This is a genomic window from Vibrio sp. EA2 (genome assembly GCF_033042495.1).
Taxonomy (GTDB): domain Bacteria; phylum Pseudomonadota; class Gammaproteobacteria; order Enterobacterales; family Vibrionaceae; genus Vibrio.
Genome location: NZ_JAWLID010000012.1, coordinates 1 through 115343 on the forward strand (window position 1 = coordinate 1; position 115343 = coordinate 115343).

Consider the following 115343-nt stretch of genomic DNA (forward strand, 5'->3'; position numbering starts at 1 on the left):
AGCGAAAACTCCGCATATAGTGCCACCGGAAAGAACGTGAAAGGCACATTTGACCAGGTGTAAAGCTAGGAAAAGAAACCGATAAACTCCGAAAATTTTACTGTTGATGCCCATCCAGTACTAACGCCGCGTTAAGTAGTGAGCAACGCTGACCACCTAACCTAAACCATTGCACCGTAGACACAAAACTCGACTTGAACTGAAAATGCCGAGCGTTGCGAATCTGCCTTAAACGCTTTGTTATGCGTAGCTTCTTTAACCGAGCACAGGTCTAAAAAAGCTGCGCTCATAGCTGATAATGCAGTCCACTTTATCGGCAAACTCGAAAGCTTTAATACATTCAGGGTCATTTTGAGACTTAGTACGATAGTCTTCATAAGCTGACAAACTTTCAAACGTAAAAAGAGCCAAAGCTACATTGTTTGCGCCTTCAGATGGCAGAAAGTAGCCATTGTGTTGACCGCCAAACTTCTCAACAAGTGGAATCCACATTCTGGCGTATTCTTCGAATTCATTGACCTTCTTTGGATCAATTACATACCTGACGTAACAAGTAATCATAAACATTAACTCCTTCTAATTGCTTGATTTTGTGGGCTACGCATAACGCCGCGTTAAGTGGTGAGCAACGCAGACCACCAAACCTAAACCATTGTGCTGTAAACACTTAAGCCGAAAAAAAACCAAAACTGCCAAGCGTTGTGAATCCGTCTTAAACGCTTTGTTATGGCGCTTTACTTGTAGTGTTGATGACACCATTTTTCCCAGTTTGTTTCACCCAAAAGCTTTCGAGCCTTAATAGTGCGAAATACGTTGATAAGTCCCATACAAATGCCAAATAGAGATGATGATACAAGATAAGTTACCCAATTTTCTGGCTCTGAATGCCAAAAAAACACCCACATCAACGCCCCCCATAGTAGCCCCATAAATAAACCATGTGTTATGAGTATTTTTGCAGGCGATTGAAAAACTAAAGGTTTCTGAGAAGGGTCTTTGTATTTAGACCAAATAAATGCAGTTGGCTTAGTTAAATCTGCTGGAACACCCTTCTCAATTAAGTGCTTTTGAATGAATTCTGCCTTATCCATCTTCACCTCACTATGCGTACGCCAATTTGAATTCTAAGGCTTTAGCACAATTTATCGAGAATGGTGATTGAAGTGCTGCGACTGACTTCAAAGCCTGACTGCGCCATAACGCCGCGTTAAGTAGTGAGCAACACTACCACCTTACTTAAACCATTGTGCCGTAAACACTAAAGCTGATTCAAACCAAAAATGCCGAGCGTTGCGAATCTGCCTTAAACGCTTTGTTAGGTGTTTTTATACCGTTGATTCTCTTACATAAACATCTGAGCGCTCATTAACTTTACCTAAACGGACTAACCTAGAAGCAATAGAGCCTTTTGTCCTTTTATGAGCATTTGATAACTCATCAATACTTAAACCTGAGTCAAACCCTTTAGACAGCATTTCATCTTCGTCTGACTTCCACGGTTTACCAGCATTCTCGGGTAAATCGGATTTGCGCTTCTCTGCAGCAATTGATGCTTCGAGTTTTTGCTTTGCCACACACAAAGCTCGAATTATTTGTGGTTGGTTGAAACAACTTTCATCCGATAAATCTTCACCAGTTTCAGGGTTAACTCCGTCTGATAACGCTGAAATAATTTCTAATGCTTTAATCATTTCCATAATTTTTCCTCTAGCACTAACGCCCTGTAACACCTAACGCCTTGTTAAGGGGTGAGCAACGCAATACCGATGCCGCTGCATGCCACCTTAATCACTAAAACCAACGCATAGTAAAAATGCCACGCGTTGCGAATCCCTCTTGAACAATTTGTTAGCTTAAATTATGTAGCACCAAGCCAGACCAGCCCAAAACAGAATATTCAATGTCCAGACCATCACACTCTGAACTGGAAGCATATGAAAAACTAACTGGGGACATGCTTTTAGCTCACTTGGAGAAAACAGCATTTGAGGTTGAAAATCCCAACTAGTAGCTAAACGACAGCCTCGTTTGAATCGAGGATGATTAACCAAATATTCCGCGTAGGATGAATAAATTGTCCACAAGCCCAAAAAGCCAAATAACTCAATTAGAGAGATCACTTCTAAGCTAAATGGCAATAATGAAGGTCCACCAATGAGTATAATTGCCGCAAATATCAATTTTCTGTTTCTCATTACACATCCTTGTTAATGATTTAAGCTAACGCCCAATTAAGGGGTGAGCAACGCAACCACCCAAACCTAAAGCCTTGTTCCATAAACACTTAATTTGAAGTAGAACCAAAAATGCCAAGCGTTGGGAATCCCTCTTAAATTGTTTGTTAGTGCTCTTTACCCAGGACCATAATCTGATAATCAGACAAAGAAAATCCTGACTTTTCGTAAGCTCGCTTGGCAACAACATTGTCTTTATGTACGTATAGCCTCAGTTCTAAACCGCCTTCACGATACATTTCTGACTCTACACATCTGATCAACTCGCTCATTAAACCTTTGCCTCTATGTTCGGGCCTTAGGTACATGCTTTGAATCCACCAATAATAGCCAGCATTCCAATCGCTCCATTCTCTTATCGAGGAAACACTACCTATCGGAATATCATTTTCATCAGTCATAACCCAATAACTTGCAACATCGCGGTCACGAAGTGCGGCTTCTATACCACGCTTTAGAGTTTCGGGTATCTTGACAGCATTCTCAGCTTCACGAGCTTCTTCTGAAGTGAACTCGACTAAAAATGACAAATCTCGTAACTCTGCTTTTCGTATATTCAAACTATTTCCTCTCATAGAGCACTAACGCCGCATTAAGTGGTGAGCAACGCAGACAATTACACTTAACGCATTGTGCCGTAAACACTTAAGTCGAAGCAAACCGAAAATGCCGAGCGTTGGGAATCCGTCTTAAATGCTTTGTTATGTTCGGTGTTTTTTCACCTCTGATCTTAATAGGACAATGTGAGCAGCCGATATTGCCGCGATAATAAGTGGGACAAATACAGAAAAGAGTGACGTAAAAATGTATATTTGAGACATCATTAGTTTTTCACCGATACTGCCACTATGTGTCCAACCAGCCAGATGACCATCTGCAAAAAGCCCAAATGAACCATAATAATAAATTGGGTACATTAATGCTGACTCTTTCCAATAGCCTTTCTGCAAGTACTTAATTGAAATGCCAGAAATCAGGTATGCTAGTAAAACGCCAAACACAATGAACATAAAGTCTGATGGATATTTGAAAGCTGTCCCTAAAAAACCACCTTTTGACACTAAACCCGCGATAACCATTCCTAAAATGAACATAATCACAGCGTTTGTTAATTTTAACTCTTTCATATGCTCCTCCACTCGAACAGTATGAAAGAGTCTTAGACGGCAATTGTATGTAAAAGCCCCAAACTCGACCCATATCTACTTTTTAGTGATGAGAACATAACGCCGCGTTAAGTAGTGAGCAACGCGAAACCACCTAACCTAAACCTTAACACCGTAAACACTGAACCCAACTTAAAATGTAAAAGCACCAAGCGTTGGGAATCTGCCTTAAACGCTTTGTTATGTGCAACTATGTGTAGCCATAAATTTTTCCATTTCTGTCAGTATCAAAAAACACCAATTCACTCTCCTCTTCTCCTATATTCTGAGAGAGAGTTCTGAAATGTTCTAAAACTCCCGCCGAATGGTGAATATCAACAAATTGGAAAATAGAAATGGCTGAGTGCACAACTGAATATTGACTAGCATTTGATACAGGTAAAAACTGTAAAGCGCTAATAACTTCTTTATTAATTCCTTGTTGAGCTTTTAAGCAGCCCAGCTTTTCCCATTTATAGCCTAAAGATACTTTTGATAAGGCTGACATGCATAGCAGATTGATTTGAAATGCTCGCTCAGTGAAGTCAGATATTTGCGTTTCACTTAGGAATTTAACTTCATCATCATAAATAGCGAACAAATCTTCTTTCAAGCCCTTATATATGCCAAGTGAACGAACTAAATCACTATAAACACTTAGTATAAACTCCATGTCCACCTCTAGGCTTCCACTGGACAAAGAAGCAGAAGGGAATAGATTTTGATACAGCACATCCACAGATATCTGTTTGTCGATATTCTGAACATAGTCTTTAAAATGACTGTAATGTTCGAGATAGTTTTTCTTTTTGTTTTCACCGTATGCTAATTGCAACTGCTTTTGGGCGTTCTTTAATTGAAGATTTGTCTTTTCAATTTGTAATGATGTTTGCTTCGTACCATGAATTCTCCCCACAAGAACACCCAAAGGGATTGAAAGCGTGCTAACAGCTAAAGGAAGCTGACTTAGTTCCATAAAACGACTGTAAGCGGGAGCTGAAAACTCCAATGTATACTCACTCCACAAAGGAATTCCCAACCCGACAGCTAACAGTACGGGAAACAACACAGCTATCCAAAATATAGGCTGACGATCCAAGCCTAAATTTGGATTCAGTTTTAACTTATTAATCATAGTACCTCTTGATCAATTGTTGGCACTTGCACATAACGCCCAATTAAGGGGTGAGCAACGCTACCACCCAACCTAAAGCATTGTTCCATAAACACTAAATTGGAAGTAGAACCAAAAATACCAAGCGTTGGGAATCCCTCTTAAATTGTTTGTTATATGCACAGAATTTCGACTTGCTTAATGGCGTCAAAGAATACTTTATGACACTTAAAATCGGGCTTACTTCCTACTTTATGCCAGAAGAAATTAAACTCATGCCCACCATCATCTTGAGTAAAGAAACTCCAGCTATTCGGTAGTTCTTGGTCTATTTCACAAAGCACAAAATGCCACAGTTGATTTTGAAAACCGCTTTCCCAGCAGTCGAGATAGTGAGCACTTGATACACTAGATAACCCAGATTCTTCTTCTAGCTCTCTCAAAGCTGCACTTTCAATAGAAATATCCGACGGCTCTAGTGTTCCTTTAACAAGTTGAACCTCAGCTAATGGATGTTCAAACAACAGTAACTCACGATAGTTTCCTGATTTTCTGAGCACTACAGGGCAGACTTTTACTTCCCTTTTTCGGATTCTTTTTTCCACTGAACTCTCCCGTGCATATAACGCCCTGTTAAGGGGTGAGCAACGCAATACCTAAGCCGCTGCATACCACATTAAACACTAAAACCAACGCATAGTAAAAATGCCACGCGTTGCGAATCCCTCTTGAACAGTTTGTTAGTTTGCAAACCCAAAGGGCTGATTTTACGTTGTTTTAAACTTTGCAAACAATAAACTTTATGTGTTTTGATGCACTTAAGTCAGGCGTAGTCTCAAAGCGGCTAGTCAATGAAACCACGTGGAACAAACAACGCCGCAGAAAACGAACTCACAACACCAAAAAGCGCTTTTGAAAAACCAATCTCACAATGCGGACTTTCAACAAAGCCACTGAAACCACGTGAACTTACCACACCAGAGAAAACGCCATTTCAGCGAGTAAATCGGCTTTTGTACCAACAAACTCAAAGAGCAGAGTTTCAGCAAAAAAGTTCAACTCAGTTAACCCAAAAGTCGCCGCACCAAAGAACAAATCAACCGTTGAAACGATGCCAATTTTGGATTTTTACCACGTTAATTAACACTGAAATTGAACGCCGATACGACAATTTCAACTTTGAGCCTTTACACTAGATCTTGCGATATAGCTGCGTTTTTCCTCTTGCAAACTAACGCCCTGTTAAGGGGTGAGCAACGCAATACCGAAGCCGCCGCAACCACCTTAAACACTAAAACCAACGCATAGTGAAAATGCCACGCGTTGCGAATCCCTCTTGAGAATTCCTAGACACGACTCACTAGGTCTCACCAACTCTTACATAACAACCTAACCAGTTGATTTAAAATAGAATCATACTCTTTCATAATCATTATTTCTCACTACATCTCACAGCTCTAGTACCCCCTTGCGTACCCCTAAACCGATTGATAAGTTCAGGGGACATACACAAATAAAGGAGGGTAACAGCATGGCTGCTATCTTTAAATTATCAGACACAAAAATTAAAAATGCAGAGCCAACTGATAAAGAATACACGCTATCGGATGGTGGAAACCTTTACTTAAGAATACGTAATAATGGCTCTAAAAACTGGTTATTTATCTACACAGACTCTAGCACAAAAAAACGTAAGAAAATCGGACTTGGTTCATACCCTAGCCTAGCACTCGCCGAAGTCCGAAAAATAGCAGAAAAGCTTCGTGAACAGATGGCAAATAACATTGACCCGAAAATCTATCGTGATAAGCAAAAACTTGACGGTGCCATTGTCAGTGAGCTTACCTTTGAGTCGGTAGCCGAGCTTATGCTTGAACGAGACGAAGGAAAAGAGACGACTACTCGCAAAAAGTTACTTGAAGAAGCTCAAAAGGAAGCAGAAATTAATGGTACAGATTTTGGTGAAGAAGAAATCAAGCGCATTATGAATAAGGTGAGAACAAGTCATCGAAAGCGCTTGTTCTTGAAGCGTCATTTATACCCAAAGCTAGGCCACATACCGCTGAGCTTTATTACCACAACCGCCGTAATTGAAGTCATCAAACCACTTCAAGCAAAAGGACAACTAGAAAACGTAAAACGCGCTTGTACTTTTGTTAATCAAGTCATGTATTTTGCTCTTAATAGAAACTATATCAAGAGTAACTGCTTAGCATATATCAAACATGAGTTTGTTAAACCAAAAGTAACGCATATGCCCGCTGTCCCTCCAAATGAGTTAGCAGAGGTAATGGCTACCATGTCAAACCACAATATGAAATTAGTCACTCGCTGCGCGTTTGAAATGCAACTGCACACGATGACACGTGCGTTTGAACTCGCCGCGATGCGATGGTGTGACATTGACTTTAAGTTGAAGCTTTGGACGGTGCCTAAGTTTTACACTAAAGGTGGGCGTGAGCATCTCGTTCCCCTGAACGAATACACGCTTGGCTTATTGGCGTTTATGAGGCCTATTTCAGGGGACCAGGCGCATGTATTTCCGTCTGATAAACAGAACACTAAATTTCCACACATTAGTCCATATGCAGTGAATTCATCATTAAATCTCACCACGTTAAAAGGACGCTTAGTCAGCCATGGGTTCCGAGGCATCGCAAGCACCTACCTCAACGAGAGCACTAACTTCAAAGTAGATGCCATCGAAATGTGTCTTGCTCATTTGGATGCAAATTCTACTCGTGCCTCATACAACAGTGCGTTGTATCTCAATGAGCGATATGAGATTCATCAGTACTGGAGTGAATATATCGTCGAATCGACAGGTAAATACTATTCCATTGCAGGACAGTACCGTACCGAGTGTAGACGGAGCGCGTGATAACCCACCTCTACCTGAGGTATTACTGCTGAGCCTAAACGGCTTAGCTCCAACTAATTAACTCACCGTCACTTATGACACCCTCAACCAGTTTAGGGTGCAGCTTTCTGCACCCTAAATTCAGCTAAGAAGGATAGTCTTCATGTCGCATTCACACTTACATCAAACTCACTTAAGCCAATTAGAAGTGAAACCCATCAGCGAACATCCACGCTTTGGTGAAATGCAAACACTGCACCGTTTACGTCGAAAGGGACGCCAAACCGTGACTCATCAAAATGAAAACATCGGAATAAAACAACACCACCAGCTTCGCGCCCATCATATCTCCACCAATCAGCATGGCATTTATCAAGTCAAAATCACTCCGCCATTATCCTTAAGAATCTCAGGCCACACTAGGTCTCATTATTTTGTGGCACTGAAAACAGATGAACCGCAACATGCAATAAGCAGAGCGAAAGCAGTGTTCTTACAAGCTAAATGCTTTTTCCAAAACATCCCCCATGACCTTCCCGACTTTCTGTCATTGAGTCAGCAATTATTAGTGCAAATCCATTTAATGGCTAAACATTTTCCTGTGATTCGTGCTTACAAACACAAACCGTCAACAGACGATTTCCCAACTTTGCCCCCTCTCGACTTGAGCATTGCAGAAGAGGACATTCGTTTTCCATACTTCAGCTGGTTAAATGAATTGATGGAAGAGCGCGAGCATTCAGGGATGTCTCGATTCAGGCTCAATCAGATTGCAGACTACCTTCATCAGTTTTTACGCTTCGTTGATGGCAACCACTCCAACAGCAATGGAAGGTTATACATACAGACGCGAGACATTCGCCAATATCGTAAGGCACTCTGCCAATCGAACATATGCCACAAAGAGCAAAAACAGCGTATCGACGCCATTCGTTTTTACTTCCGCTGGCTGACCTATCGAGGCTATGACACTACCCCAATACTGACACGTCCCCTTTTCTCTTAATTAGGAGTTTAACCATGATGATGACTAACCCAATACGCCTCAGCGTCATTTCTGCACTCGATGACGGTCTGGCTTACTCCCACTCAGACTACTTTGCACCGCTTCTGATGCAAGGCATCAGTGCCGTGGACATCGGTCTAATTGAACTGGTCACCACGATATTACGCACTGAACCGTATCTCAATGAAACTGACCTGCTCGAACGTGGGGTGAGCCAAAAACAAATCCAACGGACGTTGGGTGGTTTTGACAACTTCAAGCAACTGTTGAAGATTGATGATTATTGTTTTAGCGATTTACTGCGAGATAACAAATGGGATATTAACCACGGCATTACGCTCTCGTACTTCCAATACCAGAAATTTTATCAAGATATACGCAGAGACTACATTCAAGGCCATATTGCTGACATGCACCCAAATTTATCGGTGTTACTCAATGAGGATTTCTCAATTCACTCCGTTCCTATCACCCGAAGCCATTACGCCACCGTTCCCGCTACAGACGTCGAAGCAGCGGCGGTGAGTTTTGCTTTACTGTTCCGCGACTACGAGTTTATTGATTATGACGAATCGAAATCGCTCCTGACTTTACAAGCGCATCGTCGCGATAAAGCCGCCGTCATAGAGGTGCGCTGCCTCGCTTCGAAATTTTGTCAAAACACCGCCGCTGGGATTTGTGTAGTGGATGACGCTCAAGCCATGACTAAGCTCAGAAATCAGAGAAAAATTCTTGATTTTAAAACCCTGATTGAGAGAAATACACGTAACACCACAATACCAAATTAGGTTCCTTGAACGCCTCAAACATCGCATTAGAACTAGAGATACAGCTTTCTTGCAGGAAAGCTGTTTAAACTATCTTTTTCGAAATAATGGCACGCTGATTGCCTCTGAGCATAGAGCCCCATTTCAGAAAGCAGTATCAGCAAGAAAACAACAATACTGAACGCCCTCCAATAATTGTGCGACTAATTACTATTAGACTCGATTTGAAGCCATCCTCGTTTCGGAGCCTGACGTTTGTTACACTAAAGTCTCTTGTACTGTGACATAAAAGCCAGCTTCTGCGATATCTTCTGTTTTGATTTGCTCATTACGGATAAAGCGATAAGCCCCTTCCATATCAGCAGAGTAGATTATGAGTTTCGAGACTGGTACGCCAGGTTGCTCGGCAAGTGAGGCTGCTAGAGCAACGAGTCTTTGCGTGCGTCTTAAGTTATTGAGGTGGGCTTGACCGAATTGCTTCTGTGCCCGAAGGGTCGGTTCTATATAGATCATGAAACATAGAATTAGTTCAAGAATGTCCCCAAGCCATGGCTTGGGGACTTGTGTATAAGAGACAGCTAAAAGTAGAGCCTCATCTCGTTCACAAGTAAGATGAATAGATTAAATAGTAGTTAATACCGCTAGAATATCGATTGTGTTTTGTTCTTATTGGTTAGCTTTACGCCGACGTCCTTCTGCGTTGGCAGACTTAATTGCCGCAACAACAGAATCCACATTGATTGGGTTAGGTTCGTTGTGAATCGTTTCACCTTGTGCACACGCTGCTTGTGCAATGCGAAGTAAATCCTCATCTTCAACACTCTCCAAGCCAATATCCGCTAAAGTAGTCGGCAAACCAACTATCTCGCAGAACTGATAGACCTTCGCGATAGTCTGCGGATCTTTACCGGTTAGAAACAGTGAAGTGAGAACTCCAAACGCAACCTTTTCACCATGCAAATATTGATGGGTAGGCTCTAAGACAGTTAGACCATTATGAATAGCGTGTGATGCAGCAAGACCACCGCTTTCAAAGCCCAAACCGCTAAGTAGTGTGTTAGCTTCAACCACACGTTCAAGTGCCAACGTTACGACCCCTTCATCATTGGATACTTTGGCCAATTGACCGTACTCAAGCAAAGTGTTGTAACAGAGTTCAGCCAGTGCATACGCTGACATCGAGCCTAGTCGACCCGTCATATTGGTGGAAAAGCTTTGCTGACATGACTGGGCTTCAAACCACGTTGCTAGTGCATCGCCCATTCCAGCGACGAGCAAGCGGGTTGGTGCTTTAGCAATAACTTCACTATCGACTAAAACAAGGTTAGGGTTTTGTGGCAGAATCAAATAACGATCGAATTCACCCTGCGGTGTATAAATAACCGAAAGCGCGCTACATGGCGCATCGCTGGCAGCGAGAGAAGGTACAACAGCGACCGCTACTTCAGCAAAGTGCGCGACTGCTTTAGCTGTATCAATGGTTTTCCCGCCACCAAGACCCGCTACAAACTGTCCACCTCTGCTCTTTAAGCGATCGACTAATCGAGAAATCTCTTGATCACAACACTCTCCAGAAAAAGAGACTATATCCACCTCCACTTGGCTTAAATGGAATTCAAACTCGGGCAAGATATTGTCATACACAAACGGGTCGCAAATGATCAAACCTTTGTCTCCAAACCGTTGAAGCTCTTCACCAAGAAGTTTTCTTGCACCTTTACCTTGAACATAGCGTCCAGGAAATACTGTCGTTGTGATCATAATTCACCTCTACTTATGATAATGATTTAAATACTGTTTCTACTTCCATTTGAACAACAAATTCATCCTGCGGGAATAGTACAAATCTTCACTCGATAGTATTTTTGAACACTAATTTGTGTTCTGTGACACAGCTGTTATTAGGAATAATGCTATCCAATTGACCGCTTTAGAATAGCGAAGTCACTGCTATTTTCCTTTTTACGAATAGTAGCTTCCATCAACTTAATGGTCTGTTGGTCTGCTCTTGGATATTGCACTTGCACCTCAGTTTGTAGGCCTAACTCGTTTTGTTTTTGAGTTATCAAGACCGCAACATCGACGTGCAGCAACATATCGCGATACAAATCTTCCGCACTCGTATCTGAGGATTCACTGCAGCTGACGAGAAGACGATACCCAAGTTCTCGGGAGAGTTTTTCTATTCTCGCCAAACATGTCATTGCCTTTGGCTCGTAAAGGTTAGGTAATACAACGCCAACCAGTTGACTTCGGCCGCCACGTAACGCTCTAGCAGTAATATGAGGTCGATAGTTATGCTGCTCAGCTAATGCCCATACTTTGTTCTGCGTGGGTAAACTGATTCGATATTGGTCACCTTTGCCGCTTAATATATAACTCGCCGTCGTTTTAGACACTCCAGCTAACTTAGCAAGATCACTTAATGTCATACTTGGCCCCATATGTCATTTACAACACGTATTGCCGTACAAGAACTTGCTTGAGCATTTCATCAAGTAAATTAATCGAGGCAACGCCAACCCCCACTTGAGATACCGCCAAGGCTCCTATCGCTGTCGCACTCGCAATCTGCCTGTGTGGATTGTCAAACTGACTCGCCCAACAGAATGCCGCGACCACAGAGTCACCAGCCCCAACGGTGCTGACAGGTTCAACCGTCGGAGGCGTCGAAAGTAATACTTCTGTTTCAGTCGCCCAAATTACCCCTTTCTCACCCATAGAAATTAGAACATTATCAATACCAAACTCTACTAACTCTTGGGCGGCAGTGACGCCATCCTCGATTGAGTCAACTGCACGGCCAAGAAGTTCAGAGGCTTCTACTTCGTTAGGCTTAATCAACCAGGGCTGGGCAGAAACACCCGCTTTGAGCATGGCTTTACTGCTATCAAGAACGACCTTTTTGCCGAGATGTTTTAGTTCTTGCATCCAACTAGTAACTACGCTTTCATCAATATTTTCAGGCAGGCTACCGGCGAAAATAAACCCGTCATGGTCGCTAGCCAGCTCTAAAAGCTTGCGATGAAGCCGTTCGATATCATTAGGCAATACGAAAAAGCCACCAAAATTAATGTCGGTTGTTTCTCCGTTACTAGCGTGGACTTTGATATTGGTTCGGTTGGTCCCATCCACGCTAACAAACTGCGCATCTAGCCCACTAGCGTCAAACATCTCATCAAACAACTCTTGATTGTTGTGGCCAAGGAACCCTGTCAAAGTGACTGATGCACCAAGATCTGACATCACCTTAGCGACATTTATCCCTTTGCCGGCGGCGCAGCGGTGCTGCTCTTTGACGATATTAACTTGATTAACCGAAAAATCTTCCGCTTCAGCAGACAGGTCTATCGCAGGATTTAGAGTCACGCTAACCCATTTTATCGGATTCAAATTGCCCTCCTTATATGGAATATACTTGGTTAAGGAATCTCAACCTCAAGGGGCAAGCGCCCCAAAGCATGAATTGTTATGGATTTGTAAATAGTTTAAGTTATCAACGCGCTGCGATATGTAGGTTAGATGTTCGATAAACTAGAGAAATGTGCGATCTTGCTAATATTGAGATGTCACGCAATCAATTGTTGTTGGTTCGCGACGCTCTTCCTAAGTAGCCGCCGTGGTGCCTAAGGCCGTACTCTTTTTTGGTAAACCCTTTTGCTTGTGAAACAGACACTGAAATCGCATCGCAAATCGCCAGCATCACGGCGATTGTGGTTGTAGGTGCTAGGTTTAGGTGACACGCCTCTTTGTGCTGCCCCATGTTTAGCACATATTCACAATGCGCTCTAAGCTCTGAGTCTGGATGCGAGGTAATACCAACAATGTGTCGGACGCCAAGGTGGCGAGCCAACTCTAAGATCTCAATCACCTCACGCGATTTACCACTGGTTGAACAGGCGATAAGGATATCGTTGCTATTGACGATGCCAAGATCACCATGAGCGGCTTCCGCTGCGTGGAGGAACACAGCCGGACTACCCGTTGAACTTAACGTCGCAGCCATCTTTTTTGCAATCAATCCCGCCTTACCTATCCCAGTGGTAATGACTTTACTGTCACACTCTAAGATTAGCCTTACCACCTTCTCGTAGTTATCATCAACTTCGATACTAGCAATAGCAGCCGCTTCTTGGGCGATTACATCACGTGCCCTTTGTAATATGTCCATAGTTACACCCTTTCACCTGCCAGATACTCAGTAATGGTATCTACCACTAACTTGTGATCTTCATACTGAGGAAGGCCAGATACTGAGATAGAACCAACCACACCTACGCCTCGAATAATCAAAGGAAAACTACCACCGTAGGGAGCAAACTCTTTGGCATCCACTAAGGATGCTTGATCAATGGTTTTGCCTTTTGCCTTGTAGTATTGACCCATATACCAAGAGCTATGCTCGTAACGGTCGACCACATTGCGCTTGCGCTCAATCCAACATTGATTGTCACGAGCCGTGTCAGGCATGGCAAAACTAAACAAACGATGGCCGTTACGGACGATCTCGATCGCTACGTTGACCTGTTTCGCCTCAGCACGGCTTTTAATCAAGCTGCCCAGCTCCCAGGCATTTTGGTTGTTAAACGCTTCGAACTGTAGTTCCGCTTCTTGCGCCAACAGTTGGTTTAGATCGGTAATCATAGTAGCTCCTGTAATTTCACTCGACGCTTCTCTTTAGCACTTAAATAAGCCGCTTCTATCACAGCAATAACACTTAAAGCTTCTTGTGCTGGAACGGACTCAGGATGACCGTGACGAATAGTATCGGCCAATTGATGATAGAAGTTTTGATAACAACCGAGTTCGGTCGCAATAAGACTCTTAACACCGTTTACATCTGTATACTGACCATAAAGATCTTCGCTTTCGCTACCCCAACCTGGAGTGCTCGGCCCTTTCTTCTCGCGCAGGAAGTCCTCTTGGCTGTCCATGCCATATTTAATCAAGCTGCCATTGTTGGCAAAAATCTGGAATCTTGGCCCTTCTGTCGTGCTCAAGCAGTTGCCATGGACAATCACTTCGCGCTCAGGATAGTGGAGCACTAAGTGAAAGTGGTCGACAGCCTCTGCTCCCAGTCTCTGATTACGCAATATGCCTGTCACCTCATCTGGGGTGCCAAACAGCGCGATGGATTGATCGATTAAATGTGCGCCTAAATCATAAAGAATGCCGGCGCCAGGAACGTCTTGTTCTCGCCAACGAACTTTGACCTCTGGGCGATATCGGTTGTAGCTGGAATAAAAGGTATGAATACCTTCGAGCTTGCCTTCACTAATCAGCTTTTTGATAGTGATAAAGTCGCCATCAAACCGACGACTTTGATAAACCGTCAGTACCTTGCCCGAGGTAGCCTGAATATCTAGCAGCGCTTTACCCTCTTGGTATGACACGGAAAACGGCTTTTCTACCACCACATGCATACCCGCTTGTAGTGATGCCATAGCCTGTGGCACATGTAAGTGATTAGGTGTCGAGACCACGACAAGTTCAATGTCGGCGCGTTCAAGCATGGTTTCGAGGTTCGGATAAACCTCTGCATTAGGAAGTTGAGCTTTTACTTTCTCTTCGTTGCTAGAGACAACCGCCTTAAGCTCGTACTGTGGACAATCGCTGATAATTGGCGCTTGAAAACACTGCCCCGAAATACCGAAGCCAACTAAACCGACTTTAATTGTTTCCATCAAATGATCCTTATAAAAAAGGCTGTGACTCCGGAGAGCGCCACAGCCAAAAAATATAAGCGGGGGTAACTTATGCGAGCTCAAGCTCTTGTTTCAACAGTGCTTCTACTTGAGTATCACTGCTTGCAGTCATTAACTGCTCCCTAAAGTCTGCATGCATAATTTTGCGCGCAAGTTTAGAGAAAATCTTCATATGCTGGTCACCAGCAGCGTGTTTATTCAGAGTCAACATGATGATGAACTGTGCTTCTTCATCACCCCAAGCAATTGGTTTCGCTAAACGACACACGCTAATTGCCGACTGCTCAATATGCTCACTCTTGGTATGAGGAATAGCAAAACCAAACCCTAATCCAGTAGAGAACACATCCTCACGCGCCCACAAGTCGTCAGCCAATTTATTCGGGTAACGACAACGGCCAGTAATAAACAAGTTGTCGGCAAGTGTCTTAATCACTTCTTCTTTGCTACGCAGATCTCGATCAAGGCTGATGCAGTCTTTCGACACCATAGGCGCCTCGGTTTGAGTCATGCGGAACTGAGCAAGAACATGCTCGACTTCCTGAACAGTACGACACTCCATCGCGCGGTTAAGCAGTTGGCGACATTCACGACTATCAAGCTTAGAAATTCGCTCCTTAGTTGCTGCGATACTTGGCGCACTCATACTGATTTCATCCAAGCCTAAGCCGACCAATAGCGGCAGAACTGAACCTTTCGCACCTAGCTCACCACACAAGCCAATCCACTTACCATGGCGATGTACTTCACGTACTACGTGGTCAAGGGTGCGCAAGAATGCAGGGTTCAAGCTGTTATAGTTTTTGGCAACCTTAGCGTTGTCACGGTCAACCGCCATCAGGTACTGAGTCAGGTCGTTTGAACCAATTGAGAAGAAATCAATCTCTTCACAGCACTGATCGATGATGAAAGCAACTGAAGGAACTTCAAGCATTATGCCTAGTGGCACACGCTCGGCAAAAGGTACTTCTTCCTTGCGCAGCTCTTGGCGCACTTCTGCTAGTACATCTTTCACCCAAAGGATCTCTTCCATTGATGAGATCATTGGAATCATAATCTTCAAGTTACCGTGAGCCGAAGCGCGTAAGATGGCACGCAGTTGAGTTTTGAACATCTCAATAAACTCAGGGTAGATACGAACCGCACGGTAGCCTAAGAATGGGTTGTTTTCAGCTGGGATATTGAGGTAATCCACTGGCTTATCGCCACCAATATCAATGGTACGGATAATGATAGATTTGCCATTCGCCGCTTCACAAGCCTGACAGAATATGTTGTACAGTTCGTTCTCATCTGGCGCAGATGTTCTGTCCATATAGAGCATTTCAGTACGGAACAGACCTACCGCTTCCGCCCCGTGAGCAAAGGCTTGTGGCGCTTCCACTGAGTGAGCAATGTTCGCTGCTACTTCTAACACTTTGCCATCGGCAGTTGTCGCTGCTAGGTCGCGGTATTTTGCTTGGCGTGTAGCCACAATCTCTTTTACTTTTTGCTCTTGAGCATAGTAACGCTCTACAGGTTCAGTAATATCTGTCACTACCGCACCTAAGTGACCATCCACAATCACCTGCTTACCCATAAACTCACTTAACTTAGCCGCATCTAAACCAACAATCGTCGGGATAGCGAAAGAGCGCGCCAAGATGACAGTGTGCGAAGTGCTACCGCCATGAGATAGAATCAACCCTTTAAGAAGAGATTTGTCTAGCTCAAGGAACTGACTTGGCGTTAGATCATCAGCCAGACATACCGTTGGCTCATTCAGTTGAGTTTGACTAGCAAATCGTTCATCGCCATAGATGCTTTGCAGTAGTTGATAACAAACATCGCGGATGTCTAACTCACGCTCACGCATGTAGCTGCTAGACGAGTTCTTCATCATCTCGCCAAAGTGTTTTGCTGTTGCGATGATAGCATCTGCACAACTTTGACCTTCACTCAAGTTACCTGTGATGGTTTGCTGAAACTCTTTGTCTTTAGCGATTGAAAGGTGAGCTTTTAGCACTTCCCCTTCGGTATGTTCAGCGGCTTTGAGTTGAATTGAAATCGACTTAATCACTGACTCCAACCCATTTTGCATTTGCAGTTGCTCTTCACTGAGCGCTAACGCAGGTGGAAGATTGTCTAGACTGTCGAAGTTTACCGCACCCATAATAGTAAGGGTGCCGCGACCAATACCTTCGCTCACTGCACGGCCACGCTCGTGTGCCACTTCTAGATTTGAAAAGTTACGCGGTAGCGGTGCTAGTTCAGCATCGTCAGCACTCTCATTGTTATGCAACGGTGCGTCACAGTGTGGGAACTCATTAACGATGAACTGTTTAAGTTGGTTAATGGCAGACTCTTCATCTTGACCATCAATGGTAATTAAACACTCATCACCAAGAAGCGTATCAGTACCAATAAGAGAGAGAACGCTCTTTGCGTTACCACTCATACCTGTGCGTTTATTTTGCCAAGTAATGTCAGAAGAAAATTGATTACAAAGCACTTCGACATGACTCGCTGGGCGAGCGTGAACACCATTTGGTAGCTCACAAGAGAAAGAGAAAGTTTTCATTACATATTGTCCTTGTACTGCTAGGCGATAGGCCCGAGTTGATGTAACAACAATAACAAATCGTCGCACTCCAGCCATTGGACAAAAACACTAATTACTGGATTTTTGTATTGTCTAAAACTAAGTGTGAACGAAATCAAATTTACTATCTGTTTTGTGAACCAGAACACTTAAAGTGATAAAAAAACCAGAAACTAAAAACATAAACTGTTGTTTTTAAAAACCAAAAACTATAACAAGAGTATCTAGCGCTAATCTGGACAAAAATGTAGATGGAGATCAAACTTTGCCTCCACCCTAACAATTATCCAGTAAATAGCATAAAAATCCTCTAACTAGACAGCACAAATGCTCACTATATTAGATTCAAAGCCTGGGCAGCTATACCAACGTGAAACAGATTCTACAAAAACAATTTGACCCAAGGAGAGGTCTATGAACGATTTAATCACAATTTTGAAGGACACCAGAAGACATCTGATGACTGGCGTATCTCATATGATACCATTTGTGGTCGCTGGCGGTATCTTACTTGCTGCGTCAGTTATGATGTATGGTGAAGGTGCCGTTCCAGAGGAAGGGACATGGTTACACGACCTGTTCTTTATCGGCGTGGCCGGTTTCCAACTTATGGTACCAATCCTCGCCGCTTACATCGGTTACTCCATCGCAGACCGTTCAGCGCTAGCACCTTCTGCCATCGCCGCTTTTATTGGCGCTAACATGTACAACACTGGCTTCTTCGGTGCGATCTTCGCTGGTCTACTGGGTGGTATCGTCGTCTTCTACTTGAAGAAGATAAAAGTACCCGCGTTTGCTCGCTCTATAATGCCTATTTTTGTTATTCCAATCATAGGTACCTTCATCACTGCAGGGGCAATTGTATGGGGTATTGGTGAGCCTATTGGTGCAGCAACAGCCTCGCTAACTGACTTCCTGAAAAGTATGCAAAACGAAAGCATCGTGGTACTCGCTATCATCATGGGCTGTATGATTGCCTTCGACATGGGCGGTCCCGTGAACAAGGTAGCTTACGCTTTCGTTATCCTATGTGTCGGTGAAGGCATCTACAATGTAGCGGGCATCTCTTCTGTTGCAGTGGCGGTTCCATCTCTCGGTATGGGGCTAGCAACCTTTTTCAACAAAAAACTGTACGATTCAAGTGAACAAGAGGCCGGCCGCGCATCAATCTTAATGGGTACTATGGGTATCACTGAAGGTGCAATCCCATTCGCGGCAGGTGACCCACTACGCGTTATCCCATCTGTTATGGTCGGCACAGCGGCTGGCGCTGTAATTGCAGCAGTAATTGGTGTTGAAAGCTACGCAGCTTGGGCAGGGTTGATTGTTCTGCCAGTTGTTGATGGCCGCATCGGGTTCATCGTAGCACTAGCAGTTGGCTCAATCGTCACAGCTCTAATGGTTAACTTCCTAAAGGCACGTCGCCCAGTGCGTGAAGAGACAAACGAAGAATCTGACGACTTAGACCTAGATATTAAAATCGGTTAATCACTAAAACCTATCAAGATTTGCAAGGCGCACTCTCTAATACTTAACGCCTTGCTCTCGAGACTCAAAGTTAAGGAACTAAATTATGACTAGTATCGTAGCAGTAACAGCGTGCCCATCAGGTGTAGCGCATACGTACATGGCAGCTGAAGCGATCGACGCCGCAGCAAAAGCAAAAGGCTGGACATGTGAAGTGGAAACTCAGGGCTCAATCGGCACCGAAAATGAGCTGACGGCTGCAGCAATTGAAGCCGCTGACATCGTTATCCTAACCAAAGACATCGATATCAAAAATAGCGAACGTTTTGAAGGTAAAACTGTGGTTCGCATCGGTGTCAGCGATGCGGTTAAGCGAGCAGCAGCATTAATGAATAAGATTGAAGCGCATCTAGCAAACGTAACTGCTTAAGATAGCATTAAAAGCAACTTCCTCTATAGACTCGCTCCCCTCCAGCTTGGAGGGGACGTCTAAAACCCCATGAGTAGTGATACCAAAGTGACCGTCGCTGAGAAATCCGCATCCGGTGACTTAGTCATAGATATTCAAAAACTCAAAACGCTCAACAACTGTATTACTGGTAATGCAAGGAGCCACGTAAATGAGCACCCCAAGAATTGAACGCCTCAAGTCAGCACTGTTTGAATCACAACGTGAAATCTCACTTGAACGCGCATTACTTTACACAGAAAGCCATAAAACGACAGTAGGTGAACACACGCTTATTCGTCGTGCAAAAGCCACCGCTTATGTTCTCGACAATGTCGACATTTCTATTCGCGAAGATGAGCTAATAGCCGGTAACCGCACAGTGAAAGCTCGTTCGGGTATTGCCTCTCCAGAGATGGACCCATACTGGATTGAGAAAGAGCTAGATATCTTCGCTACCCGGCCTCAAGATAAGTTTTTTATCTCAGAGCAAGATAAAGTCGTTTACCGTGACAAGCTACTGGCTTACTGGTCAGAACGCTCGATGAAAGACTTTATCAACGCGCAAATCCCATCCGAAGTCAAAGATGCCGTGGCGCAGAAGATCTTTAGCGTCAATCAGACAGATAAAGGCCAAGGCCATATCATCATCGACTTTGATCGTTTGCTAGAGAACGGCTTAGGTTCATTATTAGATGAAATGCAGGGCCTAGCGCTAAGCAACCCAGACAATGAGTTCTATCAATCTGTCGTGCTATTGCTAGAAGCTTCAATCCGTCATATCTACCGCTACGCTGATCTCGCACAGAAGATGGCAGATGAGTGTGATGACGCGAAGCGCAAGGCAGAACTGGCCAAGATCGCTAACATTTCGCAGAAAATCGCCATCAGTAAACCGCAAGGTTTCTACGAGGCGTGCCAGCTATTTTGGTACATGAACATTGTTCTGCAATACGAATCTAATGCTAGTTCGCTGTCTCTAGGTCGCTTTGATCAATACATGATGCCGTTCTATCAAGCGTCTATTGATGCTGGCGAATCTCCTGCATTTTTGAGAGAGCTTTTAGAAAGTCTATGGATTAAAACCAATGATATAGTACTGCTGCGCTCTTCTGGCAGTGCTAAGTTCTTCGCGGGTTTCCCTACCGGTTACACCATTTTGCTTGGTGGGCTGACTGACACAGGTAAAAGTGCGGTTAACATCCTCTCTAGCCTATGTTTAGACGCGTATCAAAGTGTGCAGCTTCCACAGCCAAACCTTGGTGTACGCGTTAACGAATTCATTGATCGCGGCTTCTTAATGAAAACCGCTGAGACTATTCGCCTTGGTACGGGTATCCCACAGATCTTCAACGATGAGGTCGTAGTTCCAGCCTTCCTAAACCGTGGTGTTTCACTAGAAGACTCGCGTGATTACTCAGTGGTTGGTTGTGTTGAACTATCTATCCCAGGCAAGACTTACGGCCTGCATGACATTGCGATGTTCAACCTGCTCAAGGTGATGGAACTGACCATGCAACGCAATCAATTCAACCCAGACATCAGTTTTGATAGCTTGGTTGAGCAAATTCGCAATGACATCAAGCGCTATGTAAAACTGATGGTAGAAGGCTCGAACATCTGTGATATTGGCCACCGTGACTGGGCTCCAGTACCACTGTTGTCATCGTTTATTAGCGATTGTACCGAGAACGGAAAAGACATCACTTACGGCGGCGCTCGCTATAATTTCTCTGGTGTACAAGGTATCGGTATTGCCAACCTATCAGACTCACTACAGGCGTTAAAACGCTTTGTATTTGAAGAGCAGCGTCTGAGCTTTGCTGAGTTTATCGACGTGCTAAACGCCAACTTCGATGTTCCTGAAGGCGACAAAATTCGCACTCGCCTAATGAACAAATACGCAAAGTATGGTAACGATATTGACGAGGTCGACAACCTAGGTTCCGAGCTATTGCGCCTGTTCTGTAAAGAGGTAGAGAAATATGACAACCCTCGTGGCGGTCAGTTTACTCCAGGCTCTTACACCGTTTCAGCACACGTACCGCTAGGGGCTGTTGTTGGCGCTACTGCTGATGGCCGTTTAGCCGGTGAGCAACTTGCTGATGGTGGTCTTTCACCAATGCTAGGTAAAGATCAGCTTGGCCCTACAGCAGTACTGAAATCAGTAAGTAAGCTCGACAACTACCTACTTTCTAACGGCAGTCTGCTCAACGTTAAGTTCACTCCTGCAACCCTAGAAGGTCAATCAGGACTAAGCAAACTATCTGACTTCTTGCGCGCGTTTATGAAACTGAAACTGCAGCACGTTCAGTTCAACGTACTGAATGCAGAAACGCTTAAGAAAGCGCAGCAAAAACCAGAAGATTACGCAGGGCTGGTCGTTCGTGTTGCAGGCTACAGTGCGTTCTTTGTTGAATTATCCAAAGAGATTCAAGATGACATCATTCGCCGAACCGCACATGAGCTGTAATTCAATGCCAAAAGATCATGCGAGCAGTGGCCGGATATTCAATATCCAGCGCTACTCGCTGCACGACGGTACTGGTATCCGTACCGTCGTGTTCTTTAAAGGCTGCCCATTAAGCTGTCCTTGGTGCGCGAATCCTGAGTCGCGATCGCACCGCACGACTTACCTCCGCCGAGAATCCAAGTGCATTGATTGTGATACCTGTGATATGGATGTCGATGAGTGTCCTAGTGGCGCTTGGGAGCAAGTGGGAACAGAGATGACCTTAGATGAAGTTCTCGCAGAAGTAACCAAGGATGACGTGTTCTTCAACACCTCGAATGGCGGCATTACTTTATCAGGTGGTGAGGTGTTAACTCAGCCTAAGTTTGCTATTGAGTTACTCAGCAAATTGAAGTCGATGGGGTTCAGAACCGCGATTGAAACGTCGGGGCATGGCAACACCAAACAACTACTCAAAATAGGGAATTTGTGTGATGAAATACTGTTTGACTTTAAAATCATGGACCCGCAACGCGCCAAAACCGTAATTGGGATTAATCTGGAACTGGTTTTAGACAACTTCCGACAATTGGTAGAACAAGGGACTAACGTCATCCCTCGCCTACCTCTTATCCCAGGTTACACCTTGGACCTAATTAACACTGACCAGGTGCTCAACTTCTTGCACCCGTACAACCTCAGCGAAATTCATTTGCTGCCATTTCATCAATATGGCGCAAACAAATACCAAACCTTGGGGATGGAGTATCTACTCGAAGACGTTCCAGTTCCTAGTAAATCAGAGGTGGAAAGCATACGCCAGCATGTTACGGCACAAGGCTACCACGTCATCATAGGAGGATAATCATGACTAAGAAAATACTAATTACTGGCGCTAAAGGCTTCTTCGGCACTCGTTTTATCAACCGCTACGAAGGTGAGTTTGAAATCCTTGGGCTAGACGTTGAACAGCTAGATATTACAGACAACCAAGCGGTAGTTGCTACTTTTGCTGACTTCCAACCAGATTACGTCATTCACGCTGCGGCGATTGCGGTGACAGACTTCTGTAACAAGCATCCTGATGTTGCGCACAAGGTCAATGTTCAAGGCGCTATCAACGTAGCAAAGGCGTGTAAGGAACATGGCGCTAAGCTGGTGTTTATCTCCACGGAGCAGGTATTTAACGGCAACCCAGAGAAAGGCCCATACAGCGAGCTAGACCAACCAGTTCCAGATACCGTGTACGGCCAGAACAAACTTGAAGCTGAAAAAGAGCTAGCAAGTATTCTCGACGAGATGTGGGTACTGCGCTTTACTTGGCTATTTGGCCTTCCTGAACGCAACACGACCATCAACCCGAACGTGGTTTGGAACACGCTACAAGCATTGGTTAACGGACAAGTTATGCAAGAGCGTCGCAATGAATTCCGTGGCCTCACGTACGTGCATGAGCTTATCGAACAGTTCCCAAAAATCTTCACGATTCCTTACGGTACCTACCATACAGGCGCTCATAACCCGGCAAGCCGCTACGAGATTGCAGAGCATATTCTCACTGAGCTAGGTCAACAGGAACGCCTAAATGAACTGCTAGAAGCAGCGGATGCACCAAAAACACGCGACGTTCGCCTAGACACAAGTAAACTCGCCGACCAAGGGGTGGTGTTTACCGAGAGTAAAGATGCCCTTACCAAGTGCCTGAAAGAATTTAACTTTATTTAATTTTTTGGCTACACCTAAGCGTAGCCTACCCCAAATTAGGAGCAATACCATGATTTACATGCTAGATACTGCAGACCTTAACGCAATCCGCAAATCGGTAGATCTTTACCCACTGGCTGGCGTAACGACTAACCCATCAATAGTCGCTAAGGAGAACCGCCCTCTCAAAGAGATCCTATTGGATATCCGTGAGTGTATTGGTGAAGAGCGTATGCTACATGTCCAAGTGATGGGCAAAGACGCAGAGACAATGCTTGAAGAAGCAAAAGCTCTGAAAGCGTTTGATGACAACATCATCGTAAAAGTACCTGTGACTCCGCAAGGCATTAAAGCGATGAAGCTTATTAACTCAGAAGGCATCCGTATTACCGCGACGGCAATCCTTACTCCTCAGCAAGCGCTAATGGCAGCAGTGGCTGGCGCCGAGTTTCTAGCCCCTTATGTAAACCGTCTAGACAACATCTGTAGCAATGGCGTGAATGTCGCTGCTGAGATGGTGGCACTGATCGACACCTATAACTTGGATGCTAAGGTTCTCGGTGCATCATTTAAGAACGTTCAGCAAGTTCATCAATTATCTCTAGTAGGCGCACACTCAGTAACAATTGCACCAGACGTATTTGATCAACTGTTGGTTCATCCACTAACCGACTCTGGTATCGCTGGCTTTGTCTCCGATTGGGAAGGTGTTTATGGGAAAGATGCCACGGTGCTAGATGTACTATAGTGTGATCTAGTCCTTAGTTTTTGATCACTAGATAATAAAACACAAAAATTAAAACCAATCGCATGCCCAATGATATTACAATCGTTGGGCATTTCCATATAACTAGAAAAAGACCACATAATGAAGATCGTTGGAGTTACTGCGTGCATCAGTGGCGTAGCACACACCTACATGGCTGCCGAAGCACTAGAAAAAGCCTGTAAAAAAGCGGGATATAAAATCTCAGTTGAAACCCAAGGAGCACTGGGGAGCGAGAATCAACTTGATGAATCAGATATCGCAGGAGCCGATGTTGCGGTCATTATTGCGGATATCAACATTGAAGGCGCCGAGCGATTCAATCAGACGCGAATTGTGCGCTGCTCGATTGCGCACTTTTTGAAAAATAGCGTCGAAGTACTTCAAGCTATTGAAAAAATACGCAACGCGCCACCAAATGCAGAGCTTATTCTTTAATCAGATGACATTACACTTGAACTTAGATACTGCGCGCGATACTCCGATGGTGAGCGTGCAGTCTGGTTTCTAAAAACGCGACAAAAATAGTTACTATCCTTAAATCCGCAGCGATGCGCGACCTCCTTCACTTTCATATCGTATTCAATCAACAAGTATTTTGCTCGCTCTAAACGCACATGATTTAAGAACTCGTTGAACTTAAGTTGCCCCTCTTTCTGAAACAACTGAGACAAGTAATTCGGTGACACATAAAAATGCTGAGCAACGGATTCTCGCGTTAACGGCTCATGATAGTGCTGCTCAAGGTGCTCCCTCACCGCTTCAAATAGCGCATGACTTTTAGATGGCGTCTCAACAGGGCGTTCAATCAAATCGAGAATATGACTAAACAGCGAACCCACCAATAAGCGCTTAGTGCCTTGGCTTTCAGGCTGTTTGATCAACTCTTCGATGGCATTAAGAATAAACGTACCAATTCGCGGGCCGCGGCGAAGGACACTCTCCTTAATTGCAGAGTCAAACTGCTCGCCATCCCAACTGAGTAAACTCATACCAAAGCTTTGCTTACCCGCCATCACAGTAAGGGTAACGACAGGCTTGTTCCACACTGGCTTATTCCAACTTTCTGCAGGTAAATACAAGACACTACCCTGCTTTAGCGTGTATTGCGTATCCACGCCCATGCTATTGCCCACTTCCATATCCAACTCACCCACCAGTACCATTTCTACACGAGGAAAGTGAACCTGATAAGCCAAAGGCGGAGGTATGGGTAGATTTCCAGCAAAGTAGACATCACTGATCGCTTCAGTCTGGTTTGCATAATATTCAAGTGCTTCTAATAAATATGTTTTGTCTAGCATTGTTGATTATCTGTATGAGTTTTCACTACATCCAAATTTAGGATGGTTATTTCTTAGAGTAATGAAGTCATTTGCTTACAACAAGATATGCGAGCAATAACTATAAGGATATGTGCTAAATCACACTTTATTCAACAGTCAACAAATATCCAGCATTTCGAACGATTCCCCTACTTATAAATCGCACAATGTCCATTATTTTGGTTGGTGAAGTCAGCACTAAAATAATATTAAAAGGTACCCTCCATGACACAAATCGCTCAAACGCATTTAAATGCGCTCGGTGCAGATCTTGAATTATCTCCACAGATGATTCATGAGCTAGACACCCTAGGTTTCACCATTATCCACAATGTGGTCGATAAGGACTGGCTTGAAGAGATGCGGCGGACAATCGACATGCTTGTTGAACGTGAAGGCGACAATCTAGCCATCGAGCATCACCAAGAAGAAGGCGTCACTAGAGTCGCAAACCTTATCAATAAGGGAACAGTATGGGAAAAAGTATGGGCGCACCCTCTTGCACTGGCCGCTTGTAAACACATCTTTGGTGGTGCATTCAAAATATCGAGTCTCAACGCCCGAGAGGCACACCCAGACTGTGGCCACCAGCCCCTTCATGCAGACTGGAAAAAACCACGTCCAGACTTCCCTAAAGTTCACCTAGTGAACTCCATCTGGGCAATTGATGACCTAACCCGTGATAACGGTGCTCCGCGAATCATCCCAAGTACTCATCTGCGTCCAGAACTACCAGAAGAGGTTTTACATGACGTAGAAAGCGTACACCCTGACGAAGTCTATTTGGAATGCCCAGCTGGCAGCGTGATGATTTTCAACGCTCACACTTGGCATGGTGGTACCATCAACTATTCGGGAACGCGTCGTCGTGTACTTCATGGTTTGTACATTGACCGCGATGATACCGCACAACAAAACCAGCAAAAGTGGTTAACTGAACACACTGCAAGCCGCTTAACTCCAGCTCAAAAATGGTTGTTAGATGTAGAGTAAAAAAGCCAAACGTTAGCCGTTCAACTTGAATGGCTAACGTTTAAATAGAGAGACTTAGCATATCAATATATAAATTGAGCAACGTCATTCATAGCAATAAATGGGGGAACGCTACTTCTTTGCAAGAATTGTTCGATATTGACAACCCAGACATTCACCCCAGGCAGAATCGTGGATGGGCGCACACCCAAACGTATTTTTGCGTAAAGCCGAAACTCATGAACTGCTATCCGATGTAATAAATGAAGATAAAGTTCTATCATTGAGAAACGCAACTCTCAAACTAGGTAAAACGTTAATCTAAAGAGGATTGCACTATGAATAATTTATTTTTTAAGCTTGAGAATACTATTCAAAACTATTCTTGGGGCAGTCGTGATGCGATTAAAGAACTTTTTGGTATAGAAAATCCTGACAACTTACCCCAAGCTGAAATTTGGATGGGCGCACACCCAAACGGATGTTCGCGTAAAGCCGAAACCCATGAATTGCTATCCGATGTAATAAACCAAAACAAAGTTCAATCGTTGGGAAACTATACAAAGGAAAGATTTGGCGAACTGCCTTTCTTGTTTAAAGTGTTGGCCGCAGAAATGCCACTCTCGGTCCAAGTTCACCCAAGCAAACGCAAAGCTGAAATGGGTTTTGCACGTGAAAATGAACAAGGTATTCCACTTAACGCGGCAAACCGTAATTACAAAGATCCAAACCATAAACCAGAGCTAGTTTATGCGCTGACCTTTTACAAAGCGATGAATGGTTTCAGACCAATAGAACAAATTTTAACTTTGTTTGAGAACGCTAATATTACAACGCTTAGAGCAGAAATCAGTACATTAAGAGCGTCTCCAAACAGTGACGGTCTCAAAGGCTTTTTTTCTGCAATTATGTCTCTGGAAGGTGAACGCAAGCAACAAGCGCTGGAAGAGCTTTACACGAGCATTGAGCACCCAGCAAAAACAGCCATGGCTCGTGAGGCTTATGGTTGTATTAAAGATTTTCGTCAGTACTATGCCGATGATATCGGTTTGTTTTCACCATTGATGCTAAACACCATTGAGCTTGAACCTGGTGAAGCTATGTTTTTGCATGCGGAAACACCACACGCCTATGTTCAAGGCACTGGCTTAGAGATTATGGCGAACTCAGATAACGTGCTACGCGCAGGCTTAACCACAAAGTACATAGATGTGCCAGAGCTGATTGAAAATACAACTTTTATACCCATTGAACCAGCACATATAAAACTTGAACCCATCCATAAAAACGGAAAACTAAGTTACCCAATTCCTGTTGATGATTTTGGATTTGAAGTTGTGCCTATCGCAAATCAAAACATCATACAATTCGTTCGCAGTCCAGAGATTCTATTTTGTATTGAAGGAAACGTGACCATTTTCAACCAGCAGGATCAAATAAATCTAAAAGCAGGAGAATCCGTCTTTGTCAGCAGTCATTCCGTTAAGTATTTGTGCGAAGGAAACGGCACATTAGCTCGTGCATTTAACTAATACAAAGTACAATTGAACTGCAAAAACTAGGATGATCCGCACCATCAGTTTTGGACACCGAGTTAAGTGAGTACAATCACTAACGAGGTGAACCATGACCAATAAGAAGAAACGTATTATCCATTCTCCTGAATTTAAAGCCAAAGCCCTGAAGCTAGCAGAGAAAGTGGGAGTAGCTGCCGCAGCAAGACAGCTTTCTTTACATGAATCCCAAATCTACGGGTGGCGGAAGAACTCGAAGAAAGACACCAATACTAGTCAGCGAGAGCAAGAGCTAGCCGCAGAGGTTGCCAAGCTCAAAATGCAGTTGGCCAAGCAAGCAGAAGAGCTAGAAATTGTAAAAAAATGTATGGTCTGCTCCGTTTTTGCAAGTAAAAGCTCGCAGTCAGAATACGTTTGCGTCAATGTATTCGGCCTGTTTGTGAACCATTTAGTGTTCTGGCCTTGATGGGATCCGCACGTTGTTGTCCTAATAAAGCGCTCAGTCATAAAAGACTGCTTTTTTAGCCAGGCTTCAACATCGTGGGTTTAACGCTTCTGTCATCAGCTTGTTTCTCGCAAAATCTATAGAAAATATAATTCGTTATATGCTATTTTGCAGCCGAAGTAGGATAATGTTGATACTCCTGACCCGAGGTTAATATCTTCCAACAAATCCTCATTATCTTGTTAGCCAAGGCAATTAAAATAACATGGTGATGATGTGTCGCCTCTAACTTGGCTATCCACTGCCCGAGTGCAGATTTGTCTCGCTTCATATGTATCTTTAATGCTTTAGCCCCTTGTATCAACTGACGACGTAGATAAACGTTACCTCTTTACTTATACCTTTGTTTCAGAAACATCAAACTGGATACCATTCATTGAACGAGCTAGGACAAAAAACACTTCAAAAGTTATCATTGCAGCGAATGCTGCGTTGGAGATTACGCAAGTCATGATATGAGTGCGACTCATGCAGAACATCAACATCCACAAAGATATACTCGTAAAAAATAGTATGCCGCTGTACTGAGCAAGCAGAAATTGGACAATCATAGCTAAACAACTCCCCACCAGCGTGCCAATAGTACGTCCCCAGCCGATTGCACTTTACCCCATTCCAGCACAAAGGGAACAGAAAGACTAAATAATTTAGACTTTTAACATTTACTTGTACCGTCCTAAATAAGGTTTAAAATTTATTCTTTCTAAAAAGAATTGAGAAGTGATGCATCTTTATACAAGTCAACGTTATCCAACCATTTTTTGGATATTTCACCAAATTGCAAAAAGTGTGGCAAAGACTCATGTTCATTCAATGCTTCAATAGATTCCCATTCCTCAATTATAAAAAATGTCACCTCATCTGCTTTAAACGCTTCGTATCTTATTGCTCCTAGTTCTTTATTACTCTCAGTAACCAGTTTTTTTAGGGCATCAGAAAACTCACTCACGCTTTCCTGTTTTACAACCAATTTAACTAATACATGAATCATTACATCACCAATTGAAAAAAAAGCCGGATAATCATATCCGGCAAAAAGACACAACATTAAAACAAATGGACAGTGGTTCTCATTTTTATGACTTGAGATGTCATTTACTGTTTGAGTGGTCGCCTAATAGATGAATTGAATTTGACGCCACCGGCACTCCGGATTCAATAGCCTCCACTCGGACAAAACGACTAGAACGAAATGTTTTGGGAATGAACACTTCACCATTTTGATCAGTAACAAAAGTTTTGATATGGATATTGGTATTAGCTACTTGAATTTCGAGTCCCGAAACTGGCTTTCTATTTTCTTTAGCTTGAACAAAAATGCCATTTATTGATTCAGTAAGATCTAGATCAATTTGTGCAAAAGCATTTACCGAGGTAAACAGCAACGCTGATAACGCAATATGTTTCAACATATATATACCTTAAGAATCGTCACATAAATGAAACTAAACCGTTTAGCTTTATTTATACTATAATTGAGTTCTATCTTTGCCAATAACCTAAAAACCAACAATTTTACAATTAAACGAAACTGTTTTGTTTAGTCAATCTTACTCAGTCTTGATAAGACGGTCAAGACTTCGAAACACTTTAGTTTCGATTATCATATTCTATATTCTTATAAGGAATGATTACTCTGCGCATGAAGTACCAAAGAGGTGAAAAATAACAAACCAGACTCATACGCTTTAAAGTAAGCTTTACATGACTCAATGCTTTCTCAAAGCGAGAAAATTATCGAGAACATACAAAGACTAAAGCAATAAAGAAACTAGCTTTTTCTGATTTTTTACCATTTATCTACTAAAGAGTTTGTAGTGAACAACCTATCTATCGACAACATTTCACGACAAAAAAGAGTTACAAGAAAGCCTCTTTCTTCGATTGCAATAACGGCCCTACAACTCCTCTAGCACAATTTTACTAAAATGGGGACTAGCTATCTTTCGATACGACGTAGTTTCGTTTATGATAGGTTCGATCGATATGATTGGAGGTGTCAAATGAAGAGAAAAGAAATTAACAGGCAAAAGGCTATTGATTCTACGTTGGCTTTATGTCTTAAACATAGCTTTCATGGAACAAGTATTGATGCAATTACCGCCGCTACAGGCATGTCAAAAGCGACGATTTACCGCCATTTTCAATCTAAAGAGCAGCTAATTGAAGAAGCATTGGATTTTTATAGAAAAGAATCATTACAAGCTCTATCCGCGATGTACAACAGTTCCGATTTAACTCTCGATGAGAAACTGTCCTCCCCTTTTGCTATGTTAAAGAATGCATATAATAAAGAGACATTCATGGGATGCTGCATACAAAAAGCATCAAACGAATATAGTAACGACGATGAACCATCTATCTCAAAGGTTTGTACTTCTTTCAAAAAGGAACGTATACATTTAGTCGAAACACTTCTAGAGCAAAATAATATCGCTCATGCGAAAGAGAAAGCGTTGAAAGGTGACATAATTCTGAGCGGATTGCTTTCTAACCTACAAATTAATTTTGACGCAGAACTGATTGACATGGCACATTCTATGTACATTAATATCATGAAAATTTGATGGCATTTCCTACACCAACACTGAATCAGATTAATTTAAAAACCAGTGTTGATTTTATTCTTGATGATATACTTCAAAACTTATCTCGATAATATGACCTCGACATTATTGTCACTCGCTGACCATGAGTCTTCGCACTTTTGTCTAACAACTTAAATCTGTATATAGATGTTCATTGGAATAGTTGGTTAAGTGTAGTCTAGTCCTTATAAAGGATTAGGCTGAATCTTCTCACAATTCAATATCTTCTGTAGCCTAAGGCTTTGTTTCCAAATTCAACTTAGGAGTAAAGCCCAATCCAAGCAACTATATTTAAAACAGAACACTGAGTTTCAGACAAACATCTGCTGTTCTTAAGGCTATTCACGCATATTTGAATCAATCTGCTTGTTCATCTCTTCCATAACCTTTTCAACTAACTCATTCACTCGCTTGAGAGTTTCATCAAACTCTTTCTCACTTTCTTCCTCCAACTCTGAACGTTTTTTAGGCTCTGAGGGACGACTAGAGAAGTCTTTTTTCATTAGAATACCCCATTATATAACTAAGACACATATGCATACAAATGCATTTTCATGCATATGTGTATGGAATAACATCATTCAAAAGCTTAAATGTAATGGACATACCTTTCTTCTACTATCGTTATGCCAAACCATTGGTGCCGGCAGTGAGTACAGGAGTAACAAATACTGCTCTGCGCCAGTCAGACATGACTCCTCATTAGGCGACATTTTGATTTTAGATTACTGACTTTAAAGCCTAAGAGCGCTGTTCAAGCAACGGTGTGTGTAGGCTACTACGACACTAATGCTCTGCAAGGATAACAAGTCCAATCCGTACAGGCGATTGCCATTAAAAATGGTTCATTGTGGTTCCCTACCATTAAAATTGATTTGAAATCGCTAGCATGGTTCATTAAGGTACGTTTCACTCATAGTAATCAGTATCGTTGCTCAATCCGGTCACGGCTTTTAAATTGGTTAAAAATATTAATTGAATTCAAATGCCTAGTCATTGAGCAGATGCAATTTTGCGCACGCGTCAATAGGGTCATTACGACTCTTAGCAGGCAGGCGTCAGATATCTTGTCATACATGTTTGTATCTGGGGTTCGTTAAGGTACTCTTAAAACTTCACCAGCACCAAACGTCTCTAGTCATCCGTTACTTGCCCATGAGTCACCGATGCCAACGTCAACTAGGTAAATAAACTATGACATACAACGCTCATTCTTTTACTAGTGGTGATTGACTCATGCCAACGCCTCATTGGTTAACCATACGTCTGGCTCTAAAGGTCGATACAAGAAGTATCCTTGAAAATATGGTACCATGAGAGCAGTTGTGATAGCTAGGTCACTAAACAATCGTGGTCTACCACGCCTATCCTGCTTAGGTTGTTTCCACTCAGCTATCGCCTCTTCGTCAATCCAAAACGTGAGTGAACCTCGGTTGATTAGTGAGTTATTGTTCTTGCGCCAGTTAGTGGTTTTGTAGCGAGGCTTCGACATGAAACTAAAGTAAGTGAATGAATGTCCCTGATCTGATCGTAAGATTCTGATTTAGTTCATTCGATTTCTGCAACAAAGCCTAGTTAGGACACAAGGTTTGGGTGGTAAGTGGGTGTATAACAAAGTATCAACCTTCCAACGAGAAGAAATCACACTCTGTAACCTCAGCGTCCAAGACTATTATTGCCGATTACTTAAAAGACAAAATGCCTGACCAATACTTAATTCATATGAATGAAGTATGCGCCTAAGTTGTGCAGCCTAAATCAAATATCAGCAAAGCGATAGCTGAGATTAGGAACAGCTATTCGTTCATCGATCAAACGTTGATCATGTTTGTAGTCGGAGGTTCTCTCTATTATCCAAGGCCTGTTGTAATACTTTTTCATAGTACAAACTAACTGATAAAAACTCCATTGGTCATGTACGTTGCTGTCTAAATGATATAAACCTGGGATATTTCTCTCAATCAATTGTAAACATGCAATAGCCGTATCCTCCATGTGCGATGTTGCAGGGAGCCAATGCGTACTTGCTTGGATTTTGCCTTCCGAAGCAAAAAGTCTATCTAGGTGTGAAAGCATATTGTTGTTAGCTTTGTCATCATGAAACTGCCACCCCAAACGAGCAATCATGGCATCAGGGTTTTTGTCCCATATAGCATCTTCACAACGAACTTTGTACAACCCATATTGATCTTTTGTGTCTCTTTCATTGGTTATCTTGTATGGGCCGTTGTTTGATGAGTCGAAAACCATTGCGGTACTAGTAAACAAGTAAGGTATGTTTCTTTTCGCACACTTATCAGCCAACCATGCAGCCCATTCTTCGCGACCCAGCGCCATATGGCAAATCGCATCTACTTCAAGAGGATTCAGAAATTGCTCACATAGTTCTTTATTGTTGGGGGGATTATCGTAATGATTCCATTCGATAACCTCCCATCCGCGAGCAGTAAACTGTCGAGCAACAATAGGGCCTAAGGAGCCAGTCAATCCTGTCATTAAAATTCTTTTCATGGTTCTAATATCTCTCTGTAATTGAGTTAATACTATATTAATTTGAACTTAACGATGATTCCAAAAGTAAAGACAGGTAAGGAGACTCGTATAACATATTGTAGGGGTAAAGACCTCTTAACATTTCAATAAGTTAGGTATCTATGCAATTAGCGATAAGGTTTCGTATTGCTTTGCAAGGTGAGGAAAAATCATTTTCCTTCTCATTTGTTGTGTGGTTATTAGTTAGAGTTTAAGCCTCGTGAGCCAACCAATTACATGCTTCGAGTGTCATATCTGAAAATCTAGATGTGAATGATGATTTTGAAGGGCTGCATGCATAAACACCAAAACGTACCGAGTTTTGAGTTGGTAATGGCGGGTTACACTTTCCCACAATGTCAAAAAGCTCAAGCAAGAGAGGCTCATCCATTTTGCCAGTGCTTTCTAATACCAATCGTAGTAAATAACTGGTCATTTTAGCTTGTTAAAATACTCAATAACATCGTTATCATTTTTGATTGTAGAATAACTACTTATCGAAAAATTCTGCCTTGTTCTCAAGCATTTTTCCTACGCTATTTCTGCTCACTTACTTACTGTGATTGGTATAAGCAAATTGTTAGAGGGTACTAGCCTAGAGTTCGATAATGTCGAATTTTGCCCTATTACCTTTACAATTTTGAGCCAATATCGCTTCCCTGTTATAGACTTCCTACACCAAAAGAAACCTATTGAGGATATAAATGTCTACTGTATTGATTACGGGGGCAAACCGTGGTCTTGGCCTTGAGTTTGTTCAACAATACCTTGCAAAAGACTGGAATGTATTAGCCGCTTGTCGTGCCCCAGAGCACGCTAGTGATTTAGTTAAATTATCTGAAACCCATAACCTTGAACTGCTAAAACTGGACGTTACCGTTGAACAGGATATCAACAAACTTGGTGAACAGCTAAAAGGTCGTGCCATTGATCACTTGGTCCTTAATGCTGGAGTTTTAGGTGAAGATTGTGCAACGCTAGGTGAGATGACTCAGTCAAAGTGGCTTGAGGTATTGAACATAAACACTGTTGCACCTGCACTTCTTATCCAAACGCTCAGAGAGCATGTTGCTGCGAGCAAGCTTAAAACCATTGTTGGCATCTCAAGCCGAGTAGCCAGTATTGGTGACAACAGCTCTGGCAATATGTATAGCTACCGTACATCAAAGGCGGCGCTTAACCAGATCCTAGTATCTACGGCACGAAACCTAGCACAGCAGGGGGTTAAAACCTTGGCCGTTCACCCTGGTTGGGTTCAAACCGATATGGGTGGTAAAGATGCAACCTTTACTGCGCAAGAGAGTGTAGCAGGCATCATCAATGTGACAGAATCTCTACCACTAGAAGAGTCTGGTAGCTTCCGAGTATTTGATGGTTCAAGTATCGAGTGGTAATAAAAAACATTTTAATATGAGTGATTCATAGACATCCTTTCAACCATACTGGATGTCTAGTCTATGGGCAGAGAAATTCAGCAAAGACTAAAGTGGATAAAGAGTCCGGTGATGCAGGCTTCGTATGCCGTCGTTGTGATATTTCTAAGCCAGCATTGCGGAAGTGGGCAAATCGATACAAGCAGGACGGAATCGCTGGTCTCGAAAGCCAGAGTAGACGGCCTCATTCTTCTCCTGATACTAAAATTACGGATGAATTGAGATCATTGATCCTTGAGATGCGTGTGAAACGTAATCTAGGGGCGCGGCGCTTGCAAACAAAACTAATTTGGCTTCACCAAATACACTTAAGGACAGCAACAACCCACAAGGTTTTATTTCTGTCAACGGCTTTTTCGCTCGTAATGGCTTCAAGTTTACAATGACGGATTTTGATGATTTGACATTTGAACGAGAAGGCGTTCAGGTTAACGTACATTTCGATATAGACTCTAATGCAGAATCAGCGTCTATCTGGTCAAAGAACTCTAACTTCTCACAACATTCTTCACTATAGTCACCTTTAATATTCAACCAGAAGAACACTCAGAATTAGACTTCACGCGAAGTGCGTGGCGGCCTTTATACGATGTCTTGCTCTTCTGCTTCCTATGACAACTACAGAGCTTGGTTACTTCAGTACCTAACACTTATTCGCGCTGGCTGGTATTGGTGTTTTTCATCACAGGTGCAACACACATAGAGCTGGGATTGACTTAAAGATAACAGTATTAATGCAGCGACTTTCACTCTAACGTCAGTCTTCCTTTAGAGTTCAAAGAGGTGCTTAATTCTATATTTATTGACTTTGAACTACGTTTAGTAGTCATCAACATTGAACGTGCACAACAAATAGTGGAATATGTCAATCAAGGGGTTAATTGAGATAGGAAGTCTAGATATGTTAGGACATATGAAAATCAATATTTTTATATTCCAGATATAACAATATTGATAGTTCTCAGGGACCCCACTCAGTAACTTGAGACGAAGATGTCAGCGTATCAATACTGACACCATGGTTATAAAGTGGTTTGTATATTTAAATAACAAAGTAATCCAATGTTTGACCAGCATCAAGTGCTTTTTGGATAACAGATGGCGTACGACCTTGACCAGTCCATGTCTTTTCTACACCATTGTCATCAACGTATTTATACTTAGCAGATCGAGCCTGACGCTTTCCCTTACTCTTGGACTTTTTCAATGAAAGTGCCGAGACAAGTTCATTAACATCAATTCCCTGCTCTTTGATCTGTTTTGCTATCGCGGCAAGCTTTGCTTCTTTCTCAACTTGTTCTGCCCGCAAAGTTTCCTCTTCTTCACGTCGCTCTTCAACAACTGTCGTTAACTTGCTGCAAGCTTCTTCAAGCTGATTTAACGTAAGGTCCCGAGAAAATGCTCTTAGACTACGAATATTAAACAATATGTTTTCCAATTCTTTCATACTAGCTCCAATTAGTCCTTATATAAAGTAAGGTATATGGGTGATATTAATCTGAAGGTCATTTTCAGATTAATACTTAACAATTAAATTACCTCAAATTTATATTTTATAAATAATTTTTTGACTTGTAAATTAATATAATATGAATAGCCACCGACTTGATAGACACCTTTTAGTTAGATTTTGGACCGAGGTCCTTGTGCAGTTTATGTTTGTAGTTTAACTGCTCTATACTTCATGCAACGTCAATACCACTCAATAAGAACCTTGCCTACCCAACCCATATACTCGCAGATACTCATGCTTTAGTAGCAAAAAGTGCTTAATTTAAATTGTTGACAAATCATCCATAGTTAATGGTTAATAATGTGATGTACAGCACATTATTATAATGGCATTATCACCTTTGTCGAGAGATATTAACATGGATTCGTTGGACATCTTGACTTTGTAATACACATTAAAAGGTGACTATATGAAAAAACTAATGACGCTCTCATCACTGTTATTATTCAGTTTATCTGCTACTGCTGGTATTCATGTCGAACACTCAACAAACAAAGTTGTTCTCAATGATTTTACGACAAAAGATGCCGCTTATGGCTCTGCGTTTGATCTTGTCGATGAATACCAAACTCTATCAAAACATGAACTTAGAAGTCGTCTAAGCATCATTGGAAGCGGTTTTCCCCGTGATATTGCTATCGATGATAGTAAGGTTAGAGTTGAAGAGTACGCACTTAACCGTGATGAAGTGAAATATCGTGCAATAATAAACTTCGATTATCACTACAGAACAAGTGACGGCGGCAAAAACTAGAAACACCAGCACCTTTACTTTCTTATAGTCCTTCCTATTTTAAGAAAGTAAAGGTGTCTAATAATATTCAAACGACTGCTTTTTACAACTCACTCTCTCCTCATATAAGCAGTATAAAGTCCTACCTCTATCGTTTAAATAAAAAATCATCCTTCTAACCTTCATTCAGATACATTTAGACCTAGTTGTTTGGCATTTTTCATAAGCTAGGATCGCCATATGGATTCTCAAATCACTTTAACAAAGACGACACTTGAAGATGAGATCACTTCTCTATGAAGGACGACTATACCAAACCTCGACAATTGTTTTTTATTTTCCTTAACGCTTAAATTAAAAATAAAAAAGGCAACAAGATAAGTCTTGTTGCCAAAGGAAAATAGATAATTCAAAAAATATGAAAATGAAAACTAGCAGTGGACTAGCTAACAAAAAAATTATACCCAAAATATTTTAACAAGTAACGATCAACATAATCCATTATATATGGACAAAACAGCACTTATAAAAATCACACTAAATAATAAAAAAGCCTGAAAATGATTTCAGGCTTTTTACTAAATTTTTAGAATGAATATCTCGCAGCTATTGCAAGAATATCGTCTTCATTGTCTACATCTGTAATTCTGTATTCTGCCAACGCTTTAAAATTAGAAGTCAAATCATACTCTGCACCTAGTGAGTAGTAATCGACAACATCTTCATCATCACGCTCTAGGTTGTTGTAACCAACTAATGTCAAAAATTTATCTGTTACTTTATAAGTGGCAACTGCTTCAATACCTGTGTAATCAATATTACTTTCAGAACCATCTTTAGCCCAGTTTTCACCATCACTGTATAAAACAGAGGCATAAAACTTGTCGTATTCAAATGCAATAGCACCCGTTAGCAGCTCTGCATCTTCTGCACCTGATTGCCCTTCACCTTCGTTGTAACCAAGCGCAACTTTGAAGCCATATGGCAATTTGTAGTCAGCCGCAACACCATAAGAGGCTGCATCTGTTGACACTTCATCGTTTTCAGCTTGATAGCTGACATGAATATTCAAACCTTCGTAGTTTGTCGTTAGCTTAAATACTGAATCAGAACGACCGGTACCGTATAGATCCGCACTAACGCCTGCAGCTTCATTACCAAACTCAGGGAAAATATCCGTATAGTCAGATACTAAAGTTACCGCACCGTATTGACGTCCATAACTTACTGTTCCGTAATCTGCACCAACTCCAACGTAACCTTTTCGGATATCAAATTCATCATCTTCAACCCCATCAGCATCTCTACGATTAGACTTAAATTCTAATTCATATAATCCGAAGGCATAAAGATCTTCATTTATTTTTGATTCACCTGCAAGTCCTACTCGAATGTAGCTGTTATCTCCATCGGCGTTTTTATCATCGGAAAAATAATACATTCCTTGCGCTCGGCCGTGAATGTTTAATACTGATTCTTGGTCTTCATAAACTACAGCTGAATTTGCAGCACTTGCAGAAAAAAGTGCTGCGATTGCGATCGACATTCTTGTCATTTTCATTTTATTACCACTACTTGTGTTGTTAAATGCGAGTGGAATTATGAACAGTGACAATTATTTTTAAAGTGCAAATTCAACCATATTCTATGGATAAATATAAGCAAATTATGAATCAAAAAAACATGCACCAATGCTCATATTAGTCGAGATAATTCATCCAAATAGGTGGAGTTCCTATTATTTTTTGAACAGTATCAATGAATGATTTTGCTAATGGCTGTTGATTTCGGTGGGTATACATTGCATATATTTCACCTTTTGCGGGAAGATTGTAATCAGGAAGTAATTGCACAAGATCTTGTTTACTCAAACTCTCTTGAAGAAAGAACTGCCCTATCAAAGCATATCCTAAATCAGATTTTACGGCATCGAGCATTAACTCTGATTCATTAACAAAGTACTGCCCATTGATATTATACGTTCTAACGTCTTTTGATGACTGACTTGGTGCTATACGTAGCTTATCCGCCTTAAAGTTAGTATTGGAGTATATTACTGCTGGCATTTTTATAAGCTCTTCTGGAGAGTTAGGTGTTCCATATTTCTCAATAAAGCGCTTAGATGCAACCAGTGCCATATTATTACTTGCCAACTTACGTACTATCATGTTGGACTCTCGGATTGGTCCGATACGGAACACAACATCAAAACCTTCGTGGATAACATCGACTCGATTATCATCGAGCAGCAGCTCTACGGTAATGTTTGGGTACTGTTTAATAAATTCTTTAACTGCCTGATTTAAATATGCTCTGCCAAAAAAAGTGGAGCTTGATATTTTCAGGTGACCTTTCAGTTCATCCTGAAAAGTGGCAGCAATACTGCGAGTTTCAGTTAGAACCTCTCTTACTTTCTTAGCTTGCGCCACCATCTCAACACCGGCATTGGTCAGAGATAGCGAACGCGTGGAACGGTTTAATAGCCGTAAGCCCAATTCATCCTCTAGCTTTTTGATCTGTTTTGACAAAGCTGAACGATCTATATGATTTCTGTCAGCAGCCTTAGCAAAAGTTCCGTACTCAGAGACATCTAGTAGTAATTCCAGTTGGCTTGCGAGATCCACTGCACAATTCCTTATTTAGTTTTTATTCTTTATGTGATGGAAGATGGATTTTACAAAATTAATTTCAAATTTTTATGGTTCATATTGCATTAGTGAATTGCAAATAATGCACGAATCAAAAACACTTGAAATTTCGCCACTCTCTTTAACTTCTGTTTAGTTATTTCTATCTATTATGGCTTATTACATTTAACAATACGCCACGGTTTTAAAACCCTAAACTGACCTTTTTCAAACCAAAAAGTGAGCATTTTGACCAATATTTAATCGTGCATTTTTATCACTACTCTATGTTCGCTGAGGGCCTATTTACCCATAGGCACAATGAATATAATGCCGTTCCTTTTAGTATGAACAGAATCATTTAGGGCGCGACAAATGTTAAAGAAAGTTTTCGGCATTGGCCTTTTATCCGTTTTAGCTGCTTGTGCAGACGAAGAGATAACCAAACAACCTGATACTCCCTTACCAACGATAGATGTATCCAAAGTCATCTATGAGCCCGTTCAGTCGTGGTTCACCTTTACAACGAGACTTCAAGCACCAGAGAAGGTTTCTTTAATGCCACGCATTTCCGGAGTTATTGAAACGGTCGAGTTCAAAGACGGACAGAGTGTCAACAAAGGCGACTTACTCGTCACTCTCGATGATCGAACCTTCAAAGCTCAGGTCTCGCGACTTGAAGCACAAGTTAAAAGTGCTCAAGCTGCGCTAGAACAAGCAGCAAGCGAACAAAAGAGAGCAGCTCAACTTGTTAAGCGAAAAGCCATCTCAGCTGAACAAGCAGAGGCCCGTGATACAGCAGTAAAACAACGCTCAGCAGAACTAATGGCTTTGCGTGCTCAGTTAGAATCCGCAAAGTTAGATCTTGAGTTTACGCAGATCTATGCCCCTATTAGCGGCACTATTTCTAGAGCATTCATTACCAAAGGAAACAATGTAAACGCAAATCAAAGCGTTATATCAAACATTGTCTCTAACGAGCAGGTATATGCATACTTTGATGTCGATGAACGAACTTGGAACCGTTATTTCTCGACAATCAATGCCGACTCTAACTTACCTACCCGTCTTGAACTATCTGGACAAAATGGACAGGAGTTTTTTGGACGCGTTGACTTTGTTGATAACTCCATCAACGAAAACACTGGTACTTTGCAGGTTCGAGCTGTATTCGATGCAACAAAATCAAACTTAAAAGTGGGATCGTTTGGCCGAGTCCAAATATCTACAACCAAACCAGTTGAACGAGTCCTTGTTCCAGAACGTTCTATTGGCACAGATCTAGAGAACCGTTTTGTATTAACAGTCAATGAAGAAAATACGTTGCAGTACAGTATCGTAACCTTAGGCGAACGTTACGGAACATTTCGTGCCATTGAGAATGGCTTGGACGCCGACTCAATTATTGCGGTAAATGGCCCAGCAAAAGTGGGCCCCAATAGCAAAATCACACCAAAAAATGTAACGCTAGATATTAGCAACACTTCGTTGATTATGGCTTCAAACTCAACCTCGTCGCCAATTAAACGTTTAGCTCAAGACTAAAAAGGCAACCGAATGAAATTTGCACACTTTTTTATTCAAAGACCCATATTTGCCTCTATGGTATCGCTATTGATATTAATAGTAGGAGCGATTTCACTTTTACAGTTGCCTGTCAGTGAATATCCAGAGGTTGTCCCTCCTACAGTCGTAGTTACTGCAAACTATCCTGGAGCCAACCCAAAAGTAATCGCAGAAACAGTTGCTACACCTTTGGAGCAAGAAATTAACGGTACAGAAAACATGCTATATATGTTTTCTCAGGCAACCAGTGACGGTAGAATGACGTTGACTGTAACCTTTGCTTTAGGTACGGACTTGGACAAAGCTCAGGTTCAAATTCAAAACCGCGTTACTACAGCTTTGCCTCGATTACCAGAAGCCGTCCAACGGTTAGGGGTTGTTGCCGAAAAAGCTTCTCCTGATCTCACCATGGTTGTACATATATATTCTCCAGATTCTAGCCGTGAAGTCAGTTATTTAGCTAACTACGCTAATTTAAACTTGAAAGATGAGATAGCTCGGCTCGGAGGCGTTGGTGATGTGCGCCTTTTCGGTGGTGATGAGTACTCAATGCGCTTATGGTTAAATCCAGATGAGCTCGCTTCTAGAAACCTAACCGTAATGGATGTTGTCTCTGCCGTCCGCTCTCAAAACCAACAGGTGGCAGCAGGCTCATTAGGCGCGCAACCAGCCGCTAATGAAAACCAATTCCAAGTTTTGTTAAACGTAAAGGGGCGCTTGGAAAATATTGATGAATTTAACAACATTGTAGTAAAAGTTGACGACACTGGGGCTTTGACACGTGTGAAAGACGTTGCACGCGTAGAGCTAGGTCAAAATTCTTATGCACTGCGCGCATTGTTAAATGGTAAACCAGCGGTGGCGATGCCCGTATTCCAACGTCCTGGTGCCAATGCTATTGAGCTATCTAATCAGGTTCGCTCAACCATGGACCGTTTACAAACAGCCTTTCCATCTGGAGTATCATATGAAATAGCCTACGACCCAACCGTCTTTGTCCGTGGCTCGATAGACGCGGTAGTTAATACTCTGCTAGAGGCAATTGTACTTGTTGTTGTCGTAGTAATTTTGTTTTTGCAAACATGGCGCGCATCCATCATCCCTATCATTGCTGTGCCTGTTTCATTAATCGGTACGTTCGCCGTAATGCAAATGCTCGGAGTATCGATTAACACGCTGTCGTTGTTTGGGCTTGTTCTTGCGATAGGCATAGTCGTCGATGACGCCATTGTCGTCGTCGAAAACGTGGAGCGGAACATCCATAATGGTCTCGCACCACTAGAAGCAACGAAACAAGCAATGACCGAAGTTACCGGGCCAATTATTGCAATTGCATTGGTGTTATGTGCTGTGTTTATCCCGACGACCTTTATCACAGGGTTATCCGGTCAGTTTTATAAGCAGTTCGCACTAACAATTACGATCTCGACTATTATTTCAGCAATTAACTCGTTGACTTTATCGCCTGCTTTATCAGCACTGCTATTACAAGATAAGAACGCAAAACCCGATCGTCTGACCAAGCTCCTAGATACTGTTTTTGGTAGGTACGTTTTTGCACCATTCAATAAAATTTTTGAGTATAGCTCGAACCAATATCAAGCTCTGGTCAAGAAGCTGATTCGTTTTAGCCTTGTTGTGGTGGTGGTATACATTGCGTTACTCGGTGGAACGGTTTCTCTATTCAAAGCTGTTCCGGGAGGATTTATTCCTCAACAAGATAAGCAGTACTTAGTTGCGATCGCCCAACTTCCAGATGCAGCAAGTTTAGATAGAACAGAGTCCGTTATTAAAGAAATGGAAAACCTCGCTCTGGCAACACCTGGCGTAGCACAAACCATTTCTTTCCCTGGCTTATCTGTTAATGGTTTTACTAACAGTCCGAATAGTGGCATCGTTTTTGTTACGCTTGAGGACTTCGATAAACGAAATGATCCAACTCTCGGAGCAAATACGATTGTTGCATCTTTGAATAAGAGCTTTTCAATTATTGATGAAGCCTTCGTTGCGATTTTCCCACCGCCACCAATCCAAGGACTTGGCTCTACTGGCGGCTTTAAGCTTCAAATCGAAGACCGCGCGAACAAGGGGTTTGATGAGCTCTTCAAGCAATTGAACTTGGTAATAAGTGAAGCATCAACAAGACCCGAGCTGATGGGATTATATTCCACATTTCGCATACAAGTGCCGCAGATGGACATCCAAATAGATCGTGAACAAGCGATGCTGCAAGGTGTTCCTCTAGAGCAGGTTTTTGATGCGCTTCAAGTTTATTTAGGATCGTTATATGTCAATGACTTCAATATGTTTGGTAGAACATACAAAGTGAATGCACAGGCAGATATGAACTATCGTCTCGAACCTGACCAAATACTTAATTACAAAGTAAGAAATGCTGCCGGGCAAATGGTTCCTCTTGGCGCTGTACTGGAGATCATACCCACGATCGGACCTGACCGAGTGATGCACTATAACGGCTACCCTAGTGCAGAACTAAACGGTAGTCCTGCTTTTGGTTACAGTTCTGACCAAGCCCAAACGGCTATTGAGGAAGTACTGGACCAAAACCTGGCAGAGGGAATGGCTTATGAGTGGACTGATGTAACCTACCAGCAGATTTTGGCTGGTAATACGATGGTGTATATATTCCCACTTGTTGTTTTATTAGTTTTCATGGTGCTAGCTTCACAGTACGAGAGTTTAAAACTGCCATTCGCTATCATTTTGATCGTCCCAATGACCATTTTTTCTGCACTAGCAGGCGTCTGGTTCATTGGTGGTGACAACAATATATTCACGCAAATTGCTTTGATTGTCCTTGTTGCTCTAGCGTGTAAAAACGCCATCTTGATGGTGGAGTTCGCGAAAGAACTTAAAGACAATGGCCAAGATAGCCTATCAGCAATTTTGGAAGCATGTCGCTTACGTCTTCGACCGATATTAATGACATCAATTGCATTTACCGCAGGTGTTATTCCATTAATGATTGGTACAGGAGCCGGAGCGGAAATGCGAAAAGCAATGGGTATTGCCGTATTCTCGGGTATGGTAGGCGTAACGGTATTTGGACTATTACTAACACCTGTTTTTTACATGTTGGTTAGTCGCAACAAAGAACGTCAAACAGTATAAATATCAAGAAAGTATTCATTTAAACTCATACAAAGGGAGCTAATGCTCCCTTTTTCTATTTGTTATTAAGTATGTTAATAATTTCTAGACAATATATAAGTTATACATGAAACTAATAGGATGATTTTTATCTTGGATAAACATTGTGGATTTAGCGAATAAACTACACCTGCTTTTAGAAGTGTCTAAAGCAGGCTCTTTTACAAAAGCAGCAGATGGAATGAATGTCGACCGCTCTGTTTTATCTAAACATATCAAGCAATTAGAAGAACACTTAGGCGTTAGGCTATTAAATAGAACGACTCGCTCTCTTTCATTGACACAAGTCGGCAAGCAAATAGTTGAGAAAGCAGACCAAATATCTCAACTCCTTGATGACACGCAACAAATTGCGGAGAACTTTCAGACTGAACCCTCAGGGAAAGTACGAATTTCAAGCTCAACGCTATTTGGAAAACTATATCTACAACCTTCGATAGAGAAGTTTTTACATAAGTACCCAAAAGCAAGTATTGAACTAATGCTAGATGATCTTCATGTAGACGTGATTAGAAGTAATTTTGATATTGCTTTTCGAATTGGACCTATGAGAGATTCATCAATGGTAGCACGAAAATTAGCAAAAAATACGACTGCAATTATTGCTTCTCGAAATTTAATTGAAAAATATGGTAACCCAAAAACGCCTGATGAGTTAGTTAAGCTACCTTTTATTATTTATTCAAATGGTAATTTTATTGTTGATAAACTTAAATTCTACGACAAAAAAACAGTAGATGGTTTAGATACATACCCAATATCAGGATCATACATGGTAAATGAAGCTGAGCTAATTATTGAAAGCGTTAAATCAGGTCTGGGCGCAGCACTTGTAGGTCAATTTATGCTTCCTAGCAACCTAGAGTCTTCTAACTTAATTCAACTTTTACCAGAATATGAAACTCAAGAATTTGGTGATATTTATGCCATGTACTCACATCGTCAGCAATCACCGGTAGTTAGAGCATTCATTGATATCGTGCAAGAAGAAATTGGCATACCACCAATATGGGAAAAGCACTTTAATAAAAGCTAGAGGATTCCATTTCGTTTAAATTAATAATTAATAAAATATTAAAATAAAAATCAATAACTTAAATCAAACCAGATTCAAGAACCATCGAATTTTAATGTTAGGTGTATTAAGTTCCATTCTAAATGGCACTTAATACACTCAATATAAATTATATTTGATTTATAATACTAACAAATCCATCATCTATACAAGTTACGATGCATATTAAAGAAAAACACACCTCAGTTACTAGTTTGTTAGTATATAAAATATCTTATCTTATTTTTTTGGTTATTTATACATTAGCAACGATTTATTTTAGCGTACAAATGGATAAAACCACATCAGAGAACTCTCTTATAGAAATGACTCAAATAGCATTTGTGCTTTTTTCATCGTTAATGTGTCTGTATAAATCTAAGGCAAATCTTGAACTCAAGCATATATTAGTAATGATGTCCTCATTTTTTATGGTTGTATTTGTCAGAGAAATGGACTACCACTTAGAGCAGCATTTCTCTCACGGTTCATGGAAGTACCCTGCTTGGATTATAATAATATCGGCCTGTTATTTTGGATTTAATAACATAGTTAACATAAAAAAAGAGGTAAAACTTTTCATTTCTCATTCTAGCTTCATGACATTAACGATTGGTTTTTTAATTGTTTTCTTATTCTCACGCTTTGCAGGTTATGGTGATTTTTGGATGGAGTTTATGGGGAGATCATACAATAGAGATGTGAAAAACTTGGTTGAGGAAAGCTTAGAGTTACTAGGTTACGCGATACTTTTAAACGGTGTATTACTTATCAATGTAGAGAATCACTAAGTATAAATAAAAGTTCAGAGCTTGAATTACAAGCTTTGATCTTTTTTTTGTTAAAAAAAAGCAGCAAATTATATTTGCTGCAAATGATGAAAAAACAATATGCGTAAGTTAACTTCCTAGCAATGGATGCGTTAACGAGTTAATAATAACGAACTTTAACAATTTAGTCTCGTTGAAAATAATCCATACAGAATGGAAATTATTGCACTGTTTTTTAATTTAACTATATCTAATCTAGCTAGTACTCTTTGAAGTTTTTACATCCTATCTTTTTCTATTAATAAATAGTTATTCACGAAATATCCCATTTATCACCCAACAATAGCCTTTCGCAATTAATTGATTAATAATCAATAAAATATAACAAATCCCTCTAAAAAATCAGAGGTAATCAAAGCGAAACTATGTCAGATATAATAAATTTAAGCTCACCTATTCTGAGCAGAATACTGTTCGTACTCGTTGCGCATACAATCAATAAGGACTTCTATCGTCGGCGTCACACACTTGTCAGAGTGATAAGCACAGATTGGCTTGATCATCAGTGAAACTTCGGTGAACTCTAGTTCTTGTAAACTACACTCTTGTAACTCTTTATTAACAATGAACTTAGATAAATATGAGATACCAATATTACTCTCAACGCAGTTTTTGCTCGTATTAATACTGCTTGCTCGATCATGTTTTAGATTCTAATATCACGCTTCTGGATGATACTCTCAAACGTCTGTCGAAATAAAAGCTGGTTAACGTGTCTATGACTGATGTCCAAGAACGAAGAGTTTCTATCACTTGAACCTGCGTTGTCATATTTCACATTACTAATATCGGTACTTGCTTCCATCAGTAAAAAGCGTTCTCGCACTAGTACTCCCCCACCTCAATGGTAGATTCCTCAAATATCGTTTGTAGTCGAAGCGCATAGTTATCAAGCTCATAGATACGTTCCTGCTCAGTCTTACGTGCAGGTCCAAACACCTTATACGGTTCTAGTACGGAAAAGCCGGTAAATTCGAACACACCTCGGTGAATAGGGCGCAAAATAGCATCCAAATCGCCGTTCCATCCGCCCTTAGCATACAGTTCTTCTGGACCGCCTGTCGTAATACTCAGCATTGCCTTTTTACCCTTAAAGACGCCATGTTCATAAAAGCGACCGCCACCATAGACTCTTCCCATCACAAATATACGCTCAACCCATCCTTTAAGTGCCGCTGGCATACCAAACCACCAGAGCGGAAATTGGAAAATCACCAAATCACACCACTCCAGTTTCTGTATTTCAGCTTCAATCTCAGGAACAAAACCTTGATGTTCACTTGCGTACATTTCTTCGAGTTGTTGTTTGAAAAACTCACCATCATTGGTGGTGTTAAAGTTGTGTCGGCCTGACACAGGGTCAAAGTTCATCGAATGCAAATCTGAGGTTTTCACATCATGACCCGCAGCTTCTAACGCTTCTACAGAGCGACGAAACATTGCACCATTAAAACTTTTTGGTTCTGGGTGCCAGTAAACAACAAGTACGTTCATTATTTGTTCTCCAATAAATCGATAATATCTTGGTAGTGGTACTCTTTGGCTAATTCGAGTGGCGTTTTACCGTCAAAGCTCACTACATCCGTTCTGGCACCAGCATCAATGAGGGCTTTTGCTGCCTCTTTATGCCCATGCCAAATCGCATCATGAAGGGGGGTATAGCCATTGTTTGGTCCCTGAGCATTCAACGTTTCTTCAAACCCAGGATAATTTACAAGAATTTTTATGACGTCCGCTTGACCGTTATAAGCTGCTTTATGAAGTGGGATCGCTTTCATGTAGTGATCAGGAATAGTTTGATCGCCACCACGAGCCATAAGAAGTCTCAAGCTTTCAACTAAACCATCACGAGCGGCGACCATCACCGCAGTATGCTCGTCGTTCCCTGAAGAAGTAATCGGAGAAGTGGCATTGAGTAAAGACCAATCTTCCAATACCTCAAGCTGAGCCACCTTTTCTTTATCCGTTTTGCCGACTTGAGTGACAATTTGGTAAGCACTAAGCGCTTGTTCAAGCTCAACTCGGCGTTGTTTATATTGGCTAAATAAAGCTTTTAGTTTGGCAGTCTGCTCACAACCAAACATATCGCTATCACTGGCACCAAAATCTAATAAGTCTTCAGCCTTTACACCAAAAGTCGAAACAATCTCTGCATTCACATCAGGCCTTGCGAGCAAGGCATCTACGATGCCAGGTTTGCGATGCCAAACTGCAATTATCAGCGGAGTTACACCATGCTTAGGGGTTTGTATGTTGATGAAAGCACCGGCGTCAAGCAATGCGTTGACCCACTTGTCAGAGGTTTGCTGCGCCGCAATATGTAATGGAGCATTTCCCATTGCAGGGTCTAATTGGTTGACGTCACTGCCCTGCTCAAGAAAGGTTGTAAACAGCTCAAAGTCACCTTCAATAATTGTGTGGTGAAGTTTAGGTAAGCTCATCATAGCCTCATTCTTTTTGCCCGCTTGTATGTCGCTAGTGTTGACCAAAATCTTATTAACTTGTAGTGTTTATTTATTCACCTTGAAGATAAATAAAAGTTAATGAAATCACTCCCCTCGCAGTTACCCATCTTCATTCAAGTAGCTAAAAGCGGCAGCTTCGCAGCGGCAGCAAGAGCATTGGGTATTTCCGCACCTGCTGTCAGCAAGGCCATCACCAAGCTCGAAGAGGGATGGAGAGTAAAACTGTTTTTCCGTTCCTCCCATTCGCTTAGTCTTACCCAGACGGGTAGACAACTGGTAGATAGTTTGGCACCGTCATTGGAGTCAATACAAAATACCATCGAGCAGATTTCAGAAACCTCCAATGCGGCCAGTGGTACGATTAAAGTTAACCTCCCAGCTAGCTCTATTGGACAAGAGCATATTCTGCCCTTGGTTATCGAGTTTATGGCGCTCTATCCGCACATCACCTGCGACTTGCATTTTGATGATCGTAATGTCGATCTTGTCGAGCATGGGTTTGATTTAGGTATTGGTGTCGCAATCAACCAAGATTCTCGCCTTATTGCACGTCCACTGCTTGTTCAAGATATCGGCATCTACGCCTCACCAGACTATCTTGAGCATCAAGGGGAACCACAAACACTTGATGACTTAGTCGATCATCACTGTATACCTGTACGTTCTCTGACTTCGGGACGCTTTCACTACTGGCGTGTAAAAGAAGATAATCAAGCCAAGCTGTATGAACCAAGTGGGCAGCTTATCGTCAACAATTTCGCAGCAGCCAAACAGGCGACATTAGCGGGAGCGGGTATTTGTATGTTGGGGCGTTGGCTATTTAGAGAAGAGCTAGCACAGGGTTCTGTCAAACCGATTTTAAAGCACTATTGGGGCGAGCCAACAACCATATGGTGCTACTATTCATCACGCGAGTATTTGCCAATACGGGTGAGATTGTTGATTGATTATTTGGTTGAAAATATCGAAAGAATGGCTTGAAATGCAGCCTGGTTCTTTGAATGGGTTCGTCGACACTAACGATTTAGACAATTTCATAAAGTGCTTAGAGGAACAGGTTTACTTCAAATGTCTAGAATATCAAGCTAATAAGAAATTAAATAGCTATCATTATTAGATTCATCCTATTTAATAATGGGGAATTCATAATCATGACCTTGTAAAGTAGCCCATTAATTAATAACTTAACTAGCTACAGTATTTATCAGAAACAAAAAGTCGAAGAGCTGCTCTATTAATTCCCGATAAGAAATAGTATAGTCTTCGACATTTTTATTTTAATTATATTTTTATGTAAGCAACATAGAACTAATAGACATAGGGAAAATACTTTTTAGATGTTTTTCGTATCTCAGAATATCTGTACATACGTCAGGATTCTTAATAACATCGTAACATATGAACGTGTTCAATGGAGACATACCTAAAAACTGATGTGCTTTATGTATAGGAAAGTAGATGCCATCTACTCCAACTCCTTCAAAAAACTGCGATGGGTCCTCAAATGCTTCCTTAGGTGCATTCCAAGTAACCGAGAGCATATAGTATTTACCTTCTAGTAATCCACCTGAACCATATGTTTTTAGCGGGTTGCTTCGCGTTCGACCATCATTGTCGTACAAACGGCCATGACCCAGAGTAAAAACTTCATCCATATATTTCTTTACTATCCAAGGCGGCCCCATCCACCAACCCGGCATTTGGTGTACAACTACATCAGCCCAGATCCACTTTTCTATCTCAGCTTCTACATCATAACCGCTGTCTATCTCGGTAGTCTGGACATTACACCCCATCTCTTTTAGTTTATCTTCAGCAAATGATGTTAAGGTATTGTTTAAACGACCATTTGAATGTCCAAAAGACTTTCCACCATTAAGTATTAAGATATTTTTCATTTAAGCAACTCACTAATAATGGCTTACCCTACCTTCTTTGAAGATTTTAAAGGTTTAACCGTCACTAACAGTCATAAATAACCGCACTTTCTAACACAGCTATCCCTTTTTCTTTGCCCAGTCAGAATAATAAGAATCTTATTAAACATCCACTCATTGCTCTTATAATAAAAGAATTAACTTGATTCCCATTAAAGTATTGTCTGATTGATCAGAGAAAGTGTTCAATTCAAGATTAATACTTAAACAACTACCAGGTTCCCTCATTAGACATTGATGCCCAAGGCTCTTTGATTTCTAGAGGTTTACCTTTTTGCAATATCTCTATCGAAATATTATCAGGGGAACGAACAAACGCCATATGACCATCACGAGGGGGACGATTAATGGTTATCCCACATTTCTGTAGGTGTTCACACGTAGCATAAATATCATCAACTTCGTACGCCACATGACCAAAGTTTCTCCCCTCCGTATAATTCTCAGGGTCCCAATTATAAGTTAACTCCAATTGAGCATCTTCATTTTCTGGAACAGTCAAAAATATCAGAGAAAATCTTGCATCAGGATAGTCATTCCTTTTCACAACTTTAAGTCCCAACCCATCGCAGAAAAAATCTAAAGATTTTTCTACGTTTCGAATACGAAACATTGTATGCAAGTACTTCATTTACTATTCCTTAATTTTGCTTCGTGACTTCGATGGTTATAGACTCAATCGTTCGCTCTAAAGTAGTTTGAAGAGCTAAGTAATGTTTAAGCTCTTTGTGAGCACTTAGAGCAACTTCATTTATCCATTTTTCAACAAGGGTAATAGTTGATGGATAATCGCTACTAGTAAAGACATCGTATCTCAAGCAACCGGGTTCTTTGCGAGATTGGACAGCACATTCCTGTAGTGCTTTCAACGCTGTATCAAATTGGTTTGGTGTGCAGTGGATATCAACTAATACTGTTAGTTCTTCACTCATTACTGATCCTTTAAATACTGTTATCGCTCGATGACAACTTTACCCGTCGCCTTTCCAGACTCTAATCGGGTATGTGCCGCTTTTACACCTTCAAGGGTAAAGGGGTGTGTACTGTCAATGAGAGGTTTAACATCGCCCATATCGACTAGATTAGCTAAACGACGTAAAATCTCACCGTGAGTTTCTCGGTCGATATCATGAATGAGTGAAATCGCCATAAACACTAAGTCTAGTCGCAGGGCTTTAAAATGCATTTCCGTTAAGTTGTAATCTGCATAGCCGATTGTCGAGATAACATGACCTTTCAGCTTCGCAGCAATCAGTGAGTTCTGTAGTACTGGACCACCAACTGTATCGAAAATCGTATCGAAACCTTTGCCATCCGTTAGTCTCTCAACGTATGCGTTTGGCTCTTCTTTAGTGAACAGAATGGTTTCATCAGCACCTAGACTTTTTGCAATTTCAGCTCGCTCCTCGTCAGCGACCGTAGTAGATACATGCGCTCCCATGACTTTTGCTAGTTGCACACCGATGTGACCAACACCTCCAGTACCACCATGAACAAGTACCTTATCATTAGGCGTAATCTGTGCGCGAACAACTATCGCTTCCCAAGCTGTAATAGCAACAAGTGGTAAGCTCGCCGCTTCACCAAAGCTTAATGTCTTAGGCTTATGGGCTAGTAGAACAGCATCTGCTTCTACTTTTTCTGCCAATGTACCTTGAAGACCAACAATGCCACCTACACAACCATAGACTTCATCACCCACTTTAAAGTTAGTGACACCTTCACCAACCTCGCTAATCACACCTGATATGTCCATGTGCAAAATTGCTGGATAGCTCATACCAGCAGTACCTTCGCTACCCTGGCGAATTTTTGTATCTACAGGGTTCACACTGGTTGCTTTCACATCGATGACAACATGACCGAATTTTGCAGTAGGTGCCTCCATTTCAATTTCTTGAAGTACATCTACGCTGCCATGTGCTTTGATACCAATCGCTTTCATTTTTTGTCCTCTTGCTATTGACTAAATCGATGTTACTAGCAGAATTAACTCAGAAAAACACACTAATAGTTAATTGATTAAACACAAATGGTTAATAATTAATGCTTGACTCTATCGAAGATCTCAAAATCTTTTGTACTATTTACGAACAGAAATCCATTAAATTGGCTTCTGAATTCCACAACATAAGCTCCGCTGCTGGAAGCAAAAAGCTGCTCGCGATGGAAAATCAACTTGGTGTAAAATTATTTTATCGAACCACGCGTAAACTTAGTGCAACTACGGCTGGTGAGAAGTTGTATCATCACGCACAAAAAATCATTGGAATGACTGAAGAAATAGAGCGTGATTTAAATACAACCAACAAGCTAAAAGGTAAGATAAAAATCACTGCTTCAGCATCATTTACCCAGAGTTACCTTATACCCCCTATCAGTCATTACATGACACTACGTCCTGATGTAAAAATAGAATTAGTATCAACTGACGCGTTAGTTGATTTAACGGAGTACGGTATTGATTTGGCAATTAGACATGGACCATCTAAGGATTCTTCATTGATAGGCCAGAAGTTAGCTGAGTCGAGACGCATCATATGTGCATCTCCTAGCTATATACAAAAATACGGTCAACCTACTTCCCCAAATGATTTGAAGGAGCACAAACTTCTCGTTGTAGGTAATGAAAATACATGGACATTTACATCAAATAGGGTGAAAGAGACAATAAAATTGAATCCAGATTTTTCGTCAACTCTTGGAGAATCTGTGCTTCAAATGGCAGAACTTGGGCAAGGTATTGCCGTATTATCAGATTGGCATGCTAGAGAAAGTATTTCAAACGGAGGCCTGAAATCATTATTAGATGAATGGGAACTCATCCCTTCCATAACTATTCAACTGCTATATCCTTCACGAAAAAATCAGTCGCACATTGTTAAAGACTTCATATCCTTTTTAAAAGATTGGGGAAAACAAAACCCGATATGAGATTATATAGGCGGTTAGCTAGTACTCAAATGACGGATACTTTGAAAATGAGAGGAACAGTTACTTCTCTCAAAAAGTCAGTCAATGATGTCGCAAAAAACCAAAGCTTTTAGAAAATGCAGCTATCACAAAACTGCACATATTGTTTTAACCAGTATAGGTCTGGTGTAAGAGCTTGTGCCAGCATTGATACGAGTTCGCTTACCTAGCTGGTTGTTTGCTTTTAGTACCCGATAAATTGTGGACTCTGAGGCAATGTAAATGCCTTCATCAGCCAACATTGGAACGATGATATTCGGCGGTAAATCTGCATACTCTCGTGTATTGCAGATATCTAATACCTGCTGCCTTTCTGTTTCTGAGAGCCTATTATGAGGCTCGTGCTGCCGAGGATGTTGACGCATATCACCTGTGACTTCACCAGAGTTCTGTGTCCAACGCTGAAACATTCGTATGGATAACCCAACGGTGGCACAAGCCTTTGTTTTTGTTACCCCTTTGCGTACAAGTGTGACTAGTTTAAGCCGCTCTGGAATAGGAATCCGTCTTCCTCGCTAGTTTCCCTGAGGGCATTGAACTTTTCCCGCAAAACCATTAGTGCCGCGGTTTCAGCGAGTGCTTTCTCTTTACGTGCTAACTCTTTCTCAAGTGCTTTTACCTTTCTGCGTTCTTAACGTAGTTGCTTATTTTCTTTGTGTGATACTGAAGTCGATGTTACGCCCTGTGCCTTGATAGATAGTGCTCGCCAAGCTTTAGCGTCATCGACAAATAACCCTTTAGCCTACAGCATTCAGACAACTCTCGTTCAGACATTGTTGCAGTCTCAATCACGATAAAAAATCGCTGCTCTGCTGAATAGTCAATTGTAGTATTTTCTGACGACGATTCTGTTGACAATAGACCGCTTTCAACAAGTTCATTTCTCCACTTAGATACCACAAAAGGACTCACTTCTAATTCTTTAGCAATTCTTCGGTGAGACCAATTATACGATGGTAACAACCAAGTTTGACCTTTCGTTTTTACATTAAATGGAACTGGATTAGCTGGCATAGTTATCTCCTTAAAAATCTAGGCGACAACTATGCTGACACAGGGGGGAAACGAGCGATCGCAATCACCGAAATACGCATATTTGGGACAAAAATTTGGGGAGTGCCGTAGCTACTCACAATTGGGTCATGCGGGGCGAGGTGTTTGCACGTCACTACAGAACAAAATGACAAGACTTGCCAACAACTAAGTGCTGTTAAACTCATTATTAATTCTAAGACACTATTCAAGATCGCCTAGCATTTTTACCAGAAATGATATAGGAATACCCCCTACTCGGATGAGTGTCTAAATAACCCCAAGTAACAGACGTTAACAGGAAACGCTAATCAATTTCCTACCATAATGTCGTGAATCTCTTGCCTCAACCATTTTCTCATTGGATCTTGGTGAGTCCGCTCGTGCCAAGTTTGGCTTATATTCACCTTAGGTAAATCAATTGGACATGTATGTATCATTAGTCTGTCATAGGTAAAAGAAAACATTCTCGCTATAGATTCTAAGCAGACCAATATATAGTTTGTGTCTTTTACAATGATTGGAGGGGCTAAAAAACTTGAAGCTCCAGCAATAACAGTTCTGGACAAGTTTATTTTACGTAACTCCTTATCGACCAATCCATCAAGGTCACCTGAGAGAGTGGTTATGATATGTCTACAGGTCAAAAATTCCTCTAGATTTATTTGGCCTTTAATCATTGGGTTGGCGTTGTTAGCTAATACAACAAAGGATTCTTCTTTTAGCTTTTGTTGAAAATATGAATCTGATAGATCGTGATAAAAGCCAGCAATGGCGATGTCGCACTCTCCTGTTTCCAGCTCTCTCTTGGGTAACTGCCCTAAAGTATTGTGGCAAACTAACTTTAAATTTGGGGCTTTCACTTCGATTCGAGCTAAAAGGCTTGGAAGAAGTAACTGTTCAATAAAATCCGTCGTGTATAAATGAACTGTGTCATCATTGAGGAGAAAGTTTTGAGACTCGAGTTGATGATATAGCCCCTCTACTGACTTAGTTACCTGTAAGACTTGATGTGCTATTCGTTCCGCCAGTGGTGTTATTGTTAATCCTCTTGCTGCTCTTACAAAAAGTGGGTCATCAAACTCTCTTCTCAATTTATTTAACTTGTGGCTAAGTGCAGGCTGGCTTAAAGACATGCGTTTTGCTGCATTAGACAGGTTTCTCTCTTCGAATAGCACTTTGAATACATAGAGTAAGTTTAAATCTTTTGTAGAGATATTCATTTTTTGGATTACTAACATTCTAACAATTCATTTTCCTTGATCTTAGGTTAGTCCTACACTTCCTGTCAATTAATCACAGGAGACAATTATGAGTAAGTTACGTTTGGGTATTGTGGGTTCTGGCATGATCGCAGGTGTCATTGCAAAAGCAGTAAAACAAGTTGATAGTATTGAGCTAGTCGCTGTTGCAAGCCGTCGTCCAATATCTGCCAAAGCATTCGCTAATGAACATGGCATCGACCAAGTATTCGACACTTGGCAAGAAATGATTGCATTTGAAGGCATTGATGCTGTTTATATTGCAACCCCAACTGCAAGCAAAGAGGAAATTGCTGTATATGGTGCACAAAACAAAAAGCATCTTTTAGTGGATAAGCCCTTTGCTAGTACCGAATCTCTAAAGAAAATTATCGAGGCTGCAAAGGCAAACAGTATAAGCTTTATGGATGCGACTCATTTCACTCATAACCCACGCACTAAGAAAATCAATGATATAATGGCTGAAGAAATTGGTACACCACAGGCGGTTAGAACTTCTTTCTTTTTTCCGTTTATGGATAGATCTAATATTCGCTTTAACACTGAAAAAGAGCCTACTGGTGCAGTGGGCGATATGACTTGGTATACCATGCGTGCAGTAGCCGAATACTTAAAGCCAACTACTCCTATTAAAACGATTTCAGGTGGGATTGTAAGAGATGAAGAGACCAATGCCGTTATTCGTGGCTCTGGAGTGGTGATATTTGAAGACGGTAAATCTTCGACTTTTGACTTTGGGTATAACGCTGGTGTGTGTTTAATGGATTTAGATGTACTTGGCCAAGAAGGTGTATTTAGCATGTCCGACTTCGTACTAGACTGGAAAAATGGATTTGCCTTTGATAATCAAGATCATGTCATCGGCTTTACAAAGCGTGTTGGAATGCAATTACCTAAAGAGCACCAATATATCGAGGCTGATTCAATAGAGCCGCAGTCTATCTTTATGGTACGTAACTTTGCAGCATTGACCCGAGATGTAAACTCAAATAGTAACAAGCAAGCACAACATTTGGCCTTATTAACTCAACAGTTATTAGATAGCTACTGGAACACCGTAGCGTAATTTTCTGAATAAGGATAAGACTATTCTGTCTTATCCTTAAAATTATTTGGTGTTGTCAGAATACAAATACGCTACCAAACAAAACCATCAAAACTACCCAGCCTAGAACTACCATACTACCTGGCCACTTCCACTTATGCCAAACCTAATTCTTCGTATACCTCGTTGAGCTCCGCGCTCATACTGTCATACAAGTATTGACGAGAGTTTGAGCGTTTAGGGTCATCAATTTTGGCAACCAACTGCTTACCAAATGCTTCAATCACTTCTTCAGATTCAGCATCTGCATTGAACATATATTCAGGCTGTAGGTAATTCATCTGGGTTAGATTTGCTGTTAATTGGAACGGACGCAGCAGATCTGGCACAGTAGTAAATATATCAAAGCCAGTGTAGAACTTTTCTCGCCCACCAACCGATACTACTAACTGCATGTCTTTACCTTTTAATTTATCGCCCTCTGGGCCGTAAGCAAAATTGTAAGTCAGGACATCGTCTAACCATTTTTTTAATAGCGGCGGCATTGAGTACCAGTAAAACGGGAATTGCAGAATAATACGATCATGCGCTTCAAGTAGTGCTTGTTCTTTCTCTACATCAATTTGGAAGTTTGGGTATTCACTATAGAGATCACGGCTGGTGGTCACTTTACCAGACTCATCAAGCTGTGATTTCCAAGTTTTGTTGTTACGTGAACCTTCAAGGTTTGGGTGAAATACAAGGTTTAAAATTTTCATTGTCAGTACCTATTTACATCTTAAAGTTTAAAGTAAGCTAGCGCAGCTTTTGCAATTTCATCGCCAAACTCTTGTACAAAATGACCACCCTCTTCAATTGGCATTGGCTCTGGGCAACCTTTAATTACGGTTTGCATCCAACCCATTACAGCAGGGCCAAGCATTTTATCTTTCATACCAACAGCCATGAAGGTTTCACCTTCCCATTCATCCCAGAAAGACATCGCTTCAGATGAGATCTCTATACATGCTTGATCTGGGTTTGCTACCATTTTCGGCATCTTACGAACGCCAGCTTGGTACTTACCATCTGGGAATGGCGCTGCATAAGCTTGTGCTTCTTGTTCATCCAGTGTTGGGGCGTATTTCTTCATGAAGGTATCAAGTGCCAGCTCTTCTGGTTTTAAAATGTCATCTTTCCACTCTAGGAAGGCTTCTTGTTTTGCTGGCTCTAATAACAAGGCGGTATTCATGATCAGTAGGCGCTTAAACCGTGACTTCATCGCTTGAGGAAGCGTCAAGCCAAGCAGACCGCCCCAATCTTGTACTACTAGAGTAATGTTTTGCAGGTCTAGGTGCTCAATCAATGCTAGAAGATAGTTGCGGTGAAAGGTGAATGAGTGTGTATCTTCCGAAACTGGCTTATCCGATTTACCAAAACCAAGTAGATCAGGAGCGATAACACGAGCGCCAGTGTCAGCAAACACTGGGATCATTTTACGGTATAGATAGCTCCACGTTGGCTCACCGTGCAGTAGCAGAAACGTTTCGTCTGAATCAGCGTCGCCTTCATCTAGGTAGTGACTACGAATGCCCTCATAGCCTTTTAGTCCTTCAACATAGTTTGGCTTAAAAGAATAATCTTTTAAGTTTTCGAATCGAGATTCTGGTGTGCGCAGTACTTGTGTCATCGTTATATCCTCAGTTATCTCTTAGGTCATCCGACCTAGTTATTGCAAAATTAGGTCAACCTACCTAAAATGTCAATATTATTTTTGAGGAGGACTACAAAGAGTAGTTATTCCTTATGAAACAGGTGGTATTAAATGACTAAAAAGAACGCCAAGATTGAAAAGATTTTAGATATTTCAATCAAGCTATTACGACAAGAGGGAGACTTTGGGGTGAGTATGCGTAAGGTTGCGGCACAGGCAGAGATGTCATTAAGCAATGTGCAGTATTACTTCAAAACCAAAGATGAATTGCTCAAAGCGATGGCAGACCGCTACTTTCAGCAATGTTTAGATGAATTGGCAAAGCAGCCAGAGTTGAGCGATGCAAGTGAGTTAAAACATTTCATCTCAGCTCAGCTATCGCATGTTTATCAGATTTCAGATATGTGCCGTATCTTCCGTGAATATTGGGCTATTTCGACACGAAATGAAGCAATTGACGCTTACCTTTTAACTTATTATCGAACAATGGCATCATCTTTAAACAAGATTTTCAAGCCACTTGCGAAAGACGATGTCAGTATCGAGAGAGCAGTATCGGTGTTTATTCCCTTTGTTGAGGGCTATTCCATCACCGCAAGAGCATTGCCAGTCGAGTTAGATAGCATCACCGAGTCAGTAAGTACGGTGATGCTGAAACAACTTACAGGTCAATGATTGCGCAGTGGAAATATCAGTTAGATGACATACCTTGCCTTGATTAGAGAAATCACGTGCAGCTTTCCCTCTTTGGTTACATCATTATTTTATTCCGTTTGGCGATCGCGTTGATGCACGCTCATGCCAAAACGCGCCGAATGAAACGATTCTGGAAAAATTATTTAGAGCATGCTTTTGAAAATGTCCTAGAAGGAAGATTTACTTATCATCCGTTATTAGCACAACTGCCCATAACAAAGTGTAGGGAGTCAGGTATAAGACTCCCTATAATAGTGTGAATAGCGTGCTCTAACTCAAGGTAATGACAGTCTTCAATTTTGTATATTCACTGTGTTTCAAGGCTTCTGGCATCAGCCCAAACTTAAATAAAGTAGGAACACTTATTTCAACATTACCATTAGCAATTCGTTCAAGTAATTCTTCACCGCTTTGCATCAATGCATGCCAATCTTCTTTATCACCAAAATCATGTAATGCTCCAAGGGCTATTTCATGATAGGAAATAGTGCGAGTAAATGGAGGATCAATGGGTTTAGGTATACGATCTTGAATGCAGGTAATGTGTCCATTCGCTCGTAACAGGGGCACTAAAGAGGCCGCATTTTCCCCACTGACAGCGTCAAAAATAGCAAAGTACTTCGCATCAATCAGAGATTGATCTCGATAAACTTGGCGAATACCTAGCTTAGCTGCACGCTCATCGCTAAGACTCGCCGAGACAACATCAACATCATAGCCAGCGTTAACAAGGAACTGGGAAAGCAAAATATTTACCGCGCCAAAACCAACGACAAGCACTTCTCTTTGTCGGGTGGACGGAATTTTTTCAAACGCTTGCCACGCAGTAAGCATCGGACAAGGCAGTGCCGCGGCTAGTTCAAACGAAAGGCTCTCAGGCAGCATCATCACGCGCTCAGCATCCAAAACTGTATATTCAGCGAAACTACCATTGCGATTTAGTGAGCCATGATACGCCACTCGACGTCCAATTAGACCTGTATCAACTTTAGTTCCTACTTGTACAATATGACCTGCTCCATCAACACCAGGAACATGACCATTCGGCCAATTTAAAGGATTTGTTTTGATAAATTTCCAATCGACAGGGTTAATGCCAATCGTTTTGTTTTGCACTAAGATTTCGTGGTCACCTAAAGCGGGCATCTCATCTTTACCTAAAACAAGGCTGTGTGTCTCAGTTTGATATTGCCAAATTGGATATTGTTCCATCTCATTCTCGTTCGCTTAATGAAAAGATAAGGCACCAAGGAGTGGTTAGCCTTGATGCCTAGTTTACTATGCGTGATAAGTAGGATAATCGATGTAGCCTTCGGCTCCTCCACCATATAAAGTTAGCCTTGCGTCGGCATCAAACTCTGCTAGCGGTAGGTCTTGATTAAATCTTTCAACTAAATCAGGGTTAGTTACAAAAGGTGTACCAAAAGCCACAAAATCAGCATACTGTTTATCTAGTAACTGTTGAGCAGATTGCTTGGTTAATTTTCCCGCAATCATGATAGGGTTTGGGTACACTTCGCGAACTTGCTTTCGAAATGCTTCAGGGACGTCAATATAACGAGAAATTCGCTCAGAAAAATGAACATAAGCCAATTTCATCGGGGCCATTTTATCAAGTGCTTTTAGAGTGACATCAACTATTTCAGGATCCTCAGCCGCAAAACCTTCAATCACGTGTGGAGAAACGCGCACTGCTACTTTATCGCTACCAATTTCGTTTACGACCGCTTGTAGGGTGTCCAACAGAAACCGAATACGGTTTTCTTGACTGCCACCATACTTGTCTTGACGTTGATTACTCTCTAAACGCATAAATGTATCAAACAGATAGCCGTGCGCTGCATGGACTTCTACGCCATCAAAACCCGCTTCGACAGCATTTTTAGCCGCTTGTACAAAATCAGCAATCGTACTCTCGATATCTTGAAGCGTCATTTCTCGTGGCGTTTCTGTTTCAATCATTCCAAACCCGCCCTCTAGTAGCGGGCCAAATACTTGATCAGGCACTTTTATCGCAGAAGGTGCCAAAGGCTGCTCTCCTGAAATGTTAGAATGACTACGACGCCCAACATGCCAAAGTTGGATAAAAATCTTCCCCCCTTCCTCATGGACAGCCTGAGTCACTTTCTTCCAGCCTTCGATGTGTTCTTTGGTATATATGCCTGGTGTCATAGAGTAGCCTCGACCAACGGCTGATATGGGCGCTCCTTCAGTGACAATCAAACCAGCACTGGCACGCTGACGGTAGTAAGTCGCCATCATCTCGTTTGGTACATCGCCAGGTTGAGACGTGCGTGAACGAGTCATCGGTGCCATTGCGATACGGTTGCTGGTCTCGAGTTTTTCACCATTAAATACATTAAACATACGTCCCCCTATGCTTTGTACGTTGGATAGTCGATAAGCCCTTTTTCACCACCACCAAACAACGTGTTTGGATCATGCTCCGCTAATGGGTAACCGTGCAATAAACGCTCAGGGAGGTCAGGGTTAGAAACAAAAGGTCTACCAAAACCAATCATATCAGCTAGCCCTTCATTAATAGCTTGTTCAGCTTTTTCCGCATTATAACGACCTGCGTAAATCAAAATGCCTTGGTAAGCCTCTCGTAATGCACGTTTAAAAGAGACTGGCGTGTCAGGGGCATCATCCCAATCTACTTCAGCGATATGCAGATAAACGATACCGTGCTTATTCAGTAACGCAGCGGCAGCGGTATAAGTTTCGATAGGGTTCGCATCTACGGTACCATTTAAGGTTGTCAAAGGAGCCAGACGCACCCCAACACGTTCAGCGCCAATCGAGTCCACCAATGCTGCAACTACTTCATCAAGAAAACGAAGACGATTTTCTAAACTACCACCGTACTCATCGGTACGGGTATTGGCTTCGGAGTCAATAAATTGGTTGATCAAATAACCATTCGCCGCATGTAGTTCAATACCATCAAAGCCCGCCTCAATGGCATTCAATGCCGCTTGACGATATTCTGCTATGACGTGCTGAATATCCGATTTTGTCATTGCTCTAGGCTGTACGACATCAACAAAGCCAGGTTCATCAGTTCCATTATCAACGAATACTTTCACGTTTTCCGCTTTTAACGCTGATGAAGACATCGGCAGTTCGCCACCGATGTTATCTGGGTGGGTGACTCTACCAACGTGCCAAAGCTGTGCGAAAATCGTCCCGCTCTTAGCATGCACAGCTTCGGTAACTTTACGCCAGCCTTCAATCTGCTCGGGTGTATAAATACCAGGGGTCCAAGCATAACCTTTTGCAATCGGTGAAATTTGTGTCCCTTCAGAGACAATCAAACCTGAACTTGCTCTCTGCGCGTAATAAGTCGCCATCATTTCGTTCGCGACATCGCCAGGTTGACTCGCTCGAGAGCGAGTCATCGGTGGCATAACAATTCGGTTTTTTAAGGTCAACTGACCAAGTTGAATTGGTTGAAAAAGTGATTTAGGCATAGTAATCCCCTTATTTAACTAAGGACATACTAACAGACGAACAAAACAACATTCATAGCTATAAAAACAAATAACATTTGTTAAATTCGCAATAATCCAATACTACGAAGAAAAATACAGTTCGTTTAAAATAGCCTTTTCGATGATGAATACGTGATTCGAACTGGAATATCTAGGAGATAACACCGCCCCTTAGGTTAACTGATAACCCAGAATCGGTTTCCAGCAGTTTTAATCACTCTAAACGCGGCATCGTTGTACAACATCATAGAGGACAACATGAATCGAAATGGAAAAACAATTCAATCGCTTGAACGAGGCTTTATTATTTTGGAGACACTCTCTCTGGCTGAAGCACCTTTGCCCCTGCAAGCAATTGCTAAATCGGTTGATCTACCAAAAACGACCGTACATGGACTACTTTCAACCTTAGTGAATCTGGGATATGTAGAAAGAAAAGGACAAGCCTATGTACTTGGCTTGCGCCTAAGGGAACTATCCAAACCATTAGAGCAAAAAGATGAGTCGATTCGTCATCATTTCTTTCCTCTACTACAAAGAATGGCACAGTTTTCCAATAGTACCGCTTACTTAGCTATTCAAAGTGGTACAAATGAGTATATCTACGTTGATGCAATTGAAAATGACAACTCACTTTCGATCCGTAGCCCAAGAGGACGACGTGAAAGCTTGATCGATTCAGCCATTGGCAAAATATTTGTCGCCTTTAATCCCCTTTTGAGAAAAAACCTTAGGGTTCAATGTGCATTCAGCTCATCCCTAGATAGAGAACTTGACCAGATCATTAAACAAGGGTTTGCTCTGGATTTAGGACATGCAGAGCCAGAACTGAACTGTTTGGCACTCCCCCTTTACATTAACGGTGAACTTGTCGCAGCTGCGGGTTTAAGTGGCAATGAAGAAGACCTTTCTGAAGATAAACTACGTCATTTCGCTCGCGTATTTCTCAAATAGTTCGACATTATCGAATATTACTCGTGATTAATCTCGATCTTTCTCTACCTAAAACCATCTTGCGTAAACTGATTGTCCCCTTTACTGAAACTTGGAGACGTTTATGATTTCTCTCACCTTGGCAAAACAACTGACTTCCGTAGCTATAGACCAAGCACGACAGCAAGATTTTAATATTTGTGTCAGTGTCGTAGACCATGCGGGCTTATTGGTGCATTTTGAACGAATGGACAATGCCCTAAGGTGCTATTGATGTGGCAATTAAAAAAGCCCGAACAGCAGCACTTTTTCAAACTAATAGCGCGGAATTAGGTTCGATAGCGCAGCCTGGAGGTGCAATTTATACGCTTGAATCAACAAATGGTGGTCTTATTTCCTTTGGCGGTGACGTGGTTGTTCGTGATGAAGAGGGCAAAGCAATTGGAGCAATCGGCGTTGCAGGAGCCACTGACGAAGCCGATGAAGCCATTGCGCAATTTACTGTGCAGCGATAGGAGCATCTTATGAAAACTGCAGTAATTACTGGAGCAGCATCTGGTATGGGGCTGGCAGCGGCCAAGTTGTTTCTTGAACGGGGCTGGCGCGTATTGATGGTTGATGCAAATGATCAGGAAGGTGTAAAACAACTCCAAGCTCTTAAAGAACTCGGTCATACCGAAGTCTACTTTCAACAGTGTAATATCACTCGAGCTTCGGAGGTTATGAAATTGTCGCAATTTGCTTATGCCAACTTTAAACGAATCGATAGTTTAATTAACAATGCTGGAATTTGGCGTGGTGGTGAATTGCATCAAACACATGAGAAGGATTGGGATTTATTATTTGATGTGGATGTAAAGTCCATCTTTCTAATGAGCAAATACTTTGTCCCGCACATGATTGATCAAGGAGGTGGTACAATAGTGAATACAGCTTCAGTATCTGGTTTACATGGCGATCACAACATGGCGGCTTATAACGCAGCTAAGGGAGCTGTTGTTAATTTGGTTCGAGCGATGGCTCTTGATTATGGAAAATACAACATTAGAGTGAATAATGTTTGTCCTGCTGCTTGTGCAACCCCGATGTTTCTTACTAATCCTCCTACGGTGGTTAATAAGTTTAATCAAGCGACCCCTCTAGGTAGAATCTGCACGCCAGAAGAAGTCGCTGAAGCGATGTATTTCTTAGCATCCCCAGCTTCTAGCTCATGCAATGGCATCAATCTACCAATCTCTGGCGGATTAGAGATTCATACAGGTCAACCAGAGCAATAACAACTCATCTTTTAACCTAACTAAAAAGGCACATTATAAATGTGCCTTTTTAGTAGCGGACGACTTTTAATGAAAGCTATAACAGAATATATGTAAAAATATTATGTCAATAGTACTTTCATAGAACTACTCATTCCAATATCCAATACTTCCCCATCCGCTCCAATAAAATATTAGATCCCAGAGGTTAAAAGCCCAAGAAACTAACAGCATTATGGACTTATCCCCCCTAAATAGCTGTTCCTAACTGTAGGTCACTAATCTAATTTGCAGTTAAACACGAGCAGTTGAACGCAATTGCGTTCGCCCTATAGCACAGACATATTAAACGAATCGCCATAACCCCTGAATCAATGGACTTCCAGCAGTTAATCTCTACATTTCCTTATTTTTGCAATTTCAACAATTGAGTTTTCCTCCAAACGCAGTTTCTCGGTAAGAGATTTTGCTAGAAAATATGATTATAAAAATTGAGGTTGCTTATGCAAAATTTAACTGAAAAATTTTTCCCTAATGAAAAAACGATACTAGATCAAACAGCCACTCATAAATCTGCATTGGTCGTTGAAGGTGGAGCCATGCGGGGGATATTCTCTGCTGGAGTTTTGGACCATTTTTTAGAGGTTGGACATACTAATTTTGATCTTGCGTTTGGTGTTTCAGCGGGCGCCTTAAATCTAGCATCTTGGTTAGCAGGTCAAAGAGGACGGTCTTACGAAATCATTACTAATTTCTGTCGTAGACCTGACTTCCTAAAAATTTCAAATCTGATTAAAAGAAAGAATGTATTAGATTTAGATTGGTTGTGGAATATTAGCGAAGCTCATAACCCAATAAATATGGATAATTTATTCGAAAACAAAACAAAATTTATAGCAGTAACAACTGCCATTTCATCAGGGAAGCCCATGTATGTTGAGGCAACACCAATAAACCTAAGAAAGTTACTAATTGCTACAAGTTCACTACCTATATTTATCAAAGGATTTTGTAAAATTCATAACGAATTAGTTGCAGATGGAGGGATAGCTGACTCAATTCCAGTATTAAAGGCATATGAAATGGGAGCAACAAATATCACAGTCATTTTATCCCGACATTCTGGATATAAAATGAAGTCTATAAAGATCCCCTGGATAGTTCGAGTATTGTTTCGAAAGAACAAAGCTTTGGCAAAAACGATTGTCAATCGTTACTACTCATATAATAAGGCGATCGAGTTCATAAGCAATCCACCTAAGGGGGTAAACATCACTGTAATTTCACCACCTAAAGAATTCGATGTAAATCGACTTACCATGAATACAGATAAATTAGAGAAAGGCTATATTATGGGGTTAGATGAGGCTAGAAAACACTTAAATATCACAAAGTCGTTCATAACTTGCAACTCATAAATTTTTGATGAATTTGCTATATACAATATCAAACCTAACTTTATGTCATCTCTATTTTAATATGGCAACTTCGAAATAAGTTCGCTTGCATTAGTGAAATAAGAATTTTAAATTTATGAATATCCTGACAATAACGCAAGTCATCAAGCGCACTTTACCTCTTGCTGCTGGTATTTTTTCCATTCTAATGGTTCAACTTGTTGATACCATATTTATCGGGAAACTGGGAATAAATCAACTAACAGTACACGGAATAACACAACCTTTTAATACTGTTTTAATCGGCCTTCAAGTAGGGTTAGGGATCGCAGCTACTAGTATTATATCTCAAGCCATAGGTGCAAATCGAGAATTTAAAGCACAAGCTATTTCCAGTCTAAGCATCATTTTAGGAAATATCCTTATCGTCTCTATTTGCTTCATTTTTTATTATAAAAGATCTCTACTTTTCTCTTTAATTGTAGATGACAACACCAATATTGAACAGCTTTATATTATCTATGAAGAATATCTCCCTTTTTGGTTAATCAGTTCAGTAGCCAGTTCGGCGCTATATTTTATTTCATCTATTTATCGAGCATATGGTGACACTCGAACGCCTGGTTATATAATGATGATGTCTAGCATCATAAATCTAATACTAGACCCGATTCTTATGTTCACATTTGAGCTAGGAATAAAAGGTGCTGCGATTGCCTCCTTAGCTTCCTTTATAACATGCTTTTTGTATATGCTTATAAAAACGTTACCAAAAAATAGATTCAAAAGAATTATATTAAATAAAGAATATTTTCATTACTTTCTGGAACTTAAGCGATTAACGATATCGACTACAATAAATCAGATACTGCCTGCGGTAAGTACAGTTATAACTGTAATGTTTATTTCATCTTTAGGTAATAGTGCTATTGCATTTTGGAATTTGCTTTCTAGAATTGAAATGTTCTTGTTGGTTTTGTCTCTTTCATTAACTATGTCTATACCTCCAACAATTGGGAGTTATATCGCTCAAGGATCCCGAGAAAAAGTTAAAGACATTTCCATATCATCAGCACAGATTGCATTAGTTAGTCACTTGATTTTGGCATTAATTGTCGCATTTTTCAATAATTACATACTATCATGGATTTCTGTAGATACATCATTTGAAGGTGAATTAAAATTTGCCTTGCTCATCTTACCTCTAAGTTACGGACCACTAGGTTTGTGTATGGTAGTCGTTTCTATATTAAACGCACTCGGAAAACCACGCAAAGCTTTGCAGGCGACGATAGTACGTCTTTTCTTACTGTATGTTCCTGCAATATTTCTCGGCACGTCAACTCAAAATATCTTTTATACCATAATTGCAGCAGCAAATGCGAATATACTCTCAGGTATATATGCATGGTTGTTACTAAAAAAACATATCGAATAAAAGTCAATTGATAAAAATTAAAAAACATAATACTATATGATCCAAAAACTTACTTCATAGCATCATTCATATAGTATAAAATCAATCAAAAAATATAATTCGGACTCAGTTAATACAAACAGAGTCCGAATATAAAAACCCTAGTTATTTAAATATCGAGTTCTGGAACCAGTGGTTCTATACAGTTAATATTTAAATAAGCAGTTAATATTTTTAACTATAAACTCCGGACTTAAAGGCCGACTAATAGCAAGCCTTGAAGGGTATCAATACCAGTACAAATAAGGTATTCAATTGTATCATCATGCTCAATACCTTCCGCTACCGTTTCACCCCCCTTACTTCTACTGTAACGACATAAGAGAGAAATTAGCTCAAAACAAGCCGAAAAATGTATAGCTTCGTTAACTAAATATCGAGAAAATTTAATTTGAATTAACGGTAGACGAAACAAACTAGTTATTGATGTTAAACCAGAGCCTACATCATCTAAAGATATTCAAAACCCTTGCTTTTTAATAACATTTGATCATAGTACAACTACAATCTAGTAAATGCGACTCAGTAATTTCCAATGTTATTAATCTAGGTGACAATTCGTACTCATTTAAAATAGAACCATCATTCTGTAATTGCAATACTGATACATTGATGTTTATACGTATTTCATTACGTTGCTCACAACTTAAACCAATTAAAAATTCGCAACATTTTTCTAATACTAGAACTCCGAGATTATCAATTAGACCTCTTCTTTCAGCGTCGGAAATAAACTCACTGGGAAGTATATTACCTAATACTGGATGACTCCACCTAACTAAAGCTTCATAACTGGACACCTGCTTATTTTTGAGTCAACCAACAGTTGTAAAGCAATATCAATTTCTCTATTATAAATAGCTTGTTCGATTGAGTCCTGAATCAGAAATTTACGCGTAATTTTTGATTCAGTGCTTTTGTCAAAATAAACAATTTCTTTAGATCCCAGAGAGCATTCCGCTAAATTATAAATTAAATCAATTACGTTTTCTTCATCAGTTTTAAAACTTGTAACTATAGAAAATCCAAAATTAAAACCAACCAATTTTCTAATATCTTTCTCAAGAATAGATATTATATCACTCACCCAACGTTCAATTTTATTTTTATACCTCCCTGTGTACAATCGAACTACAAAAATTTCATTATTCAAATGGTAGATATCATATGTATTTCGAGTTAAATTCCTAAGAAAATTGGTTAGTACATTCTTAAGTCCAATGAAAACCTTATCAATATTGCATCTTTTTAGTTCTAAAGTATGAGGAATAGTCAAAACTAGCAATATTTCGTTAGCGTTAATACTCTCAAAGTCTGACATCAGCCTCCGCCTATGATACTCCATCATTCTTGGAGGATGATTTATATTAACTTCCAAAACCTCGTTAACTTCACCATAATATAATTTGTAATTGTTTTGGTCAGCAGATGGCACCCATGCATCAATTTCAGATTCCATTTTCAACATTAATATAATTCAATATGATAAGCTCGCAATGCTAAAAGCAAGCGAGCTTGTATTATTTGCCTATTTTTATTTTCCGTTACGCTTACTTAAGCGACCTTCTAATCTATAAAAATCAAGATCACTAGATGTAAAGAAAGATGAAGACTTACCGCTAGTGAAGTTGTCCAGATGTACGACAGTCGCTCCATTTTCTTCCTGCCATGAAATCGCATATAACCCTTGTTTTAGGACCTTCCATTGGCAGGTTGCTTGTCCACTGGTCCCCTTTAGTTCACCACTAATAATTTCATAGCTGACAACAGAAGCGTCGGCGTTATAGGTATTAATCGCAGATAATCCCTCATACTCGACAAGATATGACCCACCTGCGAATTCTGGGATTTCATCTATATACTTCATATTAATCATTCCATTTCGGAGCAAGTCCTTCAGGGTTTACTTCACGTCCATTTCTTTCCAGTGAGTCAATTCTGAAGATGGCTTCATCTGTAAGTTTAAGGTTTAGTGCTTCAAGATTGCTAGTCAAATTATGGCGCTTGGTCGAGGAAGGAATGACAGCGTAACCTTTAGATAATGCCCATGCGAGAACCACCTGAGCCGGTGTAGCCGAAACCTCTTCTGCGATTTCGCCAATAACCGGATCTCCCAAAACTTTACCATAAGCTAGTGTCATATAAGATGTAACTTGTATATTATTTTCCTGCATAAATTTAACTAAGCTGCGATTCTGTAAATATGGGCTAAGTTCAATTTGGTTTGTAGCAATGTTTTCTTTACCTACGGCATCCATAGCTTGTTGTAGTAGGTCTATGTTAAAGTTTGATACCCCTATTTCACGAGTCAACCCTATATTCTTTGCTTCAAGCAATGACGTCATATATTCTTTTACATCATTATTGCTACCTGGCCAATGAATCAAAGTTAAATCCACATAATCAGTATTAAGCTTGTCCAAACTTTCCTTCAAACTAGGGATAAGTCGCTCAGAATTCATATTATCAACCCAGATCTTAGTTGTGATGAATAGTTCATCACGACCTAAGTTCGCTTGTGTGATAACTTCTCCTACCTCTTTCTCATTGCCGTAAATTTGAGCAGTGTCAATGACACGATAACCAACTTCTAATGCATTCTTAATAGAGTCTTTTACAACGTCTCCTTCTAGACGGAACGTTCCTACTCCAAATGATGGTACTTTCATATAACTCTCCTAAACTCATTGATATTATTCGATATATAAATTTCAAATTTACTTTACGAGTTTATAAGGTTTCCGTAAAGTTAATAATAATCAAATCTATATTGAGAAATTATCAACAATGAAAGCAACTCTAGATGAAATGAAAACCTTTGTAGCCGTCGTTGATACTGGTTCAGTTAGTGCAGCGGCTAAACTATTGTCAATGACTGTTTCGGCCGTCAGTCGCACAGTATCAAGACTAGAAAGCAAGTTGGATACAACATTGCTAAACAGGACTACTCGTAAGTTAGATGTAACGAATGAAGGAGCAATCTATCTTGATAAAGTAAGAGAGATCTTAGATGCAGTGGAACTTGCTGAAGCGCAACTTCAAAGTCAAAAATCTAATCCTTCAGGTTTACTAAGGATAAATGCTGCTACTCCATTTTTATTGCATGCATTGACTCCACATATTGCACAGTATCAATCCCGTTACCCAGATGTAGACCTTGAACTAACTTCAAGTGAAGGAAACATCGACCTCTTAGGAACGAAAACTGACATAGCTTTTCGTATAGGCGAACTACAAGACTCAACGTTACGAGCGACATTCATAGGGAATAGTCGAATTAGAATGGTCGCTAGCCCTGAATACCTCAGCAATTTCGGAACACCATCATCGGTAGAACAATTGCTTGATCACAAACTGATAGGATTTAGCCAACCTGAATCATTAAAAGAGTGGCCAATTATGGATAAGAACAACAAGTTGCTAAGAATTAACAGCAGCCTTAGGTCTGACAATGGTGAGACTATTCGATGCCTCGCACTTCAAGGAGCAGGTATCGCATGTTTATCGGACTTCATGACACACTCAGATAGAGAATGTGGCCACTTAGTGGAGGTACTTAGCGAGTATTCGCGTGAGGTAAAACAACCTATCCACGCCGTTTATTACAAAAACGCAGGAACCTCGAGAAGAATAAGTTCGTTTATTAACTTTATAAAGGGAGAACTATTGGTCAAGAATTTCAATTTTCTTTAGTGTGTAGCCTATTTATACAAAACTGTTTTGTCGTTTAGGCACTTTTTCTTACTTTGAAGATGAAATAATTTCATTGAGTGAGATCAAAATCTCACCACTAAGTGATATTAACATTTTCTGGTAGGCAATATTATGCATAAAAATCTAAATACTTCTTTTTCTATTGGAGTAGAGCTACCCTTAGATAACGATTGGACTCGAGAAGGCCAAACAAAACGTTTACTCCAACATAAACCATTTGGCGTTCCTGATATGACTGAACATAAAGAACGGATCATGCTGGCAGATGAACTTGGTTTCAAAGCAGCTTGGATTAGAGATGTTCCGATTTATGATCCAAATTTTGGTGATGCTGCTCAAGTTTTTGAAGCGTTCAGTTATCTAGGTTATCTATCAGCATGTACCAATAACATCTTATTAGGTACAGCTGCTATTGTTCTGCCGTTACGAGAGCCTTGGATTGTTAAAAAAGCAGCCGCAACAATCAATGAACTAAGCAACAATCGTTTAATTCTTGGTGTTGCTAGTGGAGATCGCCCGAGCGAGTATCCAATATTTGATGTGGATTTTAACAACCGTAGTGAAATATTTCGCAGCAGTCTGGAAACACTAAAAGATACGAATAACTCTAAACTCAAAGACGGGCTTCAGTTGCTCCCCGAGTTTAAAGACATTCCTATCTATGTAGCGGGATTAGCTCAACAAAATCCAGAGTGGATCGGCGCAAATGTAGATGGTTGGCTTGCGTACCCAGGTACACCACAAGACCATGAAAATCGCGTTAAGCTTTGGCGTAAGGTTGCAGGAGATAAACCTTATATCAGTTTCATTCACCTTGACTTAGTTGATGATCCTAATGCCCCTATCATTAGGCATCATTTTGGAGTTCAAACTGGTGTGAAAGGATTGATTACCGAGCTAGAGGCTATGAAAAATATCGGGGTGGACCATATCGGTCTACACTTCAGAAGAAATCGCCAGCCTATTGAAAATGCGTTAAAAGAAATTGCTCGCGAAGTCCTCCCTCACTTCCAATAAGCTGATTGAAACAATGTGCCAACTAAATCAATTGCGGCACATTGCATGAACAATAGGAGGTTTCAATTACCTGCTCCAAAAATCGAGTTGGTAATCCCCCCTTGGAACCTCTTGTTCAGTACTTGAAATATTTTTTCAACTCACATCCAATGCCTTACTATTTTGTGGAAAGAAGATCTCTTCAGCCAATCAAATTAGAGCATACGCAATTAATGCTTACGATTACTCTCCACAACTCGTTCGGATTAGGCCAATAATAAAAAAACTCTTTTGTCATTTTAACAAAAATTCACTCACCGTAATGTAAGTCTAGGCTGAATAAAATCTATAAATGCTGTTATTCGTTTAGATAAAGAAGATGACTTGTAGAAAACCGCATTTACCTGCTCTCTCCCTGTGCTGACAGTTTTTTCTGACTCTAGTAATGCTACGAGTCGACCCGAATCTAAGTCTTGTTTCACCATAAACCCTGAAAGGCAAGCAATCCCATTCCCTTCAAGTACTAGTTGCCTTATGGTTTCACCACTACTTGATATTAGATCTGGAGTTCCTATATCAAACCCTCTAATAGGCCATTCATTTAAAATCTTAGGTTCTGAAAAGCCAATCAAACTATGCTGTTTCAAGTCGCTCGCTGATTGGGGAAACCCTTTTCTTGACAAGTAGCTCGGAGATGCAACGATAAATAATGGGCTAGTGCCAAGCGGTTTTGCATGCAATGTAGAATCGGCTAGTTGCCCAATCCGAATCGCAACATCAGTTCTCTTTTCCAATAAGTCAACAAATCCTTCATTAGAGGTTAAATCTAGTTGTATATCTGGATAAGCCTCCTTGAATGGCTGAATTAATGGAACCAGTTGATGTAAAACAAAGGGACTAGCCGCGTCTACTCTGAGCCGTCCTTTCGGTAGCTCACCTCTTGTAATTATATCTTCCTCAGCTTCTTGAATTTGACGTATTCCTTTACGAACAGACTCGACAAACTGAAGGCCTTCCTCTGTAACTTCTACCCTTCGCGTTGTCCTATTCAGAAGCGTGATACCCAATTGAGATTCTATTTTGCTTACTGCCCTGGAAACCCTTGCCACCTGAATCCCTAGTGAGTTTGCTGCAGAAGAAAACCCACCACTATCAACGACAGTGATAAGAATCTCAAGTTCATCTGATCTAGTTAACATGCTCTATTCCCCCGAACCATTCACATCAAATGTAGCAAAAGTATTTTGTAATAAACACTATTTTTTACAATTAAATTCTAATCAATAATTACAACCACTGAAACGTTGAAACTGTTTCGGTTATTAACGTCCACTGATTAAGAGAGAGAAATATTATGCCTTTAGCATTATTAGCATTGACGCTTAGCGCCTTTGCTATCGGAACCACAGAGTTTGTTATTGTCGGGCTAATCCCTACAATGGCAACAGACTTAAATGTATCGTTACCTTCAGCGGGTCTTTTAGTTAGCCTATACGCACTTGGCGTTGCGATTGGTGCTCCCGTTTTAACTGCGCTGACAGGCAACTGGAAACGAAAATATGTATTAATGGCGGTAATGGCCCTGTTTGTACTTGGTAACCTATTAGCGTGGCAAGCACCAGGATACAACACATTGGTCACTGCTCGAATTTTAACAGGCTTAGCTCACGGCGTGTTCTTTTCTATTGGCTCCACAATCGCAACAGGTTTGGTTTCTAAAGAAAAGGCAGCTAGTGCAATTGCTATTATGTTCACAGGTCTAACTGTTGCGTTAGTTACTGGCGTACCTCTTGGTACGTGGATCGGACAAACATTTGGTTGGCAGTCAACATTTTTAATTGTTGCGATTCTCGGCCTAATTGCTCTGATTGGCAGCGCTATTTTGGTGCCAAGCAATCTTAAGCAACCACCTGCAACTAAACTATCATCACAACTGAAAGTATTGACTCAACCTCGACTTCTATTGGTTTATGCGATCACTGCATTAGGTTACGGTGGTACTTTCACTGCATTTACGTTCTTAGCCCCAATCCTTGAAGAGGTATCAGGCTTCGGATCGAATGCAATTAGTCTGATTATGCTAGTTTATGGTGTGTCTGTAGCAATCGGTAATATTTGGGGCGGAAAAATGGCCGACAAGATGGGACCGATCAAAGCGCTAACTGCAATTTTCATTGGTTTGATCGTTGTTCTTCTCGTATTTAATGTCGCAGCAACAAACCAAACTGCAGCAGTTATTACCATTTTAGTATGGGGTGCGTTTGCTTTTGGCAATGTTCCTGGCCTTCAAGTCTACGTAGTAAAACTGGCTGAAAAATACGCTCCTGATGCAGTTGATGTTGCTTCAGGCCTAAATATCGCAGCATTCAACGTTGGTATCGCACTTGGTTCATGGGGCGGAGGTCTGGTAGTTTCAAATGCTGGGCTAATGCACACACCATGGATTGGAGCAGTGGTTGTTTTTGTTGCCTTATTGCTTACACGATTCAGTGGAAGTTTGGACAAACGCAACGAAAAATACGTAGCCTCTTACAAATAAGAATCGAACAGAACATACTTAGTTCGTCACTTTAAACCCAGTCTTAGACTGGGTTTTTCATTGTTAAGAACACGAAACAAAAAATAACTAATATTCAGATTGATTCGCCAATATGCTTTTCAATTACTAAGTAGAAAAACGATGCTAATGTTATTTATCCCTAACAATTACTGGGGTAAGTGAGGGCAAATATTATGGATAAAACACCAAGACTGGACGAAGAAACCACTACCTACTCGCTTTAATAAGCAACGGGACAGATATAATCATTGTGTATAGTGGAACTTACACAAGCAATATCCAATTTATTTTAACGACTATAAAACTCAAATTACTACTGCCTACCTTGATGATGTTCAGTCAATAGTTTGAGTACATAACAGGTTCGTATGATCTGCAAGTTCTTCACTTAGAAAAATGAGCACTTGTTAACACATCCAATTTACACGTAACATCTGTAACAATAACTCATATAATATATCTAGAATAAATATCGACATTATTGCCATTACTGATAATTACTTTTGTTATAAATGCTATTTTACTACCAACTTAATATGGATAAAATACAAACATAACGAGTCACATCGTAAATTAACACAGATTGACATTTATAACTTACGAAATATTTGAATAGTAGCCAAGTTAACAGTTGCTATGACTCTAATTAAGTTATTTAAAATAGGATATATTCATGCCTACAGTATTTATTACCGGTGCCAATAGAGGTCTAGGTTTAGAGTTTGTAAACCAGTATTCAAATCTAGGATGGCAGGTTATTGCATGTTACAGAAATCGAGCAAATTCATTAGAATTAATTAGTATTGCAGAAAAAAATGACAATATAACTCTATATAGACTTGATGTAACAAAAGAAGAACAAATTAATCAATTGTCTGATTATTTTAAAGGTAAAGAAATTGATGTTTTAATTCACAATGCTGGAATAGATGGTAATCGATGTGAAAGCTTGGGAACCATGAATATGATGGAATGGATGAACGTAATGATCACGAATACTATTTCACCCGTTCTTGTTACCCAAGCTTTAGTTGAAAACCTAAAAATTGGCAAGCATAAAACTATTGTAGGAATGACTTCGATTATGGCTAGTATCGATGACAACCAATCAGGGGGCAGATATAGTTACCGAGCATCTAAAGCGGCTCTAAATCAAGTCGTTAGAACGCTATCTGTCGATTTATCTGACGACCAAATTAAAGCATTAGCTATTCATCCAGGTTGGGTTCAAACAGACATGGGGGGAGTAAATGCTAAAATAAGTCCAAATGAAAGTGTGAAGTCTATGATTGAACTAATAAATAAATGTACGGATACTGATTCTGGTTCTTTTTTACTTTATGACGGTACGAGGTTGCCTTGGTAATGTATATTTTAGGTCTGTTCGCCATCATTGTAATCTTCTTCTACATACGATCAATCCTTATGAGCATTGGTGATTTTAACATCACTTGGGAGTGGGATGAAGATGATAGAGATATTTTATAAATAATTAGCTTAAGGGACTTTATTTTTAGCAACTGATACAACTTGTAAAAATTCATTCGTTCTTGTCTTTCAGCACTTCGTAAATGTGCAGAGCACTGCAAGATAGAATTATTTTTTTAAGGTGAGATACACTATTAAATAGCATTAAACTACCAGTAATAACGATAGTAGAGTGATGGTTAGATCAACATAACTTAGACTCAAACAATAAAATTAGACACTTTATTACATTGCAAGAAAATATAAGAGACATCGCAGAGTTAGTTGAAGTAAATGCATACAAATAATTTTGCATAAACATATAACTAAGATCACCTCTAATTTAAAACTTACACGAGAAACCAATATGAACAAACACTTATTTACTTCTGAATCTGTTTCAGAAGGTCATCCTGATAAGATTGCAGACCAAGTATCGGATGCTATATTAGACGCTATTTTAGCTCAAGATCCAAAAGCTCGCGTAGCTTGTGAGACTTACATTAAGACGGGTATGGTAATGGTTGGAGGTGAAGTTTCGACCTCGGCATGGGTTGATATCGAAGACATTACTCGAGATACAATTCGCAATGTAGGTTATATACACTCAGATATGGGATTTGATGCAAATACGTGTGCGGTATTGAATACGATTGGCAAACAATCTCCAGACATAAATCAAGGAGTTGACAAAGAATCTCTACAAGAGCAAGGAGCTGGGGATCAAGGCATAATGTTCGGCTATGCGACGAATGAAACTGATGTAATGATGCCCGCACCAATAACATACGCGCATAGATTGATGGAGCGTCAGGCTGAAGTTAGAAAGAATGGTTCATTACCATGGTTACGCCCTGATGCTAAATCTCAAGTTACCTTTCAGTATGAGCATGGAAAGATCATTGGTATTGATACTGTTGTAATATCCACTCAACATAGCGATGAAATATCAACGGAATCTCTTCGTGATGCCGTTATGGATGAAATAATTAAACCCGTCTTACCTAATGAGTGGATGAATAATAAAACTAAATATTTTATAAACCCTACTGGCCGATTCGTTGTCGGGGGGCCAATGGGCGATTGTGGTTTAACAGGGCGAAAAATAATTGTTGACACATATGGTGGCTCAGCACGCCATGGCGGGGGCGCTTTTTCTGGCAAAGATCCATCAAAAGTTGATCGCTCGGCAGCTTATGCAGCTCGATATGTTGCTAAAAATATTGTCGCAGCTGGTCTAGCCGAACGCTGTGAAGTGCAACTCTCGTATGCCATTGGCGTTTCCGAGCCAACATCAATTATGGTTGAAACATTTGGAACAGAAAAGGTACCACATAAGGTCATCATCAGCGCTATCCGTCAATTCTTCGATTTACGTCCATTCGGAATCCAAATGATGTTGGACTTATTAAAACCTATCTACAAAAAGACTGCTGCATACGGTCACTTTGGCAGAGAAACTTTTTCATGGGAGAAAACTGACAAAGCCCTATCAATTAGAGAGTTTTCTAAATTATAGATTGTGGAAAACTATTCATAAAGACCTTTTTCCTAGTAATTTTTGAGAAAATAAAATCCTTAGTTTGAACTCCTAGGCAGGTATATTCTTCACAAAATAACCTGAGTTTATATTAAAACTCTTCATATGATCTTATTCAATCAAAATACTTAAACCACGATAATTAGGTATAAAACTTACTCTACGTAAAAAATATCATTGTATTTGTTTGAAATAATTTGACCATAAACCCACTTAAACGATTAGTTTAATAGTCAATTTAGTTAATAGCTTTAGTCAAAGGTATGTAATAATGGTAAAAGTTATGAGCAATCATGATTTATTTGAAGGCATTCTTTCTTCTGCAGATATAAAAATAAATGGAAACAGAAGTTGGGACCTAATTGTTAATGATAAATCTCTGTACGATAAAATTTTAACAGGCGGTTCACTGGCTTTTGGTGAAGCATACATGGATGGTTTGTGGGAATGTAAAGATATGGCTGAAATGATTTCTCGTTTACTTTCATCCGATGTGGAATCGAAGTTAGGTTCCTTGCAAAAGATTTCGTTAGGGCTAAAGGTAGGAGCTGGAAAGCTAAAGCAAGCATTTAATTTGCAGAGCATTGAGAGATCGAAAAAAGATGTAAGTTATCATTACGATATTGGTAATGACTTGTATTCTTATATGTTAGATCAGCGCATGACATATACATGTGCATACTGGAAAGACAGTGATAACCTTGATGACGCACAAGAAGCCAAACTTGACTTATTGTGTCGAAAACTGGGTTTAAAAAAAGGTATGCGTGTATTGGATATAGGTTGTGGGTGGGGTAGCTTTATGGTTTACGCTGCACAGAACTATGGTGTTATTTGCGATGGTTTGACTTTGTCCCAGGAACAGGCAAATTATGGAAAAGAATTAATTAAGAATCAAGAACTCCCTATTAATTTTATTTTAGAGGATTATAGAGAGTACGTCCCAGAATTAAAATATGACCGCATTGTATCGGTTGGTATGTTGGAACATGTAGGCCCAGATAACTACCGAGAATACTTCGAAAAAGCATACGATATGCTTGTCGATGACGGAGTATTCTTAGTTCACACTATAGGTAGTCCAACTTCATCAAACAAGACAGATCCTTGGATTGATAAATATATCTTCCCAAATGGCGTTATCCCCTCAATTGCTCAGATTGGTAGTGGTATCAATGGATTGTACAATATTGAAGATTTGCACAACATTGGGCCAGACTACGATAAAACGTTACTTTCTTGGTATAATAACTTCGACAAAAATTGGGAGTTTTTAAGCTCAAAATACGACGAGCGATTTTATCGTATGTGGCGCTACTACCTATTGAGTTGTGCAGGCGCATTCCGGAGCAGAAGTCTAAACCTGTGGCAATTTAGTTTAACTAAAATTGGAACTAAGAAGCCAGAATACGTGCGTGAACTTTGATAATCTAGATATCAAAGTTAAACATTCACCATATTAATTTTGTAAATTTTATAACCAAAAAATTATAAATGTCATAGATTTATAATGCTGTTACTTGTGGGTTTATTATATCGATTAAATCAAAAGTCATTTGTACTATATGATACTAATCATAATCACTTATTATGATAATATTAATACATTGTTTTTACCATCAATTAAATAGTATTTATTAAATGAAAAAGCAATAGATATAATTTTCTCGTTATAAATCAATTTAAATTATTTGTAACAACTCAATTACAACCTCTAAGTATCACATCATTATCGGGAACTACGCAGCACTCGGTGTGATACTTATTCCTTATATACAGAAAGAAGAAGAATATGATCTTTGATAGTTTGAAGTCTCATGGTTTTTCAACCAAAAACCGTATTGTGATGGCACCAATGACACGTTCACGCACATCGCAGCCAGGGGACGTACCAAACGACTTAATGGCTACATATTATAAACAACGAGCTGGTGCTGGTTTAATCATCAGTGAAGGAGCACCGATTTCAGCAATTGGCAGAGGTTACTCGATGACTCCTGGAATCTATACTCAAGAACATATTGAGGGCTGGAAGAAGACGACTCAAGCGGTACATAAAGCTGGAGGCAAGATCTTTATTCAACTTTGGCATGTTGGACGTCGAAGCCATGAAACTATTGCAGGTGAACAACCTGTATCTGCTTCATCCGTAAAAGAGTCTGATAAAGTGTTTGGTCCTCTCTCGGAAGGTGGTTATGGTATGATCGAGACAGGCTTACCACGTGAAATGTCAGAAGATGATATTCAAACAACTATTCGTGACTTTGTGCAAGCAGCAAAAAATGCAATGAAAGCAGGTTTCGATGGTGTAGAAATTCACGGGGCACACGGCTACCTCTTAGATCAATTCATGCGCAAAGCATCAAACTTGAGAAACGATAATTATGGTGGTAGCCAAGAAAACCGTATGCGTTTTACTCTAGAAGTAACTGAAGCCATAGTTAATGCAATAGGTGGTGATAAGACTGCTATTCGACTGTCTCCTTTTGTTACGGAAGGTTCCGAAACCCCTGACGACGAAATCGTGGAATTGACATACAAGACTCTTCTTAAGCTTGCGCCACTAAACCTAGCTTACGTTCACTTCAGCGAAAATATTTCAAACTATACAGAAGTACCTGACACTTTTAGAGAAAAAGTGCGTGAAATTTACCCTAATCCAGTGATGGTTGCTGGTAAACTCACTCCAGATTCGGCTCAAGTACTTCTTGACAAAGGCTATGTTGATTTGGTTGCATTTGGTCAACCCTTTATTACAAACCCCGACTTTGTATATCGACTTCAAAATGGATTGGAGTTAACTCCTGTCGATTATGAAGCACACTCTACCTTTTATGGTGGTGGTGCAGAAGGCTATACTGATTACCCAACAGCATTAGAGCTACCTGCATAATTTTTTTAGTTAGACCTTTCACTCAATCAAATACGTCTATCTAAAATATGTTAATCAAGTAGGAGGAGGCCTCACGGTCTCCGTCCTCTCATACCATCGCACAAGCGTGGGTCGGTTCCGAATATAATTATAGTGACTTGTACCCTTGTAATAACGAATACAGACCCAACTCTTTGAACCATTCATTCGCATAGCATGATTTGATTACGGCGTTCAGCTAGATGCCACCAACCTTTATCCGACATCGCCAACTTCCAAGCATTACTCTCTGTCACGCCTCGCTGGCGTAGCCATGTAGCCATATCGCTACGCAGTATTTCCGTTTGCGTTGCTTCAACCGTATCCTCCCCATGATCCCACGGGGCGTTTTAGTTTCAGTTTGAGAAGTTCTAGGGAAGAAGTTAGTCCATATCAGGCGCTGACTTTGCCAACTCTCTCATACATTTCACCATGTAATCGTAGGGTATTAGCCCGTTAGCTTTTGCTGTCTCGATGATGCTGTAAAGTAACGCACCGGCATAGCACCATTGGGGTTGTTGGCGAAGTGCCAATTTTTTCTGTTATGTGGACGTTCATATAACAGAAAGAATTGGATGTTCTCGACTTCAGTAGGCGGAGAAAAGGCCAGAGCAAACCTCTATAAACTGGTCATGACTTGTCGTGCTAACCACATCAATCCGTACTTCTACTTCGTACACCTGTTCAGGGAATTGCCGAAGCGCTCTTCAAATGATGATCTGACTGTTCTTATGCCATGGAATGTAGAAATTCATGTGGCTGAATAAGGTATTACGGGTTAATTAAGCGTTTACGTTCAACGCTATGATCAATGCGTTGAACCAACTTACAGGGATAGGTATGCCCAAGACTCATTGTTTTGTATAATAATTGCTCAACTTTGTGCAACTTAGCTTTCCATATAAAATCTCGGTTTTTTCTCTACGTTGAACTCTCCTCAGATTGACTAGTGCCAGCGTTTCACGCTGGCTTTTCCTCGGCAAGAATTCTAAAATTCTCATTCAACAATGCGATGAATTTCCTTATCCATTGACATCATAGACCTCCAGTACGTTTGAAAGGAGGCCTATGAATAAAACTCATAAATTATCTAACTGAGACTCGATAACAGTGAAATACTAAGATTATAAATAGCTCTGTTATCTCTAATTTCTTTTAGCGGAGCGTATTCTGGTGATGCTTGCCAGGCATTAAACGATTCTCTATTTGGCCATCGTTGAATTAGCTGTACCTCAACATCTCTTTCACCCAAAACAAAGTCAGCGTGCTTTTGCACCGCCAATGTTTCACCACCGTATTTGAGTACAGTGCTAGGAACCTGCTTTGAGTATTCTTCAAAAGAATCAAGATCTTTAATTTTGAAGTCTATATATACGTAAACCGCTTGACTCATGATTTTTCGCCTTGTTTAAGTAGTAACATTCATTTCGACTATTCGTCAGTGAACTTGAAACCTTGGTTATAAAACCCCTTTGCAACACTAGGAAAATAGATGTTGCTATAAAACATTGCGACTTCTTCGCTGTACGTTTTCATCGAGTGTAATCCTTGCGCATCCCACCAATTACGCAGTGCTTCGTTATATTGTTGAACACCTTGTTCTACTTTTTCAGAGCAATAGGTTTCATTCATTGCATAACTTTCTAGAGGTACCCTCGGCTTGACTTGGGGCAACTGGGTTTCATCCGCCACACCAAGTGTAATACCAAAAACTGGAAAAGTTTTTTTGGGGAGTTTAAGCAATTCGATCATCGCTTTAGGGTTGTTACGAATCCCGCCAATCGCAGTAGAACCATACCCGAGGCTATTTGCAGCTGTCTGAAGTGCATTTAGTGTTATTCCTGCATCCCCTGCCCCTACAATAATACCCTCGGCAGATTGTTCGATAATCTGCTTTTGACTCTCAAAGCGAGACGCAATATCTGTGCGATTAAAGTCAATAACAATAGTAATGAAGACATCTGCCGTCGCGACCTGTGGTTGTCCTCCTGCAATTTTCGCGATTTCTTCAATTGTCGCCTTATCACGTGTCACGATAAGACTGACTTGTTGAGCATTAATTGAACTCGGTGCTTGTTGGCCCGATTTCAGAATAAGCTCTAAATCTGAATCGTTTACTTTTTCACCCGAAAATGAACGAACCGAAGTTCGATTCAGCAGTTGCTGGATTACAGTATTCATTTTGAACCTCTTCAACTATAACGACACAAAGACTAATCGCGTGTTATAGCAATTAACTTTACTTACTTGATAAACGATGCAAACTCTTCAGCAAACTCTGAGAATGTGATTGCAGGTCGGCCTAGAACTTCCTCTACATCTGTAGTGACATAGTCGTAATTTCCCTGCGCAAACCAATCTAGGATTTCAGCAAGATGCACAGCAAGCCATTCATTCATACCAGCAGATTTCATTGCCTCTGCTGCTGCCTCTTTAGGAACAGCAATATATTGAATGTCTTTGTTAGTGATTTTAGATAAAATCTCTGCTTGCTCAGCAAAAGTAATCGCTTGAGGGCCGGAGAGTAGATAAGTTTTACCTTCATGTCCCGCTTCGGTTAATGACGCAACGACGACCGCTGCAACATCACGAATATCCACCACACTCTGTTTTGCATCACGAAGCGGAAGGAAGAATTGCCCCATACTCTTAATAGTTTCTAAGCTACCAAACAGGTTTTGATAAAATGAATTTGGCTGTACTAGGGTATAAGTCAATCCCGATGCTTTCACCATCTCATCCGTTTCAGCATGCACCCGAATGATTTCTGAGCCAGCCTCTTTTGATGCTCCCATTCCTGAAAGTTTAACAAGATGCTTGGCACCACTTGTCTGCATGGCTTCAATGACATTGGCGACCCACTGTTTATTATCTGGATGAGCAACCATCGCTAGATAAACTTTGGATACCCCCTCCATGGCTTCTTTCATCGATTCCACGTCACTAAAGTCACCAACTCGAATCTGTTCACGACTTAAAGCCAGCGGCGCTGCACTCTCGACATTTCGTACCAGCACGCTGAATTCAGCGCCTTTGCCCTTTAGTTGGCGTACTACTTCAGAACCAGTGTTGCCTGTTGCACCAAGAACCAGGATAGTCATATTTTCACCTTTGACTTGATTGGGTTGTTTTTTTGTCTGCCAAAACTATAATCCATCCCATAATTAAAGATTAGTTAGTCAATTTGGATTTCACTATCCCTTATATGGGATAATGGTGTGAATATGAAAGATTTCGATGGATTACCACTGTTTGCCAAGGTTATTGAGTTAGGGAGTTTTTCTGAGGCCGCCAGACAACTAAACCTGCCGACAACGACTGTAAGCCGAAAAATACAACAGCTGGAGGCTGAACTCGGAGGAAAATTATTAAACCGAACTACACGGTCACTTTCTTTGACGGAGCTAGGTGAGAGGGTATTGCCCAAAGCCCTGCTTATACAAGATACATTGAATGAACTACAATCAGAAGCTGAAGCCTTTTCGACTCAACCGGTTGGTCAGTTGCACCTCTCAGCTCCTCGGGCATTTTGCCAAGACATTTTGGCCCCTTTACTCGCCAAGTTCAGACAAAAATACCCAGGAATAAGAATTGAGTTAGATGCGGCGAATCGTATCCAGGACTTAACAAAAAGTCGTACAGATTTTGCCTTTCGAATCGGAGAATTAGCGGACTCGTCCCTCTTAGCTATACCATTAACAAAAGTAGGCTACGAACTTGTAGCCAGCTGCGAATGGACCGCTCAACATGGGGAGCTACAACATCCACAGGAGTTGAATACGGTTGCGACAATCAGGAATCATGTCGATGGATACATATTACCTTGGTACTTTAACAAAGATGGTGAAAGTTACCTCCATCAAATGGAATCCGACCTATTATCTGATGACCTATATGTCTCCCTTGCTTATGCCAGATATGGAACAGGGGTTGCTTATCTGCCTGTTTCCTTAACTAAAGCCCTTTTACAGACTAACGAACTCGTCCCATTATTGCAGGATTGGCAAAAGCAAAAGCCAACAGCTTATCTTGTTTATGCAAACCGAGTACACCTACCTCAAAAATCCAAACTCTTCATTGAGTTCATTAAGGAACATAAGCCCTACTTTCAACAACACTTGGAATGGTAGTTATGTTCGGCAAATGCCGATACGGCTAAATCAATAAACTGTCTTACTTTAGGGAATAGATACCTGCTATTGGGAAAGAAAGATGAAAACGGGATTTGGAAAATCTTAGAACATCCTTTACGCTATCCTAGTGACCACAGCATCTAGCACTTAAGCTCCTTATGGTTAAGTCTAAAGGGTGATTAAAATATCAACGCAAGGTTAAAAAATTGAATAATTAACTTTCAATAATTTTTTATCTAATTAATGGGGCTATTAGAAATAACTAATTCCCCATTATTATATCAAAATTTCTTCATATTTATAAAGCAAGATTTAATATTTTTTCAACAACGTTTTTGTCAATATCTCTGTGTTCACCTATGGCCAACATTCCATTTAACTGTAGATTGTCAATTATTGCTTGTATAGCTTCTTGACCTAAACCGTAATCGCCTAACTTCGTGTGTATGCCCATATGTTCAAAAAAGTCTTGTGTATGTTTAATGGTTGCATCAATAAGAGCATTTTTATCCAAACTTGTTAAGCCAAATACACGTTCACCTAGTTGAGCAATTTTATCGCGTTTTTGTTCCTGTTGAACATACATCAATGAAGGAAGTACAACTGCTAATGATGCAGCATGATCTAAATTGTATAATGCAGTTAACTCATGACCAATCATATGCGTAGACCAGTCTTGTGGTACACCTTGTCCAATAAGCCCGTTCAGAGCCATTGTAGCAGCCCACATGACATTCGCACGTACATCATAATTATGTTTGTGTTCTAAAGCTTTTGGCCCTTCCTCAAGCAATGTTAATAAAATTCCTTCTGAAAAACGATCTTGTAATGGAGAATTTACGGGATAGGTTAAGTACTGTTCAATAACATGAACAAATGCATCAACCACTCCATTTGCTATTTGCTGTTTAGGTAAAGAAAAAGTGTACGTTGGATCTAGTATAGCGAACTTTGGCTGCACAATCGGACTTTTAAACGATCTCTTTTGTCTGGTTTCTTTCCGTGTTATGACCGAATTTCCATTGCTCTCAGAGCCAGTTGCTGGCAACGTTAGTACAGCCCCAACTGGTAACGCTCTTTTCACTTCATTTCCATTAACTAAAATGTCCCAGCCATCACCTTCATATAAAGCCGCTGCCGCAATATACTTAGCGCCATCAATTACACTGCCTCCCCCCACCGCAAGTACAAAACTAATGTTTTGCTCTTTTGCCAGAGAGACTGCCTTTTCCAAAGTCTCGTAAGTTGGGTTTGGCTCGATACCAGAGAACTCGATGATGTCTACACCTTCTAAAGATCTAATAACATCTTCATACACGCCATTCAGCTTTATAGAGCCACCACCATATACGAACAGTACTTTTCCATCTTTTGGAAGGCGACTTAAAAGTTCTTTTAACTGACCTTGACCGAAAATTATTTCAGTTTGATTTTTAAATATGAAATTTAGCATTTTTAACCCTAAAATAGCTAAGGACTTTGACATATTATCGCCAAAGTCCTTATTTGTTTATTTAACAGATTATTTTATTTTTCCAGTTTTAATAGCAACTGTTTCGCTAATTCATGATCGGAAAACGGGTTTTGCCCAGTTATAAGCTCACGGTCAACAACAACATGTGGTTGCCATTCTTCCGCATAACTCATACTACCACCTGCTGATTTCATGGCATCTGCAGGATAGTAACGAAGCTTTTTACCATCTAAGCTGCTTTCGAATACCTGTTCTTCAGGGGTGGAGAAAATGGTCATCTTATAACCATCATAAATCCAATCTTGTGCGGTGACTGGTTCTGTGGTGCCCAATGCATGTTCAAATGCTTTAGGCTGCTCTTGCCCACTCAACAATGCAATTGGACCATGGCAAATTGCTGCAGTTGGTTTGCCCGCTTCATGGAAATGACGAAGAATCGCTCCAACTTGAGGATTATTGGCAAGGTCAATCAACGGTGCGTGTCCACCTGGAATGAAGACAGCATCGTAATCATCAAGACCCTGACTAATCACTTCTGAGAACGATAATGTGTCTTGAATGCCATCAATGTTAGCTACAACCTCTTTAATTCGTTCCATCTCTTCAACAGAGCCACCAAAGTACATAGGTTGAACAGAGCGTTCATCAACAACTGGGGCATTGCCCTTAGGTGTGGCCAGTATCAACTTGTAACCTTCTTGTTGTAGTTTATCAGCCGGCACTCCAAATTCGTTAAGGTAATAGCCCGTTTTATACAGTTCACCATCTGCCAACTGCATTTGTTGTTCACTAGAAAGTAAAACTAAAACCTCACCTTTGCTTTCAGCGTATGTGTTAGCACTTAGAAGCGCAGCTGCAATAAACACCGCGCTTTTCGTTAATTTAGACATAATTCATCTCCTCTTTGAATGTGTTGCTACTTTATATCTATTCAAAAGTTGGAAGAATTCGTTTATTCTTTACACTCATATCAGAAAAATGATGGCAATGTTCATTATGTCTTACTTTGTTCAATTGCGTACTTTTGTGGAAGTCTACAGATGTCGTAATATTTCGCGTGCAGCAAAAAACTTAGGATTATCCCAGCCCGCCGCAACTGCTCATATTCAAACTATGGAAAGTATAGTTGGCAAAACCCTTTTCGAAAGGCTTCACCGAGGAGTAGAACCTAGCAATGCAGCTCATGATCTTGCTACACAAGTATCTGGTCACCTTGATGCAATTGAACAAAAAGTAGCTTCTATTCGCTCCCGTTCAAGTGAAATTAGCGGCACGATTACTTTGGCTGGGCCTGCTGAATATATCAGTTATGTTGCCTCGGCACAGTTAGCGAACTTATTGAATGCAGGTAATATAGATGTCGTGATTTTACCAGGAAATAGAGTACATAATTATTGTGTTCTAGAAAATGGCACTGCTGACTTTGCAATTACTGCTTCTTTACCGGATAACAAACTCTATGATTATTGTGTATTGGATAGTGAAGAACTGCTGCTTGTATCTCACAGACTGCTGGCTCAGAACCTCCCTACCAGGTCGGTAACTGTAGAGGACTTAAATTCGATGCCCGTTGTAGTTTATGATAACCAGCTACCTCTTGTGAGGGAATATTTTGATTCCGTTTATCGTCAGAAGTGCCAATCACAAATTATCGCTCGTTGTCCGGATATTCGTGCGATTGCTGGGCTTGTTCGTACTGGTGTTGGCTACTCTGTATTGCCAGACTACTTGTGTTTTGAGGACATAAAGGCTGGCAGGTTAGTAGAACTTGGCCCTAAAGGGCCGGAGAATCACATATACCTCACTTGGCGTAAAGGGGCTTTATCTCACCCGAGACTAAACTACGCCTGTGACGTATTGATGGCATTCTCTAATTTGAATAAGTACGCTCGAAAAGATTCAGATAACCCGTAAATTGCGCGAATTATTGAATGAACACAACAAAAGAAGACTAAGTAGAGACCGAGCCAGTAGTACTAAGTAGCCACCTATTCACAATAGCTATCAGCTCGGCACTTAGTCTCATAGTACCTATAAATCTTGAATGTTAAGGTGCTTTAACAACAAATATTCCGCACTATTGTTCCATTTCTATTAGCTAGTAGTACATGTTTACTACGTAAAAAGAATATATTCGAACCAAAAATGGCTATACGATGAAACCCAAACTTCCTTAGTTAGCACGATTTTCTTGATTAAAAATCGTTTGGTCATTCTTTTTCAAAGTTAAAAGTAATGACCAAGCACACCTTTACTAGGGGTGTGTCTTTGATTGTATTATTTATACAAATCTGCGTCTGACAAAAAGTCAATGAAAGCTCTTACACTCTGAGGGAGATATTCGCGTGAAGAAAAATATAAGTAGACGGGTATAGAAGGTCCCAATATTCTTGATGCACTGGAACCACATCTTCTTTATATAGTTGAGTTTGAATCATCCATTCCCCTATCCCAACAATCCCCCAATCAGCACAAAGCATATTTTTGGCTGCAATAAAGCTTCATCTTTATCAGGGTTGTGTTTACATAGATCGACCAGCTTTTTGTTTAGTTCATAAGTTTGCTGTTTCTATATTTCTGAGTTTGCCATACTGACTACCCTCACATCTATTGATTAACGGTTAAGAACAATAAGCGTAGTCAGTATGATGGTGCTCACCCGTGTTGGCGTAAAGATTATCCGATGATGCTCGCTTCTTCCCATGAAGTTAAAAGCTGCATGATATCTTTCGAGGCTTTATGGGTTGCTTTTGGATACTCTAATTCTTTGGCTCCCTGCTGAACAGCTTCACGGATGGCTCTTACCTGATAGAAGAATGCGTCCCCATCAGCGTTAACTTCGATAACCTTCTTCTCGGTCTCGTAAATCTCTACTTCGAGCAGGTTTTTCTCGGTAGGTAACCAAGGATTCGAGTTGAAGGTCAGGCTACCTTTGCTGCCTAAAACAGTGAAGCCGTGCTTTAAACCGTAGTCTTCAGCAGTATGAATTTGCAGGTTTATCTTGTCTGCAAAACGGAGTGTTGCAGTTGCTTCACAGATGTTGCCGTCTCTGCCTTTTCGACCAAAACCAGATATCTGCAAATCCATTACCAGTTGTTCGGGTAAAATTTGGCTCAGAATCAGGTAGGCAAGAGACATAGGGTAACAACCGAGGTTGTACAGCGCGCCTTTGCTATTTGGATTCACAAACTCAGAGATTGCAGCAATGTAGGACGCCTGGATTGACTTGATCTCACCAATTTCACCGTTTTTTAGTACTTCGAGTGCCTTTTTGATTAACGGATGACACATGTACATCAGCCCTTCGGCAAAGAACACATTTTTCTCTTTGACTGAAGATAGCGCCTGATACGTCTTTTCCATATCAACGGAAAGCGACTTTTCGCAGAGAATAGCTTTGCCTGCTTTAGCGGCTTTTTGAATGTACTCATGGTGCAGATGATTTGGCAGTGCAATGTAGACGATATCTACTTCAGAATCCTCGATCATTGCTTGATAGTCGGTATAGGTTTTTGGAATGTTGTACTTTTCTGCAAACTTTTTTAGCCTAATTTCTGAGCGTCCGCTTACTGCGTAAAGCTCACTTTGCTTATCGCCTTTGATAGCTTCAGCCATTACATCCGAGATAAAGCTGGTGCCAATAATTGCCCATTTCATATTTTTCTGCCTTCTGGTTTCATTCTGCTGTTAGTTCACTAAGAGGGCTGGTTTCGCTCGCCCACTTTAGCTCGGTGATCTCTCTGCTGAAAAACGCCTGAGTGTGAGGGGCCTTAAAATGGTCAGCGAAAGCATCTTCGTCTTTATAGATTTCCCACAAAACAATCTTTCTTGGGTTCTCTCTATCTTGATGTACGACCGCTATTTCACAGCCTGGCTCACTGTTCATATCCAAACAGAACTGCATTATTTCTTCGATACCAGTTGCCAGATCCATTTCGTCTTTAATCAGAATCTCTGCGGTAATAGATAGTTTCTTTTTTGTATTTTGCATAGGCTCAGTTTTGTTGAGAAGTTGATAAGCTAATATAATTGTCACGATTTAATGAATAAACTAGACTGGGGTTATAACTTAATAAACTCAGAGTTTACAATGGACAAACTTAAAAGCATGCAGGTTTTCGTGTACGCTGTGGATACCGGCAGTTTTCGAAATGCGGCGAACCACTTTGAACTATCAGCCACTATGGTGGGTAAGCATATTCAATTTCTTGAATCGTCTTTGAATACACGATTGCTGAATCGTACAACCAGAAAGCAGTCACTGACGGAAAGTGGGCAAATATATTACAAAGAATGCAAGCGGATCATTGATGAAATTTCGCTTGCAGAAAATCGTATCCATACTTTAGAAAACACTCCTATGGGAACCGTTCGGGTGAACTCTCCAGTTAGTCTGGGAAGTGAATTACTGGCTCCTATCGTGGCTGACTTCCTGCAAGCCTATCCGTCACTCAATGCAGAGCTGACTTTAGACAACTCGATTGTTGACCCACTACTAACAGATGCGGATGTATTGCTGAGAGTGGGGGAGTTAGCTGACTCATCCATGATAGCTCGTAAAGTCGGTGAATATAAAATGCACTTTTGTGCTGCTCCGTCTTACATAGAGAGAATGGGAGTACCTGACTCATTAAATGATTTACAGTATCATTCTTGCCTTGGATTTGTATTCAGCCAGGGGCAAACAATGCAGAGTTTAAAGCTGGATACAGACGCTTTTAATCGTTTAAATACTAGACTGGCATCCAACAATGGGCATGCCCTGAAAGCAGCGGCGATATATGGTGCAGGTATCGTGTTACAACCAGATATTTTGGTTAGAGAAGACATCGAAAATGGATTGCTGATGGACCTACTCGAAGAGTATGTACCAGAACCTAAGCCTGTTTATCTGATGTATCGTAACAGGGAGTTGTCATTGAAAAATCGGGCTTTTGTAGACTATGTTATTGGTAAAACTCAACAACTCCTTTGAGCTAATGGTATAGAGCAGAAAGCAGATACCCCACGTGGCACGGTAAAGATTAGTACGCCAGTCGCGTTTGGTCGTTTACTATACATCCCTATCTTTCCGAGCTTCTTCAGCGCTATCCACTCTTAAAAATAGAGTTTCAACAAAACGATGCTTTTTTGACGCTGCAGTTGAATCCATTGACTTAATGATTAGAAATGGTGTATCTCAAGACTCTTCGTTACGAATGAAGCCTTTACTCAGCAACGCTATGTAATAGCGGCAAGCCCAAACTACGTGAGGTGTTATTGTGCACCAAGCATCCCTGAAGAACGTAAACTGCGACAACAGCGCATCGTGAACCAAACAACACTTCAAATAAGCAGTAAGTGGCCTTCGCTCCTTGGCCTTGGTCGGTGATGGTGTGAAAGTATTCTTAGAAATGGTAAATATTTGACATGATGAGCGCTCCCCAAAAGAGAGCATAAGATCACAGTAAGAAGTGAACGTCAAATTGCTCTCATTTTTGCTCAAAAAAACATTCGTGCTCTCACCCAGGATATTGATAGTGAGTAAAGAAACTCTATAAATATTATTTATGCAGATGAATTTGGGGCTTTATTTAAGCAGAACTACATAAGTACTCAACGATTTACACTTAGTAATTCCATTTTCTTTAATATCGCTTGATGCTGTTATTCTTGCTTTTTTGAATCTATGAAGACTCTTTACAAGTTTATCTATTTCACTTCGAGCATTGATCGCCGTTATAGATTGGCAATCTGAATAAATTGGTTTTGTATAAATAACCTCATTCTTTTGTATGACAATATTATAATCTGTATCTTTGAAGTGTGTTTTTAGTACTTCATTTAAGGCGATCCAGCCTGAGGTTATAGAGGCCATAGAAGATGAACCACCAAACAATGATCCATTGTGATTACAATTTTTTTCAATAGGGATATCAATATAAATACTATTATTTTTTTTGAGACAACTAAAACCCAAAAGTTTTGTTGCAGGAAAGTGATCATGCATCTCAGTATTCATCTCATAACCTTAGCTCTGGTTTGCTTAATACGATGTTTATCAGTGGTTTATATGTTAATCACGACATCAAAAACTTGAAGCAGCCTTAGTCGGTGTTTGGTTAAAATGTCGTTTAAACTCACGGCTAAATTGTTCAGCACTAGAGTATCCCACCATTTCAGCAGCCTCATTAACACGTTTTCCTTCGAAGCAAATTAAATCTCTCCCTTTGTTTAGTCGTACTTTTTTAATGTATTGCACTGGTGACTCAAGGGTTACTAGACGAAAAGCTGTGTGGAACGAAGAAATACTCATATTAGCTATCGAAGCGAGTTCAGAAACCGTCAACGGTTCTAAATAACGAGTATGAATGTGTTTTAAAGTGGCGGCGATTCTTGCGTACTTGCCTTCGTTATCAGCAAGGTTGAAAAGTATATTTCCACCATTACTTAAAAGAGCAAAAAACACGACTTCTTCTAACAATGACTCGCCAAGTACTTTAGCCTCAAGGTCATCACACAAGGCTTCCATTAAACGTTCACAAGCTTTATTAAACTTAGCGTCAATAGGTTCGCAGCATATTGTTAATTGTTCTCTTTGCTTGTCTAGTGCTTTTCTATCCATACTTGCTTTTATCTGACCCACTTGCCTTTGCAAAATGTGCATTGGTATCTCAACACCAATGCCTAGTATTGGTTGTTCATGATTTGGGATGGCTTCACACTCAACAGGGATCGGAACTCCCATCATTAAGCAATCTCCTTCACCATATGGGATGCTCTCCCCTCCCGCATATACTGTTTTTGTCCCTTGCCCAAGAACAATAAGGCCAGATTTATACATTGTTGGCTTTCGTTGATGTCCTTTTGCACTACGGTAAAAACGCACATTTTCAATTGCTGTTGGGTAGTCACCTTCAAACTCATCTAGTCCTTGGCGCTTCACATAAAGTTGCATAAGTGTTTTGAGGCTCATATTTAAACTCGTGATTTCATGCATTGTAGAAACAGTCATAATATTGGCAGCTTATATCACTTTTTAGCTGATTTAAAGTTCTATTGCACATGCAGACCTGGATTAAGTGATCAAGTAAAAGAGAGGGCATTAAACTAGCATCTGATCATTTTTAGCGTCTGAGAAGGTAAGTATGGCTGGATGTTATGATGATATAGCGAGTAGAATTAATCTATTCAAACGGAGTTATCTGACCAAACTCCTTTCTCTAAAGAGGCATCACAGCGAGACTATTTGTGGAGAGAGGTTGGACTAAAAGGTGTCTATTCAAAATCAAGAGAAGCATTATGCTCGACCTTTGCTTAAGAAAGTTGAAACCATCTCTATGAATCACACAATTTATTTTATTTCAAAAGATAGGCACTGTGTCACCACGTCTTAGTAGTTTTTCCATTTCAACGGGGCCGCCCATAGTTATACCCTTGAACCAAGCTGAAGTGCATGAATTGTAGAGCTTTGTTTTCCTCACTATTCTCTATTCCTTTTAGGACTACCGTATACCCACTTGAACTAAGCCGTTCAACCAGATCTGGAAGAAAGCTATTTGGATTTTCGCAGTATTCTTGTGTTAACAAACGATCAATTTTGACTATATCTGGACGCAATAAATCCACCCGATGTGCATTTGACTCGTGTAGGCCGTAATCATCGACAGCGACCTTAGTACCTGATTTTCTAAATGTAGCAATCCCTGAAGTAAATAGCTTGGTATTACTTTCCTTAAACTCTATTATTTCCCAAACAACATCTCGTAATACTACTTTCTCATGAGACATCCTTTCGAACGCTGCCTTTAGTGGAAATTCACCGCTAGTAAACCAAGAAAACAAGTTTGGATTGATGAACAAGCCATAAATAAAAACAAAGTAAGCAGAACAAGCGAGGCAGACCTCGTCGATTCAGCAACTTAACCATCACTACTGCACTAATGGTGAAACGAGTCTTCTCAATGCCACTGAGGGCATTGCGAGGGTTTATAGATTCCCTGTTTAAATTAGCTGATATTCGACTTACCTGCCCACACTACAGTTGTATCAGTCGAAGAACTAAGCTAGTTGAGGTTTCATTTAAGACAAAATCCCAAGATTTAATACAGCACCTCGCCATTGATGCTACTAGTCTCAAGGTTTATGGCGCAGGTGAATTGAAGATCAAAAAGCATGCTACTGACGGTAAAACGTAGAGTCTGGCATAAGCTGCATATCTCTGCCTACACCAGCACTCAAGAAATAATCGCCGCAGAGCTGAGTTTATCTCATGTCACCGGTGTAGAAGATCTTCCTAACTTGCTCAAGCAAACACGCCGACGAATCATCTAGATATCTGGAGATGGCGCTTACGACACAAGGAGTTGCCATGATGCCATAAAGTTCAAGCGAGCAGTTCCTCTTATCCTACTAAGAGAAGGTGCAGCTTTCTGGAAGCAAGGATACCCCACAATTTATAAGAAGTAGATAACTCGTCGTAGCTGCCATAAGCACTCGCTTTCTGAAACAGCCATGTTTCTCAGGTAGGTGAAACCTACGCCAAGAATAAAGCTCTGAACAAGCTATGCCTGATACTCATCATGTTGTCTAAGAATTGCTCAAATTTAGGCGATTTGGATTTCAGCCAGAATTATGCAATAAAGTTACCTATAGGTACTCACTAAGTTTCTTATTATAGCATCAGACTTAAATGCCACATTCTCTATTAATGCTTCTATTAATGGCATTTACAACATTTTCATATTACAAGCCATAAACTGTGCAAATTTCGATCACATACACATACCCACCACATAAAACTTGTCGCCATACCATTTACGAGCCTCAATAATTATAGGATTAGTCATGTTATTTGTACAAAACAACCTTATAAAACCACAATGATGGAACTATTATACATGACAACCAAACACAGTGAGGCAAACAAAGAGGTATTTATGAACTTTTCATATTTAAATCCGACCCAAATATTCTTCGGTCAAAGCCAAATCAGTCAGGTCGCAAACGTTATCGATAAATCTCAGAAAGTATTAGTGATTTACGGTGGTGGCTCCATCAAAAAGAATGGTGTTTATCAACAAGTAGAAGCAGCCCTTTCCGAGCATAACTGGTTTGAATTTTCCGGTGTAGAGGCTAATCCAACAAAAGAAACAATGGATAAAGCTGTCGAGATCATAAAAGAGCAAAATATTGATTTCATTTTAGCTGTTGGCGGTGGTTCTGTTATCGATGGTTCTAAATATGCGGCAGCTGCAGCGCATTATGATGGTGACGGTTGGGATATTTTAACTGGAAACTATGTTCCAGTAACTGCCACTCCTATTGGTGTAATTTTAACCATCCCTGCTACTGGCTCTGAGTCCAATGGCAACTCTGTCATTACGAAATCTGAAACACAGCAAAAATTGCCTTTTGCATCTAATTACGTTCAGCCTCAATTTGCAGTTATGGATCCTGATGTAATGAAAACATTACCGGAAAAACAACTAGTTAACGGAATTGTTGATGCATGGGTTCACGTATGTGAGCAATACATCACTAAACCAGCAGGGGCATTAGTACAAGATGGTTACTCAGAAGCTTTGCTACGCTCTTTAAAATCTCTTGGCGAGAACTTCGACAGTCGTAGCAATGACCTTTGGCGTTCAAACCTGATGTGGACAGCGAACCAAGCTTTAAATGGACTTATTTCAGTTGGTGTAGAACAAGACTGGGCGACACACATGATTGGCCACGAGCTAACTGCCCTTTGGCATGTAGATCACGCGCGATCACTTGCTATTGTGCAGCCTTCGCTTTTACGAAACCAAATTGAATTTAAACGCGATAAACTGGAGCAAATGGGGCGAAACGTATTCGAACTGACGACAAGTGAAAATCTTGCGGAACGTACTATAGACGCAATTGAAGCATTTTATCAATCTCTTGGAGTGTCAACGCAGCTTACTGAACACGATCGTAGCAAAGAGGAAGCTATCGATGCAGTCATAGAACGTTTAGAAACCCATGGTTTCACATCTCTTACTGAAAATGGAACAGTTACACCAGTGCAAGTACGTGAAATTTTAATCCACGCAATCGCATAACTTACTTTTTTATAACGAACTTAAAAGTCTATGGATAAACAAAGATTGTTGTATCTATAGGCTTTTATTTGTTTTTCATACGCCAAGTGGAATGTGACATGATAATACCGGACTATAGCAATATCGTTATTTTTGGCGCTTCAGGTGACCTTACATACCGTAAGCTCATTCCTGCTTTATACCACCTCTATGCGAACAAGCAGCTTCCAGAAAATTTTGCCATTCTGGGTGTAAGTCGCACTGAATACAGTGATGAGTCTTACCGCGCGAAGCTGAAAAAATCGCTTCAGGAAATGGAAAAGACTGAGCCAGAAACGCTTGATGCATTTATTAACCATCTGCACTACCAAGCTATCAATACTTCTGACACACAAGATTACAGTAAGCTATCTTCTCGTTTAGACCAACTTGCTGACGAATATCGTTTCGATCGGCGCAATACGCTTTTCTACTTAGCAACCCCACCAAGTTTATACAGTGTGATTCCTGCAAGTCTTGCAGCACACGGCCTAAACAAAGAAGAAGATGGTTGGAAACGCCTGATTATTGAGAAACCATTCGGTTATGACCTTGAATCAGCGCGTATTCTGGATAAAGAAATTCACGAGCACTTCCAAGAGCATCAAATCTACCGAATTGACCATTACTTAGGTAAAGAGACGGTACAAAACCTTCTTGTACTTCGTTTCTCAAACGCAATGTTTGAGCCGCTTTGGAACCGTAACTTCATTGATTATGTTGAAATCACGGGCGCAGAATTCCTCGGCGTAGAGGAGCGTGGTGGTTACTACGACAGCTCAGGTGCCGTGCGCGATATGTTCCAAAACCACCTGCTACAAGTATTGGCGATGGTGGGTATGGAGCCACCAGCACAGATCAATGCAGATTCGATGCGTGATGAAGTCGTTAAAGTACTCCAGTGTTTAAAGCCTTTGGACGAAAACGCTCTGCGTAACGATCTAGTATTAGGTCAATACACCGCTTCTGAAGTTCGTGGACAAAGTCTACGTGGCTACCGTGACGAGCCGGGGGTTGCAGATGATTCTCGTACCGAAACTTACATCGGTTTGAAAGCCTACATTAACAACTGGCGTTGGAATGGCGTGCCATTCTACGTGCGTACTGGTAAGCGTCTTCCAACACGCGTTACTGAAGTGGTTATCCACTTTAAACAAACACCGCACCCAGTGTTTGGTCAAAACGCACCAGAAAACAAGCTGATCATTCGCATTCAGCCAGACGAAGGCATTCAAATGAGCTTTGGCTTGAAAGAGCCAGGCGCAGGTTTTGAAGCGAAAGAAGTGAAAATGAACTTCCATTACGCTGACCTACAAGAAACGCAAATGCTAACTGCGTATGAGCGTCTTCTACTTGATGCTTTGAATGGTGATGCTACGCTATTTGCACGTAGTGATGCGGTGGAAGCGTGTTGGCAGTACGTACAGCCAATTTTAGATTTTAAACAAGATCCACAATCCCTCTTCGGGTACGCATGCGGCACATGGGGTCCTAAAGAGTCAGACGACCTGCTACAGCGTGATGGTCGCGCTTGGCGCTTCCCATGTAAAAACTTAACAGATACGGATTACTGTGAACTATGATCAACCATAAGATCTACCAAACAGCAGAGCAGGTAGTTGAAAGCCTAGCTAACGACATGAAAGCGTTCAGCGAAATGGGCCGACCTGTTCACATCTCTCTTTCTGGCGGCAGCACTCCTAAAATGCTGTTCAAACTGTTGGCTTCAGAGGCTTACGCAACCTCTATTCAGTGGCAAAATCTCCACTTCTGGTGGGGTGACGAACGTTGTGTCGCACCTGACGATGCGGAAAGCAACTACGGAGAAGCGAACGCGCTACTGTTTAGCCAAGTAAACATTCCAACAGAAAACATCCACCGTATACGCGGTGAAGATGACCCTAAAGTGGAAGCGGAACGCTTTGCGAAAGAGATGTCAGAGGTGATTCCGACTGAAAACGGAACCCCTGTGTTTGACTGGATCTTATTAGGTGTTGGTGCAGATGGCCACACAGCTTCTCTGTTCCCTGGCCAAACGAATTATGATGATGCGAATCTATCTCTTGTGGCGTCTCATCCTGAGTCAGGCCAGCTTCGTGTGTCAAAAACGGCACGCGTTTTAGAAGCAGCAAAACGTATCAGTTACTTGGTGCTTGGTGCAGGAAAAGCGGACATCGTTGAAGAGATCAACAGTTCACCTGCACACGCACTGCCATACCCAGCGGCTAAGATTCAAGCGAAATCTGGTCTGACGGAATGGTATTTAGATTTGGACGCAGCAGCAAAAATTGCTTAAAACGCTGCTCGTCAATGAAACAAAATTGGAGAGAAACAATGAAAGGTGATATCGGTGTAATTGGCCTAGCGGTAATGGGTCAAAACCTTATCCTAAACATGAACGATCACGGCTTCAAAGTGGTCGCTCACAACCGTACTGCTGCTAAAGTAGACGAGTTCCTGGAAGGTCCAGCGAAAGGCACGAACATCATCGGTGCATACTCTCTAGAAGAACTAGTAGAGAAGCTAGAAACGCCACGTAAAGTGATGCTAATGGTTCGCGCAGGTGATGTGGTAGACAAATTCATCGACGCGCTAGTCCCTCTACTAGATAAGGGCGACATCATCATCGACGGTGGTAACACAAACTACCCAGATACAAACCGTCGCGTTGCAGCACTACGCGAAAAAGGCATCCACTTCATCGGTACAGGTGTATCTGGTGGTGAAGAAGGTGCACGTTTTGGCCCATCTATCATGCCTGGCGGCGCTCCAGAAGCTTGGGAAGCGGTTAAGCCAATCTTCCAAGGTATCTCTGCAAAAACTGATGCAGGTGAGCCTTGTTGTGACTGGGTTGGTAACGACGGTGCGGGCCACTTCGTTAAGATGGTACACAATGGCATCGAATACGGCGACATGCAGCTGATCACAGAAGCTTACCAGTTCATGAAAGACGGTCTTGGTATGTCTGCAGACGAGATGCAAGCGGTATTCGCTGAGTGGAACAACACTGAGCTAAACAGCTACCTTGTTGAAATTACGGCTGACATCCTTGGCTACAAAGATGAAGACGGCGAAGCGCTAGTTGAGAAGATCCTGGACACGGCTGGCCAAAAAGGTACAGGTAAATGGACGGGTATCAACGCACTAGACCTGGGTATTCCTCTAACTCTTATCTCTGAGTCTGTATTCTCTCGTTGCCTGTCTGCACTGAAAGACCAACGTGTTGAAGCTGAAAAACTATTCGGCAAGACAATCACTCCAGTTGAAGGCGACAAGCAAGAGTGGGTTGACGCACTACGTCAAGCGCTTCTGGCGTCTAAGATCATCTCTTACGCTCAAGGCTTCATGCTAATGCGCGAAGCATCGAACGAAAATGGTTGGGACCTAAACTACGGTAACGTAGCGCTAATGTGGCGTGGTGGTTGTATCATCCGCAGCGCGTTCCTAGGCAACATCCGTGATGCGTACGAAGCGAACCCAGACATCGCATTCCTAGGTTTTGATGAGTACTTCAAAAACATCCTTCAAGGCAGCCTAGCAGCATGGCGTAAAGTAGCAGCGAAATCTCTAGAGTCTGGTATCCCAATGCCATGTACGATTTCTGCGCTATCTTTCCTAGACGGTTACACGACTGCTCGTCTACCAGCGAACCTGCTTCAAGCTCAACGTGACTACTTCGGTGCTCACACTTACGAGCGTGTTGACCGTCCACGTGGTGAATTCTTCCACACTAACTGGACTGGTACAGGCGGCGATACAGCATCTACAACTTACGACGTATGAGAATAAACTACTTATTCTGACTCACGCCAGATTAGATTCAAAGTTGAATAGCAGCGATGGACTCTTGAAGAGTGCATCGCTGTTCCTAAATAATCACACACTTCATCTGACAAGTCCTGATGCATCTGAAACTTAATACGATTTTATCGCTTTCTACCGACCAACGCTTTTCACCTGAAATGGCAATCGCAACTGAATTTAAGTATCCTTGGAAATCATAACCCTCTTCTCCTTCTTCAAAGTCAGGTAAGACAATACCGAACTCTATTTTAAGTTTAGCCGTAAGGGTATGGTTTGTTCCTAGTTCTGATTCTGTGTAGCGAATTTTATCAACCTCCTCAAAAATAAGTGTCACAAAAGTTCGGGAATTATGGTTTCAACAGTATTTTCTCAACCAAAGTGTCAGCCTATTATTCAAGCTTAATTTCAGAAACCATTCCTATTTGCAGGAAATATGAAGGCCTGAAGCCACAAAGTGTTGAAGAGTTAATACGCTACTGTGATGGGCTAAACACAGCTATAAATAACATCCAATATGCTTACGAATTCGAATTACCGATGAGGATGGAAGTAGATGATGCTTTAGAGTTCTCACTTTTTTCGTTAGAAAGCATTTTGCTAAAAGCAAGGAGTGCAACTAGCCAAACTAAAAAGTGGATACCTTTTGAAATCGCTCAAGAGCAAGGGGACCCTGTAAATAATTCTGTGTAACTGTCGGGGTTACATGTATTCAGTATGTCGGTCTTCGAACATAATCATAAGATCGCGACACAATCACCTTCTTTCATTCCAAGCTTTCTTAAGCCTGTAATGATCGCTTTCACGTCTTTCTATACACCCGCCCAACTCCAAGTAACCCAATGTCCTTCCCGTGACTGAATAAATACTGTTTGCTCTTTTTTCGAATTAAAGTTTCTATTAGTTGCTTTGATGGTAATGCGCTCGACATAACCAGTTCCTCTATCTTCCTTAATATTTGGACAGTGACCGTAAGTAGATTGTTTTATAAACAGCCTACTTTATTGCTTGTTCTCCCCTTCCTCCCTCTTTCATTTTTTACTTTCCCTATTCAGGTTAATGACCCAAAACTCCGAGGGAGATGGCGAAAGTAACTGCTACTCAAATTCATTGGCGCACTGTTTCACCATTCCCGATGCTTTTGTGATTTTTTCACCCGTCAAAACTAAACCAATCAATTTGTCATGTTCATCGATACACCGACCCACTACCCCTGTATCGTCATTTTCATCAACAACCCACTGGCCAGAGCCGTTTGATGGTGAAATGACGGTGATGGGGTGTAACTTGGTTTTGACGTTGACTGGCATGACTCCATAATGAACCGGAACTCGTTCACCAAGTAGTGTTTTAGAAAGTGCATTCGTTTGTAGTGTGATCGGTGCAATATAGGGCAAGTATTGCTCTTCCACCTGCGCACAATCCCCAATTGCATAGACATCCTTGGCGCTGGTTTCTAGATACCGATTAACTCTAATACCTAAAGAGCAAGTTAAACCCGCAACTTTGGCTAACGCAATATTGGGTTTAATACCAACAGCTGCGAGGATAACATCTGCTTTCAGCTTAGTGCCATCATCTAAGGTGATTTGCATGCTATCAATGCGGTTGCCTACTTCGCTAATAACACGTCCAAAATGACAAGTAATGCCATGTCTTTCGAACTCTCTCACCAAACCACCAGCAGCAAACTCAGGAAGCAATCCACTAAGCGCCGTTGGCATAGGATCAACAATCGTCACGTTATAACCCGCACGACATAGATCATCCGCATATTCACAGCCAATTAGTCCCCCTCCCATAACAACGATGTCATGCTTACCTTCAAGATTGGTTCTGAAACGAGAATAGTCAGAAAGGTTATTGACCTGAAACACTCGGTGAGCATAGTTACCATTCAATGAAACTTGCTTGCTCGTCGCACCTGTTGCTAACACCAGTTTTGAGTAAAACAGATAATTACCGTTTGCAAAAGTTATCCGATTACTTGTCGTATCTATCTGTTTCACTTCTGTATATAGCACCACTTCTAATGAGTACCTTCTCGCCATTTCTTCAGCGCTGCTTTGGATCAGTGATAACGCAGACCTACCTTCTGAGCAAGCATTTGAGAGCTTCGGCTTGCTGTAATAGTCGCCACTGTCTGCTGTAAACATGACGATAGGTGTTGTAGTATTTTGTTCTCGCAGCTTTATGGCTAACCGGTAGCCTGCGTACCCCGTTCCTATAATTACAATAGGTTTACACGGTATTGATTTTATTGTGCTTGAGTCATCGACATGTCGCGGTTGATGTAATTCAGGAGCTGAATATAAACTGACGTCAACCATCTCAAAATCGCTTTTTCCGACGCCACACTCAGGGCATATCCAATTATCGGGAATGTCTTCCCATCGTGTTCCTGGCTCTATCCCCTCTTCAGGATGCCCTTTTGCTTCATCGTATATCCAGTTACAAACTTGGCACTCCCATACTTTTAAATTAGACATAACTTCCCTACTTATTCTCTCTTTCAGAATCAGACTCACCAAGCATCGTTTGCAATACTGCATTAAACTCGTGTAAGGCCCACTCGTTCTTACCATATTGAATATATGGCAACGCTTCGCTAATCATTGAGTCATGTATTGACTCGCCCAGAACCCAATCTTCATCTAAGGTTTGGTTAGTGATATCTAAGTTCTTCTGCCAATGTGATAGCTGTTGAGGGCTGTCCAAATCCGCATTTTTAGGGATCAGAGAACTGACCGATATCTCTGTCACATCGACGGTGAGGGGGCGGAATTGAATAAGATCGACATGCTCTCTTTGTACCAGCAACCCCATATTAGGAGTTAAGTAGTAAAGCATGTGGCTGCAGTCATGTATCGAAAGTGGTTGATGTTCAGGTTTCATCGCGCCATCTAAAATTTTCGTCGGCATAAACACTCGAAAGTGTGAACTGATCTGGTCGATAACCGCAGTATTATTGTGGAAGAATGGAGCAATAGTGTTTTTATGTGCAAAAGAAAAATGATAGGTTTCTAAGCCCCCTTCAGCCAAAAGCTTCCAATTAGCCTTTCTCACCTGACAAGTACGCTTAAACAACTTTAGATTATTCGCTTCAATCCAATTAAGCTGTTCACGCATATCACCTAAATGCTCATCAAGGTGTGTATCAAGACTACTGTTGAGTTCCTTGTTTGGACAAACCCAGATGAATCCAAACTTTTCTATACAAGGAATTTCAATTAAACCGTTCTCACTCTTTTCAATGTTAGGAAAGCAGTGTTGCTGTCCTGGTACATTACTCAGCTTCCCATCAGTAGAGTAAGACCAAGCATGATAAGGACAGACCATTCGCTTACTGCAGCCTTTACCTTCAACCACCTTAGCGCCACGATGTCGGCAACTGTTTCTGAACACGTGCACTTGTCCATCACTATCACGACTCACGATTAACGATCCCATTGTTGTCTCAACGGTTTGATAGCTATTAAGATTTTCCACCTCCGATGAATGCAATAACACGGTAGGTCGTTTATTAAATATTTGTTTAACTTCCTTCTTAAATAACTTCTGGTCGGTATAACGACTGACATCAACCTTGTGGACTTCCCCCTTTAGAGAGGTCGTCTTACTTGAAATATTTTGCTTCGCTTTTTCAATTAGCAGCTCTTCAAATTTTATATCCATGCTCGGTTCTCCACTTTAATCCACCTACCAATTGGTAGGTGTCGATATTGTAAAAATACTTACCACATGGTAGGGTGTCAACATGTGAATTTGATATTTGTAAAAAAATCGTGAATAAAGATGTAAGAAGCAACGTTTTGCGAGAAGCTGAAGCACAGTTCTCCAAAAGCGGATTTTATGGGACCAGTATTAACAATATCGCCAAAGGCATGGGGTTAACAAAACAAGGGATACTGCATTACTTTCCCACTAAAGAGAAGTTGTATGCCGCTGTCCTCGAGTCTGCGGCAAATTCACTGACCGACGATATCAACACACATAAATCAAGGCTTAATAATCCCAGGCATGTACTTGAAACTATATTTAAAAATATGGTTGAAGCAAAAGGCCGCGAACAAGAAATCATCGTGCTACTTCTTCGAGAGCTACTGGATAATAGAGAACGTGCTATTGACTCGAACCGCTGGTTCTTGAAACCTTACTTAGATGAGCTGATTTCACTGGCTAAAGCTGCAAACTTGAAAGACTGCAATGATGATATCTCAGCATTTGTAGTCATTTACGAGCTACTCGGCTCTATCCAATACCTTCTAATATCTGAGCCAACACTAACTAAACTCTACTCTGATAAGCAGTTTGAGCAATTCAAAAAGCAGCATTTATCGAGAGTTATAAGAACCTTCAGGTATTAGAAAACGCCAAGAGTATTAAAACTTTCATTTTTCAATTTGGCAAGAGATTACAGCTAACACTGTATATTACTGAGCCGTGAATGATCTCTATACGCCATGACTGAAAATTACTTTCGGATAACTTTAGGTGCTCTTCTCCGCTTTGTTGAGTCTAACTCTGATATCAACTATCTCTACCATACTGATAAGTAACTTCTTTTTGAACACTATGGACGATTTGTGTTTTGACTCAACTCCTTTCCCAACTTATCAGTACTCAAGGACATAAAATTCAATCCGTTGAAGTGGATGAATCGACACAGATTATCGATGTGTATTACCGAAAAGATCGTCGATTTAAAGAGCAGATCAGTCAGGGCTGCCCTGAAGGGCTAGACAGCAGCTCTGTCTCCAAGCAGGTCAAACTTGTTTCTCTTTGTGATGCGGTTTGATGCGATGACCAGCCAACGCCCTTATCGCGATCCTATGAGTAAAGAGAACATTAGACATCATCAAAGCACATTTGGGGGACACAATTTGATTCTGCTTTCATCCACTTAGGAAGAGGCGGTAAATTTGATCACATTATATTGATCCCGCTGCAACATTGTCCAATGTACGGCCACACCATTGAAATAATGCGACATCGGAACAACGGCGATCTCACTCGGTGCCGAGTGTACGGCACTCAATATACCGTAAACTATGCCGCAATGCCCATAGACTGCCAGAAGAAAAACAAGCACATGATTGATAACTTCATCGACATCACCATCGACATCTTACCGTTAGCGAACTAAGCGGGTCGCGTATTGCCAGGCCCTCTGATCTAAAGCAACCTCTCAATTTGATGGCGGTTGCTTGCTTTGTAGCTATTTAACTGAAACGTTAATTGATATTTAATGCAATATCTTCCCAATAGTTAAATTGTTCATCTGAGCCAAATTCATTTGGGGAGATATGACGATCAATCTCCTGCCCATTCTGGAAAACTAGGAAACCACAATCGCAGCCAAAAGCATGCTGGTCAGCAAACCTTACCTTAAATCTGATTTTATGGTACATCTTTGATAATGCAATAAATATTGGGTACGGAGTAGTATTCGCAGTAAAAAATGTAATTCTTCCGTGAACATATTCACCTCTGTCTTCGAGGCAACATTGGCTATCCCATGCATTCCACTTTGTTCCCCAATTTTGAAGATTCCAATCCACATTACCATGAATAACACTGCTCTCTCCTTCAAAAGAATTTGATTTCAAAGAGTTGGAAAGTAGCTTATTAAAATCCATATCACTACTTTCATTCCTGATCGAATCGCGAATAGAACTAGCATAGCATTTATCTTTAGTACGAAACTCGATGATATTATAAATATGGTTAGGCATGATCTTACTCCTGTTTTCTTTAAAAAATAAAAAATATTCGTTTACATTAATTTAACTGATATTTTACCTTTCAGCTTATCTAATCGACAAAACCCTTTGAAGATATAAATACACAACACGGACTTCTTTATTCAATCGTCTTACATTGGTGCAAAACCATTTTCTGGACAGCTGAAAAAAATGCCTCAAAACTAGGATATTGTTTGAGAAGTGCTTTTAACGTGCTTTCTACTACTTCGAAATGTGGACTGACTCTACATACACACTTTAATGCATGCCTAACCAATTCTTTATTATTAAAGTTATTGAGCCGATAAACACCATCTTGATGATGTGTGAACTGAGATGAGGTTAACAAGTTCTCATGGCATGCACCTATCAATCGAGTATTGGATGACTTCGTTAAAAAGTATTCAAACCCTGATAACAACTTGACGTTCTGAAGGGTGAAACATGCATCAATACTTTCCGATAGGAATAGTAAGGTTTGTTTTGATAGAGAGATTAATTGAAAGGCGTCAAATAGCCCCAGGCCTAAAGCGTCATTCAATTTTCTGTCAATTAATATTGCTTTTAAACTCTCTCGTCGATACGTGGACTGCGCTGCCAAAAACTGCTCTACGATACACTTGTTTCTCTCAAACCTTTGCCAAACTACATCACAAAAACTTGGTACGTCCCCCTCGTCAATCGAGGGTAAACGAACAAGGGTAAACCCTAACGTTTCCGCATATTGTGATATGTCATATAAGACAAATGCGGTTGCGGTATTCCATGGGGTGTTTGGCAACAAAACAACGTTATTATAAAGAATAGCATTGTTGAGTATGGCTTCAGTGTCATCAAGACGCGCTGGAAACCATTTCATATCACTTACCTTCAGATAGCTTTAAAGTGGTAATGAGGCTCTTTCTCAGCAAAATGGGTGAGCACTTTCTCCGGCACCTCAATGCGAAACACTGTCCCAGATTTGGCTTGAGTCACCCAATTTTTCTTACTACCACCGCTTGTGAAGCCGCCCGCTACGACACCTACCCCCTCTTCGACTCTTGCTCCTGAATCACGCCCAAATGCGCGTGCGATTGGGTAGCCAAGGCAACAAAGTGTCCCCTTTTCTTCGTACACATCGTAGTCATCATTAATCGTAACTTCGACAGGCACTAGATGAGAATTGAAAACACAAGCCAGCTCATCAACTTTTTCTTCGATAAGGCCACTAAACACCCAACACTCACTGGACTTATCCCATTGCCCACCAAGAGCGCGACATTTATCAACGAGATAGGTATTGTAAGTACTGGTTAAAGTAATAAAACCAGACTCATTTTGTTCCTCAATCGAGGATTTAAGTTTGAATATTAGGTCGGTTCCATACTTTGAACGCACAGAGATGTCTTCGACATCCAGCAGTTGCGTACCGATTGAGAGATTCTGAGATAGTTCATCGATTAAGATTCTGCACTTGTAGCCGTCAAGCGATGCAGCAAAATACTTTCGATTTTTCTTTGAGACGTTAAACTCTTTCATGTTTCCTCCGAAGTAATAATGAGTGACAACGTAATAACTTTTATTGATGGCTTTCAGCCATTTATCTTGTTTTTATCGTTATTATTTTTGCTGTTATATTATTATTCAGAGCTTTCAAAGAGCAGAGCGATTTGGAAGCCTTATCAAGCTAACTTAGCCTGTACTTTAATGTCAAGAGTTTTTATCCTCCTCAGCTTGATCGCAAAAGTCGTTGCGAATCTTGCAATTACCACTGAAGTTGAGCAAGCTCTGTGCAACGTATGCACAGAACTAAAAGATAAATTAGTGAAAGTTCATGTACTGCAATAAAGGATTCGCTTGCTTAAGCGCTTGTCGCTGCGCAAGAAGCTCAGCGACCACACGCTTTTTATCTTCTCCCAAAGCGCATGCAATAAGAAACGCATCGACTTCATGCGACATGAATCCCACAGCCTTGGGACCCAGTTGTACTGCGGGCGGAAATGTGCCATCGTTTATACGTCTGTGAAGCGTGGCTTGGGATAAACCAACGCGTTTTAATACATCGACTTTCTTTTCTATTTTCAGTTGATTAATTGGGTGTATAAGCGCCATTGGACGCCTCCGTTTATTCTTATTCTTATGACTACAAGAGCCGTTGCAAATATAATATTCGTATTTAGAAGTCAAAAGCAATCACTTTTTCGAATTTATTTTACTAAATGGAAATATACAAACTCTATATATTTAACAACGAACAAAATATACATATACCATATATTAAATATCACACAATATAATCAGTCGAAGTGATAAAAATAAAGACATGATAAGTACATCCTTTATTTATATTTGACTCCCCCATCACGAACACACTTTCTTCTGCTATTGCTTCTTAACTTAATCCATATAACATTTGTCCCAACAACTACTTACTGACTATCAGTAATACGAAGTGAAAGCGGATGAAAGCGGCTGAGACGTAGTGAGAGTGCGGCGCAAATTCCTTGTCGCAAACGGCATTTTCGATGTTGTAACGCGCACTTTCCCTGTCGCATGCGACAAATTCCTTATCATATTCCTCTGTTGAACTCTGTATTATACAATAATATATTTCGCTTATTTTAAATAAACACATTTAATATCATAAATTATATTGTTATAATAAAAACAAATAAAACAAAAACAGTAACAAGCGGATACTGCTCTTCCCTATTTGTTCCAAATAGCGAAGCTTGTAGTTTTAGCCTCCTTTCAGTCGGTTGCGCTAACATGCTTCGCAGTTATCGCTAAGTCGCACGCTGTTGCTTCCTAGATAATAAAAATAAAATAATAATAATAAAAAGAGAAATAATAAAATGAAGATTTCAGAAAAAGAAGACTTAAATAAAATAATAAGAGAAGTAGTAGTTAACACAAAAAGAGAAAATAAAGATAAGCTAATGGCGCTTATCGAGCAAACAGACTACAGCTTAGAAGAATTACAATTTATTGTACCTTCTCTTCTTCCTCAATTTTCAAACACATCAAAAATTACATTTAGTTCTCATGCGCATTTTTGCAACTACATAGTAAAAAGTATTTACGTTAAAAATAATGCAGATAACTTTGATAAAAATGCTGTTGATGACTCGCGTCACATCCTCGATGCAGTCGAAAACGGCTTCAAAGAAGAGCGCAAAGAAACTAAAGACTTGTATGGTGTAGCAATAAAAACCCATCTAACAGCAGAACAACACGATCGCTTCATCGCTAACAAGAAAAGTTACAGCTACCGCTCCAACGCTGCTTTTCTCAGAGATATAGCTTTAAATCAAGTCGAACCACGTCCGAACAATGACGAAGCATATTTACAGTACTTTAAAGAAACTAAAGAGCTATCAAAAGCACTTCAGGTACTTGCAGAAGACATTGAAGATGCTGACAGCGCTGAGATAGCTGAACTGAGTAAATGCATTAAAGAACTTGAGAAGATCGTTGATATTATACGCAAGCTAGCAATAGATTCCCACTCATCAGCAACAGCTAAAATACTAGCTTTTAAATACTTATCTTCGCGTCAGTTAGATGAGATATGCAAACAAAAGATACTAGAAGAAGCTGAATTATAAAGCCTAAATTCCCTCCTTGCTCAAGGAGGGCTTATCTACCCCTAATTATTACTTTCTCACTCACAATAATAATAAAGAGCCAATAAAATGATATTTACAGAATTAGAATGCACAAGAAGTCAACAGACAGCTAGGGACGCACAGAATCTTGTCGAATATGGCGCTAAACAAAAAGACGCCGACAACCTGGTGAAATATGGCGCAGGTAAAACAAAACATGCTCCAGCAAGCGAAGGACACTCATTCTTCATCTGCGCTAACGAAATCGACTCTATCCCTGTAAGCATGGGCGAACTGGCTACAGGTGCGGACTGGCACGATGCTACCACTGAGCTTCAAAGCTCATACAGACATAATCCACACGTCAAACACCCTTTTCGCCACTTCGTCATATCTGTAGACGAAGGAGAGCATCTGACAGACAAGCAGTGGCGTAAAACAGTTAGAAAGACAATGAACCGCCTAGGTTACAAAAACGCACGCTACATCGCATTTAGACACGAAGATACTGATTCTCAGCACGTACACATAACAGCATCAACGCAAGACCTCGAAACAAACAAGGTGATAAGTAACTGGATGTCTGTTGAAACTGCACAAGAAATCATGCGCGAACAAGAAAAAGAGTTTGGATTAAGACAACTGGAAAATTCATCAGAGATATTAGCTAAAGGCGAAGCAGTCGTTTCGGACAAGTACTCTCACTCAGTCAAGTTAATGATGAGACGCTTAGTTGAATCAAGCATTAAAGAGCTACCGATGCTCGTGCAATCCAGAGCAAACATGCTAAAGAGACTGGATGTAAACAACAAAGAGGCAGAGGAACACGCCACCAAAGCGAGCTTAGCTCTCTATCAAATTGCGCTACTAAGAAATGGAGTCGAAATAGTACTTAAAGAAGACAGAAGCAACGAAAAATTTGTTGGTCTTGTTTACAAATACAATGACTTCATCATACCCGCTTCTAAACTCAGGAGCGGTAACAAGTTCACCCTCGGCGGCTTGATAAAATCTGGTGTTCTGAAAAGTGATGCAAACATTATAAGTAGCTATGACGAATCACAAGTCAAAAATTATGACCTTAGAGAAATGTTTGAATCGCAAAAAGATTTTGCAGAGCAAAGATTTGAAACAGTAAGAAGAGATGCTGGAGCACATGCTGATAAAGTAAAAAAACAAATGGAGGAATGGAATAAGCACATGTTTAACTGCTTCATTATCTCATGTAGAAAGCAATATCAAAAAGAGGTAGAGGATGCTATCGACTTTTGGCTTTATCATGGAAAACGCATCAACAAACGCGACAAAGCTTTCGTTCACGCAATTTACGAACAAGAGAAAGGCATATACTCAGCATCTAAAACGCTAAGTAAATTCTTCTATCATCTGCTTCTAATTTTGTTTGAACTAAGCAAGCAGAACCACTGGGAATTGAAAGCAACCCCTGTTGCGACACATGAAGATCAAGAGCTAGTAATTAACCAAGCGATTGAACAAATAGAAAAAGCTTATGAAAACGAAGGTATTTTTACTGACAACAAAAAGCGGAATAGAAGACGTAACATTAAGAAGAAATCAAAAGATATCGCTGTAAATACATATTAATTAACTTGTAACGTTACAGTTCCTACAAAGCAGAAAAAATCCCCTCTACCGCGATTTCAAAAAAAGTGACAAGATGCTTTACATTATTGTCCGAGACCCTGAGTTAATAAATGGTAGCGGCAACGCGACACATGTAACATTAATATAGCTACCGAGCACTGCCCTCTCCTCTCCGCGATCTATAAAACACCTCATTGCCAAATATGGCACTGAAGAAGCGAAATCTGGAAAGTACGAAATTACTGAGCACAACATTGACAGGATCATGTCTCACTTTAGACCAGCTAACGAGTTATATAAGAAGTACCGCAAAGAGGAACGACATGAAAGACAATGTGTTGTTATCAATGAAAGAAACACTATCTTTGCACAATTTCTGTGAAACTGCATGAAGCTCTAGAGATGTTTGACGAACTAGAAAGTGAAGATGAAATTAATGCTGAAGAAGCTCAAGAGCTACATCAAGTACTATACAGCATAAAAACTAGACTGGATGCGGCGAAGTTCCCAGCCGTTCTATTTAATGACTACGTGTTCAGCCCTGGCGATAGCAACAAATTACAAGCTATAAAAGGAAAAAGAAAAGCAATTTCATCAGTCTCTGATGCATCGAGCTTAAAAAGATTTACACCACACGCAAGTACTTTAACGCCTTTCGATTACAAGCCCAAACCGAAAAAAGCAGGAGAAGATGCTCAAAAGCTAATTGCATACTTAGCGAAAGCAGAAGCATACATAAACTAGAACCAACAGCCCAATCGGGGCTGTTTTCTTATTCTCACACGCTAAAGTTGCCTTTTACCCTTGACCGAGGGTAAAACCGCATTTACCCTCCATAAAGGGTAAATACGAGGAATTGTTATGTTGATAACATCACCAAGGCAGTTAGCAATACATCTGCGTGACGAAAGAAAACACAAGAATCTGTCGCAAGCAAAAGTTGCCGACCCCGTTGGTCTTAAACAGGACACCATTTCTAAGTTTGAGGTTAATCCTGAAACTACAAGGATTCAGACGCTATTTCGCATCTTATCTTCGCTAAACCTTGAAATGCATATTGTTCAGAAAGGCGGAAGCATCTACTCGAAAGTTGATGATGGCGAAGAGAAATGGTGAGTCAAGTCATTCCCACGCATGGGAATCCACCGAAGTCACATGCTTAACGAAATCGAGTGCTGCTGGTTTGCCGAGATCGGCGCTGGCACACCTCTGGACAGAAATGTGGCAGTGTAAAAACTCTAATTTATCATCATTTAATAATTAAACCTTATCAATCAGCTTGCAATTTCTACAGATAAAAGGAGGGCATCCTCCAACTCAACACCCAAATATTTGATGGTGTTCTCGAGCTTGGTGTGCCCAAGTAATAGCTGAATCGCTCGAATATTTTTAGTCTTTTGATAAATCAATGTGGCCTTGGTTCGGCGCAGTGAATGAGTTCCGTAGAGATCAGGGTTATGACCTAAAGCAAGTACCCAACCACGTATTACTTTTCTGTATTGGGAGTAACTCAGAGATTGTTCAGCTTTTCTTGGGCTAAGGAATAGGTTGTCAGTGGGCTGAAGATTTGGTTCTTTTATCCAATGACTCAAAGTTTGCTGTGTTCTCTGAGTGACTTCAAACTGAACGTCATTACCAGTCTTCTTACACTCCATATGTTCCCTCAAAGCGTACACAGATAAAAATAACCAATAAATCATCGATAATTCAATGTGTTATCGATGATGAGTTTTATCTTTAACGATTAGATAGGATGTGCCTGCCACAAACATGGTTCAAGGATCATATCTGAAAACGTTGCCGTAAATGACGATTGCAGTGGGCTACAAGCGTACACCCCAAAGCTAACACTGCCTTTTACTGGTAACGGTGGATTCACTTTACCCATTTCGGCCGTGGTTTCACCTAGTTTATGCAGGTGGAAAATGCGCATCTGCTTAAAGTTTTCACCATCAAGAGAAGACTCAATTAAGAAGTCTGGACCACGACGGCTTAAGCGGTACCAAATCTCATTCGGTAGAGGGATATCCGTTGTCGCCCAATCGGAGTAACCAAGATTGGTAACGACGCTCCCTAGTCGAGAGAACTGTTCATTTTCATACTCGATAGAGGCTTTAAACCAGTTTTCGCTATCGAGATAAATAATCAAACCGCATTGGTCAAACTGATTCTGATAAGAAAAAGCGACTTTCGCCGTAAAGGTAAAGTTTTCATCAGATTCAACTAATATTGCAGGCGCTTTGTCATTTCTAAAACCATAGTAAGAGCGTTGCCAAAAATCCGTTTCAGGTTCGGTGGTGATTGATACTGATTCCTCCGTAACTTGATGGCTTTGAGGCTCAAATATCCACTTGCCTTGTGTAAAATCGATCATCGTGTTTCCTAGTTTTTATATACGACAACACCAGATCCAACCTAATGAATCTGGTGATAATAAAAGATTTAATGACTCGGTTTAAATCGCGAGCACAACGCTATTCAACCCTTGCAATTTACCTGCTTCATCAATGCCTTGCTCAATATCTTCGAGAGAGAAAGTTTTAACTGGGATCTTGGTGAAATCAATCAATCCTGATTTCACCATTGAGATAAGAGCAAGGTAGTCTTCTTTGCTGTACATGAAGTTACCCTTAATCTCCCAGTTGTTTAGCAAGATCTGATTGTAATCGAGTGTTAGCCCCGCTGATGTGCTACCCATTACCACTAACTGACCGCCACGCTGCAGAGCATTTAGGCTCACCAGTGTACTGTGTGAATCTGTAGATGCGCCAACCATACACAGTGCTTTGCTTGCAGGGGCTGAGAACGCGCTGCGAAGTGCTGCAGCATCGGTATCAAAATCTCCGCTTTGAGCGACAATTCGTACACGGTTTGCTGAAACGTTAAGGTCAGCAACAACGCGATCAAGTTTCTCTTGGCTACGACCCGTTAGGATGACATTAGCGCCCATCGCCAATGCAGAAAGCACCGCTGCAGAGCCAAAGTAGCCGCTCGCACCATTAACAATAACAGTTTCACCTGCTTTCAGATCCATACGGCGCAGTCCACCAAATGGTACAACTAACTTAGCGATGGAAGAGAGCGTGGTTGAGTCAATATGGTCAGTGCCCTCAATTGGGAATACAACCGATGCAGGAAAATCACCGTATTCGCGCCATGTGCCGTGTGGATACTCTTCCAGCATGGCTGCGCTGCCCATGCTGATGCCAGTCAAACCAATCAGAATGCGTTCTGGCTCTGCAACGGCTTCATCTTTTTCCCAGTTACAGTCTACAATCACGCGCTGACCAACCTCTAACCCCAGTACACCCTCGCCAACTTCATGCACAACACCAACTGCATTGGTGCCCGGAGTAAATGGCATTGTCGGATACATGTAAGGCAAGTTGCCTTCAAGGTAGTTACGTGAGTAGCTCAACAGAGGCGTTGCTTCAAGCTTCACAACAACACCGTT

The 115343-nt window shown here is 40.8% G+C and carries 115 protein-coding genes and 9 pseudogenes (1 of these 124 running past the window's edge); 56 read left to right on the forward strand and 68 right to left on the reverse strand.

The features are described from left to right. Positions 1 to 255 precede the first annotated feature (255 nt). From RXX31_RS19340 to RXX31_RS19375, 8 genes are all read right to left on the reverse strand, one after another. Positions 256 to 561: an NIPSNAP family protein gene (locus tag RXX31_RS19340; protein WP_025572959.1), complete on the reverse strand. Its 306-nt coding sequence runs from the start codon at positions 559 to 561 to the stop codon at positions 256 to 258. Between the two features lie 173 nt (positions 562 to 734). Further along, positions 735 to 1091, reverse strand: coding sequence for a DUF6404 family protein (locus RXX31_RS19345; RefSeq protein ID WP_317591339.1), 357 nt, complete (start codon positions 1089 to 1091; stop codon positions 735 to 737). A gap of 234 nt (positions 1092 to 1325) precedes the next feature. Then, entirely contained in the window at positions 1326 to 1697 is a 372-nt protein-coding gene (locus tag RXX31_RS19350; protein ID WP_317591341.1) for a hypothetical protein, read from the reverse strand. Between the two features lie 156 nt (positions 1698 to 1853). Next, positions 1854 to 2195 (reverse strand): hypothetical protein, encoded by a 342-nt coding sequence (locus RXX31_RS19355; protein WP_317591342.1) that lies wholly within the window; start codon positions 2193 to 2195, stop codon positions 1854 to 1856. Positions 2196 to 2341: 146 nt separating this feature from the next. Beyond that, positions 2342 to 2794 carry a GNAT family N-acetyltransferase gene (locus tag RXX31_RS19360; RefSeq protein WP_317591343.1) on the reverse strand — a complete coding sequence of 151 codons (453 nt, stop codon included), beginning with the start codon at positions 2792 to 2794 and terminating at the stop codon, positions 2342 to 2344. Positions 2795 to 2935: 141 nt separating this feature from the next. After that, positions 2936 to 3361: a hypothetical protein gene (locus RXX31_RS19365; RefSeq protein ID WP_025543305.1), complete on the reverse strand. Its 426-nt coding sequence runs from the start codon at positions 3359 to 3361 to the stop codon at positions 2936 to 2938. Between the two features lie 229 nt (positions 3362 to 3590). Further along, entirely contained in the window at positions 3591 to 4514 is a 924-nt protein-coding gene (locus tag RXX31_RS19370; protein WP_011150367.1) for a hypothetical protein, read from the reverse strand. Positions 4515 to 4666: 152 nt separating this feature from the next. Then, positions 4667 to 5098 carry an NUDIX hydrolase gene (locus tag RXX31_RS19375; protein ID WP_317591345.1) on the reverse strand — a complete coding sequence of 144 codons (432 nt, stop codon included), beginning with the start codon at positions 5096 to 5098 and terminating at the stop codon, positions 4667 to 4669. Positions 5099 to 6024: 926 nt separating this feature from the next. Between RXX31_RS19375 and RXX31_RS19385 the strand changes: the two genes are divergently transcribed. The 3 genes from RXX31_RS19385 to RXX31_RS19395 all read left to right on the forward strand — a co-directional run bounded on the left by RXX31_RS19385 (position 6025) and on the right by RXX31_RS19395 (position 9147). Beyond that, the gene (locus RXX31_RS19385) at positions 6025 to 7374 is read left to right on the forward strand and encodes a tyrosine-type recombinase/integrase (RefSeq protein ID WP_317591346.1); all 1350 of its coding nucleotides are present in this window, start codon (positions 6025 to 6027) and stop codon (positions 7372 to 7374) included. A gap of 142 nt (positions 7375 to 7516) precedes the next feature. After that, entirely contained in the window at positions 7517 to 8359 is an 843-nt protein-coding gene (locus RXX31_RS19390) for a hypothetical protein (protein WP_317591347.1), read from the forward strand. A 14-nt stretch (positions 8360 to 8373) separates the two neighbouring features. Beyond that, entirely contained in the window at positions 8374 to 9147 is a 774-nt protein-coding gene (locus RXX31_RS19395) for a hypothetical protein (protein WP_317591348.1), read from the forward strand. A gap of 249 nt (positions 9148 to 9396) precedes the next feature. Here the strand turns inward: RXX31_RS19395 and RXX31_RS19400 are convergent. The 8 genes and pseudogenes from RXX31_RS19400 to ptsP all read right to left on the reverse strand — a co-directional run. Further along, positions 9397 to 9639: pseudogene (locus tag RXX31_RS19400) on the reverse strand (transposase DNA-binding-containing protein); the annotation flags it as partial. A gap of 153 nt (positions 9640 to 9792) precedes the next feature. Continuing rightward, complete coding sequence (locus RXX31_RS19405) at positions 9793 to 10887, reverse strand: glycerol dehydrogenase (protein ID WP_274056056.1); 1095 nt, start codon at positions 10885 to 10887, stop codon at positions 9793 to 9795. 152 nt (positions 10888 to 11039) lie between these two features. Next, positions 11040 to 11558, reverse strand: coding sequence for a LacI family DNA-binding transcriptional regulator (locus RXX31_RS19410; RefSeq protein WP_317591349.1), 519 nt, complete (start codon positions 11556 to 11558; stop codon positions 11040 to 11042). Positions 11559 to 11577: 19 nt separating this feature from the next. Continuing rightward, positions 11578 to 12519, reverse strand: coding sequence for a 1-phosphofructokinase (pfkB, locus tag RXX31_RS19415; RefSeq protein WP_274056059.1), 942 nt, complete (start codon positions 12517 to 12519; stop codon positions 11578 to 11580). Between the two features lie 184 nt (positions 12520 to 12703). After that, complete coding sequence (locus RXX31_RS19420) at positions 12704 to 13297, reverse strand: SIS domain-containing protein (RefSeq protein WP_274056060.1); 594 nt, start codon at positions 13295 to 13297, stop codon at positions 12704 to 12706. Positions 13298 to 13299: 2 nt separating this feature from the next. Continuing rightward, entirely contained in the window at positions 13300 to 13770 is a 471-nt protein-coding gene (locus tag RXX31_RS19425; protein WP_317591350.1) for a heme-degrading domain-containing protein, read from the reverse strand. Further along, positions 13767 to 14810 (reverse strand): Gfo/Idh/MocA family oxidoreductase, encoded by a 1044-nt coding sequence (locus RXX31_RS19430; protein WP_317591351.1) that lies wholly within the window; start codon positions 14808 to 14810, stop codon positions 13767 to 13769. The genes RXX31_RS19425 and RXX31_RS19430 overlap by 4 nt, the downstream gene beginning before the upstream one ends. Before the next feature lie 70 nt (positions 14811 to 14880). Then, a complete protein-coding gene (ptsP, locus tag RXX31_RS19435) occupies positions 14881 to 17391 on the reverse strand; it encodes a phosphoenolpyruvate--protein phosphotransferase (RefSeq protein ID WP_317591352.1) in 2511 nt (836 codons plus the stop codon). Positions 17392 to 17826: 435 nt separating this feature from the next. Between ptsP and RXX31_RS19440 the strand changes: the two genes are divergently transcribed. The 7 genes from RXX31_RS19440 (at position 17827) to RXX31_RS19470 (ending at position 24687) form a co-directional block, all read left to right on the forward strand. Then, positions 17827 to 18900, forward strand: coding sequence for a PTS fructose transporter subunit EIIC (locus tag RXX31_RS19440; RefSeq protein ID WP_274056064.1), 1074 nt, complete (start codon positions 17827 to 17829; stop codon positions 18898 to 18900). 85 nt (positions 18901 to 18985) lie between these two features. Next, the gene (locus RXX31_RS19445; protein ID WP_317591353.1) at positions 18986 to 19309 is read left to right on the forward strand and encodes a PTS fructose-like transporter subunit IIB; all 324 of its coding nucleotides are present in this window, start codon (positions 18986 to 18988) and stop codon (positions 19307 to 19309) included. Between the two features lie 190 nt (positions 19310 to 19499). After that, positions 19500 to 21800, forward strand: a complete 2301-nt coding sequence (locus RXX31_RS19450) for a formate C-acetyltransferase (protein WP_317591355.1) — start codon at positions 19500 to 19502, stop codon at positions 21798 to 21800. Continuing rightward, positions 21766 to 22644 (forward strand): [formate-C-acetyltransferase]-activating enzyme, encoded by an 879-nt coding sequence (locus RXX31_RS19455; protein ID WP_317591356.1) that lies wholly within the window; start codon positions 21766 to 21768, stop codon positions 22642 to 22644. The genes RXX31_RS19450 and RXX31_RS19455 overlap by 35 nt, the downstream gene beginning before the upstream one ends. Positions 22645 to 22646: 2 nt before the next feature. Then, complete coding sequence (locus RXX31_RS19460; RefSeq protein ID WP_317591357.1) at positions 22647 to 23504, forward strand: SDR family oxidoreductase; 858 nt, start codon at positions 22647 to 22649, stop codon at positions 23502 to 23504. Positions 23505 to 23553: 49 nt separating this feature from the next. Continuing rightward, positions 23554 to 24231, forward strand: coding sequence for a fructose-6-phosphate aldolase (locus RXX31_RS19465; protein ID WP_317591358.1), 678 nt, complete (start codon positions 23554 to 23556; stop codon positions 24229 to 24231). A 120-nt stretch (positions 24232 to 24351) separates the two neighbouring features. Next, positions 24352 to 24687, forward strand: a complete 336-nt coding sequence (locus RXX31_RS19470; protein ID WP_411197990.1) for a PTS fructose transporter subunit IIB — start codon at positions 24352 to 24354, stop codon at positions 24685 to 24687. On the opposite strand, the gene RXX31_RS19475 is transcribed toward RXX31_RS19470, so the two are convergent. Beyond that, entirely contained in the window at positions 24684 to 25553 is an 870-nt protein-coding gene (locus RXX31_RS19475) for an AraC family transcriptional regulator (RefSeq protein WP_317591359.1), read from the reverse strand. The genes RXX31_RS19470 and RXX31_RS19475 overlap by 4 nt on opposite strands. 246 nt (positions 25554 to 25799) lie before the next feature. On the opposite strand from RXX31_RS19475, the gene RXX31_RS19480 reads away from it, so the two are divergent. From RXX31_RS19480 to RXX31_RS19495, 3 genes and pseudogenes are all read left to right on the forward strand, one after another. Next, positions 25800 to 26567 carry a phytanoyl-CoA dioxygenase family protein gene (locus RXX31_RS19480; protein WP_317591360.1) on the forward strand — a complete coding sequence of 256 codons (768 nt, stop codon included), beginning with the start codon at positions 25800 to 25802 and terminating at the stop codon, positions 26565 to 26567. Positions 26568 to 26884: 317 nt separating this feature from the next. Next, the gene (gene manA, locus RXX31_RS19490) at positions 26885 to 28078 is read left to right on the forward strand and encodes a mannose-6-phosphate isomerase, class I (RefSeq protein ID WP_317591362.1); all 1194 of its coding nucleotides are present in this window, start codon (positions 26885 to 26887) and stop codon (positions 28076 to 28078) included. Positions 28079 to 28172: 94 nt separating this feature from the next. Continuing rightward, positions 28173 to 28424 (forward strand): annotated as a pseudogene (locus RXX31_RS19495) (transposase); the annotation flags it as partial. An 844-nt stretch (positions 28425 to 29268) separates the two neighbouring features. Here RXX31_RS19495 and RXX31_RS19500 read toward each other — a convergent pair. Together RXX31_RS19500 and RXX31_RS19505 are read right to left on the reverse strand one after the other, a co-directional pair. Next, complete coding sequence (locus tag RXX31_RS19500; RefSeq protein WP_317591363.1) at positions 29269 to 29556, reverse strand: putative quinol monooxygenase; 288 nt, start codon at positions 29554 to 29556, stop codon at positions 29269 to 29271. A gap of 100 nt (positions 29557 to 29656) precedes the next feature. Continuing rightward, positions 29657 to 29977, reverse strand: coding sequence for a hypothetical protein (locus RXX31_RS19505; protein ID WP_317591364.1), 321 nt, complete (start codon positions 29975 to 29977; stop codon positions 29657 to 29659). A 591-nt stretch (positions 29978 to 30568) separates the two neighbouring features. Between RXX31_RS19505 and RXX31_RS19510 the strand changes: the two genes are divergently transcribed. Beyond that, positions 30569 to 31132: a TetR/AcrR family transcriptional regulator gene (locus RXX31_RS19510; RefSeq protein ID WP_317591365.1), complete on the forward strand. Its 564-nt coding sequence runs from the start codon at positions 30569 to 30571 to the stop codon at positions 31130 to 31132. A gap of 359 nt (positions 31133 to 31491) precedes the next feature. On the opposite strand, the gene RXX31_RS19515 is transcribed toward RXX31_RS19510, so the two are convergent. From RXX31_RS19515 to RXX31_RS19530, 4 genes and pseudogenes are all read right to left on the reverse strand, one after another. After that, positions 31492 to 31656: a hypothetical protein gene (locus tag RXX31_RS19515; protein WP_317591366.1), complete on the reverse strand. Its 165-nt coding sequence runs from the start codon at positions 31654 to 31656 to the stop codon at positions 31492 to 31494. 806 nt (positions 31657 to 32462) lie between these two features. Next, a pseudogene (locus tag RXX31_RS19520) lies at positions 32463 to 32645 on the reverse strand (transposase); the annotation flags it as partial. A gap of 266 nt (positions 32646 to 32911) precedes the next feature. Then, positions 32912 to 33664: a sugar nucleotide-binding protein gene (locus RXX31_RS19525; RefSeq protein ID WP_317591367.1), complete on the reverse strand. Its 753-nt coding sequence runs from the start codon at positions 33662 to 33664 to the stop codon at positions 32912 to 32914. A gap of 232 nt (positions 33665 to 33896) precedes the next feature. Then, positions 33897 to 34040: pseudogene (locus tag RXX31_RS19530) on the reverse strand (DUF1349 domain-containing protein); the annotation flags it as partial. Positions 34041 to 34389: 349 nt separating this feature from the next. Between RXX31_RS19530 and RXX31_RS19535 the strand changes: the two are divergent. The 3 genes and pseudogenes from RXX31_RS19535 to RXX31_RS19545 all read left to right on the forward strand — a co-directional run bounded on the left by RXX31_RS19535 (position 34390) and on the right by RXX31_RS19545 (position 35635). Continuing rightward, positions 34390 to 35079 (forward strand): SDR family oxidoreductase, encoded by a 690-nt coding sequence (locus RXX31_RS19535; protein WP_317591368.1) that lies wholly within the window; start codon positions 34390 to 34392, stop codon positions 35077 to 35079. 63 nt (positions 35080 to 35142) lie between these two features. Further along, positions 35143 to 35456 (forward strand): annotated as a pseudogene (locus RXX31_RS19540) (helix-turn-helix domain-containing protein); the annotation flags it as partial. Beyond that, positions 35408 to 35635 (forward strand): hypothetical protein, encoded by a 228-nt coding sequence (locus RXX31_RS19545; RefSeq protein ID WP_411197991.1) that lies wholly within the window; start codon positions 35408 to 35410, stop codon positions 35633 to 35635. The pseudogene RXX31_RS19540 and the gene RXX31_RS19545, both read left to right, overlap by 49 nt. 525 nt (positions 35636 to 36160) lie before the next feature. Here the strand turns inward: RXX31_RS19545 and RXX31_RS19550 are convergent. After that, entirely contained in the window at positions 36161 to 36565 is a 405-nt protein-coding gene (locus tag RXX31_RS19550) for an H-NS family nucleoid-associated regulatory protein (protein ID WP_317591369.1), read from the reverse strand. 475 nt (positions 36566 to 37040) lie between these two features. On the opposite strand from RXX31_RS19550, the gene RXX31_RS19555 reads away from it, so the two are divergent. Then, on the forward strand, positions 37041 to 37385 hold the full coding sequence (locus RXX31_RS19555) for a DUF3316 domain-containing protein (protein WP_317591370.1): 345 nt from the start codon (positions 37041 to 37043) through the stop codon (positions 37383 to 37385). A gap of 565 nt (positions 37386 to 37950) precedes the next feature. Here RXX31_RS19555 and RXX31_RS19560 read toward each other — a convergent pair. Continuing rightward, on the reverse strand, positions 37951 to 38925 hold the full coding sequence (locus RXX31_RS19560) for a porin (protein ID WP_317591371.1): 975 nt from the start codon (positions 38923 to 38925) through the stop codon (positions 37951 to 37953). A gap of 139 nt (positions 38926 to 39064) precedes the next feature. Beyond that, on the reverse strand, positions 39065 to 39988 hold the full coding sequence (locus RXX31_RS19565; protein WP_317591372.1) for a LysR family transcriptional regulator: 924 nt from the start codon (positions 39986 to 39988) through the stop codon (positions 39065 to 39067). 378 nt (positions 39989 to 40366) lie between these two features. On the opposite strand from RXX31_RS19565, the gene RXX31_RS19570 reads away from it, so the two are divergent. The 4 genes from RXX31_RS19570 (at position 40367) to RXX31_RS19585 (ending at position 46573) form a co-directional block, all read left to right on the forward strand. Beyond that, on the forward strand, positions 40367 to 41536 hold the full coding sequence (locus tag RXX31_RS19570; RefSeq protein WP_317591373.1) for an efflux RND transporter periplasmic adaptor subunit: 1170 nt from the start codon (positions 40367 to 40369) through the stop codon (positions 41534 to 41536). A 12-nt stretch (positions 41537 to 41548) separates the two neighbouring features. Further along, the gene (locus RXX31_RS19575) at positions 41549 to 44689 is read left to right on the forward strand and encodes a multidrug efflux RND transporter permease subunit (RefSeq protein WP_317591374.1); all 3141 of its coding nucleotides are present in this window, start codon (positions 41549 to 41551) and stop codon (positions 44687 to 44689) included. Between the two features lie 145 nt (positions 44690 to 44834). Continuing rightward, positions 44835 to 45764: a LysR family transcriptional regulator gene (locus RXX31_RS19580; protein ID WP_317591375.1), complete on the forward strand. Its 930-nt coding sequence runs from the start codon at positions 44835 to 44837 to the stop codon at positions 45762 to 45764. A gap of 197 nt (positions 45765 to 45961) precedes the next feature. Then, positions 45962 to 46573 carry a hypothetical protein gene (locus RXX31_RS19585; protein ID WP_317591377.1) on the forward strand — a complete coding sequence of 204 codons (612 nt, stop codon included), beginning with the start codon at positions 45962 to 45964 and terminating at the stop codon, positions 46571 to 46573. Between the two features lie 428 nt (positions 46574 to 47001). Here RXX31_RS19585 and RXX31_RS19590 read toward each other — a convergent pair whose 3' ends face one another. The 3 genes from RXX31_RS19590 to RXX31_RS19600 form a co-directional block, all read right to left on the reverse strand. Further along, entirely contained in the window at positions 47002 to 47238 is a 237-nt protein-coding gene (locus RXX31_RS19590; RefSeq protein ID WP_317591487.1) for a LysR substrate-binding domain-containing protein, read from the reverse strand. Between the two features lie 199 nt (positions 47239 to 47437). Further along, positions 47438 to 48106: an NAD(P)H-dependent oxidoreductase gene (locus RXX31_RS19595; protein ID WP_317591379.1), complete on the reverse strand. Its 669-nt coding sequence runs from the start codon at positions 48104 to 48106 to the stop codon at positions 47438 to 47440. Further along, positions 48106 to 49053: an ankyrin repeat domain-containing protein gene (locus tag RXX31_RS19600; RefSeq protein ID WP_317591380.1), complete on the reverse strand. Its 948-nt coding sequence runs from the start codon at positions 49051 to 49053 to the stop codon at positions 48106 to 48108. Before RXX31_RS19600 ends, RXX31_RS19595 begins: the two co-directional genes overlap by 1 nt. A 102-nt stretch (positions 49054 to 49155) precedes the next feature. On the opposite strand from RXX31_RS19600, the gene RXX31_RS19605 reads away from it, so the two are divergent. Then, the gene (locus tag RXX31_RS19605) at positions 49156 to 50058 is read left to right on the forward strand and encodes a LysR family transcriptional regulator (protein WP_317591381.1); all 903 of its coding nucleotides are present in this window, start codon (positions 49156 to 49158) and stop codon (positions 50056 to 50058) included. Positions 50059 to 50366: 308 nt separating this feature from the next. Here RXX31_RS19605 and RXX31_RS19610 read toward each other — a convergent pair whose 3' ends face one another. The 4 genes from RXX31_RS19610 to RXX31_RS19625 form a co-directional block, all read right to left on the reverse strand. Then, positions 50367 to 50975, reverse strand: coding sequence for an NAD(P)H-dependent oxidoreductase (locus tag RXX31_RS19610; protein ID WP_317591382.1), 609 nt, complete (start codon positions 50973 to 50975; stop codon positions 50367 to 50369). Positions 50976 to 51225: 250 nt separating this feature from the next. Beyond that, entirely contained in the window at positions 51226 to 51645 is a 420-nt protein-coding gene (locus tag RXX31_RS19615) for a VOC family protein (protein ID WP_317591383.1), read from the reverse strand. A gap of 10 nt (positions 51646 to 51655) precedes the next feature. Beyond that, a complete protein-coding gene (locus tag RXX31_RS19620) occupies positions 51656 to 51946 on the reverse strand; it encodes a putative quinol monooxygenase (protein ID WP_317591384.1) in 291 nt (96 codons plus the stop codon). A 20-nt stretch (positions 51947 to 51966) separates the two neighbouring features. Then, positions 51967 to 52959, reverse strand: coding sequence for a zinc-binding dehydrogenase (locus RXX31_RS19625; protein ID WP_317591385.1), 993 nt, complete (start codon positions 52957 to 52959; stop codon positions 51967 to 51969). A 101-nt stretch (positions 52960 to 53060) separates the two neighbouring features. On the opposite strand from RXX31_RS19625, the gene RXX31_RS19630 reads away from it, so the two are divergent. Further along, positions 53061 to 53948 (forward strand): LysR family transcriptional regulator, encoded by an 888-nt coding sequence (locus tag RXX31_RS19630; protein WP_317591386.1) that lies wholly within the window; start codon positions 53061 to 53063, stop codon positions 53946 to 53948. Between the two features lie 125 nt (positions 53949 to 54073). Here RXX31_RS19630 and RXX31_RS19635 read toward each other — a convergent pair whose 3' ends face one another. From RXX31_RS19635 to RXX31_RS19645, 3 genes are all read right to left on the reverse strand, one after another. After that, on the reverse strand, positions 54074 to 54397 hold the full coding sequence (locus RXX31_RS19635) for a helix-turn-helix domain-containing protein (RefSeq protein ID WP_317591387.1): 324 nt from the start codon (positions 54395 to 54397) through the stop codon (positions 54074 to 54076). Between the two features lie 265 nt (positions 54398 to 54662). After that, positions 54663 to 55001 (reverse strand): hypothetical protein, encoded by a 339-nt coding sequence (locus RXX31_RS19640; RefSeq protein ID WP_317591388.1) that lies wholly within the window; start codon positions 54999 to 55001, stop codon positions 54663 to 54665. Between the two features lie 329 nt (positions 55002 to 55330). Further along, on the reverse strand, positions 55331 to 56260 hold the full coding sequence (locus tag RXX31_RS19645; protein WP_317591389.1) for a LysR family transcriptional regulator: 930 nt from the start codon (positions 56258 to 56260) through the stop codon (positions 55331 to 55333). A 70-nt stretch (positions 56261 to 56330) separates the two neighbouring features. On the opposite strand from RXX31_RS19645, the gene RXX31_RS19650 reads away from it, so the two are divergent. Continuing rightward, a complete protein-coding gene (locus RXX31_RS19650; RefSeq protein WP_317591391.1) occupies positions 56331 to 57347 on the forward strand; it encodes a Gfo/Idh/MocA family oxidoreductase in 1017 nt (338 codons plus the stop codon). Positions 57348 to 57481: 134 nt separating this feature from the next. On the opposite strand, the gene RXX31_RS19655 is transcribed toward RXX31_RS19650, so the two are convergent. Then, positions 57482 to 58084 (reverse strand): NAD(P)H-dependent oxidoreductase, encoded by a 603-nt coding sequence (locus RXX31_RS19655; protein WP_317591393.1) that lies wholly within the window; start codon positions 58082 to 58084, stop codon positions 57482 to 57484. 20 nt (positions 58085 to 58104) lie between these two features. Beyond that, a complete protein-coding gene (locus tag RXX31_RS19660) occupies positions 58105 to 58995 on the reverse strand; it encodes a haloalkane dehalogenase (protein ID WP_317591394.1) in 891 nt (296 codons plus the stop codon). A gap of 135 nt (positions 58996 to 59130) precedes the next feature. On the opposite strand from RXX31_RS19660, the gene RXX31_RS19665 reads away from it, so the two are divergent. Then, entirely contained in the window at positions 59131 to 59694 is a 564-nt protein-coding gene (locus RXX31_RS19665; protein ID WP_317591395.1) for a TetR/AcrR family transcriptional regulator, read from the forward strand. A 291-nt stretch (positions 59695 to 59985) separates the two neighbouring features. On the opposite strand, the gene RXX31_RS19670 is transcribed toward RXX31_RS19665, so the two are convergent. The 3 genes from RXX31_RS19670 to RXX31_RS19680 form a co-directional block, all read right to left on the reverse strand. Beyond that, positions 59986 to 60927, reverse strand: coding sequence for a zinc-binding dehydrogenase (locus RXX31_RS19670; RefSeq protein WP_317591396.1), 942 nt, complete (start codon positions 60925 to 60927; stop codon positions 59986 to 59988). Between the two features lie 66 nt (positions 60928 to 60993). Beyond that, positions 60994 to 62082, reverse strand: a complete 1089-nt coding sequence (locus RXX31_RS19675; RefSeq protein ID WP_317591397.1) for an alkene reductase — start codon at positions 62080 to 62082, stop codon at positions 60994 to 60996. Between the two features lie 8 nt (positions 62083 to 62090). After that, the gene (locus RXX31_RS19680) at positions 62091 to 63188 is read right to left on the reverse strand and encodes an alkene reductase (RefSeq protein ID WP_317591398.1); all 1098 of its coding nucleotides are present in this window, start codon (positions 63186 to 63188) and stop codon (positions 62091 to 62093) included. Between the two features lie 279 nt (positions 63189 to 63467). Here RXX31_RS19680 and RXX31_RS19685 point away from each other — a divergent pair, with 279 nt between their 5' ends. The 6 genes from RXX31_RS19685 (at position 63468) to RXX31_RS19710 (ending at position 68233) form a co-directional block, all read left to right on the forward strand. Further along, positions 63468 to 64163 carry an IclR family transcriptional regulator gene (locus RXX31_RS19685; protein WP_140263927.1) on the forward strand — a complete coding sequence of 232 codons (696 nt, stop codon included), beginning with the start codon at positions 63468 to 63470 and terminating at the stop codon, positions 64161 to 64163. 103 nt (positions 64164 to 64266) lie between these two features. Continuing rightward, positions 64267 to 64416 (forward strand): heme-binding protein, encoded by a 150-nt coding sequence (locus tag RXX31_RS19690; protein ID WP_317591399.1) that lies wholly within the window; start codon positions 64267 to 64269, stop codon positions 64414 to 64416. A 1-nt stretch (position 64417) separates the two neighbouring features. Next, positions 64418 to 64657: a GlcG/HbpS family heme-binding protein gene (locus tag RXX31_RS19695; protein WP_317591400.1), complete on the forward strand. Its 240-nt coding sequence runs from the start codon at positions 64418 to 64420 to the stop codon at positions 64655 to 64657. A gap of 9 nt (positions 64658 to 64666) precedes the next feature. After that, positions 64667 to 65419 (forward strand): SDR family oxidoreductase, encoded by a 753-nt coding sequence (locus tag RXX31_RS19700; RefSeq protein WP_317591402.1) that lies wholly within the window; start codon positions 64667 to 64669, stop codon positions 65417 to 65419. Positions 65420 to 65901: 482 nt separating this feature from the next. Continuing rightward, entirely contained in the window at positions 65902 to 66816 is a 915-nt protein-coding gene (locus tag RXX31_RS19705; protein WP_317591403.1) for a patatin family protein, read from the forward strand. A gap of 115 nt (positions 66817 to 66931) precedes the next feature. Beyond that, positions 66932 to 68233: an MATE family efflux transporter gene (locus RXX31_RS19710; protein WP_317591405.1), complete on the forward strand. Its 1302-nt coding sequence runs from the start codon at positions 66932 to 66934 to the stop codon at positions 68231 to 68233. Positions 68234 to 68465: 232 nt separating this feature from the next. Here the strand turns inward: RXX31_RS19710 and RXX31_RS24855 are convergent, their stop codons facing one another. The 5 genes from RXX31_RS24855 to dkgB form a co-directional block, all read right to left on the reverse strand. Then, the gene (locus tag RXX31_RS24855; protein ID WP_411197994.1) at positions 68466 to 68732 is read right to left on the reverse strand and encodes an EAL domain-containing protein; all 267 of its coding nucleotides are present in this window, start codon (positions 68730 to 68732) and stop codon (positions 68466 to 68468) included. A 16-nt stretch (positions 68733 to 68748) separates the two neighbouring features. Next, entirely contained in the window at positions 68749 to 69072 is a 324-nt protein-coding gene (locus tag RXX31_RS24860) for an EAL domain-containing protein (RefSeq protein ID WP_411197992.1), read from the reverse strand. Further along, on the reverse strand, positions 69051 to 69731 hold the full coding sequence (locus tag RXX31_RS19715; protein WP_317591406.1) for a hypothetical protein: 681 nt from the start codon (positions 69729 to 69731) through the stop codon (positions 69051 to 69053). Before RXX31_RS19715 ends, RXX31_RS24860 begins: the two co-directional genes overlap by 22 nt. Before the next feature lie 75 nt (positions 69732 to 69806). Further along, positions 69807 to 70139: a MoaF-related domain-containing protein gene (locus RXX31_RS19720; protein WP_317591408.1), complete on the reverse strand. Its 333-nt coding sequence runs from the start codon at positions 70137 to 70139 to the stop codon at positions 69807 to 69809. A gap of 1 nt (position 70140) precedes the next feature. Continuing rightward, complete coding sequence (gene dkgB, locus RXX31_RS19725; protein WP_317591409.1) at positions 70141 to 70941, reverse strand: 2,5-didehydrogluconate reductase DkgB; 801 nt, start codon at positions 70939 to 70941, stop codon at positions 70141 to 70143. 118 nt (positions 70942 to 71059) lie between these two features. Here dkgB and RXX31_RS19730 point away from each other — a divergent pair, with 118 nt between their 5' ends. Together RXX31_RS19730 and RXX31_RS19735 are read left to right on the forward strand one after the other, a co-directional pair. Then, positions 71060 to 71965 (forward strand): LysR family transcriptional regulator, encoded by a 906-nt coding sequence (locus RXX31_RS19730; RefSeq protein WP_274056083.1) that lies wholly within the window; start codon positions 71060 to 71062, stop codon positions 71963 to 71965. Between the two features lie 132 nt (positions 71966 to 72097). Beyond that, positions 72098 to 73003, forward strand: a complete 906-nt coding sequence (locus tag RXX31_RS19735) for a TIGR03571 family LLM class oxidoreductase (protein ID WP_317591411.1) — start codon at positions 72098 to 72100, stop codon at positions 73001 to 73003. A gap of 293 nt (positions 73004 to 73296) precedes the next feature. Here the strand turns inward: RXX31_RS19735 and RXX31_RS19740 are convergent, their stop codons facing one another. Continuing rightward, a complete protein-coding gene (locus RXX31_RS19740) occupies positions 73297 to 74181 on the reverse strand; it encodes a LysR family transcriptional regulator (protein WP_317591412.1) in 885 nt (294 codons plus the stop codon). Between the two features lie 155 nt (positions 74182 to 74336). Between RXX31_RS19740 and RXX31_RS19745 the strand changes: the two genes are divergently transcribed. From RXX31_RS19745 to RXX31_RS19765, 5 genes are all read left to right on the forward strand, one after another. Next, positions 74337 to 75521: an MFS transporter gene (locus RXX31_RS19745; protein WP_317591413.1), complete on the forward strand. Its 1185-nt coding sequence runs from the start codon at positions 74337 to 74339 to the stop codon at positions 75519 to 75521. Positions 75522 to 76215: 694 nt separating this feature from the next. Then, positions 76216 to 76908, forward strand: coding sequence for an SDR family oxidoreductase (locus tag RXX31_RS19750; protein ID WP_317591415.1), 693 nt, complete (start codon positions 76216 to 76218; stop codon positions 76906 to 76908). Between the two features lie 468 nt (positions 76909 to 77376). Beyond that, positions 77377 to 78528 carry a methionine adenosyltransferase gene (metK, locus tag RXX31_RS19755; protein ID WP_317591417.1) on the forward strand — a complete coding sequence of 384 codons (1152 nt, stop codon included), beginning with the start codon at positions 77377 to 77379 and terminating at the stop codon, positions 78526 to 78528. A 304-nt stretch (positions 78529 to 78832) separates the two neighbouring features. After that, positions 78833 to 79975 (forward strand): cyclopropane fatty acyl phospholipid synthase, encoded by a 1143-nt coding sequence (gene cfa / locus RXX31_RS19760; RefSeq protein WP_317591418.1) that lies wholly within the window; start codon positions 78833 to 78835, stop codon positions 79973 to 79975. 366 nt (positions 79976 to 80341) lie between these two features. After that, positions 80342 to 81442 (forward strand): alkene reductase, encoded by a 1101-nt coding sequence (locus RXX31_RS19765; RefSeq protein ID WP_317591420.1) that lies wholly within the window; start codon positions 80342 to 80344, stop codon positions 81440 to 81442. 401 nt (positions 81443 to 81843) lie between these two features. Here the strand turns inward: RXX31_RS19765 and RXX31_RS19770 are convergent. After that, positions 81844 to 82001 (reverse strand): annotated as a pseudogene (locus RXX31_RS19770) (transposase domain-containing protein); the annotation flags it as partial. Between the two features lie 22 nt (positions 82002 to 82023). On the opposite strand from RXX31_RS19770, the pseudogene RXX31_RS19775 reads away from it, so the two are divergent. After that, positions 82024 to 82227, forward strand: a pseudogene (locus RXX31_RS19775) (transposase domain-containing protein); the annotation flags it as partial. 323 nt (positions 82228 to 82550) lie between these two features. Here the strand turns inward: RXX31_RS19775 and RXX31_RS19780 are convergent. The 3 genes from RXX31_RS19780 to RXX31_RS19790 form a co-directional block, all read right to left on the reverse strand. After that, a complete protein-coding gene (locus RXX31_RS19780) occupies positions 82551 to 82853 on the reverse strand; it encodes a DUF1330 domain-containing protein (RefSeq protein ID WP_317591421.1) in 303 nt (100 codons plus the stop codon). A gap of 38 nt (positions 82854 to 82891) precedes the next feature. Then, positions 82892 to 83641 carry a nitroreductase family protein gene (locus tag RXX31_RS19785; RefSeq protein WP_317591423.1) on the reverse strand — a complete coding sequence of 250 codons (750 nt, stop codon included), beginning with the start codon at positions 83639 to 83641 and terminating at the stop codon, positions 82892 to 82894. Between the two features lie 62 nt (positions 83642 to 83703). Then, positions 83704 to 84561, reverse strand: coding sequence for an SDR family oxidoreductase (locus tag RXX31_RS19790; RefSeq protein WP_317591424.1), 858 nt, complete (start codon positions 84559 to 84561; stop codon positions 83704 to 83706). Between the two features lie 123 nt (positions 84562 to 84684). Here RXX31_RS19790 and RXX31_RS19795 point away from each other — a divergent pair, with 123 nt between their 5' ends. Then, positions 84685 to 85590, forward strand: a complete 906-nt coding sequence (locus RXX31_RS19795) for a LysR family transcriptional regulator (protein ID WP_317591426.1) — start codon at positions 84685 to 84687, stop codon at positions 85588 to 85590. Between the two features lie 301 nt (positions 85591 to 85891). On the opposite strand, the gene RXX31_RS19800 is transcribed toward RXX31_RS19795, so the two are convergent. Together RXX31_RS19800 and RXX31_RS19805 are read right to left on the reverse strand one after the other, a co-directional pair. Continuing rightward, a complete protein-coding gene (locus RXX31_RS19800; RefSeq protein WP_317591488.1) occupies positions 85892 to 87046 on the reverse strand; it encodes an iron-containing alcohol dehydrogenase in 1155 nt (384 codons plus the stop codon). Positions 87047 to 87120: 74 nt separating this feature from the next. Next, the gene (locus RXX31_RS19805; RefSeq protein WP_317591427.1) at positions 87121 to 87957 is read right to left on the reverse strand and encodes a type 1 glutamine amidotransferase domain-containing protein; all 837 of its coding nucleotides are present in this window, start codon (positions 87955 to 87957) and stop codon (positions 87121 to 87123) included. A 91-nt stretch (positions 87958 to 88048) separates the two neighbouring features. On the opposite strand from RXX31_RS19805, the gene RXX31_RS19810 reads away from it, so the two are divergent. Next, entirely contained in the window at positions 88049 to 88981 is a 933-nt protein-coding gene (locus RXX31_RS19810; protein WP_317591428.1) for a LysR family transcriptional regulator, read from the forward strand. A gap of 762 nt (positions 88982 to 89743) precedes the next feature. Here the strand turns inward: RXX31_RS19810 and RXX31_RS19815 are convergent. Beyond that, positions 89744 to 90724, reverse strand: coding sequence for a Gfo/Idh/MocA family oxidoreductase (locus RXX31_RS19815; RefSeq protein WP_317591429.1), 981 nt, complete (start codon positions 90722 to 90724; stop codon positions 89744 to 89746). Positions 90725 to 90743: 19 nt separating this feature from the next. Further along, positions 90744 to 91058, reverse strand: coding sequence for a putative quinol monooxygenase (locus RXX31_RS19820; protein WP_317591431.1), 315 nt, complete (start codon positions 91056 to 91058; stop codon positions 90744 to 90746). Between the two features lie 99 nt (positions 91059 to 91157). On the opposite strand from RXX31_RS19820, the gene RXX31_RS19825 reads away from it, so the two are divergent. Beyond that, positions 91158 to 92042 carry a LysR substrate-binding domain-containing protein gene (locus RXX31_RS19825; RefSeq protein ID WP_317591433.1) on the forward strand — a complete coding sequence of 295 codons (885 nt, stop codon included), beginning with the start codon at positions 91158 to 91160 and terminating at the stop codon, positions 92040 to 92042. Between the two features lie 594 nt (positions 92043 to 92636). On the opposite strand, the gene RXX31_RS19830 is transcribed toward RXX31_RS19825, so the two are convergent. From RXX31_RS19830 to RXX31_RS19840, 3 genes are all read right to left on the reverse strand, one after another. After that, positions 92637 to 93068, reverse strand: coding sequence for a YiiD C-terminal domain-containing protein (locus RXX31_RS19830; protein ID WP_317591434.1), 432 nt, complete (start codon positions 93066 to 93068; stop codon positions 92637 to 92639). 66 nt (positions 93069 to 93134) lie between these two features. Continuing rightward, the gene (locus RXX31_RS19835) at positions 93135 to 94022 is read right to left on the reverse strand and encodes an AraC family transcriptional regulator (protein WP_317591435.1); all 888 of its coding nucleotides are present in this window, start codon (positions 94020 to 94022) and stop codon (positions 93135 to 93137) included. Between the two features lie 434 nt (positions 94023 to 94456). Further along, positions 94457 to 94837: an EAL domain-containing protein gene (locus tag RXX31_RS19840; protein ID WP_317591436.1), complete on the reverse strand. Its 381-nt coding sequence runs from the start codon at positions 94835 to 94837 to the stop codon at positions 94457 to 94459. Positions 94838 to 94894: 57 nt separating this feature from the next. Between RXX31_RS19840 and RXX31_RS19845 the strand changes: the two are divergent. The 5 genes and pseudogenes from RXX31_RS19845 to gnd all read left to right on the forward strand — a co-directional run. Then, positions 94895 to 95712 (forward strand): annotated as a pseudogene (locus RXX31_RS19845) (IS5 family transposase); the annotation flags it as partial. A gap of 273 nt (positions 95713 to 95985) precedes the next feature. Next, on the forward strand, positions 95986 to 97134 hold the full coding sequence (locus RXX31_RS19850) for an iron-containing alcohol dehydrogenase (protein ID WP_317591489.1): 1149 nt from the start codon (positions 95986 to 95988) through the stop codon (positions 97132 to 97134). Between the two features lie 98 nt (positions 97135 to 97232). Beyond that, a complete protein-coding gene (zwf, locus tag RXX31_RS19855) occupies positions 97233 to 98735 on the forward strand; it encodes a glucose-6-phosphate dehydrogenase (protein ID WP_317591437.1) in 1503 nt (500 codons plus the stop codon). Continuing rightward, the gene (pgl, locus tag RXX31_RS19860) at positions 98732 to 99448 is read left to right on the forward strand and encodes a 6-phosphogluconolactonase (protein WP_005397368.1); all 717 of its coding nucleotides are present in this window, start codon (positions 98732 to 98734) and stop codon (positions 99446 to 99448) included. The genes zwf and pgl overlap by 4 nt, the downstream gene beginning before the upstream one ends. A 38-nt stretch (positions 99449 to 99486) precedes the next feature. Beyond that, positions 99487 to 100935 (forward strand): decarboxylating NADP(+)-dependent phosphogluconate dehydrogenase, encoded by a 1449-nt coding sequence (gene gnd, locus RXX31_RS19865; protein ID WP_317591438.1) that lies wholly within the window; start codon positions 99487 to 99489, stop codon positions 100933 to 100935. 85 nt (positions 100936 to 101020) lie between these two features. Here gnd and RXX31_RS19870 read toward each other — a convergent pair whose 3' ends face one another. Beyond that, complete coding sequence (locus RXX31_RS19870) at positions 101021 to 101290, reverse strand: hypothetical protein (RefSeq protein ID WP_317591439.1); 270 nt, start codon at positions 101288 to 101290, stop codon at positions 101021 to 101023. On the opposite strand from RXX31_RS19870, the gene RXX31_RS19875 reads away from it, so the two are divergent. Further along, positions 101284 to 101646 carry a hypothetical protein gene (locus RXX31_RS19875; RefSeq protein WP_317591440.1) on the forward strand — a complete coding sequence of 121 codons (363 nt, stop codon included), beginning with the start codon at positions 101284 to 101286 and terminating at the stop codon, positions 101644 to 101646. The genes RXX31_RS19870 and RXX31_RS19875 overlap by 7 nt on opposite strands. A gap of 404 nt (positions 101647 to 102050) precedes the next feature. Here RXX31_RS19875 and RXX31_RS19880 read toward each other — a convergent pair whose 3' ends face one another. Beyond that, the gene (locus RXX31_RS19880) at positions 102051 to 103442 is read right to left on the reverse strand and encodes an FAD-dependent oxidoreductase (protein ID WP_317591441.1); all 1392 of its coding nucleotides are present in this window, start codon (positions 103440 to 103442) and stop codon (positions 102051 to 102053) included. 7 nt (positions 103443 to 103449) lie between these two features. After that, positions 103450 to 104628 carry an aromatic ring-hydroxylating dioxygenase subunit alpha gene (locus RXX31_RS19885; protein ID WP_317591442.1) on the reverse strand — a complete coding sequence of 393 codons (1179 nt, stop codon included), beginning with the start codon at positions 104626 to 104628 and terminating at the stop codon, positions 103450 to 103452. A gap of 110 nt (positions 104629 to 104738) precedes the next feature. On the opposite strand from RXX31_RS19885, the gene RXX31_RS19890 reads away from it, so the two are divergent. The 3 genes from RXX31_RS19890 (at position 104739) to RXX31_RS19900 (ending at position 106099) form a co-directional block, all read left to right on the forward strand. Beyond that, the gene (locus tag RXX31_RS19890) at positions 104739 to 105320 is read left to right on the forward strand and encodes a TetR/AcrR family transcriptional regulator (protein ID WP_317591443.1); all 582 of its coding nucleotides are present in this window, start codon (positions 104739 to 104741) and stop codon (positions 105318 to 105320) included. A gap of 224 nt (positions 105321 to 105544) precedes the next feature. Next, positions 105545 to 105751 (forward strand): hypothetical protein, encoded by a 207-nt coding sequence (locus RXX31_RS19895; protein ID WP_317591444.1) that lies wholly within the window; start codon positions 105545 to 105547, stop codon positions 105749 to 105751. Positions 105752 to 105937: 186 nt separating this feature from the next. Then, positions 105938 to 106099 carry a hypothetical protein gene (locus tag RXX31_RS19900; protein WP_317591445.1) on the forward strand — a complete coding sequence of 54 codons (162 nt, stop codon included), beginning with the start codon at positions 105938 to 105940 and terminating at the stop codon, positions 106097 to 106099. Positions 106100 to 106187: 88 nt separating this feature from the next. On the opposite strand, the gene RXX31_RS19905 is transcribed toward RXX31_RS19900, so the two are convergent. The 4 genes from RXX31_RS19905 to RXX31_RS19920 form a co-directional block, all read right to left on the reverse strand. Continuing rightward, positions 106188 to 106688 (reverse strand): hypothetical protein, encoded by a 501-nt coding sequence (locus RXX31_RS19905; protein WP_317591446.1) that lies wholly within the window; start codon positions 106686 to 106688, stop codon positions 106188 to 106190. Between the two features lie 127 nt (positions 106689 to 106815). Then, on the reverse strand, positions 106816 to 107556 hold the full coding sequence (locus RXX31_RS19910; RefSeq protein ID WP_317591447.1) for a hypothetical protein: 741 nt from the start codon (positions 107554 to 107556) through the stop codon (positions 106816 to 106818). Between the two features lie 11 nt (positions 107557 to 107567). Continuing rightward, positions 107568 to 108215 carry a hypothetical protein gene (locus tag RXX31_RS19915; RefSeq protein ID WP_317591448.1) on the reverse strand — a complete coding sequence of 216 codons (648 nt, stop codon included), beginning with the start codon at positions 108213 to 108215 and terminating at the stop codon, positions 107568 to 107570. 282 nt (positions 108216 to 108497) lie between these two features. Next, positions 108498 to 108788, reverse strand: coding sequence for a helix-turn-helix transcriptional regulator (locus RXX31_RS19920; RefSeq protein ID WP_023584776.1), 291 nt, complete (start codon positions 108786 to 108788; stop codon positions 108498 to 108500). A gap of 743 nt (positions 108789 to 109531) precedes the next feature. Here RXX31_RS19920 and RXX31_RS19925 point away from each other — a divergent pair. The 4 genes from RXX31_RS19925 (at position 109532) to RXX31_RS19940 (ending at position 113005) form a co-directional block, all read left to right on the forward strand. After that, entirely contained in the window at positions 109532 to 110284 is a 753-nt protein-coding gene (locus tag RXX31_RS19925) for a chromosome partitioning protein ParA (RefSeq protein WP_317591449.1), read from the forward strand. Positions 110285 to 110371: 87 nt separating this feature from the next. Continuing rightward, on the forward strand, positions 110372 to 111889 hold the full coding sequence (locus RXX31_RS19930; RefSeq protein ID WP_317591451.1) for a relaxase/mobilization nuclease domain-containing protein: 1518 nt from the start codon (positions 110372 to 110374) through the stop codon (positions 111887 to 111889). A 402-nt stretch (positions 111890 to 112291) separates the two neighbouring features. Then, positions 112292 to 112633, forward strand: a complete 342-nt coding sequence (locus RXX31_RS19935; protein WP_317591453.1) for a hypothetical protein — start codon at positions 112292 to 112294, stop codon at positions 112631 to 112633. Positions 112634 to 112750: 117 nt separating this feature from the next. Next, positions 112751 to 113005: a helix-turn-helix domain-containing protein gene (locus RXX31_RS19940; protein ID WP_317591455.1), complete on the forward strand. Its 255-nt coding sequence runs from the start codon at positions 112751 to 112753 to the stop codon at positions 113003 to 113005. A 158-nt stretch (positions 113006 to 113163) separates the two neighbouring features. On the opposite strand, the pseudogene RXX31_RS19945 reads toward RXX31_RS19940, so the two are convergent. The 3 genes and pseudogenes from RXX31_RS19945 to RXX31_RS19955 all read right to left on the reverse strand — a co-directional run. After that, positions 113164 to 113532: pseudogene (locus tag RXX31_RS19945) on the reverse strand (tyrosine-type recombinase/integrase); the annotation flags it as partial. 101 nt (positions 113533 to 113633) lie between these two features. Next, the gene (locus RXX31_RS19950; protein ID WP_317591456.1) at positions 113634 to 114263 is read right to left on the reverse strand and encodes a DUF1349 domain-containing protein; all 630 of its coding nucleotides are present in this window, start codon (positions 114261 to 114263) and stop codon (positions 113634 to 113636) included. Between the two features lie 81 nt (positions 114264 to 114344). Further along, a protein-coding gene (locus RXX31_RS19955) for a medium chain dehydrogenase/reductase family protein (protein WP_317591457.1) crosses the window boundary here: on the reverse strand, positions 114345 to 115343 show its 3' portion. It continues 75 nt past the right edge of the window; 999 of the gene's 1074 nt are visible here — the last part of the coding sequence; its start codon lies off the right edge, out of view; it ends in the stop codon at positions 114345 to 114347.

What these genes read in the sequence shown, in the direction of transcription:
- RXX31_RS19905 (WP_317591446.1), bottom strand. Translation starts at nt 106,688, where the DNA reads ATGCCTAACCATATTTATAATATCATCGAGTTTCGTACTAAAGATAAA.
- RXX31_RS19935 (WP_317591453.1), top strand. Translation starts at nt 112,292, where the DNA reads ATGTTTGACGAACTAGAAAGTGAAGATGAAATTAATGCTGAAGAAGCT.
- RXX31_RS19470 (WP_411197990.1), top strand. Translation starts at nt 24,352, where the DNA reads ATGAAGATCGTTGGAGTTACTGCGTGCATCAGTGGCGTAGCACACACC.
- RXX31_RS19365 (WP_025543305.1), bottom strand. Translation starts at nt 3,361, where the DNA reads ATGAAAGAGTTAAAATTAACAAACGCTGTGATTATGTTCATTTTAGGA.
- RXX31_RS19785 (WP_317591423.1), bottom strand. Translation starts at nt 83,641, where the DNA reads ATGAATACTGTAATCCAGCAACTGCTGAATCGAACTTCGGTTCGTTCA.
- RXX31_RS19620 (WP_317591384.1), bottom strand. Translation starts at nt 51,946, where the DNA reads ATGAGTGAAGAACTAACAGTATTAGTTGATATCCACTGCACACCAAAC.
- RXX31_RS19810 (WP_317591428.1), top strand. Translation starts at nt 88,049, where the DNA reads ATGGCAATGTTCATTATGTCTTACTTTGTTCAATTGCGTACTTTTGTG.
- RXX31_RS19655 (WP_317591393.1), bottom strand. Translation starts at nt 58,084, where the DNA reads ATGAAAATTTTAAACCTTGTATTTCACCCAAACCTTGAAGGTTCACGT.
- RXX31_RS19410 (WP_317591349.1), bottom strand. Translation starts at nt 11,558, where the DNA reads ATGACATTAAGTGATCTTGCTAAGTTAGCTGGAGTGTCTAAAACGACG.
- RXX31_RS19690 (WP_317591399.1), top strand. Translation starts at nt 64,267, where the DNA reads ATGATTTCTCTCACCTTGGCAAAACAACTGACTTCCGTAGCTATAGAC.
- RXX31_RS19610 (WP_317591382.1), bottom strand. Translation starts at nt 50,975, where the DNA reads ATGAAAAATATCTTAATACTTAATGGTGGAAAGTCTTTTGGACATTCA.
- RXX31_RS19660 (WP_317591394.1), bottom strand. Translation starts at nt 58,995, where the DNA reads ATGACACAAGTACTGCGCACACCAGAATCTCGATTCGAAAACTTAAAA.
- RXX31_RS19355 (WP_317591342.1), bottom strand. Translation starts at nt 2,195, where the DNA reads ATGAGAAACAGAAAATTGATATTTGCGGCAATTATACTCATTGGTGGA.
- RXX31_RS19475 (WP_317591359.1), bottom strand. Translation starts at nt 25,553, where the DNA reads ATGCTAGACAAAACATATTTATTAGAAGCACTTGAATATTATGCAAAC.
- RXX31_RS19820 (WP_317591431.1), bottom strand. Translation starts at nt 91,058, where the DNA reads ATGCAAAATACAAAAAAGAAACTATCTATTACCGCAGAGATTCTGATT.
- zwf (WP_317591437.1), top strand. Translation starts at nt 97,233, where the DNA reads ATGATAATACCGGACTATAGCAATATCGTTATTTTTGGCGCTTCAGGT.
- RXX31_RS19745 (WP_317591413.1), top strand. Translation starts at nt 74,337, where the DNA reads ATGCCTTTAGCATTATTAGCATTGACGCTTAGCGCCTTTGCTATCGGA.
- RXX31_RS19925 (WP_317591449.1), top strand. Translation starts at nt 109,532, where the DNA reads ATGAAGATTTCAGAAAAAGAAGACTTAAATAAAATAATAAGAGAAGTA.
- RXX31_RS19800 (WP_317591488.1), bottom strand. Translation starts at nt 87,046, where the DNA reads ATGCTAAATTTCATATTTAAAAATCAAACTGAAATAATTTTCGGTCAA.
- RXX31_RS19765 (WP_317591420.1), top strand. Translation starts at nt 80,342, where the DNA reads ATGATCTTTGATAGTTTGAAGTCTCATGGTTTTTCAACCAAAAACCGT.
- RXX31_RS19460 (WP_317591357.1), top strand. Translation starts at nt 22,647, where the DNA reads ATGACTAAGAAAATACTAATTACTGGCGCTAAAGGCTTCTTCGGCACT.
- RXX31_RS19650 (WP_317591391.1), top strand. Translation starts at nt 56,331, where the DNA reads ATGAGTAAGTTACGTTTGGGTATTGTGGGTTCTGGCATGATCGCAGGT.
- RXX31_RS19675 (WP_317591397.1), bottom strand. Translation starts at nt 62,082, where the DNA reads ATGTTTAATGTATTTAATGGTGAAAAACTCGAGACCAGCAACCGTATC.
- RXX31_RS19700 (WP_317591402.1), top strand. Translation starts at nt 64,667, where the DNA reads ATGAAAACTGCAGTAATTACTGGAGCAGCATCTGGTATGGGGCTGGCA.
- RXX31_RS19535 (WP_317591368.1), top strand. Translation starts at nt 34,390, where the DNA reads ATGTCTACTGTATTGATTACGGGGGCAAACCGTGGTCTTGGCCTTGAG.
- RXX31_RS19685 (WP_140263927.1), top strand. Translation starts at nt 63,468, where the DNA reads ATGAATCGAAATGGAAAAACAATTCAATCGCTTGAACGAGGCTTTATT.
- RXX31_RS19385 (WP_317591346.1), top strand. Translation starts at nt 6,025, where the DNA reads ATGGCTGCTATCTTTAAATTATCAGACACAAAAATTAAAAATGCAGAG.
- RXX31_RS19630 (WP_317591386.1), top strand. Translation starts at nt 53,061, where the DNA reads ATGCTTGACTCTATCGAAGATCTCAAAATCTTTTGTACTATTTACGAA.
- RXX31_RS19625 (WP_317591385.1), bottom strand. Translation starts at nt 52,959, where the DNA reads ATGAAAGCGATTGGTATCAAAGCACATGGCAGCGTAGATGTACTTCAA.
- RXX31_RS19825 (WP_317591433.1), top strand. Translation starts at nt 91,158, where the DNA reads ATGGACAAACTTAAAAGCATGCAGGTTTTCGTGTACGCTGTGGATACC.
- RXX31_RS19505 (WP_317591364.1), bottom strand. Translation starts at nt 29,977, where the DNA reads ATGTTGAAACATATTGCGTTATCAGCGTTGCTGTTTACCTCGGTAAAT.
- RXX31_RS19920 (WP_023584776.1), bottom strand. Translation starts at nt 108,788, where the DNA reads ATGGCGCTTATACACCCAATTAATCAACTGAAAATAGAAAAGAAAGTC.
- RXX31_RS19405 (WP_274056056.1), bottom strand. Translation starts at nt 10,887, where the DNA reads ATGATCACAACGACAGTATTTCCTGGACGCTATGTTCAAGGTAAAGGT.
- gnd (WP_317591438.1), top strand. Translation starts at nt 99,487, where the DNA reads ATGAAAGGTGATATCGGTGTAATTGGCCTAGCGGTAATGGGTCAAAAC.
- RXX31_RS19645 (WP_317591389.1), bottom strand. Translation starts at nt 56,260, where the DNA reads ATGTTAGTAATCCAAAAAATGAATATCTCTACAAAAGATTTAAACTTA.
- RXX31_RS19715 (WP_317591406.1), bottom strand. Translation starts at nt 69,731, where the DNA reads ATGGAATCTGAAATTGATGCATGGGTGCCATCTGCTGACCAAAACAAT.
- RXX31_RS19815 (WP_317591429.1), bottom strand. Translation starts at nt 90,724, where the DNA reads ATGAAATGGGCAATTATTGGCACCAGCTTTATCTCGGATGTAATGGCT.
- RXX31_RS19510 (WP_317591365.1), top strand. Translation starts at nt 30,569, where the DNA reads ATGAAGAGAAAAGAAATTAACAGGCAAAAGGCTATTGATTCTACGTTG.
- RXX31_RS19345 (WP_317591339.1), bottom strand. Translation starts at nt 1,091, where the DNA reads ATGGATAAGGCAGAATTCATTCAAAAGCACTTAATTGAGAAGGGTGTT.
- RXX31_RS19455 (WP_317591356.1), top strand. Translation starts at nt 21,766, where the DNA reads ATGACATCATTCGCCGAACCGCACATGAGCTGTAATTCAATGCCAAAA.
- RXX31_RS19900 (WP_317591445.1), top strand. Translation starts at nt 105,938, where the DNA reads ATGCGACATCGGAACAACGGCGATCTCACTCGGTGCCGAGTGTACGGC.
- RXX31_RS19370 (WP_011150367.1), bottom strand. Translation starts at nt 4,514, where the DNA reads ATGATTAATAAGTTAAAACTGAATCCAAATTTAGGCTTGGATCGTCAG.
- RXX31_RS19680 (WP_317591398.1), bottom strand. Translation starts at nt 63,188, where the DNA reads ATGCCTAAATCACTTTTTCAACCAATTCAACTTGGTCAGTTGACCTTA.
- RXX31_RS19570 (WP_317591373.1), top strand. Translation starts at nt 40,367, where the DNA reads ATGTTAAAGAAAGTTTTCGGCATTGGCCTTTTATCCGTTTTAGCTGCT.
- RXX31_RS19440 (WP_274056064.1), top strand. Translation starts at nt 17,827, where the DNA reads ATGAACGATTTAATCACAATTTTGAAGGACACCAGAAGACATCTGATG.
- dkgB (WP_317591409.1), bottom strand. Translation starts at nt 70,941, where the DNA reads ATGAAAGTACCATCATTTGGAGTAGGAACGTTCCGTCTAGAAGGAGAC.
- ptsP (WP_317591352.1), bottom strand. Translation starts at nt 17,391, where the DNA reads ATGAAAACTTTCTCTTTCTCTTGTGAGCTACCAAATGGTGTTCACGCT.
- RXX31_RS19615 (WP_317591383.1), bottom strand. Translation starts at nt 51,645, where the DNA reads ATGAAGTACTTGCATACAATGTTTCGTATTCGAAACGTAGAAAAATCT.
- RXX31_RS19795 (WP_317591426.1), top strand. Translation starts at nt 84,685, where the DNA reads ATGAAAGATTTCGATGGATTACCACTGTTTGCCAAGGTTATTGAGTTA.
- RXX31_RS19910 (WP_317591447.1), bottom strand. Translation starts at nt 107,556, where the DNA reads ATGAAATGGTTTCCAGCGCGTCTTGATGACACTGAAGCCATACTCAAC.
- RXX31_RS19640 (WP_317591388.1), bottom strand. Translation starts at nt 55,001, where the DNA reads ATGCCAGCTAATCCAGTTCCATTTAATGTAAAAACGAAAGGTCAAACT.
- RXX31_RS19605 (WP_317591381.1), top strand. Translation starts at nt 49,156, where the DNA reads ATGAAATCACTCCCCTCGCAGTTACCCATCTTCATTCAAGTAGCTAAA.
- cfa (WP_317591418.1), top strand. Translation starts at nt 78,833, where the DNA reads ATGAGCAATCATGATTTATTTGAAGGCATTCTTTCTTCTGCAGATATA.
- RXX31_RS19595 (WP_317591379.1), bottom strand. Translation starts at nt 48,106, where the DNA reads ATGAACGTACTTGTTGTTTACTGGCACCCAGAACCAAAAAGTTTTAAT.
- RXX31_RS19585 (WP_317591377.1), top strand. Translation starts at nt 45,962, where the DNA reads ATGCATATTAAAGAAAAACACACCTCAGTTACTAGTTTGTTAGTATAT.
- manA (WP_317591362.1), top strand. Translation starts at nt 26,885, where the DNA reads ATGAATAATTTATTTTTTAAGCTTGAGAATACTATTCAAAACTATTCT.
- RXX31_RS19840 (WP_317591436.1), bottom strand. Translation starts at nt 94,837, where the DNA reads ATGTCTCATGAGAAAGTAGTATTACGAGATGTTGTTTGGGAAATAATA.
- RXX31_RS19425 (WP_317591350.1), bottom strand. Translation starts at nt 13,770, where the DNA reads ATGATTACCGATCTAAACCAACTGTTGGCGCAAGAAGCGGAACTACAG.
- RXX31_RS19480 (WP_317591360.1), top strand. Translation starts at nt 25,800, where the DNA reads ATGACACAAATCGCTCAAACGCATTTAAATGCGCTCGGTGCAGATCTT.
- RXX31_RS19880 (WP_317591441.1), bottom strand. Translation starts at nt 103,442, where the DNA reads ATGTCTAATTTAAAAGTATGGGAGTGCCAAGTTTGTAACTGGATATAC.
- RXX31_RS19790 (WP_317591424.1), bottom strand. Translation starts at nt 84,561, where the DNA reads ATGACTATCCTGGTTCTTGGTGCAACAGGCAACACTGGTTCTGAAGTA.
- RXX31_RS19740 (WP_317591412.1), bottom strand. Translation starts at nt 74,181, where the DNA reads ATGTTAACTAGATCAGATGAACTTGAGATTCTTATCACTGTCGTTGAT.
- RXX31_RS19670 (WP_317591396.1), bottom strand. Translation starts at nt 60,927, where the DNA reads ATGGAACAATATCCAATTTGGCAATATCAAACTGAGACACACAGCCTT.
- RXX31_RS19350 (WP_317591341.1), bottom strand. Translation starts at nt 1,697, where the DNA reads ATGGAAATGATTAAAGCATTAGAAATTATTTCAGCGTTATCAGACGGA.
- RXX31_RS19525 (WP_317591367.1), bottom strand. Translation starts at nt 33,664, where the DNA reads ATGAAAAGAATTTTAATGACAGGATTGACTGGCTCCTTAGGCCCTATT.
- RXX31_RS19915 (WP_317591448.1), bottom strand. Translation starts at nt 108,215, where the DNA reads ATGAAAGAGTTTAACGTCTCAAAGAAAAATCGAAAGTATTTTGCTGCA.
- RXX31_RS19730 (WP_274056083.1), top strand. Translation starts at nt 71,060, where the DNA reads ATGAAAGCAACTCTAGATGAAATGAAAACCTTTGTAGCCGTCGTTGAT.
- RXX31_RS19390 (WP_317591347.1), top strand. Translation starts at nt 7,517, where the DNA reads ATGTCGCATTCACACTTACATCAAACTCACTTAAGCCAATTAGAAGTG.
- RXX31_RS19750 (WP_317591415.1), top strand. Translation starts at nt 76,216, where the DNA reads ATGCCTACAGTATTTATTACCGGTGCCAATAGAGGTCTAGGTTTAGAG.
- RXX31_RS19780 (WP_317591421.1), bottom strand. Translation starts at nt 82,853, where the DNA reads ATGAGTCAAGCGGTTTACGTATATATAGACTTCAAAATTAAAGATCTT.
- RXX31_RS19420 (WP_274056060.1), bottom strand. Translation starts at nt 13,297, where the DNA reads ATGGACATATTACAAAGGGCACGTGATGTAATCGCCCAAGAAGCGGCT.
- RXX31_RS19720 (WP_317591408.1), bottom strand. Translation starts at nt 70,139, where the DNA reads ATGAAGTATATAGATGAAATCCCAGAATTCGCAGGTGGGTCATATCTT.
- RXX31_RS19835 (WP_317591435.1), bottom strand. Translation starts at nt 94,022, where the DNA reads ATGAGCCTCAAAACACTTATGCAACTTTATGTGAAGCGCCAAGGACTA.
- RXX31_RS19500 (WP_317591363.1), bottom strand. Translation starts at nt 29,556, where the DNA reads ATGATTCATGTATTAGTTAAATTGGTTGTAAAACAGGAAAGCGTGAGT.
- RXX31_RS19600 (WP_317591380.1), bottom strand. Translation starts at nt 49,053, where the DNA reads ATGAGCTTACCTAAACTTCACCACACAATTATTGAAGGTGACTTTGAG.
- RXX31_RS19575 (WP_317591374.1), top strand. Translation starts at nt 41,549, where the DNA reads ATGAAATTTGCACACTTTTTTATTCAAAGACCCATATTTGCCTCTATG.
- RXX31_RS19930 (WP_317591451.1), top strand. Translation starts at nt 110,372, where the DNA reads ATGATATTTACAGAATTAGAATGCACAAGAAGTCAACAGACAGCTAGG.
- RXX31_RS19450 (WP_317591355.1), top strand. Translation starts at nt 19,500, where the DNA reads ATGAGCACCCCAAGAATTGAACGCCTCAAGTCAGCACTGTTTGAATCA.
- RXX31_RS19430 (WP_317591351.1), bottom strand. Translation starts at nt 14,810, where the DNA reads ATGGAAACAATTAAAGTCGGTTTAGTTGGCTTCGGTATTTCGGGGCAG.
- RXX31_RS19340 (WP_025572959.1), bottom strand. Translation starts at nt 561, where the DNA reads ATGATTACTTGTTACGTCAGGTATGTAATTGATCCAAAGAAGGTCAAT.
- RXX31_RS19550 (WP_317591369.1), bottom strand. Translation starts at nt 36,565, where the DNA reads ATGAAAGAATTGGAAAACATATTGTTTAATATTCGTAGTCTAAGAGCA.
- RXX31_RS19950 (WP_317591456.1), bottom strand. Translation starts at nt 114,263, where the DNA reads ATGATCGATTTTACACAAGGCAAGTGGATATTTGAGCCTCAAAGCCAT.
- metK (WP_317591417.1), top strand. Translation starts at nt 77,377, where the DNA reads ATGAACAAACACTTATTTACTTCTGAATCTGTTTCAGAAGGTCATCCT.
- RXX31_RS19515 (WP_317591366.1), bottom strand. Translation starts at nt 31,656, where the DNA reads ATGAAAAAAGACTTCTCTAGTCGTCCCTCAGAGCCTAAAAAACGTTCA.
- RXX31_RS19555 (WP_317591370.1), top strand. Translation starts at nt 37,041, where the DNA reads ATGAAAAAACTAATGACGCTCTCATCACTGTTATTATTCAGTTTATCT.
- RXX31_RS19850 (WP_317591489.1), top strand. Translation starts at nt 95,986, where the DNA reads ATGAACTTTTCATATTTAAATCCGACCCAAATATTCTTCGGTCAAAGC.
- RXX31_RS19735 (WP_317591411.1), top strand. Translation starts at nt 72,098, where the DNA reads ATGCATAAAAATCTAAATACTTCTTTTTCTATTGGAGTAGAGCTACCC.
- RXX31_RS19395 (WP_317591348.1), top strand. Translation starts at nt 8,374, where the DNA reads ATGATGATGACTAACCCAATACGCCTCAGCGTCATTTCTGCACTCGAT.
- RXX31_RS19560 (WP_317591371.1), bottom strand. Translation starts at nt 38,925, where the DNA reads ATGAAAATGACAAGAATGTCGATCGCAATCGCAGCACTTTTTTCTGCA.
- RXX31_RS19940 (WP_317591455.1), top strand. Translation starts at nt 112,751, where the DNA reads ATGTTGATAACATCACCAAGGCAGTTAGCAATACATCTGCGTGACGAA.
- RXX31_RS19705 (WP_317591403.1), top strand. Translation starts at nt 65,902, where the DNA reads ATGCAAAATTTAACTGAAAAATTTTTCCCTAATGAAAAAACGATACTA.
- RXX31_RS19635 (WP_317591387.1), bottom strand. Translation starts at nt 54,397, where the DNA reads ATGTTTCAGCGTTGGACACAGAACTCTGGTGAAGTCACAGGTGATATG.
- RXX31_RS19665 (WP_317591395.1), top strand. Translation starts at nt 59,131, where the DNA reads ATGACTAAAAAGAACGCCAAGATTGAAAAGATTTTAGATATTTCAATC.
- RXX31_RS19830 (WP_317591434.1), bottom strand. Translation starts at nt 93,068, where the DNA reads ATGAATACTGAGATGCATGATCACTTTCCTGCAACAAAACTTTTGGGT.
- RXX31_RS19805 (WP_317591427.1), bottom strand. Translation starts at nt 87,957, where the DNA reads ATGTCTAAATTAACGAAAAGCGCGGTGTTTATTGCAGCTGCGCTTCTA.
- RXX31_RS19445 (WP_317591353.1), top strand. Translation starts at nt 18,986, where the DNA reads ATGACTAGTATCGTAGCAGTAACAGCGTGCCCATCAGGTGTAGCGCAT.
- RXX31_RS19465 (WP_317591358.1), top strand. Translation starts at nt 23,554, where the DNA reads ATGATTTACATGCTAGATACTGCAGACCTTAACGCAATCCGCAAATCG.
- RXX31_RS19710 (WP_317591405.1), top strand. Translation starts at nt 66,932, where the DNA reads ATGAATATCCTGACAATAACGCAAGTCATCAAGCGCACTTTACCTCTT.
- pgl (WP_005397368.1), top strand. Translation starts at nt 98,732, where the DNA reads ATGATCAACCATAAGATCTACCAAACAGCAGAGCAGGTAGTTGAAAGC.
- RXX31_RS19885 (WP_317591442.1), bottom strand. Translation starts at nt 104,628, where the DNA reads ATGGATATAAAATTTGAAGAGCTGCTAATTGAAAAAGCGAAGCAAAAT.